The organism is Chryseobacterium sp. FR054 (genome assembly GCF_056844565.1).
In genome coordinates, this window is the sequence record NZ_JBXDSA010000002.1 from 639,742 (window position 1) to 730,821 (window position 91,080).

The 91,080-nt window shown below is 39.9% G+C and carries 81 protein-coding genes and 2 tRNA genes (1 of these 83 only partly in view); 54 read left to right on the forward strand and 29 right to left on the reverse strand.

All coding sequences use genetic code 11. The annotated features are described in order from the left end of the window. The 9 genes from AC106S_RS10265 to AC106S_RS10305 form a co-directional block, all read left to right on the forward strand. A protein-coding gene (locus AC106S_RS10265) for a SusC/RagA family TonB-linked outer membrane protein (RefSeq protein WP_482438976.1) crosses the window boundary here: on the forward strand, positions 1–1,673 show its 3' portion. The gene continues 1,663 nt to the left of window position 1, outside the view; 1,673 of the gene's 3,336 nt are visible here — the last part of the coding sequence; its start codon lies beyond the left edge, outside the window; the stop codon is at positions 1,671–1,673. A gap of 11 nt (positions 1,674–1,684) precedes the next feature. Then, on the forward strand, positions 1,685–3,004 hold the full coding sequence (locus AC106S_RS10270; RefSeq protein WP_482438977.1) for a RagB/SusD family nutrient uptake outer membrane protein: 1,320 nt from the start codon (positions 1,685–1,687) through the stop codon (positions 3,002–3,004). 75 nt (positions 3,005–3,079) lie between these two features. Next, positions 3,080–3,844, forward strand: a complete 765-nt coding sequence (locus tag AC106S_RS10275; protein WP_482438978.1) for a LytR/AlgR family response regulator transcription factor — start codon at positions 3,080–3,082, stop codon at positions 3,842–3,844. Between the two features lie 179 nt (positions 3,845–4,023). Next, positions 4,024–5,481, forward strand: coding sequence for a hypothetical protein (locus AC106S_RS10280; protein WP_482438979.1), 1,458 nt, complete (start codon positions 4,024–4,026; stop codon positions 5,479–5,481). A 23-nt stretch (positions 5,482–5,504) separates the two neighbouring features. Then, complete coding sequence (locus AC106S_RS10285) at positions 5,505–5,972, forward strand: hypothetical protein (RefSeq protein ID WP_482438980.1); 468 nt, start codon at positions 5,505–5,507, stop codon at positions 5,970–5,972. A gap of 39 nt (positions 5,973–6,011) precedes the next feature. Then, positions 6,012–6,473 (forward strand): hypothetical protein, encoded by a 462-nt coding sequence (locus AC106S_RS10290; protein ID WP_482438981.1) that lies wholly within the window; start codon positions 6,012–6,014, stop codon positions 6,471–6,473. Positions 6,474–6,481: 8 nt separating this feature from the next. Further along, a complete protein-coding gene (locus AC106S_RS10295) occupies positions 6,482–6,859 on the forward strand; it encodes a hypothetical protein (protein WP_482438982.1) in 378 nt (125 codons plus the stop codon). Then, positions 6,856–7,530, forward strand: a complete 675-nt coding sequence (locus AC106S_RS10300) for a hypothetical protein (RefSeq protein ID WP_482438983.1) — start codon at positions 6,856–6,858, stop codon at positions 7,528–7,530. Before AC106S_RS10295 ends, AC106S_RS10300 begins: the two co-directional genes overlap by 4 nt. A gap of 18 nt (positions 7,531–7,548) precedes the next feature. Further along, complete coding sequence (locus AC106S_RS10305) at positions 7,549–8,220, forward strand: hypothetical protein (RefSeq protein ID WP_482438984.1); 672 nt, start codon at positions 7,549–7,551, stop codon at positions 8,218–8,220. Positions 8,221–8,347: 127 nt separating this feature from the next. Here AC106S_RS10305 and AC106S_RS10310 read toward each other — a convergent pair whose 3' ends face one another. Then, positions 8,348–9,226, reverse strand: a complete 879-nt coding sequence (locus AC106S_RS10310) for a tetratricopeptide repeat protein (protein ID WP_482438985.1) — start codon at positions 9,224–9,226, stop codon at positions 8,348–8,350. A gap of 681 nt (positions 9,227–9,907) precedes the next feature. Between AC106S_RS10310 and AC106S_RS10315 the strand changes: the two genes are divergently transcribed. The 3 genes from AC106S_RS10315 to AC106S_RS10325 all read left to right on the forward strand — a co-directional run bounded on the left by AC106S_RS10315 (position 9,908) and on the right by AC106S_RS10325 (position 13,893). Further along, entirely contained in the window at positions 9,908–10,678 is a 771-nt protein-coding gene (locus AC106S_RS10315; protein ID WP_482438986.1) for a helix-turn-helix domain-containing protein, read from the forward strand. An 86-nt stretch (positions 10,679–10,764) separates the two neighbouring features. Further along, complete coding sequence (locus AC106S_RS10320; protein ID WP_482438987.1) at positions 10,765–12,504, forward strand: S41 family peptidase; 1,740 nt, start codon at positions 10,765–10,767, stop codon at positions 12,502–12,504. A 48-nt stretch (positions 12,505–12,552) separates the two neighbouring features. After that, positions 12,553–13,893, forward strand: coding sequence for an alpha/beta fold hydrolase (locus AC106S_RS10325; protein ID WP_482438988.1), 1,341 nt, complete (start codon positions 12,553–12,555; stop codon positions 13,891–13,893). Between the two features lie 93 nt (positions 13,894–13,986). On the opposite strand, the gene AC106S_RS10330 is transcribed toward AC106S_RS10325, so the two are convergent. Continuing rightward, positions 13,987–15,285, reverse strand: a complete 1,299-nt coding sequence (locus AC106S_RS10330; RefSeq protein ID WP_482438989.1) for a gliding motility protein GldB-related protein — start codon at positions 15,283–15,285, stop codon at positions 13,987–13,989. A gap of 329 nt (positions 15,286–15,614) precedes the next feature. Here AC106S_RS10330 and AC106S_RS10335 point away from each other — a divergent pair, with 329 nt between their 5' ends. From AC106S_RS10335 to AC106S_RS10345, 3 genes are all read left to right on the forward strand, one after another. Next, entirely contained in the window at positions 15,615–16,178 is a 564-nt protein-coding gene (locus tag AC106S_RS10335) for a helix-turn-helix domain-containing protein (RefSeq protein WP_482438990.1), read from the forward strand. Positions 16,179–16,262: 84 nt separating this feature from the next. After that, the gene (locus AC106S_RS10340) at positions 16,263–18,680 is read left to right on the forward strand and encodes a heavy metal translocating P-type ATPase (RefSeq protein ID WP_482438991.1); all 2,418 of its coding nucleotides are present in this window, start codon (positions 16,263–16,265) and stop codon (positions 18,678–18,680) included. A gap of 67 nt (positions 18,681–18,747) precedes the next feature. Continuing rightward, a complete protein-coding gene (locus AC106S_RS10345) occupies positions 18,748–19,695 on the forward strand; it encodes a cation diffusion facilitator family transporter (protein ID WP_482438992.1) in 948 nt (315 codons plus the stop codon). A 36-nt stretch (positions 19,696–19,731) separates the two neighbouring features. Here AC106S_RS10345 and AC106S_RS10350 read toward each other — a convergent pair whose 3' ends face one another. Both AC106S_RS10350 and AC106S_RS10355 read right to left on the reverse strand, forming a co-directional pair. Continuing rightward, on the reverse strand, positions 19,732–20,796 hold the full coding sequence (locus AC106S_RS10350) for a class I fructose-bisphosphate aldolase (protein WP_482438993.1): 1,065 nt from the start codon (positions 20,794–20,796) through the stop codon (positions 19,732–19,734). Between the two features lie 118 nt (positions 20,797–20,914). Next, positions 20,915–21,532, reverse strand: coding sequence for a Crp/Fnr family transcriptional regulator (locus tag AC106S_RS10355; RefSeq protein WP_482438994.1), 618 nt, complete (start codon positions 21,530–21,532; stop codon positions 20,915–20,917). A 485-nt stretch (positions 21,533–22,017) separates the two neighbouring features. Between AC106S_RS10355 and AC106S_RS10360 the strand changes: the two genes are divergently transcribed. Together AC106S_RS10360 and AC106S_RS10365 are read left to right on the forward strand one after the other, a co-directional pair. After that, a complete protein-coding gene (locus AC106S_RS10360) occupies positions 22,018–22,863 on the forward strand; it encodes a hypothetical protein (RefSeq protein WP_482438995.1) in 846 nt (281 codons plus the stop codon). A 387-nt stretch (positions 22,864–23,250) separates the two neighbouring features. Beyond that, the gene (locus AC106S_RS10365) at positions 23,251–23,847 is read left to right on the forward strand and encodes an AraC family transcriptional regulator (protein ID WP_482438996.1); all 597 of its coding nucleotides are present in this window, start codon (positions 23,251–23,253) and stop codon (positions 23,845–23,847) included. A 61-nt stretch (positions 23,848–23,908) separates the two neighbouring features. On the opposite strand, the gene AC106S_RS10370 is transcribed toward AC106S_RS10365, so the two are convergent. Continuing rightward, positions 23,909–25,093: a hypothetical protein gene (locus AC106S_RS10370; protein ID WP_482438997.1), complete on the reverse strand. Its 1,185-nt coding sequence runs from the start codon at positions 25,091–25,093 to the stop codon at positions 23,909–23,911. Positions 25,094–25,397: 304 nt separating this feature from the next. Between AC106S_RS10370 and AC106S_RS10375 the strand changes: the two genes are divergently transcribed. From AC106S_RS10375 to AC106S_RS10460, 18 genes are all read left to right on the forward strand, one after another. Then, positions 25,398–26,456 carry an efflux RND transporter periplasmic adaptor subunit gene (locus AC106S_RS10375; protein ID WP_482438998.1) on the forward strand — a complete coding sequence of 353 codons (1,059 nt, stop codon included), beginning with the start codon at positions 25,398–25,400 and terminating at the stop codon, positions 26,454–26,456. Positions 26,457–26,477: 21 nt separating this feature from the next. Then, the gene (locus tag AC106S_RS10380) at positions 26,478–29,576 is read left to right on the forward strand and encodes an efflux RND transporter permease subunit (protein WP_482438999.1); all 3,099 of its coding nucleotides are present in this window, start codon (positions 26,478–26,480) and stop codon (positions 29,574–29,576) included. Between the two features lie 2 nt (positions 29,577–29,578). Then, positions 29,579–30,922: a TolC family protein gene (locus AC106S_RS10385; RefSeq protein WP_482439000.1), complete on the forward strand. Its 1,344-nt coding sequence runs from the start codon at positions 29,579–29,581 to the stop codon at positions 30,920–30,922. Positions 30,923–30,964: 42 nt separating this feature from the next. Next, positions 30,965–32,380, forward strand: coding sequence for an MFS transporter (locus tag AC106S_RS10390; protein ID WP_482439001.1), 1,416 nt, complete (start codon positions 30,965–30,967; stop codon positions 32,378–32,380). Between the two features lie 84 nt (positions 32,381–32,464). Further along, positions 32,465–32,716 (forward strand): heavy-metal-associated domain-containing protein, encoded by a 252-nt coding sequence (locus AC106S_RS10395; RefSeq protein WP_482439002.1) that lies wholly within the window; start codon positions 32,465–32,467, stop codon positions 32,714–32,716. 443 nt (positions 32,717–33,159) lie between these two features. Then, positions 33,160–34,344 carry a S41 family peptidase gene (locus tag AC106S_RS10400; RefSeq protein WP_482439003.1) on the forward strand — a complete coding sequence of 395 codons (1,185 nt, stop codon included), beginning with the start codon at positions 33,160–33,162 and terminating at the stop codon, positions 34,342–34,344. 151 nt (positions 34,345–34,495) lie between these two features. Continuing rightward, a complete protein-coding gene (locus AC106S_RS10405; RefSeq protein WP_482439004.1) occupies positions 34,496–34,663 on the forward strand; it encodes a hypothetical protein in 168 nt (55 codons plus the stop codon). Between the two features lie 388 nt (positions 34,664–35,051). Beyond that, a complete protein-coding gene (locus AC106S_RS10410; protein ID WP_482439005.1) occupies positions 35,052–35,501 on the forward strand; it encodes a hypothetical protein in 450 nt (149 codons plus the stop codon). Positions 35,502–35,755: 254 nt separating this feature from the next. Continuing rightward, positions 35,756–36,946, forward strand: a complete 1,191-nt coding sequence (locus AC106S_RS10415; protein WP_482439006.1) for an MFS transporter — start codon at positions 35,756–35,758, stop codon at positions 36,944–36,946. 185 nt (positions 36,947–37,131) lie between these two features. Next, positions 37,132–37,977: a heavy metal-binding domain-containing protein gene (locus AC106S_RS10420; RefSeq protein ID WP_482439007.1), complete on the forward strand. Its 846-nt coding sequence runs from the start codon at positions 37,132–37,134 to the stop codon at positions 37,975–37,977. Between the two features lie 99 nt (positions 37,978–38,076). Continuing rightward, a complete protein-coding gene (locus tag AC106S_RS10425; protein WP_482439008.1) occupies positions 38,077–38,871 on the forward strand; it encodes a porin family protein in 795 nt (264 codons plus the stop codon). A 165-nt stretch (positions 38,872–39,036) separates the two neighbouring features. Beyond that, positions 39,037–39,258 (forward strand): heavy-metal-associated domain-containing protein, encoded by a 222-nt coding sequence (locus tag AC106S_RS10430; protein ID WP_482439009.1) that lies wholly within the window; start codon positions 39,037–39,039, stop codon positions 39,256–39,258. A gap of 450 nt (positions 39,259–39,708) precedes the next feature. Then, positions 39,709–40,275, forward strand: a complete 567-nt coding sequence (locus tag AC106S_RS10435) for a DUF2652 domain-containing protein (protein WP_482439010.1) — start codon at positions 39,709–39,711, stop codon at positions 40,273–40,275. A 150-nt stretch (positions 40,276–40,425) separates the two neighbouring features. After that, a complete protein-coding gene (locus AC106S_RS10440) occupies positions 40,426–40,869 on the forward strand; it encodes a DUF3347 domain-containing protein (RefSeq protein ID WP_482439011.1) in 444 nt (147 codons plus the stop codon). Positions 40,870–40,877: 8 nt separating this feature from the next. After that, on the forward strand, positions 40,878–41,297 hold the full coding sequence (locus AC106S_RS10445; RefSeq protein ID WP_482439012.1) for a hypothetical protein: 420 nt from the start codon (positions 40,878–40,880) through the stop codon (positions 41,295–41,297). Between the two features lie 11 nt (positions 41,298–41,308). Next, on the forward strand, positions 41,309–41,893 hold the full coding sequence (locus AC106S_RS10450) for a DUF3347 domain-containing protein (protein ID WP_482439013.1): 585 nt from the start codon (positions 41,309–41,311) through the stop codon (positions 41,891–41,893). Positions 41,894–41,895: 2 nt separating this feature from the next. After that, entirely contained in the window at positions 41,896–42,345 is a 450-nt protein-coding gene (locus AC106S_RS10455) for a heme-binding domain-containing protein (protein WP_482439014.1), read from the forward strand. 24 nt (positions 42,346–42,369) lie between these two features. Continuing rightward, positions 42,370–44,718 carry a multicopper oxidase domain-containing protein gene (locus tag AC106S_RS10460; protein ID WP_482439015.1) on the forward strand — a complete coding sequence of 783 codons (2,349 nt, stop codon included), beginning with the start codon at positions 42,370–42,372 and terminating at the stop codon, positions 44,716–44,718. 58 nt (positions 44,719–44,776) lie between these two features. Here the strand turns inward: AC106S_RS10460 and AC106S_RS10465 are convergent. The 4 genes from AC106S_RS10465 to AC106S_RS10480 form a co-directional block, all read right to left on the reverse strand. Then, a tRNA-Phe gene (locus tag AC106S_RS10465) sits at positions 44,777–44,849 on the reverse strand. Positions 44,850–45,372: 523 nt separating this feature from the next. After that, positions 45,373–45,445: transfer RNA gene (locus AC106S_RS10470), tRNA-Phe, on the reverse strand. A gap of 109 nt (positions 45,446–45,554) precedes the next feature. After that, positions 45,555–47,396 carry a lysophospholipid acyltransferase family protein gene (locus AC106S_RS10475; RefSeq protein ID WP_482439016.1) on the reverse strand — a complete coding sequence of 614 codons (1,842 nt, stop codon included), beginning with the start codon at positions 47,394–47,396 and terminating at the stop codon, positions 45,555–45,557. 22 nt (positions 47,397–47,418) lie between these two features. Beyond that, complete coding sequence (locus AC106S_RS10480) at positions 47,419–48,657, reverse strand: aspartate kinase (RefSeq protein ID WP_482439017.1); 1,239 nt, start codon at positions 48,655–48,657, stop codon at positions 47,419–47,421. Positions 48,658–48,982: 325 nt separating this feature from the next. Here AC106S_RS10480 and fbp point away from each other — a divergent pair, with 325 nt between their 5' ends. Both fbp and menC read left to right on the forward strand, forming a co-directional pair. Next, positions 48,983–49,999: a class 1 fructose-bisphosphatase gene (gene fbp, locus AC106S_RS10485; RefSeq protein ID WP_482439018.1), complete on the forward strand. Its 1,017-nt coding sequence runs from the start codon at positions 48,983–48,985 to the stop codon at positions 49,997–49,999. Continuing rightward, on the forward strand, positions 50,000–51,004 hold the full coding sequence (menC, locus tag AC106S_RS10490) for an o-succinylbenzoate synthase (RefSeq protein WP_482439019.1): 1,005 nt from the start codon (positions 50,000–50,002) through the stop codon (positions 51,002–51,004). A gap of 13 nt (positions 51,005–51,017) precedes the next feature. On the opposite strand, the gene AC106S_RS10495 is transcribed toward menC, so the two are convergent. After that, entirely contained in the window at positions 51,018–51,185 is a 168-nt protein-coding gene (locus AC106S_RS10495; protein WP_482439020.1) for a bacteriocin-like protein, read from the reverse strand. A gap of 486 nt (positions 51,186–51,671) precedes the next feature. Beyond that, positions 51,672–52,802, reverse strand: a complete 1,131-nt coding sequence (locus AC106S_RS10500; protein ID WP_482439021.1) for an alpha/beta hydrolase — start codon at positions 52,800–52,802, stop codon at positions 51,672–51,674. A gap of 153 nt (positions 52,803–52,955) precedes the next feature. Between AC106S_RS10500 and AC106S_RS10505 the strand changes: the two genes are divergently transcribed. Next, a complete protein-coding gene (locus tag AC106S_RS10505; RefSeq protein WP_482439022.1) occupies positions 52,956–54,629 on the forward strand; it encodes a glutamine--tRNA ligase/YqeY domain fusion protein in 1,674 nt (557 codons plus the stop codon). Between the two features lie 120 nt (positions 54,630–54,749). On the opposite strand, the gene AC106S_RS10510 is transcribed toward AC106S_RS10505, so the two are convergent. Both AC106S_RS10510 and AC106S_RS10515 read right to left on the reverse strand, forming a co-directional pair. After that, entirely contained in the window at positions 54,750–56,690 is a 1,941-nt protein-coding gene (locus AC106S_RS10510; protein WP_482439023.1) for an oleate hydratase, read from the reverse strand. 90 nt (positions 56,691–56,780) lie between these two features. Then, positions 56,781–57,656 (reverse strand): helix-turn-helix domain-containing protein, encoded by an 876-nt coding sequence (locus AC106S_RS10515; protein ID WP_482439024.1) that lies wholly within the window; start codon positions 57,654–57,656, stop codon positions 56,781–56,783. Positions 57,657–57,939: 283 nt separating this feature from the next. Between AC106S_RS10515 and AC106S_RS10520 the strand changes: the two genes are divergently transcribed. After that, positions 57,940–59,169 (forward strand): MFS transporter, encoded by a 1,230-nt coding sequence (locus tag AC106S_RS10520; protein WP_482439025.1) that lies wholly within the window; start codon positions 57,940–57,942, stop codon positions 59,167–59,169. Between the two features lie 76 nt (positions 59,170–59,245). Here AC106S_RS10520 and AC106S_RS10525 read toward each other — a convergent pair whose 3' ends face one another. Then, positions 59,246–60,211 (reverse strand): YpdA family putative bacillithiol disulfide reductase, encoded by a 966-nt coding sequence (locus tag AC106S_RS10525; protein WP_482439026.1) that lies wholly within the window; start codon positions 60,209–60,211, stop codon positions 59,246–59,248. Between the two features lie 230 nt (positions 60,212–60,441). On the opposite strand from AC106S_RS10525, the gene AC106S_RS10530 reads away from it, so the two are divergent. Beyond that, a complete protein-coding gene (locus AC106S_RS10530) occupies positions 60,442–61,080 on the forward strand; it encodes a hypothetical protein (RefSeq protein ID WP_482439027.1) in 639 nt (212 codons plus the stop codon). A gap of 363 nt (positions 61,081–61,443) precedes the next feature. On the opposite strand, the gene AC106S_RS10535 is transcribed toward AC106S_RS10530, so the two are convergent. The 7 genes from AC106S_RS10535 to AC106S_RS10565 form a co-directional block, all read right to left on the reverse strand. After that, a complete protein-coding gene (locus AC106S_RS10535) occupies positions 61,444–62,730 on the reverse strand; it encodes a glycosyltransferase family protein (RefSeq protein ID WP_482439028.1) in 1,287 nt (428 codons plus the stop codon). 33 nt (positions 62,731–62,763) lie between these two features. Then, complete coding sequence (locus AC106S_RS10540; protein ID WP_482439029.1) at positions 62,764–65,304, reverse strand: YfhO family protein; 2,541 nt, start codon at positions 65,302–65,304, stop codon at positions 62,764–62,766. Positions 65,305–65,335: 31 nt separating this feature from the next. Next, positions 65,336–65,566 carry a hypothetical protein gene (locus AC106S_RS10545; RefSeq protein WP_482439030.1) on the reverse strand — a complete coding sequence of 77 codons (231 nt, stop codon included), beginning with the start codon at positions 65,564–65,566 and terminating at the stop codon, positions 65,336–65,338. 119 nt (positions 65,567–65,685) lie between these two features. Beyond that, the gene (locus AC106S_RS10550; RefSeq protein WP_482439031.1) at positions 65,686–66,729 is read right to left on the reverse strand and encodes a DUF6263 family protein; all 1,044 of its coding nucleotides are present in this window, start codon (positions 66,727–66,729) and stop codon (positions 65,686–65,688) included. Positions 66,730–66,781: 52 nt separating this feature from the next. Then, positions 66,782–67,528, reverse strand: coding sequence for a 23S rRNA (guanosine(2251)-2'-O)-methyltransferase RlmB (gene rlmB, locus AC106S_RS10555; protein ID WP_482439032.1), 747 nt, complete (start codon positions 67,526–67,528; stop codon positions 66,782–66,784). Between the two features lie 115 nt (positions 67,529–67,643). Beyond that, the gene (locus AC106S_RS10560; protein ID WP_153399211.1) at positions 67,644–68,117 is read right to left on the reverse strand and encodes a DinB family protein; all 474 of its coding nucleotides are present in this window, start codon (positions 68,115–68,117) and stop codon (positions 67,644–67,646) included. Positions 68,118–68,379: 262 nt separating this feature from the next. Further along, positions 68,380–69,717: a peptide-N-glycosidase F-related protein gene (locus AC106S_RS10565; RefSeq protein ID WP_482439033.1), complete on the reverse strand. Its 1,338-nt coding sequence runs from the start codon at positions 69,715–69,717 to the stop codon at positions 68,380–68,382. Positions 69,718–69,998: 281 nt separating this feature from the next. Here AC106S_RS10565 and AC106S_RS10570 point away from each other — a divergent pair, with 281 nt between their 5' ends. From AC106S_RS10570 to AC106S_RS10620, 11 genes are all read left to right on the forward strand, one after another. Beyond that, entirely contained in the window at positions 69,999–71,291 is a 1,293-nt protein-coding gene (locus tag AC106S_RS10570; protein ID WP_482439034.1) for a hypothetical protein, read from the forward strand. Positions 71,292–71,852: 561 nt separating this feature from the next. Next, the gene (locus tag AC106S_RS10575; RefSeq protein ID WP_482439035.1) at positions 71,853–72,857 is read left to right on the forward strand and encodes an AAA family ATPase; all 1,005 of its coding nucleotides are present in this window, start codon (positions 71,853–71,855) and stop codon (positions 72,855–72,857) included. After that, positions 72,857–73,315, forward strand: a complete 459-nt coding sequence (locus AC106S_RS10580; RefSeq protein WP_482439036.1) for a GNAT family N-acetyltransferase — start codon at positions 72,857–72,859, stop codon at positions 73,313–73,315. Before AC106S_RS10575 ends, AC106S_RS10580 begins: the two co-directional genes overlap by 1 nt. 47 nt (positions 73,316–73,362) lie before the next feature. Continuing rightward, positions 73,363–74,226, forward strand: a complete 864-nt coding sequence (locus AC106S_RS10585; RefSeq protein ID WP_482439575.1) for a DUF58 domain-containing protein — start codon at positions 73,363–73,365, stop codon at positions 74,224–74,226. Positions 74,227–74,303: 77 nt separating this feature from the next. Continuing rightward, positions 74,304–75,200, forward strand: a complete 897-nt coding sequence (locus tag AC106S_RS10590) for a BatD family protein (RefSeq protein WP_482439037.1) — start codon at positions 74,304–74,306, stop codon at positions 75,198–75,200. Beyond that, positions 75,193–76,185 carry a VWA domain-containing protein gene (locus AC106S_RS10595; protein WP_482439038.1) on the forward strand — a complete coding sequence of 331 codons (993 nt, stop codon included), beginning with the start codon at positions 75,193–75,195 and terminating at the stop codon, positions 76,183–76,185. Before AC106S_RS10590 ends, AC106S_RS10595 begins: the two co-directional genes overlap by 8 nt. Next, positions 76,185–77,192, forward strand: coding sequence for a vWA domain-containing protein (locus tag AC106S_RS10600; protein WP_482439039.1), 1,008 nt, complete (start codon positions 76,185–76,187; stop codon positions 77,190–77,192). Before AC106S_RS10595 ends, AC106S_RS10600 begins: the two co-directional genes overlap by 1 nt. 101 nt (positions 77,193–77,293) lie before the next feature. After that, positions 77,294–78,040 (forward strand): tetratricopeptide repeat protein, encoded by a 747-nt coding sequence (locus tag AC106S_RS10605; protein WP_482439040.1) that lies wholly within the window; start codon positions 77,294–77,296, stop codon positions 78,038–78,040. Further along, positions 78,040–79,779, forward strand: a complete 1,740-nt coding sequence (locus AC106S_RS10610; RefSeq protein ID WP_482439041.1) for a BatD family protein — start codon at positions 78,040–78,042, stop codon at positions 79,777–79,779. The genes AC106S_RS10605 and AC106S_RS10610 overlap by 1 nt, the downstream gene beginning before the upstream one ends. A 44-nt stretch (positions 79,780–79,823) precedes the next feature. Then, a complete protein-coding gene (locus tag AC106S_RS10615; RefSeq protein WP_482439042.1) occupies positions 79,824–80,426 on the forward strand; it encodes a MarC family protein in 603 nt (200 codons plus the stop codon). Between the two features lie 5 nt (positions 80,427–80,431). Continuing rightward, a complete protein-coding gene (locus tag AC106S_RS10620; RefSeq protein WP_482439043.1) occupies positions 80,432–80,626 on the forward strand; it encodes a hypothetical protein in 195 nt (64 codons plus the stop codon). A 230-nt stretch (positions 80,627–80,856) separates the two neighbouring features. Here AC106S_RS10620 and AC106S_RS10625 read toward each other — a convergent pair whose 3' ends face one another. The 8 genes from AC106S_RS10625 to AC106S_RS10660 form a co-directional block, all read right to left on the reverse strand. Then, the gene (locus AC106S_RS10625) at positions 80,857–81,813 is read right to left on the reverse strand and encodes a chorismate-binding protein (RefSeq protein ID WP_482439044.1); all 957 of its coding nucleotides are present in this window, start codon (positions 81,811–81,813) and stop codon (positions 80,857–80,859) included. Positions 81,814–81,836: 23 nt separating this feature from the next. After that, a complete protein-coding gene (locus tag AC106S_RS10630; protein ID WP_482439045.1) occupies positions 81,837–82,739 on the reverse strand; it encodes a hypothetical protein in 903 nt (300 codons plus the stop codon). Beyond that, positions 82,726–83,817 (reverse strand): RNA polymerase sigma factor, encoded by a 1,092-nt coding sequence (locus AC106S_RS10635; protein ID WP_482439046.1) that lies wholly within the window; start codon positions 83,815–83,817, stop codon positions 82,726–82,728. Before AC106S_RS10635 ends, AC106S_RS10630 begins: the two co-directional genes overlap by 14 nt. Positions 83,818–83,828: 11 nt before the next feature. After that, positions 83,829–84,806 (reverse strand): hypothetical protein, encoded by a 978-nt coding sequence (locus AC106S_RS10640; RefSeq protein WP_482439047.1) that lies wholly within the window; start codon positions 84,804–84,806, stop codon positions 83,829–83,831. A gap of 105 nt (positions 84,807–84,911) precedes the next feature. Beyond that, positions 84,912–85,343 (reverse strand): PaaI family thioesterase, encoded by a 432-nt coding sequence (locus AC106S_RS10645; RefSeq protein WP_482439577.1) that lies wholly within the window; start codon positions 85,341–85,343, stop codon positions 84,912–84,914. A 24-nt stretch (positions 85,344–85,367) separates the two neighbouring features. Continuing rightward, positions 85,368–85,967, reverse strand: a complete 600-nt coding sequence (locus AC106S_RS10650; RefSeq protein ID WP_482439048.1) for a 1-acyl-sn-glycerol-3-phosphate acyltransferase — start codon at positions 85,965–85,967, stop codon at positions 85,368–85,370. A 312-nt stretch (positions 85,968–86,279) separates the two neighbouring features. After that, positions 86,280–87,998 (reverse strand): PspC domain-containing protein, encoded by a 1,719-nt coding sequence (locus tag AC106S_RS10655; protein ID WP_482439049.1) that lies wholly within the window; start codon positions 87,996–87,998, stop codon positions 86,280–86,282. Between the two features lie 12 nt (positions 87,999–88,010). Continuing rightward, positions 88,011–88,340 carry a PadR family transcriptional regulator gene (locus AC106S_RS10660; RefSeq protein ID WP_153399250.1) on the reverse strand — a complete coding sequence of 110 codons (330 nt, stop codon included), beginning with the start codon at positions 88,338–88,340 and terminating at the stop codon, positions 88,011–88,013. A 289-nt stretch (positions 88,341–88,629) separates the two neighbouring features. Here AC106S_RS10660 and AC106S_RS10665 point away from each other — a divergent pair, with 289 nt between their 5' ends. The 3 genes from AC106S_RS10665 to AC106S_RS10675 all read left to right on the forward strand — a co-directional run bounded on the left by AC106S_RS10665 (position 88,630) and on the right by AC106S_RS10675 (position 91,006). Then, a complete protein-coding gene (locus AC106S_RS10665; protein WP_482439050.1) occupies positions 88,630–89,304 on the forward strand; it encodes an XAC2610-related protein in 675 nt (224 codons plus the stop codon). A gap of 20 nt (positions 89,305–89,324) precedes the next feature. After that, positions 89,325–89,915 carry an HD domain-containing protein gene (locus AC106S_RS10670; protein WP_482439051.1) on the forward strand — a complete coding sequence of 197 codons (591 nt, stop codon included), beginning with the start codon at positions 89,325–89,327 and terminating at the stop codon, positions 89,913–89,915. A gap of 188 nt (positions 89,916–90,103) precedes the next feature. After that, positions 90,104–91,006 (forward strand): T9SS type A sorting domain-containing protein, encoded by a 903-nt coding sequence (locus AC106S_RS10675; protein WP_482439052.1) that lies wholly within the window; start codon positions 90,104–90,106, stop codon positions 91,004–91,006. Positions 91,007–91,080 lie beyond the last annotated feature (74 nt).

Genomic DNA, 91,080 nt, shown 5'->3' on the forward strand with positions numbered 1-91,080 from the left:
GGGGATTTCAATATTTCCTGCCTAAAGGTGGTGTAAAACAAAACTGGGATAATGAGTTCTTCCAATACAACTGGAAACTTCAGGGAACTTACAGTACGAAGATCAACTCGGTGCATGAAATTGATGTGATGGCCGGAACAGAAATCCGTAAAACGAAAGACAATACTACGGTTACCAGAGCTTTCGGGTTTGACAGTCTTACCAAAACCGGAGTTCCGATTATTTTCCCGAATTCTAATTTTGCAGCAGATAAAAAGTATGAAACGTACCGCGAAATGCCTGTCGCAGAAAACGCCTATGCCTCTATGTTTGCAACAGCTTCCTATACTTATGACCAGAAGTATACCTTCTTCGGAAGTGTAAGATATGACGGAACCAATTTGTTCGGGGTGAATAAAAAGTACAAATATCTGCCGATTTGGGCAGTCTCCGGATCATGGCTGGTATCCAGGGAAAATTTTATGAAGAACCTGAATGCCATTTCTAACCTTAGATTGAGAGCATCCTACGGTTTACAGGGAAATATTGACCGAAACACGTCGCCTTTCTTTATCGGTGAATACAACAATGCCACCATTCTGCCGGGCGGAAAAGAAGATGTGATCAACGTGATCAGTCCCCCGAATGATAAACTTCGATGGGAAAAAACAACCAACGTAAACTTCGGGCTTGACCTGGGTGTATTCCAGAACCGTATCAATCTTACCTTAGATGTTTACAGCAGAAAAGGAACGGATATGATCAGTATGAAAGAAACACCGCTTGAAACCGGATTCAATTATACGATGATGAACTGGGGAAGTCTTACCAATAAAGGGTTTGAATTGGCTCTTTCCACAAGAAACATCAATAAAGATAACTTTAAATGGTCAACCACCATTAATTTCGCCCACAACAAGAGTGAAGTTCTCAGCGAGCAGCCCCGCGACAATGCTTTCCTTCCTTCCAGAGAAGGCCTTCCTGTGAATGCGGTCTTTGCATTGAAAACAGCAGGAATGGATGAATACGGAAACCCAATGTTCTGGAAAGGAAATGAAAGAGTAAAAATTGCAGATTTCTTCAAGCTTTATGATGTTTATGAAGAATTTCTTCCGGGCCAGCTTGTAGATTCTAAGCTTTCACAGGCAGAGATGAGAAGTCTTTTCACCTATATTGGTGATAGAGACCCGAAATTTACAGGAGGAATTATCAATACCTTTAAAATCCACAATTTTGACTTTACGGTTTCTGCTGCCTTCAACTTCAAGCAGACGGTGATGAGATCGCCTTCTTACAGAGGAATGGAACTGGACAGAGGAAGAAACTATACAAGAGACGTCTACGAAGCAGGAAATTCACTTCCGGGGATTACAGGTTCCGAAATGGAAAACAATCCCGGCTGGATGGGGAATAAATGGCTGACAAACAATCCTTCCAACGCCTACGGTCTGCTTGATATCTGGGCTAAAGAGATCAGCTATGTGAGAATAAGCAGCATCCGTTTAGGGTATACGCTTCCTAAAGAATTTACCGCTCCTATGGGGATCAGCAGTCTGAGACTGAGCGTGGAAGGACGTAACCTGTTCGTATTCAGCAATGGATATAAAGGATATTTTGATCCGGAAACCTATGGTAATATTTATGCACAGCCTATTCCTAAATCAGTTACCGTAGGATTTAATGTTTCTTTTTAAAACTTAAAAAAATGAAAAAAATAACAGCATGTATCGCATTGGCATTGATCAGCTTTACCAGCATCGGATGCGATCGTTTTTTAGATATTCAGCCGGACGGAAAGGTGATTCCGGTAACTGTTGAGGATTACAGAAAAGTACTTACCTCAGCGTATGCCAAATATCCGACCCATAAATCTATGACGGCTCTTCGTACAGATGAAACCTATCTGGATGAAACCCTGAATGAATTCAACGTATACCGTGAAATTGCCATGTGGAAAGATACCAACAACGATGCGGCAACGATGGAATTTCCCTGGGTGAAATTTTATTCCGTAGTATTCTATCTGAATCAGATCATCAATGAGGGAAGCAAGACTATGACAGATTCTCCCGAAAAACAGCAGATTCTGGCAGAAGCATATGCGCTGCGGGCCTACACCTACTTCGATATGGTCAATTTATACGGAAAACCATACAACAGTGCGACCGCATCTACCGACAGAGGAGTTCCGCTAAGTCTGGAAATCGACCTGGAAGCAGTTCTGAAACCTTCTACCGTTCAGGAAGTTTACAATCAGGTGCATGCAGATATGGAAAAAGCAGAAGATTTAATGGTCACAGAGAAGCAGCCTTTGGACATCAGTTATAGATTTTCAAAAATATCATTGAATGCTCTTCAGGCAAGAATCGCCCTTTATCAGAGTGACTGGAATAAGGCATTACACTATTCGGAGCAGGCTTTGGCAATGAAAGGAAGTCTTACCGATTTGAATACCACCAATACCTTACCCAACCACTATGCTTCGGCAGAAGCAATCATGGCTTTGGACGCTGTGTTTGACGATGCCGCCAGAAACTTATCATATGCTTCCCCGGAATTGATTTCAAAATTTAATACAGCCGCAGACAAAAGATTCGGAGTGTATTTTGAAAAGAAAAATGATAAGTATAAGATCATTAAAAAAGGAACAGCAGATTTTAAAGTATCTTTCAGAACTTCAGAATTGTATTTTATTAAATCCGAAGCACTGTTGAAACTGAATAAACTTGATGAAGCTAAACAAACCCTTCTTAAAGTGGCTAAAAACAGATATACTCCGGACGGCTATACCTCTGTTCAGAATTTAGTAACCCCGATGAATGCCGCGGAATTTATGAATTTCATTATGGATGAAAGATTCAGGGAGTTTACCGCAGAAGGACACCGCTGGTTTGATTTAAGAAGAGCCAACCAGAAAGAAATAAAGCATACCGTGAACGGTAAAGAGTATATTCTTCAGCAGAATGACCCGAGATACACCATAGAATATCCGATGAGTGCAAAGAAGAATAACCCCAATTTATAACATTTCATATTAATATCCCCTGAAACCGCTTGAACTTAATTGTTTTAGCGGTTTTTTTGTATTTTTGTCAGTGTTATGAAAATTGCCATTATAGAAGATGAACTGCTGGCTGTTAATTATCTGAAAAATTTATTGGATAAACAGAGCATTGTCCCTGTCACCGAGACCGTTATTCTTCGCTCAAAGAAGCAGGCAATAGATTTTTTCAGCAGGGATTCGGCAGATCTTATCTTTATGGATATTCACCTGGGAGACGGGATGAGTCTTGAAATTTTCGAGCAGGTGGAACTTTTTACACCCGTTATTTTCATAACAGCTTTTGATGACTATGCGATGAGGGTTTTCAGGCATTTCACCATAGATTACCTTCTGAAACCTTTTGAAGAAGAAGATTTACATAAAGCTTTACAGAAATTCATGTCGATCAGGAATAATTTTGATCCTGAACCGGTGCTGAAATCCGTTTCAGCATTACAGCATGATAGCGCTTCCGGAATCATGAAACGCTTTATGGTAAGAGAAGGAAACAAGCTTAAATCCATAGACGAGCATGATACGGCTTACTTTTTTGCTTCGGGAAAATATCTTTTTCTCACCACGGCAGATCATCAGACCTATATTTTTGATGATACCATTAAAGACATCATCCGGAAACTGAACCCGCAGGTTTTCTTCAAAGTGAACCGTAAGTTCATCGTCAACAAAAAAGCGGTTACCGAAATCATCAAGCACTCAAGCCAGAAAGTAGAACTGAAGCTTTCCCCGGAACCGGAAGTCAATACCGAAATATTTATCAGCAAGCCGCAGATTGCAGAATGCCTGAACTGGTTTAATTCTTAAGGAAAGGGAGCCGGAAGTTTCTATTCCGCAGAGTACTCTATCTTGCCATCCGGAGGAATCATGATGTAACCATGAATAAAAACTGACTTCTGTTTTCCGGACTTTCATAGCTTCCATCCTCCATCCTCCCATCCCAATATTTTTCGTATTTTTCCCATCCTAAAAACTAACATGAAGTTATGAGAATATATATGTTGGCAGCTCTGCTGTTTTCTTCCCTGCTGTTTTCACAGAAAATCCAGCTGAAGAAAGACAAAATCCTGTTTAATGAAAAAGAAATAGGCATTCTGAAATCACCTTACCGCGATCATTTTGAGTTTTATACCTTAACCAATGAAAAGGTTTTTGATGCCGATCTGAAAGGCGTTTCCCTGGCTAAAGAAGAAATTCTCTACTATCTGGATATGAAATCGGCGGACGGAAAGACTACGCAGATCCCTTACGAGGTGCTGATTACCTCTTTTAAGCCGGACCGCATTGTGGCTCATCAGCTGGCCGTAAAATATAAACTCTTCAATGAAAATGGCTTTGATAAAGCTGAACTGGAAATGTTCTTTGCAACCCCGCGTGAAAACCTGGGCGATAAATACCTGAAGGCAAAAACCAGCAGCATCGCGGAAGATAATGAAAGAAAAAACAGGCTGGATCATATCAGAAACCTCTATAATCCGAGATTGGGATCAAAAGGAGAGATCCTGATTAACAACGGGTCTTATCCGGCCAGGATTATAGGATATTCCAGAGCGTATAACTGTGTCGGGTTCAATAATACAGGGCCGTGTCTGGAAGTAAGTGATCTTGATGGCGTTAAAGTAGCCACGATGTATCAGACCCAGGGTATGAAAACCTATGCGGTAAGAACTTTTGATAATAATGAATTCACCTTTACAGCTTCCCGATCTTACGCGTCTTCCGATTATGCTTTTGTGAGTGAATTTATAGCCAATCTCTTCATAGAAGGATATACGCTGGAACATCAGGCTTATTATAAAAATGAAGAACTTCATCAGGCGAAAGTGGATGATGCCATTAACAGGAGCATCAATTTATATGATGTGCCTGGATATTTGGTGGAGAAATCCGGTAAAAAAACAGAAGGAATGATCACCATCTGGTTTGAAATGCTGGATACGGAAAGAACAGGGCAGAAACTTCCCGAAGACGGAGCTGATCTGTTCGGACAGCGTGTAACCCTGAAAAAACAGCTTCCGGGAATGAGAAGCATGGCCACCAAAGTATATAATGCGGATTCAGGCGTGCATTTCTGTGTTTCCCCGAACGGAAATGAAGAATGTTATTACGGGCTGGATGTAAAAGGAGAGTTTATGAAAAAGCTTCAGAATTACGGAAGTATGCACGGAAATAACGCCTATTTTTACAGGCTTGTGGCCAGAGAAAATAAAATCATGCTGCTTCAGGACCCTGTTGAACTTCACAAATATGTCATCAAAACAGATCTTCAGCCTAAAGGGCAGATGCTTGATAACAGATCCAACGACCAGCTTTCTGAAAAGCTGGCCGATTATCTCAAAGACTGTAAAAGCCTTTCCGATCAGCTGAAAAAAGAAAGCCTGGATCTTAAAAACGAAGAAAATCTGCTTCACATCATTTCAGAATACGGTAAATGTAAAAAATAACGTACTTTTCCTTACTAAATATCATGGGACAAATACTTGTAGAATACGAAAAAGATAAAGGATTCCGGATCGCGGAAACGATGATGCAGCTGGTACTGCATTATATTCTTCAGGAAATGGAAAAGCCTGAACATCTTATTCCGGATAAATCTGATCTGCTGGAGGATACAAAATTTCATATCAACGGATACAGCGGAGGTCATATGTACTTCAGCCTGTTTGATGAAATCAGTTCACCGGCAGACGAACAGGTCATGATACAGATCCTGAATAATGTGAAGACAACACTGCAAAATAAAGGAAACCTTATCTCCGTAGAAGAACTAATGAGTATTCCTACGGATGATCTCACATTTAAATATATTCTTGACAAGAAACCCTTTCCAACCACGGAATTAATCCGCGTAATGGATGCTCTTATCCAGATGCTGGAAAGAACCTGGCCCCACAAAGATTATGAAATGGATCTGAACTGGAAGTATTTTGATTAAGTTGAATTTCAATAGTGTAATTGACAAAGAGAAGAAAGAATGAAATATTTACAGTTTTTAAAAGATCACCCCACAGAAGATTCCTTTACCAATAAAGGTATAAGTGAAGCAGAAATCAGGCATCTGGAAGAGCTTTATAATAACAGCCGTTCATTTCCTGTTGCTTTAAAGGAACTTTTAACACTGGCGGGAAATTTCTGTCATGCATTGGATTATAACATTTATGACAGCCAGGAAGAGCTGCAGACAGAAGAAAGGGAAGAGCTGAGGGAATTGTATGATCTCACCATAGAAAGACCGTTCTTTTTTATCGATCTGGTTTCTCACGGTCTTCCTGTATTTGTATTTCTGGATGAAGGAGATGATCCGCCTGTCAACCAGATGGTAAATAATCCTACTAAGGAAAAATATTATGAAAGAGTAGGAGGAACGCTGCAATCCTATGTGATCAGCAGGATCAGGTATTATCAGAAATGGTATCCCGGCCATAAAAAAAATTAACAATGACAATGAATCACGAAGTTTTAAGCCGGTATTCTTTAAAGTTTTCAGTGGAAATTCTGGATGGAAGAAGAATGGGAACTGTGAGAACAACTGCTCCGGAAAATATGTTAAGCGGAAGCCTGGAAGACCTTTTTGTGCGTGGATATCCGGATGGATTTATCAGAAGGATCCTGAAAAATATAGAACGTGCCCTTCATAATGTTGATTTTGATCCAACAGATGATGGAGGCCCGGAATTTGTCAGTGTGAGAGTTGGAAAAGAAATCTGTGTGATAAAAAGTATAAGAGAAAAGGCTCCTGTGAAGATTCCTACTGAAGATTTAAAGCAGATCTTAATCGCATGGACAGACTATTTTGAAAAAAATGATATTGACGTGATATGACCGGATATAAAAACTCAGACGGACATGTGGTGACAGAACAGGAATTCGACAGAACGAAAGGAGGAACCATTCATACCTATGATGACATTACCGGAAGACTGAAAAAGGCTGAAAATATCATTTTTATGTCAAAGCCGGGAACAACACGTACCTGGTATGAATATTATCTGGATCCTTCAGAAAGTGAAACGGACATTATCCGGCAGTATACGGGTGAAACTGAAAATCATTCCCTGACCGTCTATTTAAATCAACAGACAGCACACGGATTTGAAATGTGGGATGCCAGAGATTATAACAGAGAAGGGGTTTTAAGATTCAGAAGCAGGATTGTTTATGACAGCCTGGGAAGAATGGTTTCAAAGGTAAATTTTGATATACAGACGGATGAGGTAATGCGGCATTCGGCTTACTGTTCTTCAAAATACTATTATGGAACCGATATAGATACTGAAAACGGGCTGCCGGATCTGGAGCTCAGGTTTACCTATGAGTTTGATGAGCGCATCAGCCGGTTCGTTACTTACATCAAAGATGTCAATGAAACTACCGGAGAGATCCATACCATGAATGTTGAAGACTTTACAGAGCTGTTTGGCGGGGATTTCTGGAATGCGCATCCTTATTATCATTCATTGTATCCGATATTACCGGAGTTTCCGGTGGTATAAACAGAGTAGAATAATTTTATGATTAAAGAATATTACGGTCTTTCAGGTGAAAAGATCACAGAACAGGAAGCCCTTGAACATACAGAGTTTATGATCAGGTGGTCAGAACATTTATCAGATGTTCCGTTCAAAGAAGAGGAGCATATTATCAATGGTAAGCCGGATTTCATTCGGTACTTTATTGCTCACGGTGAGAATGAAGCGGAAGTTTTCGATCATCTGAGCCGTAAATCGGAACAGTTTCAGATTAAAAAAAGAATAATAGCGGGAGATTTTGTGGTGGATGTTAATAAAGAGTATTCCCTTACCAACGGAAGCGGAGCTTTAATTTCAAAAACAGTATATACTGCGGATGATTCTAATGGCAACTATATCTGTATTCATGTACTGGATGCACAAACCAATCTTCCCATACCGTTAAGAACCCGGAAATACTACTATAAAACAAGTAGAAACGGAGAACGGTATGAAGCAATAGAGTTCCTTTACGATGAAAACGGTTTATTGCTGGAAGCCATAGAAATGCCCTACAATTCAGACGAACAGGACTGGGATTATTATGACCGGGATCATTTTCAGCTCCTGCAGGATAAGAACTCAACCGATTTAAGTTATTACAAAAATAGTGATCTGCTGCCCGGGCATCTGCTTCATCTGCCGGATGATACGGAATCTGATTTTGAAAACTGATAGCAGAATTATCCGTGTTATTAGAAACAATCTCACATTGTAAGAGGGTTTCAGTTAAAAATCATCATCACAACCCAAACCGCCCGTAACTTCCATCCTCCTTCTTCCAGCTTCCTTTTTCAAGATCCTATTTTCCCAGCACTTTTTTTGCATTCTCATTATCAGGATTCAGCTCCAGGGATTTTTTATAATTTTCCAGGGCTTCCTTCTTTCTGCCAACTATCAAAAGGTTTTCGCCATAGCTGTCATAGGTGTTCCAGGCATTGGGGTAAAGCTCAATATTCAGCCTGAATATCTTCAGGGCATCATCCATTTTCTTTTCTCCGGCCAGCTGGTAGCCAAAACTGTTGATTTCTTCTTCACCAACATTGTATTTCGAGCCAGTTCCTTTTTTATATTCTGACTTTATAAACGGAATCAGTTTGTCAATGGATTTTTCGTTGTTATAGGCATCGTTCAGGGAGATGAGATTCATTTTTCGCTCCTTTTCCTCCTGTTCTTTCAGGGTTTCAACGCTGTAATATTTTCTCTGTTCATCAGTAACCTGGGAAGGATCGATCTTATACCGTGCCCATTTTCCATTGGTTGTATGGTCTTTATAGAACTGGGTTCCATAGATCTGTGGCTGATTTCTGCGCATCAGGTCCCTGTCTACGGCAGCGGCATACCACCACCGGTTCAGGGTAGGATCCATTTCCAGGGCCTGTCCGAAACTTTTAACAGCCATTCCTGAGGAAATGCTGTCGTTTCCGTGCTGAAATACAATTCCGGCGTTGAAATAATCTTTGGCCGTCTGTACTTTATTTTCCTTCATCAGAACAAGAATTCTCTCTCTACGGTCGCTGTCTTCCTTACTCAGAACAGACCAGTTGATATTCGCAACCTTTCTTGCATTCTGGTCATCGTCTGCCATTTTCTGAAGTTCGGGATTATCTTTTGTCTGAGAGAAAATCACTAAGGGAAATATCAGTAAAAGTAAAGTGAAAAGCAGGTTTGATTTTTTCATACGGTTAAAGTAATTAGTTTTTAAGAGGTTAATTAACCCGGGGCAATTTACAAATTAATTTGTAGCAAGCCGATTGAAATTCAGTTCATAGAAAAATATTGTTTTGAAACTTAATACCACGGTGATATATAATTAAGGTAAAAAAGACTCCTACCATCATCCTAATCTGCCAGATCAGCGGGAATATCAAAATATACGGAATTTATTCAATAGAGGCGGACTTTAGTCCGCCCTGGCCGTGGCAATGAAATTTTAAAATCACAAACCGAAGGTTCAACGTAGTCAATAGGCACAAAGTTTTTTACACTTTAGTTTCAATAAGTTTACCTACTAAGCGTATAAAAGTACACATTAGTCTTTAGAAATCTATGATTTCTATTTCTTGCGGGATAAAAAAATCTGCCTGATCTGCCAGATCAGCGGGAATATCAAAATATACGGAATTTATTCAATAGGGATGGACTTTAGTCCGCCCAAATAAAAGAAACAATCCACCGGCTTTATCCAACCGATGCCGTTAATCTGTAAAATCCGTCCGCCGAGCCATAAAACAATTCATTAAAAATAAATTCTTAAATTTAAAAAGACTTTTAAGAGTGATAAAATAGGGAAGTAGCAGGTAATTTGATAAAAATGAATTTCAGGTTTATAAAGACTAAGAATCAGTTGCTGAAAAAATATATGGAAGGGTTTTATGTTTTTGAGAGCGGAACATCAGATCGCCGGACAGAATATATCGTCTTTCCTTCCAATTACTGTGTACTTTCTGTATATAATCATGTACGGCTGCATATAGAGCCGGGTAAAATTCACTATTCAGAATCATTGACAGAATCTTCCGTTTCCACAATTGCTTTTGCTTTTCAGAAACCGCTTATCGGAACCTACGAACCGGGGATCAGGGAAATAACATTCTGTTTTTATCCTCTCGGTTTCAGCCATTTTGTTGATGATGACTTAAACAGCCTCCGGCAGGGAGATATTCAGTTCTTTGATTATGATAAAGATTTTAAGGCTTTTATTTCAGAAGTTCTGGATGAAACCGATGAAGCCGTTTTACAGGAAAAAATTGAAGAGTACTGGGTACGGAAACTTCGGCCTAAAAATTTTTCCCAGCTTGAAAAAACTTTGGATCTGCTGAACAGAACAGATCTTGATATTTCGGAGATTGCAGAAAATCTGGGATTAAGCAGACAGTACCTCACCCGGATGTTTGCGAAGCACCTTTGCAAAACACCTTCCGAATACCGTAAAATTTTCCGTTTCAGAAAAGCATTGCAGAGCTTTACAGCATCCAGGAATCTTACCCATCTTACGTATGATAACCTGTTTTATGATCAGTCCCATCTTATTAAGGATTTCCAGAAGCTTACGGGAATGTCTCCCAGACAGTTTTTTAAAGGAAACAGATCTTTGAATGAAGGATCGGTCAACTGGTTTTTTCCGGATTAGTTTCCATTTTTACAATTTTGAGAACAGAATACAGGATAATTTTGAAGAACACCGGTAGGTTCCGGGCATTTTAAAATTATTGCACCATGTTAAATTTTATCCTTACCCTCTTACTTTTTATGTTCAGTATTTTCAGTTTTGCCCAAACGGCAGAGGGAGCAGAAACTTCTGCAGATCATATCTTTGATAAAGGTTCATCCATATCCGTACACAAGCTGTCCGGAACCCAGATCAGGGATCTTGCGGTACTCGGAAAAATCTGGGGTTTCCTGAAATATTACCATCCGAAAGCGAATTCAGGAACGCTTAATTGGGACTATGAACTTTTTAAGATAATGCCGGAAATCCTTTCAGCCAAAAATGAAACGGAAAGAAATAAAGTGCTTTTTACCTGGACTGCATCTTTGGGCGAATTTCCTGAAAAATCAGAAGGAAAAGATAATTCCGAACTGAGATACAAGCCCGATTTCCGGTGGATCGGTAAATCATTGGGAAAAGACCTCAGTGAATTGCTGATGAATATTTCCAGAGCAGACAGAAAGGCGGAAAACCATTACGTTAAAATATATTCGGAGGATATGCCCATTCCTTATTTTCAGAACGAAGCAGCCTATTCCCGGTTTAAATACCCTGATGCGGGTTTCAGGCTGCTGAGCCTGTACAGATACTGGAATATGATAGAATATTTTTACCCGTATAAAAATACCCTCGGAAAAAGCTGGGATAAAACCCTGGCAGATCTGATTCCGAAATTTGCAGAAGCGGAAAATGAAATGAGTTACAAGCTCGCAGTAGCTTCTATGGTCGCCGAAATACAGGATTCACATGCCGTATTATCGATATGGACGGCCCCTCCTTTATATGAATATTACGGAAAAATGAGACCTGCTGTAAATCTGGTATTTGTGGGTAGTAAGCCCATTGTTTCCGAAAGTCTTGAAGAGAAGAACGGAAATAGAAATGAACTTCTTCAGGGCGACGAAATTGTATCTGTCAACGGGAAACCTGTTGAAACTTTGCTTAAAGAGCAGCTTCCCTATGCATCAGGTTCTAATGAGCCTGTCCGTCTGTCAAAAGTAGGAGTAAGCCTTTTAAGGACCAATGATCCCGGGATTGAGGTAGGAGTGAAAAGATCCGGTACTTTAAAAACAGTCCGGGTAAAAACCCTTCCTCTGGAAAAATCTCTTGTGGAAGAAAATCAGGGAGAGCCTGCTTTCAAAATGATGGGAAGTGATATTGCCTATATTCATCCCGGAAGGCTGGATATGAAAGACCTTGACGGCATCATGCAGAAAGCGGTAAAAGCTAAAGCAATCATCATCGACATGAGGACCTATCCGAAAGAAACGATGTTTCTGATGAAAATCGGGGACTACCTTTTTGATAAACCTAAAAACTTCTGCAGAATGACCAAAGGAAATGTTGTAACGCCCGGACAGTTCAGCTATTTAAGCGATGAATACATGAGTAATGTGAAAATAGGAAAAGACACATCTGACTATTACAGAGGAAAACTCATTGTTCTGTGCAATGAAACTACCCAGAGTTTTGCAGAAATGAGCCTGATGGCATTCCGTGCAGGTCCCAATACAACGATCATCGGAAGCCAGACCGCCGGAGCGGATGGCAATGTAACGGCACCTGTTGTACTGCCGGGGAATATCAGAACCGTTTTTACCGGAATTGGAATGTATAACCTGGACGGAACAGAAACCCAGAGAATCGGGATTGTACCGGATATAGAAGTAAAACCTACCATTCGGGGGATTCTTGAAAAGAAAGATGAGGTACTGGAAAGAGCGATCCGTTTTTCCAAAGGTGCCTGATTACCCGTCAGCACACATCAAAAATACCTTCATCAAAAATACAGGCTCATGAATCAGGTGAAAATCTTCAGTACTGCTTTACTGTTCATCATTAATATAAACATCCTGTGGGCACAGACCCGGAAGAACAGTAACGAAATTGCTTTAATAAGAGAAATCAACGTATCGGAATGGAGTGGAAAGAATTACCGGTTCAGCGCAGATATCAGATGCGAAGATTATGATGAAATAACGGAAATGGGCATCAATGCCGTACAGGTAGGAAAAGAAAAGTTTGATCTGCTGAATCATACGGCGGCACAGGCCCGGATTACCCCGTCTGCAGAAAACAGAAACTGGAAAACCATAACCATTGAAGGTAAAATTGATCCGCAGTCCAGACTGATCTGGCTTTATCTGCTGGCTTTCGGAAACGGAAAATTTTATTTCGATAACCTGAATTTAAGTATTGAGTCTCAAAACGGCTGGATTGGTATCCCAATAGGAAATTCCGGGTTTGAGGAAACTGACGAGGTAAAAAAAGTTTTAAAAGCCTATAAAAATACAGCTTCTTTAAACAGGAATGATCATATTAAGGCTTCCATTATAAAGTCAGGAGATAACAATGCCCTGATGTTCGATTCCCGGAACAATACCTTTCATTACGAAACCTATTACGGGTACAATCCGGCCAAAGGAAGATATATAACCATGCCGGACGGTAAAAAGATCTACTGCGAAATATACGGAGACGGAGAACCTTTACTGCTGCTTCACGGCAATGGCGATTCTATCAACACATTCAAAAACCAGATTCCGGAGCTGGCAAAATACTATCAGGTAATTGCCATCGATACAAGAGGGCAGGGGAAGAGTACAGATAATGACACAGAGTCTTTCAATTATCGGATTTTTGAAAAAGATCTGGAAGAAATTATCCGCCAGCTTGGGCTGCAGAAAGTCAGTATTGTAGGATGGAGTGACGGTGCTGTTACGGGGATGCTTTATGCCATTCAACAGCCGGAAAAAGTGCACAAACTGATCCTGATGGGAGCCAATCTCAATCCATCCGCCGATGCGGTTACTTCTAAAATTCTCACACAGACCCGAAAAGACATTGAACGGCTCAAAAAACAGAACGACCCTAAGAACAGAACCACTGTAAAACTCCTGGAAATGATCCTGAAGGAACCTGATATTCCGGTATCTGAACTTTCAAAGATAAAGGCTGAAACTTTGGTGATGGCCGGAGAAAAAGATCTTATCCTGGAAAAACATACCCGGTTGATCGCTCAGAATATACCCCATGCAGAACTGAAAATCGTAAAAGGGGAAACACATTTTCTACCCGATGAAAACCCGGTGCTGTTTAACAGTATCGTGCTGGAGTTTTTAAAAAAGGCAGATTAAGCCTGTGTTTTAAAGAAGCTTATTTGCTTAAAATGTAGATGTTTAATTCCTGCTCCTTTCAGATTTTGCCATACAGCGTTATTGATGCTTTTCTTATTTTGTTCTGAATTTTACAGGATATTCATTACTGACTAAAGGATAGCCTTCTTTCGACACAAAACCTCTGTTCGTAATTACAAATTCATACTCCCTTCCAGGTTTTAAATGAATTAAAAGTACAAGTGTTTTATCATTATTTTCATATCCTTTAACTTTTTCAATGGGAAAATATTCTTTTCCTTTTTCCGAATAATTAATTGAAAAGCTTTTTGGATTCATCTCTTTTGAAAAAGTTATCTTAAGCTCTTTTATATCGGGATCAACATTGTTGGTTCCATTTTTGAACGGATCAATTCTCACAATATAGGGTTGGTGTTCATTATAATCCTTTATAATTTTTCTTTTATTGATTTTCTCCCTGAAAAATTTAGATTTCAGAAGGAATTTTTCGACAGCTTTATCATCATCATAATTCAGTTCAATAATATCTTTTATAGCCTTTATTTTGTTTTCAGAATGATCATAATAAGATTTACAGATTTCATATCCTACATAATATCCCAGATCTGCGCTTTCTTCTTTTCGGCTCCCGTTGTAAAGCCAGTTTGCAAAATTATTTGAAAACATTTCTTTCATAAATAACTTTTTTATTTCATCTGTATGGTTTCTGCCGTACGTTAAGTATTGCGTTACAACAGGCTTCTCAATAGCGAGTTCTGCAATGAAATCGCAGGCTCCTTCTTTAATACTTTGGTTCAATACACGGTTTTTATCGCCTTTCTGCTGGGTGTGAATGTATTCGTGAATATTCAGATAAACAATATTATCGGGAGATTGCTTTGCAAAAACATTTTTCAGCCAGTTATCTTTAAATTCAGATACATCCGCATCTGAAGTTCCGGTAGCGATTTCTGCTCCTACCAAAACCATATGATCCGTAACAGTTCCTCCGGAACGTAATCCGCCAATTGTGAAATACATTTCGGCATCTTTTAATTCAGGATATAATTTTTTCAGGTTTTCAACCGCGTTATTCAGTTCAGCTGTTTTGTTTTTTATTCTTAAAGTATTGGGACGTATTGAATTCCAGAATTTAGGATAATCTTTTATAAGTCCTACATACAGGGTATCACTGTAATTTCGGGCTTTCATAAAAGCCTGAAGCCCTTTTGAAGCCGGTTGAATGTATAATTTGTTGATAAAGTTCAGTTTTTTGTTATAATCATTGGTGTTTTGGATGCTGTCGAAAGCAATCCAGAAATTATCAATATCCGAAGTGATAATTTTATTTGAATTTTGTGAAAAAATAGTAATAAATGAAATGGAGAAAATAATTATTAAAATTTGTTTCATTGTTTTTTACATTGAAAACAAATCTACGTATTGTTTTATTACATTTTTGAATAAAATTATGTCCTGATGGACATCCGGAGTCTGCTTACTTTCAACACTTCATGAAAATCGGTTGATCTTATTACTGATGTTTGATTGGAAATTATTTGTGAATTTTATGCTTTATTTTTTAACAAATAATGAAATAAATACATTGAATAAATTAAATATGTTTTTATTATCCATTTGTATTTAAATTTTAATAAATATTTATATCGCTATTTTTAATAGATTGAATTATAACGGATTAAGTGAATATTAATTTGTATATTTATTGAATCAAGATATAAATGAATACACTCTTTATTAAAAATATGGTTTGTAACCGCTGTATTATGGTGGTGAAAGATGAATTAGATAAACTTGGTCTGAGCGTCCGGAGTGTCAGCCTGGGTGAAGCCGTTTTGGATGAAGAAATAACGGACAAACAGATAAAACAGCTCGAAGCAGCACTTATTCCATTAGGATTTGAACTCATAGACGATAAAAAGATCCGCATCATCGAAAAGATAAAAAATATCATTATTGAATTGGTGCACCATCAGGATAATCATACCAAAACCAATCTTTCCGAAGTGTTGAGCAGCGGGTTGAATCACGATTACAATTACCTGTCAAACCTTTTCTCCGAAATAAAAGGAACTACCATCGAAAAATATTTTATCGCACAAAAAATAGAAAAAGTAAAAGAATTGCTGGTCTATGACGAATTGTCGCTGAGCCAGATTGCTTTCCGTTTAAATTACTCCAGTGTTGCTTATCTCAGCAATCAGTTTAAAAAAGTAACAGGCCTTACCCCCAGTCAGTTCAAACAGATCCGTGAAGAGAAAAGAAAACCCCTGGACGAGGTGTAAATCTTACAAATCTATCCGGCAATTCCGCAATAACATTCCTCCGGATTGTAACCAACTTTGTATTGTAACTAAAACAAACGAAGTATGGCATCCCACAACAATAAAGAAATCATCTATTTACCTCTGGAAGACGTAGAAAGTGAACATTGTGCACTGATCGTTGAAAAAGGATTGCAGCAGGTAGCAGGGATAGACACGCACAAAGTGGAGATCAATAACCGGAGGGCAGCCATTACAGCAGACAATACCGAAGCTGTCGCGGAAGCCGTAAAAGCTATCCGCGATCTGGGGTACGGAGTCTCTACGGTAAAAAATACATTTCCCGTATTGGGAATGACCTGTGCCTCCTGTGCCGGCAGTGCAGAAAGTATTGTGAAATACCAGGAGGGAGTGGTAAGCTCTTCAGTAAATTTTGCCACCGGTAATCTTACAGTAGAATACCTGCCCAATATGATTGATGCTGTTCAATTGCAGCAGGCAGTACAGTCTATCGGTTATGATCTCCTGATCGCAGATGAAACCCAGCAGCAGGAAACCCTGGAAGCCATCCATATCAAAAAATTCAGGCAGCTGAAGAGCAAAACCATTTGGGCTGTTATCCTGTCCATACCTGTTGTGATCATAGGAATGTTTTTAATGGATATGCCTTATGCCAACCCGATTATGTGGTTATTTGCCACACCTGTTGTACTATGGCTGGGGAAAGACTTCTTTATAAACGCCTGGAAACAGGCCCGGCACCGTTCTGCCAATATGGATACCCTGGTGGCCCTGAGTACCGGAATTGCATATCTGTTTAGTGTGTTCAATATGCTGTTTGAGGATTTCTGGCATCAGAGAGGACTGCATGCCCACGTTTATTTTGAAGCAGCAGCCGTAATTGTAGCCTTCATCCTCTTAGGAAAACTGCTGGAAGAAAAAGCTAAAGGCAATACCTCATCAGCCATCAAAAAACTGATGGGTCTGCAGCCTAAAACCGTAATGGTGATCCAGGCTGACGGCACAGAAAAGCAAATTGCCATTGAAGCAGTAAGCACAGGAGATGTGATTCTTGTAAAACCGGGTGAAAAAATAGCCGTAGACGGAATAGTTACTTCCGGCAGTTCCTATGTAGATGAAAGTATGCTGAGTGGTGAGCCCGTTCCCGTACTGAAAGCAGAAGATGAAAAAGTATTTGCCGGAACCATCAACCAAAAAGGCAGCTTTCAATTCCGTGCAATGAAAGTAGGAAAAGAAACCATGCTTGCCCAAATTATTAAAATGGTGCAGGACGCGCAGGGGAGTAAAGCACCCGTACAGAAACTGGTAGATAAAATTGCGGGTATTTTTGTTCCCGTTGTCATGGCAATAGCCATCTTTACATTTATTTTATGGTTCATTTTAGGTGGGGATAACGGAGTAGTACAGGGCTTGCTGGCAGCCATTACCGTATTGGTGATCGCCTGTCCCTGCGCCCTGGGATTGGCTACCCCTACCGCCATTATGGTAGGGGTGGGAAAAGGGGCCGAAAAAGGTATTTTAATAAAAGATGCGGAAAGCCTTGAATTGGCAAAAAAAGTAAACGCCGTTGTATTAGACAAAACAGGAACCATTACCGAAGGAAGACCCGAGGTAACCGGTATTCAGTGGCTGGATGGCAATGATATCGCCAAAAACGTTTTGTTAAGTATAGAAAAGCAGTCAGAACATCCATTGGCAGAAGCGGTGGTAAAGCACCTGGAAGCTGTACCGGCCACATCATTATCTCAGTTCGACAGTATTACGGGCAAAGGAGCCAAAGCCATACATAATGGTGAACTTTATTTTGTAGGTAATAAAAAGCTGCTTACGGAAAACCATATCAGCATCAGTGAAATCTTACTGAAGCAGGCAGATGAATGGGGCGCACAGTCCAAAACCGTTATCTGGTTTGCCAGCAGTAAACAGGCACTTTCAGTCATTGCCATATCCGACAGGATCAAAGCAACTTCCGTAGAAGCTATCCGGCAAATACAGGGAGCCGGTATAGACCTTTATATGCTTACAGGTGATAATGAAGCTACGGCCAAAGCTATCGCAGAGCAGACAGGCATTAAACATTACAGGGCAGAAGTATTGCCGCAGCATAAAGCTGATTTCATAAAAGAGTTGCAACAGCAGGGGAAAGTTGTGGCAATGGTAGGCGATGGGATCAATGACAGTACCGCACTGGCTACCGCTGATGTGAGTATAGCAATGGGGAAAGGCAGTGATATTGCAATGGATGTAGCCAAGATGACCATCATATCATCCGACCTTACCAAAATACCACAGGCCATAAAACTGTCCAGACAGACCGTAGCTACCATAAAGCAGAATCTGTTTTGGGCATTCATCTATAATCTTATAGGTATTCCCGTTGCAGCAGGGATTCTTTATCCTGTCAACGGATTTCTCCTCAACCCGATGATTGCCGGTGCTGCTATGGCATTGAGCAGTGTAAGTGTTGTATCCAACAGTTTAAGGCTGAAGTGGAAAAAATAAAACAGGAATCCCGGCTTTCGGAAAGAGTGACATTAAAGGATAATTATTCAGGATAAAACCAACAGCTATGGAACATCAGCACGATCACAGCCATTCCGGCAGTGCCAATAAAAAGACATTAACCATAAGCCTCATTATTATTACAGTCTATATGGCGGTAGAGGTTATTGGCGGATGGATGACAAACAGCCTCGCCCTGCTGGCAGACGCGGGACATATGCTGAGTGATGCCATATCACTGTTTATCGCCCTGATGGCCTTTACATTCAGCAGCAAAGTAGCAGATTACGGAAAAACATATGGCTACAAGCGATTTGAAATATTAGCTGCAGTAATCAACGGAGCAACACTGATCCTGATTTCAGCCTACATTATCTATGAAGCCATTGAACGTTTCCAGAAGCCACCTGCGATCCTATCCGGCGGAATGCTCATCGTAGCAGTGATAGGACTGGCTGTAAACATGCTGGTAGCCTGGATTATGATGCGGGGTGCTGATGTTAAGGAAAACCTGAATATGCGGGGTGCTTACCTTCACGTAATCAGCGATATGCTGGGTTCGGTAGGTGCCATTGTTGCAGCTCTGCTAATTATGTTTTTTGGCTGGATATGGGCAGATGCACTGGCAAGTATTATCGTTTCTGTATTGGTTTTACGAAGCGGATACCTCGTTACAAAATCAGCAGTACACGTGCTGATGGAAGGCACACCGGAGAATGTTGACATAGAAAATGTAACACAGAAAATACTGGAAACAGAAGATATCATCAGCATTCACGACCTGCATATATGGACCATTACAAGCGGATTAAATGCATTAACCTGCCACGCCGTAGTTAATGGAAAAATAACGGTTGAGGCGAGTGAAATACTGCTCCGTAAAATAGAACACGACCTCGGACACCTGAATATTCATCACATAACTATTCAGCTGGGAACAGATGCCCACAGGCACGATAATTCGGTATTATGCATTGTAAAAGCAGAAACAGCCTCACACAGAGAACATCATTGAGTCCGGATGATGTGTAAAAACTGCGGACCTTTATATTTATGCTATTGTTACTTCCTTCATAAGATACACATCCTGAATAGCCTGTAACAGCTCAACACCTTTTTCAAAGGGTCTTTGAAAAGCTTTTCGGCCGCTTATAAGACCTGTTCCTCCGGCACGTTTGTTAATAACAGCTGTACGTACGGCATCTTCAAAATCCTGTTTGCCGGATGCCCCGCCTGAATTTATCAGACCGGCACGGCCCGCATAGCCATTGAGTACCTGATACCTGCACAGGTCAATAGGATGATTGCTGCTCAGCTCACTATACATCCGCTCATCCAGCTTTCCGTAACTGCTATCACCAATGTTCAATGCTTTATATCCACCGTTGACTTCCGGCAGTTTTTGCTTAATAATATCAGCACCAATAGTAGCCCCCAAATGGTTGGCCTGCCCGGTGAGATCTGCAGAAAGATGAAAGTCTGTTCCGTCTTTTTTGAAAGCATCGTTACGCAAATAGCACCACAGTATTGTAGCCATACCTAAAGAATGAGCTTCTTCAAATGCTTTGCTGATTTCTGTAATCTGCCTTCCCGAATTCGCTGATCCAAAATAAATAGTTGCTCCGACTGCTGTTGCGCCCATATTCCAGGCCTCCCTTACGGTTCCGTATAAAATCTGGTCGCTTACATTAGGAAAGGTCAATAGCTCATTGTGATTTATTTTTACAATGAAGGGTATTTTATGGGCATATTTCCGGGCTGCTGTACCCAAAACTCCAAAGGTTGAAGCTACCGCATTACAGCCACCCTCGATAGCCAGCCTTATAATATTTTCCGGATCAAAATACATAGGATTAGCTGCAAAGGAGGCCCCCGCACTGTGTTCTACCCCCTGATCTACCGGTAATATGGAAAGATATCCCGTGTCTGCCAGGCGTCCGTGTCCAAAAAGATTTCCCAGACTTCTGAGTACCTGTGGATTTCGGTCGGAAATACCATAAATGTCATCTATAAAATGAGAAGACGGCAGATGAAGCATTTGTTTAGGGATTGCTTTACATTCATAATTGAGAAGATCTTCTCCCCCCAAATACTGTATGAGTTTACTGATATCCATAATATACTATTTAAATGATTTTTATACTATTAACGTGAACAACCCTGCTGAACCTTTACCGAGGGCATAAGTTCTATGTGCTGTATTCAAAATTCATTTTAAACCAGGGGCGGAAAAACTACTTCTTCACTATTTTTCTCCGGATCCGGCTCAGGCTGGGTGGCGTGATACCAAGATAGGTGGCAATATCATGTATCTTCACTCTTTTGAATATAAAAGGTCTTTGATGGAGGAGCTGCAGATAATTTTCTTCAGGGGTATTGTTTTTAAACTGTACAAGACGTTGCAGTGCTAAAAAATATGCGGCTCTTACCATATTGATTTCAAGTCTTTCATAGTTGATATTGAGCTTGTGGAGGTCATTTTTGTCCTGGAAACTCAGTGAAAAAACTTCAACATCTTCTATGGCTTTTACAGACAGGTGGGAGGGTTTTTGTGTAATGAAACTGTAATAATCTCCGCACCACTCTCCTTCAAAATTAAAATCAATAATAAATTCCTGAGTTTCTTTTTCTTCAATATATTTAGTCGCTCCTTTTGTCAAAAAGAAGTATTCTGAGCAAACTTCACCTTTTGCGAGCAGATATTCATTTTTTTTAAAACTCTTTTGTTTCAGTTTTGAGAGTTTAAGATAAAATTCCTCATCGGAGAGTGGGAAAAAATAATCCCAGTTTTTTCGAATGTCTGCAATCAATTGCCCGGAAAATGCTCTGTTCTCAAATTCAAGATTATACATTATCCTATTTTCTAATGATTAATAAAACAGTTATGGTCTTTTTAATTTCAATTAAAAATTTGGTTTGGCTTGCTTTCTTAAATGCAAAAATACATTTTTTAAAAATATAAAATAATATAAAATGTTAATTTATAACGCTTTAGTTGAATGAATGCGTTTTATTAAGAATAATTTACTGCTATTTCAGACTAAATCATTTTTTCATCATCTTTTAGTTAATAATTACATTTAATAAATTAACAAAAGACAATTTCTTGTTCTGAATAATTACCCTTTTTTCTGCTTATTTACAGGTAACTGATCCGAAATTTGTCATGAGGATTATTTTATCTGTCTGGTGATATTTTGTGTGTTTAATAACCAGAGGCAGATTAAAATATTATGATTATGATATGGTATTGGCTTCTAAATATTTAGAAGCCATCACCATTAGATGATTATCATAGATTGGAAAAAATAACGATAATTTTTTAATAGATATACAGATGAGAAAAACAAAATTTTTTCTGATAAGTTTGCTTGCTGTAATAAGCATCAGATTTTCAGCGCAGGTTGGTATCAATACGACGACGCCTCATGCTACACTGGATGTGGTGGGTAAACCGGCTGAAAATAATATTCCGGATGGTGTTATAGCCCCAAGAATAACCGGAGATCAGCTGAAGGATAAAGATGCTGTTTACCTGGCTGACCAGACCGGTGCATTGGTATACGTAACCCAGGCTGTTACCAATCCTTCTGTGAAAACAGCAAAAGTTGATAAACCCGGATATTATATGTTTAATGGGACAGTATGGAAATTTGCATTTGGAAGCAAAGATGATGAAGTCATGATCGGAGAAATGATTTATTATCACGGGAGCATACCGGCTGGTACTTCAGGAACCAATATTCTTGCCAGCACTTATCTTTCGGATTTACCGGTCCTGGATAAATTTTTAAGACTTGATGCCCAGTTTGACGCTAGCTCGGCAGGGACGGGAACAATAACAAGTTTTAATCCGAGACTTTATAATATAGGATCTTCTGATGTGAAGATATGGGTATCAGAGATGTCTACCTTTACAGGTGATTCTGATAATGGAAATATTAAATTATCTCCAGGAGCATACAGACAATTTGATGATGGGGTTTTTCTTACACAGAATAATAATGAGACGGTAACATTTGATATTACAATTCAGGAACCGCAACCGAAATGGTATAGGGTTTACTATGCATTCAGAGTAGATAATAAGTCGATGACAGGAAACAGCAATGCAACGACTACGGACTCCAATACGTCGGATAACACAAGAGAACTGTTTTTGTCTATACAGAGACTATATTAGATTTTTGAGGAATGAGATGAGGTTAAAGTAGGTCTGCCTAAATATATTCCGGAAACTCAGATGAGTTTGCCAGGCATATCCTGAAACATAAAGTATAATCGTATTATTTTCACAGTACCGGAATCAGAAAAACAGGTCTGGTGTAAACATAAATGATCTCAGGCTTCTTTTTCTGAGAATGACTCAACCTTTTTTAACAGTGCTTTAAAAAGGTTGGGTTTTTCAGTTTATTCCTAATCAGTAAAAATTATAAATCAAATATAGAATAGTATAATCCGGATCTCTAAAATAATAATCAACTTTATATGTACTAATCTTATAATAAAAATAGAGCGGGATATAACCCATAAGAGTTAATCTGCCTTTGAAAAATCAAATAGAACCGCAATGACAAATACTTCCAAAATACACATCAAAGGGATGGTATGCAGCAGGTGTATCTACGTTCTGTCTGATGCCTTATCCCAGCTTGGGCTGGAGCTCGCCGAGGTACGTTTAGGTGAGGTGATCCTGAAGAAAAACAATCCGGATTTTGACGAGCAGACGATCCGGTCTGTATTGCAGGCATTGGGATTCGACCTGCTGTACAACAGACATCAGAAGATTATTGAAGATATAAAGACTGCCGTGCAAAAAGGTATTCAGCAGCAGTTAGATACCGGAAAGCCTGTAAGGTTTTCAGTATTGATAAGCAATGAACTGAATAAAGACTATGGAAGCCTTAGCTCTCTTTTTTCCCTTTTTCACGAATATACACTTGAAAAATTTATTATTTACAGTAAAATAGAAAAAGTGAAAGAACTTTTGGTCTATACCGATCAGACCTTATCAGATATAGCCTATAACCTGGGTTACAGCAGTCCTGCCCATCTTTCCAATCAGCTGAAAAAGCATACCGGCTTTACTTCTGCTTACTTCAAAAAAATCCGGGCAGATAAAAATGCAGTTATTCAAAGAAATAATCCTGACCACGATAACCTGTAAGGTTAAGTAAATATATGAAAGGCGTAAAAAACTGAAATAAGTATTATTTTTATATACCTGTCTATTGATCTAATCTTTCAGAATATTTTGTTGCAGGAGGTATAACAATAGCGTCGTACTTTTGGATATAGCCAACGATAGAATGATTGAGCAGAATGTTACGCTTTATACTCAGTTCTTTTAGCATATTCAGATCTACAACGGTCCATTGGTCTGCAAAGGCATATTTCAGCAGTTCCTTATCTTCATCTTCTGTGAGGTCTTCCGTTTTTCCTGTTTTGTTATTGAAGATGTATCTGGGAAAACTGATTATAGAAAACGATTTCGACTGATTCACATTCGCCAGTTCATAGATCATATTGCCTACTTCCAGGCTGCCGCTGAAACTTGTTCCTCTGGCCGTATGAACAGCCCCCAGCTTAATCAATATTTTTACAGAATCCTGTTTTAAACTTTGACGGTGATAATATTGGGTGAAATTACGTTTCATATTGTCAACCCGAAACTGCCAGAAGCCCTGCGTGATCTGATGATTGATCATCAAAGACAGCTCGAATTCTTCTATCAAAGGGAGATTTATTTTATTTTTTGAGAGTGATAAAAAAGTTTTCAATTCATTGGAGCGAAGCAGATTATTCATCAGTTCAGGATTGAAATTATCTTTTCCTTTTTTATATTCAGATTCGGTGAGCGTATATATTTTTTCATATAAATCTGAAGAAACCTTTTCTTTATCTGAGTTCTTATAAAGTTCATCAATCAGAAAAAGATAAGAAGAATAGCTTTCAAAGTCTATTCCGGAAAGGTTGATATGATAGTTTTTCAATTGCCGGAGTGTTTTCTCTTCTTCTTTTGTTCTGAAGAATCCAAATGGTGGCATCCCGGTTTGAGATAAATATTTAAAATAATATGATTTTAAAGGAAAAGAATTTTCAGCTAACTCCGAAAGCTTTTTTGCTGACACCGGACCAATCTCAGTGAGATAATGATCATATCCGTTTTCTTTAAAAAAGGGCAGTAAAGAGCTTACCAATGTTTCAACAGAATGAATATCGTGCTGTTCTCCAATTAAAAAGAACTGAGATTCCTTAATTTTATTTTTTATGAATTCCGATCCTTTTCCGGTAAAATTTCCATCCTGATCCAACGTGAAATAAGAGGTAGATTCCTTGATAACAGTATGCTCCTGTTGTGAAAATACAGCAGCCCAAAAAACTAAAAAGTAAACTGTAATATATTTTTTCATTGTGCTTTTATGGATAACGTAACCAAATTTAAATTATTTCACTTCAATAACATGAAGTATCCGTTTTTATAGGAAACAGACCAACGAAAACAGAGTTTTTTCCATATTACATTCACTGTATTTCTTCATTTCAGGCCAATACTGTTATCCTCAAAAAAGTCTCATTCAAGATAGGTTTTTATCAGGCAGGTAAAATTAAGAAATGTTACAAAACCTAAAAGCAATTGTGTAAAAAGCAGCTTACTGCGCCACGGTACATTTGTCATTAATTATTCTTGATTGTATTATCCTAAATTTTAATAATATGTTACATAAATTATCTACGTTGCAAAAGCCGGCTGTTATTATTCCGCTGCTTAGTCTCTTTTTAGCGGCTTGCGGCGGTAAAGAACAGAAACCGGCTGCAGCTCCGGCAAACACTAAGCTGCCCGTTGATATCATCGTGGCACAGCAGGAAGCTCTGAATCTGAAAGAGTCACTCGTAGGAACAATAGAACCCTATCGGGAAGTCTCTATCGTTGGGGAGCTGGCACAGAAAATAACCAGAGTAGCCTTTAAAGACGGCAGCTATGTAAAGCAGGGTGCAGTACTCTACACCCTCAACGATGCAGAGATCACTTCCCGCCTGAGACAGGTGGCTGCACAGATAAAACTGGCAAAAATTACCCAGCAGCGTCTGGCCAATCTTTTGAAAACAGAAACCGTCAACCAGCAGGAATACGATGAAGCCCATATGCAGCTGAATACCCTGGAAGCCCAGCAGGATCTCTTACGTGCAGAACTGAGCAAAACAGTCATCAGGGCTCCTTTTTCAGGTAAAATAGGGATCACAAAACTGCAGACAGGCGCTTATGTTTCCCCGGGAACAACGCTCGTTACCCTGCAGGACCAGGGAAGCATTAAAATCAGCTTTTCCGTTCCCGAACAATACCTTCCATATGTACAAATGGGTAATACCATAAAATTCACCACCGTACTTTCGGATAAAGAATATACAGCTTCCATCATAGCCACCGAACCGGGACTGGAAGCCCAGGGAAGGAGCCTCTTGGTACAGGCTGTAACCTCCAATGACAATGGAATGTTGCGCGCAGGTCTTTCTGTAAAAGTACTGTTCGACACCGGAGAAAAAGGAGCGAAAGGCGTACAGCTGCCTTCAGAAGCTCTGGTACCCGGACAAAAAGGCTATAATGCATTTGTAATCAAAAAAGGAGTTGCCAAAACCGTTCCGGTCACTATTGGAAACCGTACCGAAACAAAAGTTACCATCACGTCCGGGATCAGTACAGGAGATAGTGTTATTGTCTCCAATATCCTGCGTTTAGGCGACGGAATGCCGGTAGCCCCGGTTCCGGTTAAATAATTCAATAAAATTTCAGCAAAAATGAGTATTTCAGATTTAAGTATAAAAAAACCTGTATTGGCAGGCGTATTCTCCCTGCTGATCGTTATTCTCGGCATTGTGGGATGGAAGCAGCTCGGGATCCGGGAATTTCCGCTTACCGAACCGCCGGTGATCTCTGTCATTACCTTTTATCCCGGGGCAAGTCCCGATGTTATCGCATCCAAGCTTACCCGGCCGATGGAAGAATCCATTGCAGAGGCAAGCGGTATCCGTACCATTTCTTCGGAGTCCAGGGAGCAGGTGAGCGTTATTTCAGTAGAATTTAACAGGGATATAGACCTGGAAGATGCCCTGAACGATGTAAGGGATAAAGTTTCCAAATCCAGGAAACAGCTTCCTGCCGATGTAGATCCGCCTATCGTTCAAAAAGCATCGTCAGCCGATAACCTCGTAGCCTTTCTGGAAGTAGAAAGCGATACCAAAGATATAAAAGAGGTAAGCCACCTCGCTTCTACCACCATCAAAGACAGGATGCAGTCCATCCCGGGAATCAACAATGTAGCCATCGTAGGTGAACATAAATATGCGATGCGCCTGCGCTTTGATCCTGTGAAGCTGGCGGCCTACAACCTTACCCCGGAAGATATCCGCAGGGCATTGCTCCGGGAGAATATAGACCTTCCCTCGGGCAGACTGGAAGGTAACCAGACCGAACTGAGTATCCGCACACTTGGAAGACTGACCACCGCCGAAGATTTTGAGCAGATGCTCATCAAGCAGGTGGGTAATACCGTTATTTATTTGAAAGATATAGGCTCAGCAGAGCTGGGCGAAGAAAACGAACGTACTGCCATCATCAATGAAACCGGGAACCTCAACCGTGTAGGTGTAGGGGTTGCCGTGCAGATACAGAGGGGTGCCAACGCTATACAGGTGGTAGATGAATTTTACAAGCGGCTGGAGCAGCTTCGTAAGGAAATTCCTTCAGATTACCGTCTTATTGTAGGATTTGACTTTACCAAATCGGTAAGAGAATCCATTAAGGAAGTAGAAGAAACCCTGTTTATTGCCTTTGGGCTTGTGGTACTCATCATCTTCCTGTTCCTGCGTGACTGGCGTTCTACCATTATTCCGGTAATAGCCATTCCCGTGTCCATTCTTTCAGCATTCTTCATTATGTATGTCGCCGGATTCTCCATTAATGTGCTTACCCTTTTAGGGCTGGTGCTTGCCATAGGTCTGGTGGTGGACGATGCCATTGTGGTACTCGAAAATATTTACAAAAAAATAGAAGATGGAATGTCTCCCGTACAGGCAGCCTTCAAAGGGACCAGGGAAATTTACTTTGCTGTAATATCTACCACCATTACACTGGCGGCGGTATTTCTGCCCATCGTGTTTATGGGGGGAATCAGCGGTCAGCTTTTCCTTGAATTTGCCATTGTGGTATCCGGTTCCGTACTGGTATCCGCCTTTGTAGCCCTGACACTCACCCCGATGCTGAGTGCCTATTTCCTTAAAAAGAAAGAAAAGCCAAGCTGGTTTTACAGGGTTTCGGAACCCTTTTTTGTATGGCTCAACAAAGGATATTTTAAAATACTGAAAGCCTTTATGAAAGTAAGATGGCTGGCCTGGGTTTTCCTGGCAGGAACTACTTTGCTCATCTATTTTGTAGGCAAGAGCCTGCCTTCCGAGCTGGCACCTGTTGAAGACCGATCCAATATGAACCTTATCGCCATTGCGCCGGAGGGGGTCTCCTTTGATTATATGAAAAAAAATATGATTGAAGTAGGTAAATACGTCAACGATAATACAGACGGCCTGTACCAGACCTATTCTATGGTAGCTATTTCTTTTATCCCTGCTCCGGCCCCTGTAAATGTTGCCGTGCAGAGTATCTATCTTAAAGAGCCTAAAGAAAGAAAAGCTTCTATTCAGGATCTGTACAACCAGTACGGTGCAGCTTCCGGACAGTTCCGGGGATTCCTGCTGTTTCCTTACCTGCCGCCTACCATTGGTACCCGTTATGGCGGCGGTATGCCGATCCAGTTTGTACTCCAGTCACCGGATCTGGAAAACCTGACTAAGGTATTGCCTGAATTTTTAGCCGCAGCCCGTCAAAGTAAAAAACTGATGTTCGTAGACTCGGATCTGAAAATAAACAAACCCGAAGTGAAAATAAACATAGACCGCAGAAAAGCAGCAATGATGGGAGTCTCTATGGAAGAAGTCGCCAGAACCCTGCAGCTTTCCTTATCAGGACAGCGCTATGGCTATTTCCTGCGCAACGACAGGCAGTATGAAGTCATCGGACAGCTGGAGCGAAAAATGAGAAATGATGCCAGTGACCTTAATTCCATCTATGTGCGTTCCGCAACAGGGCAAATGATTCCCCTGGGTAACCTTATTACCAAAGAAGAAGCGGTGAGTCCTGCAGCCATTTACAGATATGACCAGTACACTTCAGCTACCATTTCGGCAGCCACTGCTCCGGGAGTAAGCCTTGCAGAGGGTATAGAAGAGATAGAGCAGATCAAGAAAAAAGTTTTAGGCGACAACTTCAAAAGCTCGCTGGCCGGGCAGTCCAGAGACTATAAAGAAAGCCAGGGCAATATTATGTTTACCCTGATCCTTGCACTGGTGCTGATCTATATGATCCTTGCCGCCCAGTTTGAAAGTTTAAGAGATCCGCTTACCATAATGCTTACCGTACCTATGGCCGTAACAGGTGCTGTGCTCAGTCTTTCCTGGTTTGACCAGAGTCTGAATGTCTTCAGCCAGATCGGGATCATTACACTGGTGGGACTGATCACCAAAAACGGAATCCTGATCGTAGAATTTGCCAACCACCTGAAAGATCAGGGATTTTCAAAATTCGATGCTGCCTTACATGCCGCCGAGCAGCGTTTCCGTCCTATCCTGATGACTTCACTGGCAATGATATTCGGGGCATTGCCTATTGCGCTCACGGCCAACAGCCGACAGTCCTTAGGAATTGTAATCGCCGGAGGGCTGGTGTTTTCAGGGATATTAACCCTGTTCATTATTCCTGCCGTGTATTCCTATCTGTCCAGTAATAAACGCAGCAAGGAAGTGGTAGAAGAAGATTTTGTAAGTATTCATCCTAAAAACCATTGAAAATGAAAAATCTATTATTGATTATCAGTACCGGATTGCTGTTGATGGTGGGAAATGTCTCCCTTAAAGCGCAACAGACCACGCTTTCGCTTTCCGGGGCACTGGAAATGGCAAAGAACGGGAACAAGCAGTTACAGGCTCAGGCATTGGAAGAGATTTATACTGCAGAGCAGAGCAGGGAAATCCGTAATGGTTACCTGCCCAATATCTCTGCCGGAGCCTCCTATATCCGTTATTTCGACCGTCAGGTCATATTTATGCCGGGCTCTTTTGTGGGCAGTACCAATGCCGTAGAAGCTGTATCCGTAGGAGGAAAAAATGCGCTGAACGGATTTGTTTCCCTTTATCAACCCATCATCGATCCTTCCATACACCGCCAGTTAGGCGTGAACAAAATAAGTGAGGAAATTGAAAAAGAAAAAACCATAGACCTGCAGCGCAAGATCGCCTATAAGGTCGCCTCTCTTTACCTCAATATGCTGCTGATGAATGAGCAGACAGATCTTTTAGACCAAAGCTTTCAGCGTAATGTAAGGGCATTGAAAGATACCCGCTTATTGTTCCTCCAGGGAAAAGCGATAAAGGCAGATACTTTAAGCAATTTTATTGCCGTGGAAAATATCAGATCCGCAGTTTCCTACCTTAAAAATAACATCGAAGTATCAGAACTGGAACTGAAAAGACTGATCGGAATGGAAAAAGAGGAACGGATTGCACTGACCGACAAACTTGAATTTGATCTGGTCACAGAGCGATCAGCATTCAGCTCTCTGGATGAAGCACTTAAAATAGCTGCTGAAAACCGCAAAGACCTGAATATCCAGCAGCTCGTCATTAACCTCCAACAGAAAAAAACGGAAGCAACCCGTGCCGGACTGATGCCCAGATTATCGCTTATAGGTCAATACCAGATTCAGGCGCAGGAAGATGATTTCAGACTGGATACCTGGCCGAGAACCTCTTTTGTGGGGCTTCAGTTCTCCGTACCGATTTTTGACGGAAACCGTACCAAATCCCGTACAGCACAGGCTAAGATAAAAACAGACCAGGAGATCATACGCCTGAACGACCTTAAAGATGAGGTAAAAACCCAGCTGGCAGGTATCCTGAGCAAATGGGAAGAAGCCCTGAGACAGCTGGATATACAACAGACAACGGTAGCCTCTGCGGAACTGAGCCACCGGATGATGGAGGACCGTTTCAAGAACGGCAGAAGTTCCCGTCTGGAGCTTACCGATGCAGAACTGGCGCTGACACAGGCTAAAATCAGCTATCTGCAGGCTGTCTATAATCTTAAGGTACTGGATGTGGAGCTTAAAAACGCACTGGGTCTGCTTGAACTTTAATGTAATAAAAAACAATTATCCTTTCAACAAAAAAATAATTCAATGAATACAACGACAACACCTCCTGCTTTGTACAGCAAGCGCTGGGCGGCTCTTATATTACTCTGTACTGCGGAATTTCTGGTGATAATGGATACCTCCATCATTGGTGTCGCTTTATCAGCCATCAAAGCAGACCTTGGCTATACCCAATCCGGAATGCAATGGATCTTTAATGCCTATGTGATCCTGTTTGGAGGCTTTTTAATGCTGGGAGGCCGTTTGTCCGACCTCTTCGGGGCCCGCAAAATTTTTATGTGGGGATTCATTATCCTTACAGCAGCCTCACTGCTTGCCGGACTTGCCTGGTCAGATTCCGTGCTTAATACCGGGAGAGCATTACAGGGACTGGGTTCGGCTTTCATTGCGCCCTCATCACTGATGCTTGTCTTTACGATGTTTTCCGATCCCAAAGAGCTGAATAAGGCATTGGGATTTTGGGGAGCTTCTGCGGCGGCAGGCGGTTCTGCCGGAGTTTTTCTGGGAGGAGCCATTACAGAATGGCTTTCCTGGCACTGGATATTCCTGATCAATATTCCCATAGGGCTTTTGGTGCTGATGCGCAGCAAGCCCTTACTGATAAAAGGAATGACGCAAAAAGGAAAAGTAGATGTGGTAGGTGCCATACTGGCCACGGTTGCCCTGGTAATGATGGTATATGCCATTGTATCGGCTGAAATTGCAGGCTGGGTATCGTTTGAAACCATCAGTATGCTCCTTATTTCCATAGCATTGCTGGTTGCTTTCTATTTCAGCCAGAAGTATAAAAAACATCCGCTGATGCCACTGCACATTTTCAAAGTGTCGAATCTTTCCTATGGAAATATTGTAATGATCCTGCTGGCCGCAGCCTGGATTCCCTTATGGTTTTTCCTTAACCTGTATCTCCAGCAAACACTTCATTACTCGGCTTTCAACAGCGGGCTGGCACTTTTGCCTATGACCATTGCCATTATGCTGCTGATGGTAGGGGCTACGGGCAGGCTGGTCGCCCGGTTTGGCTTTAAATCGAATATGATAATGGGTCTGATAGCGCTGGCTGTTTCATTATTCCTGTTCAGCAGAGTTCCGGTGGACGGAACGTTTGTGGCAGATGTACTGCCTGCCTCTTTACTGGCTGCGGTGGGGATGTCGCTTACCTATATTCCGGGAACCATTGCGGCAACGGCCAGTGCGCCACCAGAGGAAATGGGATTAGCTTCAGGAATTGTAAACACCAGTTACCAGGTAGGATCTGCATTGGGCTTGGCTATTATTGTAGCCATTTCCGCTGCAAAAACAAATGCCATAAAAATGATTGGTGCTCCGGAAGCAACGGCACTGAACTCAGGCTTTCAGACGGCCTTCCTCGCTGCGGCTATTGTATGTGTGATTGCTGCCATTATTGCAGCTTTCGGAATTAAGGCTCCCAAGCCATAAAATCTTACAACTTAAACCGGCAATCCTGCAAAAAAGAAACCTGATAACCGATGTAATTTTATATCAGTAAAATATTTTAATACAATGAAGCAATTAACCATCAGCGTGCCCAATATGCAGAGTACACACTGCCAGAGCAGGGTAAACAACGCCGTACAAGAAATAGAAGGTGTACAAATAGACAATATAGCAGCAGGCCATCTTACTGTTTCCTTTACTTCGGAGAGCAGGGAAGAAGAAGTAATAGATGCGATAGAGAAAGCAGGCTATACTGTTTCGGCAGAGAAAGACAGCAATGCATCAGGTTACAATAGAGGCTGCTGCAATAATGATTAATCGTTATCCTTGTTGAAAACAGTGTTTCCGCATCAATAGAGTGATATGGTTTTGATGCGGCATTGTTTTCAGGGGATTAGTATTTACAAGAATAATAAAAGGCTGTATTACCGGATGGTTTTACAGCTTTTTTTGTTTTTATGCCGCGTGTAAATTTTTGGTGAGACCTGCTGAATTTTTATAACTTAGTTTTGCTGAACCGAACGGAGTGGTCTGATGAAACCAGGAAATAATATCACTTTTCTATTGTTTAAAAATCAAAAATGCATAAATAAGCTATTATAACTACACAAAAAACGAATTAAAAATGAGTATGTAACAAATTGATAATAAATGGGATTATACATTTATTTATTTTTACTTATGTGTATTTTAAACTTTCATATATTTGAGAGTTAGAGTTTCCATTTTAAAGAAAAACCACAACAATAAAACGAAAATTAATGAAGCGAATTATTATTTTTTTTCTATTTTTTTTGTCTTTGTGTTCAGAATTATTTGCACAAAATTTAACTGCAAAGCAATATATTGAAGATTTGGAATATTTAAAAACCGAACTTCCAAAAGGACATAAAAATCTTTTTGCCAAAATAACCGAAAAAGAGTTTTTTGATGAAATATCAGTAATTCAAAACAAAGCGGAGACTTTAAACAATGAAAAATTTATAATAGAACTTTTCAAACTCACTAAAAAAATAAATGATGAACACACAAGAATTGAACCACCTTTTCAATTAACTTTCCCTATTGAATTTGATTTTTTTAAAGAAGGAATTTTTGTTACTGAAACGGACTTTATCAGAAAAAATTTATTGTATAAAAAACTTAACAAAATTGAAAATGCAAAAACAAAAAATATACTTAATTCTGTCAGACAACTTATAAAAGATGATAACAGTTCATATTTTCAAATTTATTTTCAAAAATTCATAAATAATCCCGAAATTCTAAATGGGTTAAATATTACCGACAACGTTATAAAAGCCGAATATACAATAGGAAATCAAAAAACTGAAATTAATTCTGTGCCCATAAAAAGTTATCACCCAATTCAGTATAGCAAACTATTAAGAAACAGTAACAAAGACTTTTATTGGTTTCAGCCGATTGATAATGGAGAAATAATTTATTTTAACTATCAAAATTGCCAACTACAAATAGACAAACCTTTTGATGAATTCAATAATGAATTATTTGAATTTATCAACAAAAATAAACCAAAAAAAATAATAATTGATTTAAGAAAAAATAGTGGCGGAAATTCTGCAATTCTAAAACCATTTCTTGATAAACTGAAAGATAGTTATTTGAACAAGAAAGGAAACCTGTTTATATTAATTGGAAAACAAACTTTTTCATCTGCTTTGATGAATGCGGTTACATTAAAACGAGAATATAATTCAGTTTTATTGGGAGAGAAAACAAGTGGAAATATAAACCATTTTGGAGAAACAAGAGGTTTTAGGCTTCCAAATTCAAAAATTATTATAGGATATTCTACAAAATATTGGGAATTGTGGAAAGGTTATGAAGGTGCTTTAAATCCTGATTTCAAGGTTGATTATTCGGTAAAGAATTACAAAAAAAATATTGACGAAGCAATTGAATACGTAAAAAGTTGGAAATAAGAAAAAACGGCAGATAACATTGTATTGGCAAAATGCTGGTTAAGTGCAGACTTCAACTTTTCTGCTTTTTATTCCGCCGAATGTGGAACACATTCAGTTTCCTTCTTTAATTTAGTTTCCGTGGAAACACATCGGCTACGTTAATGCTAAATTGAACTTTTCGTCCAATTTATCCGCCACTTCGTTACCCGTTTCCTTTACTTCGGAGAGCAGGGAAGAAGAAGTAATAGATGCGATAGAGAAAGCAGGCTATACTGTTTCGGCAGAGAAAGACAGCAATGCATCAGGTTACAATAGAGGCTGCTGCAATAATGGTTAACCGTTAGCCTTGTTGAAAACAGTGTCTCCGCATCAATAGAGTGATATGGTTTTGATGCGGCATTGTTTTCAAGGGACTAGTATTTACAAGAATAATAAAAGGCTGTATTACCGGATGGTTTTACAGCTTTTTTTGTTTTTATTAAATAAGGTATGAATTTGGGATGATCAGTAAGTCTGTATTTTTGTGATTTAGTTTTATCGTCTTTTGTCTTGTTTACAAATACGAAAACTAAAAAAGCATTAATGCAAAACAAAAACAAATTAAAATAAATGTATAACCTTTTGATAATGAACAGAAACATTCATCTATACATTTTTACCTGTATATGTGCTAAAGTTTCATATATTTGAGATTTACACGAAAGCTTTTTCCAAACTTTATGCAAATGAAAAAAACGATTATCATTTTATCTTTATTTTTCAATTTCACTTTAAATGCTCAAGAAAATATAAGTAAATTGAATTATGCAAAAACTGAAATTTCAGTACCTGAAAATTGTGTTGCTAAATCTGAATACGAAATAATTGATTGTAATGGATTTTCTGCGCAATGGCTGTTCTTCGACGAGGAAATGATAAAGCAAAAAATTAACGAACAATTTCAAGCTCAAATCGAAGAAGAATTTGAATACAAAAAGAAGAAAAATATTGAATTTACTTCTCAAAATCAAAAATTTAAAGGAACTAAATATGAATTAAAAAACGGAACTTATAAAATTATTGGTTTTGGACGTATAAATGATATTCCTCTATTATTAAACTTAGGATTCCAAAAAGATCCCAAAAACGATAAAAGTTTAACGGAATTTGAAAGAAACTTTATTAACCTTCAATAAAGCCTTCGTGTAACAAGAGGTTTGCCCAGATAATAGGTGAACCTGCATAGTTTCAACCAATTTTACTTTGACAATATTGCTGATTATTTTCAAAGGATTAGTATTTACAAGAATAATAAAAAGCTGTACTACCGGATGGTTTTACAGTTTTTTTTGTTTGTAAGAAAAACCCGTAAACTTCACAAAACAAACAAGAAATAACATAATACCGGGCTGGAGCATATGCCGGAACTTTGACCCCAAAGTTTAAGCTTATGAAAACAACTGTTCAGTGGAAAAATGTTTACCTGCTGTTTATCGCGCAGGCTCTGTTCCAGACGGCCTCTATCCTGGTGATCACCTTATCGGGAGTAGCAGGTTTGGCAATGGCCCCGGATAAAAACCTTTCTACATTACCTATCGCAATGATTACGGTGGGTACGGCGGGGATGATGATTCCTGCTTCTGTGATCATCAAAAAAGTTGGTCAGCGTAAGGCGTTTATGCTGGGTACCCTGATAGGCGTGCTGGCCGGGCTGGTTTCCTGGTATGGTATTGTTCAGCATTCATTCTGGATATTTTCCATAGGCAATATGCTGGTAGGCGCTTATCAGGGATTTTCACAGTATTATCGCTTTGCCGCTGCTGATGCTGTTCCGGAGCAGGCTAAAAGCAAAGCTATTTCTTTCGTAATTGCAGGAGGCATTGTTGCTGCATTTGCCGGGCCCAATCTGGCTAAATTCACACAGCATATGGGAGCTGTACCTTATGCCTATTCCTATTTTTCTATCATTTTACTGAGCTTATTAGCGCTGGGTATTATATCCCTGCTGAAGTTAGGCAAAACAACATTATTTCAGGTAAACGATACTAAAGTAAAGGGAAGGGCTTTAAAGGAAATCATTAAAAATAAAGATGCCATCCTTGCGGTACTTGCTTCATCTACTGCGTTTGCCGTAATGGGTATGTCTATGACCGTTACACCCATTGCGATGTACGGTTTCGGGCATCCGTCAGAAAGCTCGGCAACGGTTATTCAATGGCACGTACTAGGGATGTTTCTGCCCTCGTTCTTTACCGGAATGCTCATTCAGAAATTCGGTGTTTACCGGATCATTATTTCGGGCTTGCTGATTATGCTGCTTTATATTGTTATAGCCCTTAGCGGGACGGGTACGGGCTACTTTGTGGCGGCATTGTTTGTGGTAGGCCTGGGCTGGAATTTCCTGTTTATCGGTGGCTCTTCTCTGCTTACTAAAGTTTACCGGCCTGAGGAGAAGGAGAAAACACAGGCTTTTCACGATTTTACGGTGTTTGCGGTCATCAGTATTGCCAGTTTCTTTGCAGGAAGTCTTTTCAACCACTGGGGCTGGAAAGGCGTGAATGTAGTGCTGATCCCGATGCTGATCATTACTTTGATCGTAGCTGTAAGAATTGTTTTGTATAAAGGCAGTTCTGTCAGATAATCTGTAAATATTGCAAATTAAATAAGTAAAAACGCAATACAGATAAGCTTCCGGCACCTGAAATTTGTATAAAATACGAAGGATAAATCAACGATTTAAAAATCCTATTACCGGTTGCGGCACCTCCGTAGCAATTTTATCCTTCCTGTAAAGCCTCCTCCGGTAGTAATAAAAATTATCATATTATGAATACAGAGCATCAACAAAGTCTCAGCAATGTATACACCTGTCCTATGCACCCGGAAGTGAGGGGGAGCAAAGGCGACAAATGCCCTAAATGTGGAATGACATTAATATCCGCAGGTGAAGACAGGGAGAGAACGGAAGTGAAAATAAGTACCGGATCACAGGAGATAGAAGCCGGTAAACCTGTCAATATGAGCATTGCTATTACCGAGCACGGCAGGAATGTAATGCTGGATGTAATACACGAAAAGAAAATACATCTGTTGACTGTAAACGAAGAACTGTCGTGGTTTGATCATATTCATCCCGAAGAACAGCCGGACGGGACCTATCATATTTCGGAAACCTTTCCCGCAGCAGGAAAGTACCTTTTATTTACCGATTATAAGCCGAGTGGGAATGCTCCGGAAGTTAACACACATTATATTGAGGTATCGGGTACTGTTACAGATATTCCACAACGGCTGGAAACAAAACTGGCATCAATAGTGAATGGCTACACGGTGTTTTTGCTAAATGGTGATGAACTCACCACTACGAATGTACAGGGACTTCAGTTTTCAATCGTAAAAGACTGCAGAATACTGCAGGCAAAAGATATGCAGCTTTACTTAGGTGCCAATGCGCACATTGTAATGATCAGTAAAGCCGATTATGATTTTCTTCATATCCATCCTGTATTTGACGATAATTTTCCCATTTATGCTGAAACGATCATCAAAAAAGCGGGACTATACCGGATGTGGGTTCAGTTTAAAATAGAGGATGTGATACATACGGCAGACTTTACGGTAACAGTTTCAGGTGGGGAGCAGGCAGAGACAAACCTTCGAGCCCATCATTAATAAGGATCAGAAAGGTAACAGTATAAAAAATGATAACCGGAATATTCACCAGTGTCATTAAACATATGGTGAACCGGCTCCAATAAAAAAAAATAAGCAATGAAAAAATATATATTTTCCGCAATCGCAGCAATGATTCTTTTGTATGCCAGCCCGGTATCTGCCCAGCAATGGAGCATAGGTGCCCGTGGAGGACTTGCGATACCTAACCTAACGGCAGGAAGTGGTTCGGCAGTCAATCCGCTGAACAAAGGGTACAGTTCACGACTGGGTGCAGGATTGGGTATTTTTGCAGAATACCATACCGGTAAGCTTTTTTCCATTCAGGCAATCCTGGAATATTCGCAGCAGGGTGGCAAGAAAGACGGGTTCCAGGCTTTTCCGTTTCCGGCGCAGATGGCTCCTCTGTTTGGTCCGCAGGCTCCTCCTTATTTATATGCGGATTTTAAAAGCACAGCTAAACTTGATTATCTGATGTTGCCGGTTTTAGCCAAATTCGGATGGGATCTTGGAGCTGAAAAGAAATGGCGGATCTATGCCGGTGCCGGACCATTCGTAGGGCTGCTGCTGAATGCAAAACAGGTTACTGAAGGTACTGGCCAGGTTTATCTTGATGAAGGAAAAACCAAACCCGTTCCTGCAAATCCCGCGAACCCTTCCGCAGGTATCCTGACCTTATCTTTTGATAATACAAAAGATATTAAAGATCAGCTTCGTTCATTCAATTTCGGATTGGCCGGTAATGTAGGGATCGGCTATAAAATAAAACGTAACATGATTTTCCTGGAAGGAGGTGGTAATTACGGTTTTATTAATATTCAGAAAGGATCTGCCAATGGAAAGAACAGATCCGGAGCAGCTACCGTTATGATCGGTTATGCTTACCGTCTGTAAAGAATAAATTATACAGGTTGACCGGCTCAATGTCCCGGCTTGGCGGCCTTTACTGCATTTTTTCAACAGTAAATTTTACAAATTAAACCGGAAATATAGCAAAAATAAAGGCGCATTATTATTCAACTTTGTATGAAGAAAAACAATAAAAATTTTTTAAAAAAAATGGAAAACAAAGTATTGCAGTTCAAAACAAATATCAACTGTGCAAGCTGCCTGGCATCGGTAACTCCTTTTCTGGATAAAGCAGAAGGTATTGAAAACTGGGAAGTAGATATCCATAAAAAAGAGAAGATTCTCACCGTAAAAGCAGAAGGTATTACAGAACAGGAAGTAATAGAAACCGTGGAAAAAGCAGGATTCAAAATTGAATCCATAGAAAAATAAAACTAAATTATAGAAGATCGCCACTATTGAGTTTTAAAATTATTTGAAGACAGGTCAAAAATTTCTGTGTTAGTTTGGTTTGGTAGCTGGGAGTTAGGAGATGATTAGGGAAGAAGAATTGTTATCTTTTTTTTTCTTGGATAATTTCACGTTGTGATAATGGTCAGAATGATAGGAACAGGAGTAACATTCAGTCTCCTTCTTCCAGCTTTTTATGTAAAACCGGACCAGATGAAATGAATAGTGGCGATTATTTAATTTAGAATAATGTATAGGACAGGAGTATCCAACGTTCCGTATCGGAAGGTGTTTTATAAATAAAAGAAAGTGTTTTAAATTTGGTATAGTTTAGTGATTCAATAGGGAAACTTCTTATATGAAGTGAATTTAATCATTATTTGAGGGTTTTCATAGATAACCCTCATTTTTTTTATAGTTAAAATCTGAATAATGAAAGCACAAATTACAGAAGATTTCATTGGAATGTTAATGATCCCTGATATCTCAGGGTTTACCGATTTCGTGATCAGTTCAGAAATATCTGTGGGAAAATACATTACAGAACATCTCATCCAATCCATCATAAACAGCAATATCCTCTGTCTCGAAATTTCCGAAATAGAAGGCGATGCTGTACTTTTTTATAAATACCGTCACCTGCCCAATTTTCAGGAAACCCTGATGCAGATCGAACAGACCTACGGCGAATTCTGTAAAGAGCTGTGGAAGCTATCACAACAATTAAACCTTCAAATCCCGCTCTCTTTGAAAACCATTGTACACTATGGAGCATTTACAAGCTACCGAATCGGTAAGTTTGAAAAGCTGTATGGAGCAACCGTAGTGGAAGCACATAAGATGCTGAAAAACCGTGTTGCACAACGTCCACCCTATGCATTATTTTCAGATACTTTTCTGAAAGCCAATTTTGACAGACCCGAAAAAGTGACGGTAGAATATGATAGCTGTGATGACTGTCAATATCTCCCTGGAATAGGGTATATCCATTATCTCTGATTATGATGAACAGTAAATATCACAAATCAAATAAGAAAAATTGTAAACAGGAAGACCAATAATCGGCGGAAATTTGTAAGAGCAGAAATAAGGAGTTTACAGCTCCGGATCTGTATCAATCTAAATGTTCAATCTTTTAAAAATGAAAAAATGAAAAAAATAATGTTAACATTGGGAATTATGCTCTTGGGATTCTCGGCATTTGCACAGAATACAGATAAACTTTTAACCAACTATCTCGATGTAAAAAATGCGCTGGTGAACAGTGACAGTAAAGCAGCTTCTGCAGCCGCAACCGTATTATACCAGTCCATTAAAAACGAAAGCGACTTCAGCCAGAAAACAAGCTTGCTGCAGGCTGCTGAAAAACTTAATAAAGCGGGTAATTTAGAAAAACAAAGAGCCGCACTGGACCAGGTATCCGTCAGTCTCTGGAAATTGGTGGAGAGTGATAAAAAACCGGACCAGACCGTTTACTACCAGTACTGTCCGATGAAAAAAGCTTACTGGCTCAGCAGGGAAAAAGAAATTAAAAACCCTTATTACGGAGCTTCTATGCTTACGTGTGGAAAAGTAACCGCAACTAAACAATAGCTGGGATTATGAAAAATTTTCGGATTGTAATTATTCTTTTCCTGGCCGTTTTTGCTGCTGCCTGTACACAACATAAAACACAGCAAAGTACCGGTAATTCAGGAAGTATGGATCATAGCGCCGGGAAAACAGCCGGAGCAGATTATCAAAAAGGAGATGTAGTGCCACACGATGAAGTATGTATGGTCAACGATGCCTTTATGGGGAAAAAGCAAATTGAAGTAGTTCATAACGGCAGGAAATATTACGGCTGTTGTGAAATGTGTGAAAAAAGAATTCCTAAAGAAGAAGCTGTGCGGATGGCGGTTGATCCTGTCTCCAAAAATCAGGTTGACAAGTCCCGGGCGGTAATTGCCATTACAGGCGATAATGGCGAGGTATCCTATTTTGAAAACGATGCCAGCTATAAAGCTTTCTTTAAACCATAAAAATAATAAAGATGAAATACACAAGTTTATCCAGCCTTGCCCTGGCCGCTCTTATCATTTCTTCCTGTAGCCAGACTCCTGATAAGAATAGTGATAAACCGGCAGCGGATAATGCAGCAGTGCAGGAAACCGGTACGTCCGGGAATAGCAATACCGTTCCTGAAAAATTCTCTATTGATCCTGTTATTAAAGATTATCTCATTTTAAAAAATGCACTCACGGCAGATGATGACAAAGCGGCGGCCGATGCAGGCAAACAGCTCTTTAGCACACTGAACGGTGCAGATATAAAAGCAATTCCCGGAGATAAGCTGAAAGACTACACAGAAATTGTGGATAATGCCAAAGAGAATGCAGAGCATATAGGTGCTAATGCAGGTAAGATAGATCACCAAAGAGAACATCTGGCTTCCTTAAGTAAAGATATGGCTGACCTCATTGAATTATTGGGAACTACACAAAAGCTGTACCAGGACCATTGCCCGATGTATAACGATGGTAAAGGTGCCGTTTGGATCAGCGAAACAAAAGAAATCAGAAATCCATATTACGGAAATAAAATGATGACCTGCGGATCGGTGAAAAAAGAGTATTGATCATGAAAAAAGTGAGGAACAGAACTTTACCCGTTATACTGATTGTTTTTTTAGCATTGCAGTTTTTTCAGCCTGCACTTAATACAGATCATGGAAAAGTTTATCCTGCTGATTTTACCAGGACTTATAAAATACCCGCTGAAGTTGAAACAATACTGAAGACCTCCTGTTACGACTGCCACAGCAACAATACCGACTATCTGTGGTACGATTATGTGCAACCCGCCAGATGGCTGGTAAACAAGCATATCAGGGAAGCTAAAAAGGAATTGAATTTTAATGAATGGGGAAGTTATTCAAACCGGAAACAGGAACGCCTGCTACGTTCAGCAGCAGAACAGGTTGAAACCGGACAAATGCCGCTCCGCTCTTATACTTTACTGCACAAAAATGCAGTACTCACTAAAGAGCAAAGTCAAGTTTTAATAAAGTGGCTGAAAGAGCAACCTTAGATTCCAACAGAAAAAAAACTGAAAATGAACAGATCCATCCATATACTTAAAAGCTTATTACCGGCAGTTTTGATGCTGCTTTTCACACAGTCCCTTTTCGCACAAAAGGTAGTGCGTTACGATCTTGTACTCAAAGATACCATTGTGAATTTTGCAGGCAAAGAAAAAAGAGCCATCGCAGCAAACGGGCAGATTCCAATGCCTACCCTTGAATTTACAGAAGGGGATACTGCCGAAATTGTAGTACATAATCAGTTGAAAGAAGGTACTGCGATCCACTGGCACGGCTTATTCCTGCCCAATAAGGAAGACGGTATTCCTTATTTAACCCAGAAACCTATCAAGCCCGGGACAACATTCACCTATCGTTTTCCCATTATCCAGAACGGGACACACTGGTATCATTCACATGAAGGCCTTCAGGAGCAGATAGGAATGTATGGTAACTTCATTATGCATAAAAGAGCGGATGACAAAACATTCCGTAAAGGGATAGATGATCTGCCTTCCGTACCCATTGTGCTCAGTGAATGGACCAACCTCAACCCTGACAATGTTCACCGTATGCTGCACTCAGCCACCGACTGGTTTGCCATAAGGAAAGGGGCGACTCAAAGCTATGCAGAAGCTATCCGTGGCGGATACTTTAAAACAAAGATCAAAAACGAATGGAAACGTATGCTGGCAATGGACGTGAGTGATGTGTATTATGAGAAAGTACTGATGAACGGTAAAAATATAACAGAACTTAAAAATATTGACGGTAAACCACTCAAAGCAGGCGATAAGGTACGTTTACGTATTGCTAACGGTGGCGCATCTTCCTACTTCTGGCTGCGCTATGCAGGGGGTAAAATGAGTGTAGTAGCCAGTGATGGTAATGATGTAACCCCTGTTGAGGTAGACAGGCTCATCATCGCTGTCTCCGAAACTTATGACGTAGTGGTTACCATTCCTGAAGACGGGAAAGCCTTTGAATTTATAGCCACCACCGAGGACCGTACCCAGTCTTCCAGCTATTTTATAGGAAACGGAGTAAAGCAGTATGCAGGTGCATTGCCCCGGTTGAAATATTTCGAGGGAATGAAGATGATGAACGATATGATGAAGATGAACGGAGACCTGGATGATATGGGCATGAATATGTCTTTACAGCAGATGGATATGAATGTGGTTATGTACCCCGAAATTACCGGTGAAGAAAAGAAAAAAGACAAATCTGCAAAAAACAAAATGCAGGAAATGGACCATAGCCGACACCACATGCCGGACCATGAAAATAAACAGGCTGATGCCGGCAACGGCCACAAAATGAATATGGATGAAGATCCGAACCGTTACAATTCAAACGCGATGAGCAATATCGTAACACTGAATTACAGTATGCTCGAATCTCCCCACAATACAGAACTTCCGAAAAATGCTCCGGTTAAAGAACTGAAGTTTACCCTTACCGGAAATATGAACCGCTACGTATGGAGTATGGATAACCGTATACTGGCCGAAACAGATAAGATTCTCGTCAAAAAAGGCGAAATATTACGGATTACACTTTACAACAATTCGATGATGCGGCATCCGATGCACCTGCACGGTTTCGATTTCAGGATCATTAATGGCAAAGGGGAAAAAGCTCCTTTGAAAAATGTACTGGACATTATGCCGATGGAAAGCGATACCATAGAATTTTTGGCTAATGAGGAAGGAGACTGGTTTTTTCATTGTCACATCCTTTATCACATGATGTCCGGGATGAACAGGGTGTTTGCCGTAGATGATTATCAAAACCCTTATCTGCCCGATAAAGCAAAAGCTTACCGAAAGTTACAGCGGGACCATAATATGCCGCACCTGATGGCCGAAAATGATTTTGCCACCAATGGTAACGACGGATCAGCAATGTTGCAGAACGCAAGATGGAGTCTGGGATCAGAATGGCGTTTGGGCTACAATGATATGCACGGATATGAAGTGGAAACCCATTTGGGAAGATACATCGGTAAGATGCAGTGGCTAATGCCGTTTATAGGTTTCGACTGGCGGTACCGTAAAATGGGGATTGATGAGCACGAGAAAAATATATTCGGGCAGACCAACAAGAAAGATAACAGAGCCGCTGTAAGCTTAGGGGTGATGTACACCCTGCCTATGCTGGTCAACTTTCAGGCTGAAGTCTATCATGATGGAGTTGTACGTTTGCAGCTGATGCGTGAAGATATTCCTCTTGCGAAAAGATTAAGAGGAGGCTTTATGGTAAACTCGGATTTGGAATATATGGTAGATCTGCGCTATATCCTTACCAGAAACCTCGGAATCCGTACCCACTACGACAGTGATATGGGCTTTGGTGTAGGATTATCATTGAACTATTAAAAAGAACTTAAACCAATCAAAATACAAAAAAACCTCTGACTAATCAGAGGTTTTAAAGTGGTTTCTCCAGGAATCGAACCAGGGACACATGGATTTTCAATCCATTGCTCTACCAACTGAGCTAAGAAACCATTATATTGTTGTTTGACTTACTTCGTTGTTTTAAAGTGATGCAAAAGTAATATATTTTATAACACCGTGCAAGGATTTTCTGATGTTTTTTTGTAGAATATTGAGCCGATATACTTAATGGTTACAGTAACAGGCTTTTAAAAATAAAATATTTTTTATGTCTAAGGTTTTCCGGGGAAATTTTGATACACATGGTCCTTGTATTACCTTGCTGAATGTAGGCCCTTGTTTCACCTTAATCACTGTTTCCCTTAAAAAAAACTACGCTTCGACGAATCAACGAAGCTGATTCTATCCTTTGCTCCCTAAACCTTATAGGTTTATCAACATTCGCATTATTAAACCTATAAGGTTTTACAATATCCGGGAAAAGTATAAAACTTTTGAATCTGGTCCACATTTTTCCTCTTCAGATTATCCGGACTTTTTGCTTAGTCCACAACTTTTGCGCCTGATCCGCTTGATCCGAACTTAAACCAATCAAAACACAAAAAAACCTCTGACTAATCAGAGGTTTTCAAGTGGTTTCTCCAGGAATCGAACCAGGGACACATGGATTTTCAATCCATTGCTCTACCAACTGAGCTAAGAAACCATTATATTGTTGTTTGACTTACTTCGTTGTTTTAAAGTGATGCAAAAGTAGGAAGTTTTATCATACAAAGCAAGTATTGATCGTAGTTTTTTTGAATAAAACCAAAAACCTACTGATTCTCAGAAGGATTATTTTCCTGTTCCTTCCTGATCTGGTCGCTCATCTCTTCCAGTACCGGTTTGATGGTACTTTCCGGAAGATCACTGATCCTGATATACATCAGTCCGTCAATGGCATCGTTGAAGTTCGGATCCACATTGAATGCAATTACTTTCGCATTCTGTTTAATGTATTTTTTGATCAGAACAGGAAGCCGGAGTTCCGGTTCCAGGTCATCAATGATTTTATCCAGTTTATTAAGATCAGACTCCATTTCCTCAAAGAAGAGATTCTTATCCCTGTCACGAAGCTTTACTTTATATTCATTTCTCGGAGTGATATACTGGGCTACTGCGGAATCAAAATAATTGGAACGCATAAACTCAATCATCAGAGATTTGGAAAATTCCGAGAATTTATTGGAGATACTTACCCCGCCCATCAGGAACTTATGATCAGAGTTTCTTAAACATACGTGAACAATTCCTCTCCATAAAAGAAAGAGTGGAAGAGGCTTCTGCTGATATTCCTGGCAGATGTAGGCACGGCCCATTTCGATCACCTTTTTAAAGAAAGGATGAATGTCCTGCTCAAACTCAAACAGCGAGCTGGTATAGAAACCTTTGATCCCGAATTTCTTCATCACTTCCCGTCCCAAAGCCATTCTGTAAGCCCCGGCCAGCTTTTCCTCACCGCTGTCCCATAAGAAAAGATGATGATAATGCTTGTCGTACTCATCAAGGTCAAACGGCAGATTACTGCCTTCACCCACTGCACGGAAAGTAAGCTCTCTCTGACGGCCTATTTCCCTCATTACTGAAGGAATTTCTTCATAAGTCGTAAAGTAGATTTCGTAATTTCCGTTGCTGAAAAGCATTTTGTCTGTACCCTTCAGTTTACTGATGTCTTTAAGAATATCCTCTTTCGGAGTTTCGTCTATGATGTTCTGAACAATATTTTCTTCCTTCAGCAAAGGAAATTTTACCGATAAATTCTGAAGATTGATGCTTTGGGCTAATGATTTTCTCTTTTCATAATAAGATTTCATCATATATACCTTACGCTTCAGGAATTCTCCCAGTTCCTCAATCGTTTCCATCTCATCCATGGCCTTTACCGTTATAGGACGTCCTATTCTGATCCTGATCGGTTTCTCCCTGTCATTCATCATTTCAGCGGGAAGCATCAGGGTTTGTAAGTTAGGGTGGAGTTTGGCCACCTGATAAAACAGGCGGCTGTTTTTGGCATGAAAATACATGGGAACTACCGGAACTTTGGCCATCCGGATCAGCTTAAGTGCTGTTTTTTCCCAGTCTTTATCCAGAATTTCCCCGTAAGGATTATTTTTATTGGAAACTTCTCCGGCAGGAAAAATACCTACACAGCCTCCGTTCTGAAGATGTTTCAGGGTTTCGCGCATTCCGGAAGAGCTGCTGTATGCTTCTTTTCTGTTTTCAAAAGGATTTACAGCAATTACATACGGTTCCATAGGTCTGATCTTTTCCAGAAGGAAATTTCCCATCACCTTAAAATCCGGACGTACCTCCGAAAGGATCTTACACATCAGAATTCCGTCAATAGCACCCAGTGGATGATTCGAGACCAGAATAAACGGTCCCGTCTTCGGAATTTTTGCCAGGTCTTCCTCAAAAGCCACATAGCTTAAATTCCGCTCTCTCACAAATGAGTCGAAAAAATCTTTGCCTTCCTTGTCTTTTAGTTTATCGTATAATTTGTTTACTGCATTTATTTTAGCAACGCTCATCACAGCGGATGCTACCGGATTCTTCAGGAACCCGATTTTACTTAAGCCGGAAGCTTTGATAAGATCATCTTTCGAAATTAGACTCATATGTGTTTAGTCGCAATTAAAATTATTGTGTTACCATTTGAAGTGTATTTTTAGAGATCTGCTCCAATAATACGGTTTTTTCATGGTAAAATTTATCAATGTGATCCTTCTTCGCATTTCTTACAGTAAATAAAGATACATTTTTAACTGTTTCGGTTTTAAATATTTTTTGAAGTTCTTCGTTTAAATCATCAATTTGTCCGAATTTATCCTCCAGACACAGAGCAAGAGAAATAGCAGAGTTCTGCATCAGGGATACTTTGATCTTGTATTTGGAAAGATGGCTGAAAATAAGGCTCATATGATCTTCCGCAATAAAGGAAAAGTCCCTGGTAGAGATTTTTAAAAGAACCTGATTTTCTTTCAGAATATAAGATTCCTCCTGCTGGTTCTGATCAGATGCACCCACCTTTGTACCTTCTTTGGTAGGATCTACGAAAGATTTTACATAAAAAGGAATATTTTTCTGCTGTAAAGGCTGAAGGGTTTTCGGGTGAATGACGCTTGCTCCGTAATAAGCCATCTCAATAGCCTCTTCGTAGGATATATGGGAAAGCAGAGATACATCACTGAATTTCCTCGGATCTCCGGTCATCACACCCGGAACATCTTTCCAGATCGTCATTGCTTCAGCATTCAGGCAGTAAGCAAAAATGGCGGCGGAATAGTCAGAGCCTTCACGTCCTAAGGTTACCGTGAAATTATTTTCATCAGAACCAATAAATCCCTGTGTTACATAGCAGATCTCAGGATTTAATGTTGAAATAAATTCCTCTGTTCTGGCCCAGTCCACAGTTCCTTCCCTGTATGAATTGTCAGTTTTGATATAATCTCTCGCATCCAGCCACTGATTGGTAAACTGAATTTCGTTCAGGTATTCACTCACGATCTTGGTAGAAATCATTTCTCCGCAGCTCACCACCTGGTCGTAGACGAAATTGTAGTTGGGAGATTTATTTCTTCTTAAAAAAGAATCGATATCATCAAAAAACAGATTAATCTCTGCAAAAACAGCGTGATTCTGAGGAAACAGACCTTCCGCAATCCCGATGTGTTTTCGTTTTATCTTTTCAATTTCAGTTTGATAGTCATCTTTCTTGAAATAAAGTTCTACAACCTTTTCCAGTTCATTAGTCGTTTTGCCCATAGCTGAAATCACCAGCAGACATTTGGAAAAGCCCTGGCTTTCTAAAACCCTGGACACATTTTTCACACTCTCAGCGTCTTTTACAGACGCGCCACCAAACTTGAAAATTTTCATTAATTTGTTAAAAATAAAATTGTTAGATTAAAAATTACATGAGTTTTTTACGGAGGTCAAAAATATAAATTTACAACGAGATATGAAATAGGCGGCCAGGCTTAGGGAATTAAGATTTTATTAAAATTGAGACCTGGAGAACATTATGAGAATTTTATTGAAATATTATCATTAATCGGGGAGTAATAACCAGTCCGGATTTTTAGCCGTATCGTCTTTTGGATTGTGTATCTGGTTTAAAATCAGCTGTTAAGGTCTTTTATCGGAAAAGCTTTTCTACTATGATAAATTTTACGAAATTTGGAGAAAACATAAAAAGTAAAATATGTCAGATCAATCATTACAGACGTTAGGAGAATTTATTATTGATAAACAGGATGACTTTCAGTATTCAACAGGTGAATTTTCCCGTCTTCTGAGCGCAATAAGATTGGCCTCTAAAATAGTAAACAGGGAAGTAAACAAAGCCGGAATTGTAGACATTACAGGTGCTGCCGGCAACCAGAATATCCAGGGAGAGGAGCAGCAGAAACTTGATGTGATTGCCAATGACATTTTTATCACAGCCCTGTCTCAGAGAGAAGTGGTATGCGGTATTGCCTCTGAGGAAAATGATGACTTTATTGATATTCAGTGCGGTGAAAACGGCCACCTGAGCAAATATGTAGTACTTATTGATCCTCTTGACGGATCTTCCAATATTGATGTAAATGTTTCCGTAGGAACTATTTTTTCCATTTACAGAAGGGTTACTGAACCCGGAACTCCCGTTCAGCTGGAAGACTTCCTGCAGAAAGGAGTGAATCAGATTGCGGCAGGATATGTGATCTACGGTTCCTCCACAATGATCGTTTACACCACCGGAAACGGAGTGAACGGATTTACCCTGGACCCGTCTTTAGGAACCTATTACCTGTCTCACCCCAACCTGAAATTCCCCCAGACAGGGAAGATCTATTCCATTAATGAAGGAAACTACATCAAATTTCCTCAGGGAGTAAAAAACTATCTTAAATACTGTCAGATGGAAGAGGGAGACCGCCCGTACACCTCAAGATATATTGGTTCTCTGGTTGCTGACTTCCACAGAAATATGCTGAAGGGAGGAATCTATATTTATCCGTCATATTCACAGGCTCCAAACGGAAAACTGAGACTCCTGTATGAGTGTAATCCAATGGCATTCCTTGCAGAACAGGCGGGAGGAAAAGCAACGGACGGATTCAGAAGAATTCTCGAAATAGAACCTGCCGAACTTCACCAGAGAATTCCGTTTTTCTGCGGAAGTATTGAAATGGTAGAGAAAGCAGAAGAATTTATGAGAATAGACAGTGTAAAATAAATGAAAGCATCTTATTTCAGATATATGCTGCAGTTTAAACGCCCGGGAGGTACATCCCGCGGCGTTTTGCATGAAAAGGAGACCTTTATTCTCGAAATAGAAGATCAGGAAAGAAAAGGAGTAGGGGAATGTGCCGTCTTCAGAGGACTCAGCTTTGACGACAGACCGGATTATGAAGAAAAGCTGAAATGGCTTTGTGAAAATATCCGGGAGGATAAACTGTATTTACAGGAAGAACTGAAAGAATTTCCTTCCATATGGTTCGGATACGAGCAGGCTGTTCTGAATCTGAAACATGGAGGAAATCTTTATTTTCCAACTGAATTTACCGAAGGTAAAGCAGCTGTTACCATCAACGGGCTGATCTGGATGGGAGATATCAGCTACATGGAAGAGCAGATTCAGGATAAACTGGATAAAGGCTTTCATTGCATTAAGCTGAAGATCGGGGTTAACTGGCCGTCGGAACACCGGATTCTGCAACAGCTCAGAGAAAAATTTTCTGCAGAGCAGCTTGAGCTTAGGGTGGATGCCAACGGAGGATTCAGTAAAGAAGAGGCCGTAACGGTTTTACAGCAACTGGCCGATCTGGAAATTCATTCCATAGAACAGCCTGTAAAAGCAGGAAACTGGGAGGATATGGCCTCGTTATGCGCCGTTACTCCAACTCCGGTTGCCCTGGATGAAGAGCTGATCGGAATTACTGATCCTGTGAAAAAGAAAAAACTGCTGGAAACCATAAAACCTCAGTACATTATTCTGAAACCGGCACTGGTAGGAGGCTTTACAGGATCTGATGAATGGATTAGTCTTGCTGAAGAACTGAATATCGGATGGTGGATCACTTCTGCTCTGGAAAGCAATATCGGCCTGAATGCCATTGCCCAGTATACATTTACAAAAAAAAATCCAATGCCTCAGGGTTTAGGCACCGGATCTCTGTTCACAAATAATTTTGAATCCAGTCTGGACCTCAGAAATGAGTTGCTGTGGTTCAAAATATAATAGGGGAAATTAACTAGCAAAACGGAGGAGGTGCATCCGGGCAGGTGCGTTGGTTGCAGTATTCAGCAGACCATTCCCGGCAGCATCTGTTCCTTCCGTCCCATATGTTGCATCCCATAGGAATAATTCCTCCTTTGATTGTTCTCAATTCTCCTCTGTTGAGTTTTTTCAGATTTTTCATAATGAATATTTTAATGGATTGGAAAGTAAATATCGAAAAGATTTTTCACATAGGCAAGACTTAAACCATTCAAAATAATAAAGTCTTTGGTATTGTTCTAAACCTAACAGGTCTTTGAGACCTGTTAGGTTTTAGCGTGAGGTATAGAAATGTATAGAAGGATATAGCTTCTGAAATACCCAATATGCAAATTAACTCCTGCAATTATTTTGTAGGAATTTTAAATTGGATTTATAATTAAGGTAAAGTAGTTTTAGGATCGGATAATCTTTAATTTATGGATTAGTCATTCTTTTAAATCACATCTTTTACGAAAATTGCTTTCTTAATATATCTCAATAAATAAGAAAAGCGGGTTTTAATTCTTTTCATGATGATTCAATTTGTATTTCTCTGTTTAATGAAAATTTACAATCTCTGTGCCAATTATATAGCTGTTGTGAAATTTAACATATGATTCATTTCATGGTCCTGTTTAATTAATCGTTAAGAAATAATTGTGAAAATATTTTCGTTATTTTTTACTCTGCCATTGATAAGATTCCGGTCAATTCCGTAAAGATTCTGGAAAATATCGTTCTGAACCTGTGAACTGGAGAGGTAGCCCCAGTGATTTCCAATATCAAACTTCAGGCTGCTTTTCAGGTCGTCCTTTACAAAAGTACAGTCGATGACAGAAACAATATCCCTGAATTTTTCAATATCACTTGGTCCGTTTTTCCCCAGTCTCGGGGTAAGAATATTTTTGGTAAACTGTGAAATGCCCAGAATTACATCCTGTCTGTTCAGATAAATGGAAACCCGGTTGGCAAGCAGCGGCAGTTTATTGAATGAATTTTCTGAATCTTCAAAAACTTTATACGACACATCAGCATTCAGAAGCAGAACCTGATCAATCACCCGGAGGATATTTTCTTGTTTAAGGCTGTACAGCATACTTTGAAGAACCCTGTTTCCCATAGAGTGGGTCACCAGGTGGATTCTCTGGTTGCAGGGAACAAGATCCCGGTTGGAAAATATATCCTTTAAAAACTGGGTGTAAAAATAAAAAAGCCTCATCAGGGAAGTTCCTGAATTAATACTGGAAGCCTTATCATCAAAGTAAGTCAGCGGAACAATACTGCCCGAAGCCGGCCAGCTTACAAACAGGATGTGTTCTACGGGAGATTCCGGATCATCAATGAATAGTTTTTTCAGGTCAATAATTGCCTTCAGTTCATCATCAAAATCATAGGCATACCCGTGAATAAAAATCATTACATCACTTCTGTCTTTGGTAGAAGACATATTTTTATACAGTTCATAGAACATTCTTTGGGTTCCTCCCAGATTACCGGCTGTAAGCGTAGATTTTTTAATGCCTTTTTCACTGAGAAGAACATCCAGCACCTCCTGATATCCCTGCTTTTCAGGCTCTGAAAATAACCGGTAGTTCAGGATATTCCGGTTGGTATAGTCTTTTTTCTTCTTTGCGGCGGCAGTAGGCTCTTTATACCCCTCAAAATCACATTTTGCGATCCTGAAATTGGGAATAGAATATTCATCATTGGAAAAAGAATCCACTCTTTCCCCTTTATGACGGATGATCTTCCGGTTGCTTAGGATATAAACTGCCATGGTCAGAAATTTATAAACGGTTTAGTTTTTTATCTAAATTAATGAAAAATACTGAATTAGCATCAATCCGGTCTTAAAATTATCATTTCCGTAAACCCTAAATTTTCCGTAACTTTGTAAAACTTTTTTACATAAAAGTAAAAGCTAATTTTAATGGAAGAAGAAAAAAAATCACTCAATTTTATTGAGCAAATTATTGAAGATGATCTGGCAAACGGTCTTAAAAGAGATCAGATCCGTTTCCGTTTTCCCCCTGAACCGAATGGATATCTGCATGTAGGGCATACAAAAGCCATCTGCATCAACTTTGGTCTGGGCGAAAAATACAATGCTCCCGTAAACCTTCGTTTCGACGATACGAACCCTGAAAAAGAAGAACAGGAATTCGTGGATTCTATTAAAAAAGACGTTGAATGGCTGGGTTTCAAATGGGATAAAGAACTGTATGCATCCGACTACTTCCAGCAGCTTTATGAGTGGGCCGTACAAATGATCAAAGACGGAAAAGCTTATGTAGATGAGCAGCCTTCCGAAGTGATTACCGAGCAAAGAAAAAATCCTGCAGAACCGGGAATTGAATCTCCATACAGAAACCGTCCTGTAGAAGAATCTTTAGATTTATTCGAAAGAATGAAAAACGGAGAATTTGAAAGCGGTTCAATGTCTCTTCGTGCAAAAATCGATATGGTTTCACCTAATATGAATATGCGTGACCCTGTGATGTACAGAATTTTGAATAAGCCTCACCACAGGACAGGTACGGCCTGGAAAATTTATCCGATGTACGACTGGGCTCATGGTGAATCTGATTATATTGAGCAAATTTCGCACTCGCTTTGTTCTTTGGAGTTTGAAAACCACAGACCTTTGTATAACTGGTATTTAGATCAGGTGTACGAAGAAGGAAAGGTTAAAAACAAGCAAAGAGAATTTGCAAGGATGAATGTTTCCTATATGATTACTTCCAAAAGAAAGTTACAAAGATTGGTAGCTGAAGGAGTGGTAACAGGATGGGATGATCCCAGAATGCCTACCATTTCAGGGATGAGAAGAAAAGGATTTACTCCTGTTTCTATCAGAAATTTCATCGAAAAAGTAGGAGTTGCGAAAAGAGAAAACCTGATTGAAATTCAGCTTCTGGACTTCTGTGTGCGTGAAGACCTTAATAAAGTGGCTAAGCGTGTAATGGCTGTCGTAGATCCTGTAAAACTGGTGATTGAAAACTATCCTGAAGGCCGGGAAGAATGGCTGGAAACCGAAAACAATCCCGAGCAGGAGGGAGCAGGAACAAGAGAAGTTCCGTTCTCAAGAGAGCTTTATATTGAAAGAGAAGACTTCAAAGAAGAAGCCAACAATAAATTCTTCAGACTGAAATTAGGCGGAGAAGTACGTCTGAAATCAGCTTACATCATCAAAGCGGAAAGAGTAGAGAAGGATGAAAACGGCGAGATCACAACGATCTATGCTACCTATGATGAGAAGAGCAAATCAGGAAGCGGAACAGAAGAAAGTTTAAGAAAAGTAAAAGGTACACTGCACTGGGTGTCTGCAAAACATGCACTTCCGGTGGATGTAAGGATTTACAACCAACTGTTCACTGTTGAACAGCCGGATGCTGAGAAAGATGTGGATTTCCTTAATTTCATCAATCCTGAATCGGTAATTACAGTGAAAGGATTTGCTGAACCGGGATTAAAAGATGTGGCTGTGGGCGAACCGCTTCAGTTCCAGAGAATAGGATACTTTACCAAAGATCAGGATTCTACGGAGGAAAAGATGGTATTCAACCGTACGGTAACGCTAAAGGATTCTTACAAACCGGAATAATTTTAGCGCAAAATAATAAAGAAAGCAGGACCTGTAACAGATCCTGCTTTTTTAATGATGAGACTGGATTTGAAGCCTGAAGAGTAAATTTTCCAGCTTCTTTCTTCCAGCTTCCGGTCTTTATCCTTTCACTCCTTTGATCCATTCCTGAAATCTGCCTACCTGTTCCATAAAGAAGGATTCATGTTCTTCTTTTTCTTCAGGACGGTTCACCAGGATATGTTCAAAATAGGTTCCTTTTAATATTTTTCTTAAAATACCTTCTCCTAAGAAAGGTTTGTAATCATTCAGGGCCTGGGTTGCTTTCAGCAGATGGCGGATATCGTACTGAAGCGGATTAATATCAGGAACCTGTTTGTTGAGGTTCAAAAGGCTGTATACCGCTATTCTTGCCGTTCTTACAGAACTTTCCATAGTGAAGACCACATCATTATTGGTTTCCACGAACTGTCCTACAAGACCTAAATTGCTACATCCTTCAGGTACCACTCTCGGACGGTCTCCCTGTGCTCTCGGCATAAACATAGACGTAATATAGGGCATGAAAGACGTGCGTACAATTGTGTTTTCAATCACGTTATCCAGCTGATCTGCCATACCAAGATGGTAGCATAGCTCGGCAAGGATCTCATTTCCTGTACACTGCGGCATCGTTTTCTTTACATAATTCCCCTGTTGATCCATCAGAAGGGCATATACCCACACCACCAGGATATCATCAGGCTGAGTAGGGAAATGGGGCTGCCTGTTGCAGGTAAAGCTCATTACCCAGTTGGAGTCTGTAATCGTAATAATCCCTCCCGTTGCCGTTTTCCCGGAATAAGGATCATTCACACATAATTCCTTTAATTTTTCAGTGAAGGCAGAAGGGCGGCAGGTAAGCGTGGCAGATTCCCAGGCCGATTTTTCAATGTTGCTGCAGAACTTTTCAGGCTTTCCGAAGACCTCTGATTTGGCAGCCAGGTTTTTCCATAACTTCCATCCTGCACTTTGTCCGGTACTGCTGTTGTCGAGAGTAATTTCCGGAGCGGTATTATTATCGCCATAGAATGTACTTTCCGTCATGGAACCTGTTGTTACAATCACATAATCTTCTTTTCCTACTGGAATTTTCACTTCTTTTCCATCCTGTTCCGTGATAATGCCTTCCACGGTCTTTCCTTCCGTATTGATATGAATATCCAGATCTTTTACCAGGGTGTTGAACTGAATCTGTACCCCTTTTTCTATCAGGAAGTTCTTTAAAGGTGTAACGTACGTGTCGTATTGATTGTATTTAGGGAACACAAGACATGAGAAATCCTTCATTCCGTCGATGGCGTGCAGGAATCTGTGCATATACAGTTTCAGTTCCAGTAAGCTGTGCCAGTTTTCGAAGGCAAACATGGAACGCCAGAAAAACCAGAAATTACTGTTAAGAAAAGATTCTGCGAAATAATCTTCAATCGTAAGATCATCCAGCTCTTCCTTCTTTTTAAGTAAAAGTTTAACGATAGCCAGCTGGTCTTTCTTTTCAAGCCCGAATTTACTGAAATCCTTGATCTGTCCCTGGTTGTGGATAAGTCTGGCTTTGGAATAATTCGGGTCGTTATCATTGATCAGGCGGTATTCGTCTAAAACACTGTATGGAGCAGGAAGTTCCAGAGCGGGAATGTCCTGGAACATATCCCACAGGTTTTCATAGGTCATATCCATTTCTCTACCTCCCCGGATGATGTAGCCGTCTTTTGCATTTCCGGCTCCGTCCAGTGAACCGCCTTCCACGTCCAGCTGATCGAGGAAAATAATATTTTTTCCGGGAACACGACCGTCACGGATGAAATAGTAAGCTGCCGACATTCCTGCAATTCCGCTTCCTATAATATAAATTTTACTGTTTTCATAAGATTGTAAAGGAATTCCTTTATTACGCTGGTAATTTCCGATCTGATCTGAAAAAGGCATGGTCTTCTCAGGCGTGTTGATCTGAACCTCCCGGCTGGAATCCGGTTCATGATTTACTTTTCCAAACTGCTCGGAAGTACTTAAAACTTTGTCGAATTTTGAATTGATCGTACTCATTTTTATATTGTTTTTAATGAACAGTATAAAGGTACCGCTATTCAGAATTCAGGGTATATCCCTAATGTCAGATTTATTATCCCCAAATTCTCAGGATCTGATATTTTCCCTGATTCTGTATTCAGAGGGGGATATGGAAGTATATTTTTTGAAAAAACGGCCAAAAGCAGATGCTGAATTAAACTTGAGCTGAAAGGCAATTTCAGAAATATTGACAGCCGGATTACCAAGCATCACATAGGCTTCCTTCAGCAGCGTTTCGTCAATTACTTCGTGCGGCGTTTTTCCACTGGCTTTTTTGATGATCTCAATCAGGTATTTCCGGGAAATAAACAGCTGATCGGCATAAAACTGTACACTTCTCTGCTGTCTTATATTTTCTCTGATCAGCCGGCTGAACCTGAGATAAACATCCTTATTGCATTCCTCTTTTTCGGGAATATCATGTTCTTTATCTATGATCTCTGCCGTTTCCAGCAGCAGGTTAAAAATTATGGTACGAACAATTTCTTCTGTAAATTTTCCCTGTTTTCTTGATTTCTTTTTCAGATAGTCCAGCAGGTTCTGAATCTGAAGGGAATTTTTCTCTGTTGTTTTTACCAGACTGTATGAACCTTCGGAAAAGAGGTTCATTTTCTCAATAATAAAAGGATTGGATATATTTTTGATCAGGAAATTCTTATCAAAGAACAGCAGTTTCATTTTAAAATTGCTGCTGGTTTTCAGAAATCTCACAATGGTGGAAGGAGCGGCAACCAGTAAACTGGTGGCATTGACGTGATATTTCCGGTTGTCAATTTCGAGATCCGCATTGCCTCCGGTACAGATGCACAAAGCATAATAATCGATACGGAAAGAAGTTTCGGGAAAACCGGATACGGGATTGCCGGATGAAATATAATAGGATTCACGGCAGTCTATATGATAAAAAGAAAGGGTATCCTGTAAATTTTCGTAGCTGATCATGTGTGGTGTGATTTTGTCGGATTTTAAATGTTTATATAAAAGTTTAGAATTAAAATCTAACAATTACTGCAATTTACGAAAATTATAAATTTATATAAATCAATTATGATGAATTATCAGGGGATAAAATATTTTCCGGCCTCCGGATCTTAATTTTTTCAATCCTGAGGGTAAGTTAATAGTATATTTTTATCTCTTTGATTGATAAAAAAACCTTACGATACCAGTATTTTTGAGGGATTTTGGCTAATTTTGCCTTTTTAAATTTTTCCCCTGCACCATCATGAAATTAATAAGTGTATATACGAGTTCTTTCAAAGGGCTTTCGGAAGAGAGCTGGATGCTGGCACTGGTGATGCTTATTAACCGTGCGGGTTCTATGGTGCTTCCGTTTTTAGGAGTCTATATGACGGCCCATCTTCATTTCAGTATTGAAAATTCAGGTATCGTGCTGAGCTTTTTCGGAATAGGATCTGTGCTGGGGTCCTGGCTGGGAGGTATGATAACGGATAAGATCGGCGAATACAGGGTACAGAGTCTCAGTCTGCTGCTCAGTGTGCCTTTATTCTGCGTGATCCCGCTTTTTAAGACAGAAGCAGGACTTGCTGCCATTATTCTGGCTCAGAGTATCGTGAGCGAAATGTTCCGTCCTGCCAATTCCGTAGCGATAACGAAGTATGCCAGACCGGAAAATATTACCCGTGCTTTTTCACTGAACAGGATGGCGGTAAATCTTGGATTTTCCATCGGCCCTGCTCTGGGAGGAATTTTATCCGCGATTTCTTATGAATTCCTGTTCTTCAGTAATGCACTGGCAGCGTTATTGGCCGGAATACTGTATATTACGTTTTTCAAAAAACGGAATAAACTGGCCGTAAAAGAAACTGAAAAAGCAAAAGAAACGATTGCCGTTAAAAAAGAAAATTCGCCGTACCGCGACCGTAAATTTCTCATTTACTGTTTTTTCTGTATGCTCTTTTCTATGTGTTTTTTCCAGTTATTCAGTACACTGACCATATTTTATAAAGATACCGCCCATCTGAGCCAGCAGAATATCGGATATATTCTGGGATACAGCGGCTTTCTGATCGTCTTGCTTGAAATGGGATTTGTGCAGATCGCAGAAAAATATTTCAGCCTGGCCTTTACCATGCTTCTCGGTACTTTTCTGTGCGGAATTTCTTATGCAATGCTGGCATTCGATTATACCATAATTACACTCATCGTTTCTATGACACTTCTCTGTATCGGTGAAATATGGACGCTTCCTTTTATGTCTACCATAACAGCCATGCGTTCGGGAGAAAATAATAAAGGAGCTTATATGGGGCTCAACGGAATCTCATTCTCTTTAGCCTTTATCTTTACCCCTTATATAGGAACGCTGATTGCAGATAAGCTGGGATTCACTATACTCTGGATAGGAACCGGAGTGCTTTCTCTGGGTATTGCCATAGCATTTTATTTTATTGTTCCGTGGATGCTGAAAGTGAAAAAAGAAATTAAATTATAAAAGTTTTGTAATTATTAAAACAAGGCTCAAAAGTTTTATTTTAAATCCTTTTTGATTTTTAAATCCTTAAGCAGGCTTATTTATTGGAGATTACATTTCTTATGATCATTTCCGCATGAATTCTTGAATTCTCTATAAACCAGAGATGGGTATCTTTACCACCGCATACTACGCCGGCAAGATAAAGGTTTTTGATATTGGTTTCCATCGTTTCGGGATGATAAAGAGGATTCAGGCAGTCGCCCTGCAGTTCGATTCCTGTGTTTCGCAGAAAATCAAAATCCGGAAGATAGCCGGTCATGGCGAGTACAAAGTCATTTTCAATCTCATGAATCTCCCCCTGTTTATCCCTAAAACATACCGTGTTTTCAGTAATTTCTGTGATCTCTGAATTAAAATAAGCTTTAATGCTTCCTTCGGCAATACGGTTCTCAATATCAGGCTTTACCCAGTATTTTACACTGCCGGAAATTTCCGAATGACGGATGATCATCGTAACATCAGCGCCCTTACGGTAGGTTTCCAGTGCAGCATCTACTGCGGAATTGCTGGAACCCACAACGGTTACTTTCTGACGGGCGTAAGGATAAGGCTCCGTATAATAATGCTTTACTTTAGGAAGATGTTCACCGGGAATATTCATCATATTCGGAATGTCATAGAATCCGGTGGCAATAACAACGTTTTTTGCCCGGTAGGAAGCTTTTGACGTAATTATTTCAAATAAGCCGTCAATTTTGGAAACTTTCAATACCTTTTCATACAGATGAATGTTGATGTTTCTCTGTCTGGCAATGCCCTGATAGTACTCAAGCGCTTCCTGCCTGCCCGGCTTGGGAGCTGTGGAAATAAAAGGAATTCCGTCTATTTCCAGTTTTTCTGCCGTTGAAAAGAAACGCATATATAAAGGATAGTGGTAGAGTGAGTTGACGATGGTGCCTTTTTCTATAACAAGACAGGTAAGATCATTTTTTTGGGCTTCAAGCGCACAGTTCAGTCCGATAGGACCGCCTCCGATAATAAGGATGTCTAAGATTTCCATAAAACAAAGGTACGGGTTTAATGGAAAACGGAGGGATAAGGGGCATAGATAATAATAGAGGGAGATATAGATAATAGACGAATAGATGATAGATGATAGATGATAGATAATAGATGGAGAGATGGTAGACGGAGAGAGGGTGGATAGGGGGATATTTTGTGATATAGGGTCAGATTGATATTTATTCTGGCACTGGTTTTGGTGTTTTTTATGATTAAAATCAATACATTATGAAGAAACTGATTATTCCAATATTGATTACCGGTCTGGCTGTTGCCTGTAAAAAAACGCCTGAAAAGCCGGTCCCAAACGTTATCGATTCTATGGCGGTGGCACAGGAGAAAAATAAGGAAGCTGCCCAACATAAAACAGATACTTTAGCTTTAAAGAAAGCTAACGATGAAGTGTTGCTGGCTTTGAAAAATAAAGACTACAAAGCTTTTGCCTCCTATATCCATCCGGAAAAAGGCATCCGTTTTTCAATGTATGCAATGGTAGAGCCGAAAGGAGATAAACTGTTTTCCAAAGCCGACTTTGAGAAGTTTTTGCCTACAAAAACCCTGTTTACCTGGGGCGCAATGGATGGTTCCGGAGATCCGTATAAAGCAACAATCAATGATTATCTTTCCAAATGGGTTTTCTCTAAAGATTATACAGTCTCTCAGTACTCTGTGAACAGGTTTCAGGCTGGCGGAAATTCACTGAATAATCTGAAAGAAATCTATACCGGTAACGATTTTACCGAAAACTATATCAAAGGAACGGAGAAAAACGGAGAAATGGACTGGAAAACGATCCGTCTGGTATGGGAAGAATTCCAGGGAAAATATTATCTGGTAGGGGTTGTGAATGACCAGTGGACTATTTAATTTAGAAGAGGAAGCTGGAAGAACGAAGTTATGGAGGTCATTAATCATAAATTCACGTCTTTTTAAAGCTTGTGAACATTGATGCTGAAAATTTTCCGTGAAAGATTGTGTACTGATTACAGGTTTTTCTAAAGCAAAGGCACATTTATAGGCAATGTTGATTTTAGGAGGTAAAGATAAGAATCAACGGAGCCGATTCAATGAAGCTTACGTATAACCATATAGCTTCATCAGCGACAAAGTCGCATCACCTGTCCACTTAAAATAAAGCGGAATTATTCATCAACTTTGCATTATTTTGTAGCGGCTTTCAATGTCTATAACTAAAGCCATCCCAGCTTGCGGCATTTATCTCTGTTTCAATTATAATATTTCAGCCAGTTTTCCGGTAAGGTTTCTTCTGGAGAACTGTTCAATATTCCGGGTATTGTCGGAAAGATTGCCCTGTTTCCACAGTTCAAACTTTTCAAGGATGAAATTTTTTACCCTTTCAGAATCATGATAGCTGAAATGTTTTCCTGCACCGGTTTCATTCAGAATCCTGGAAACGTCTGCGTCTTCAGGGCCGAAAGATATGATCTGTTTTCCGGAAGCAAGGTATTCAAATATTTTTCCCGGGATAATTCCTTTCGAAGACTCATTCGGAAAATTCGTAATCAGCAGTAAAGAGGATTTTTCCATTTCCGCTACCGCTTTGTCGTGAGACAGATAACCGAGATTCAGGATATGATTTTTCAGTTCGCCGGATTCAAGGTTCTGAAGGATCCTGTCATCTACTCTTCCCGCAAACTTCAGTGTAAAGTTTCGGGCAAATTCCGGATTTTCCTTAACCAGTGTGGTCAGTGATTTCCAGAGGTTTTCGGGATTCCGGAGCTGTTCAAGAACACCGATGTAACTTAAGGTGAAATTCTCACTGCCCGTTTCACTGATTTTTTTTGTACTGTCTGTTTCATCAAATCCGTTCGTGATGCATACAGCATTAGCACCTGCTTTTCTGAAGTTTTCAGCATCTGTATAGCTGGTGGCAAGAGTGATATCTGCGGTCTTAAAAACAGTACTTTCAAGAAGTCTGTGTTTTCTGTCGGAACTTTTGGTGAGTTTCAGATGTTTATAATAGGAAATCTCTGTCCACGGATCACGGAAATCAGCGATCCACTTGATACCGGGAAGTTTCTTTTTCAGCCCTAAACCGATCAGGTGCAGGGAATGTGGTGGTCCGGAAGTGACTACAACATCTATTTTATTTTCTTTTAAATACTGTTCCAGAAATTTAATGGAAGGTTTCACCCAGAATACCCTGGCATCCGGAATAAAAAAGTTACCTCTTACCCAGATGGAAAGCCTGGATTTCCAAGTTTGGTTTTTACCGACATCGAATTGCCCGGCTTTGAATTTTTTGTTGCTTTTGTTAAGTTTTTCAGCCAGCTGGTAAGGTTCCCATATCTTGGTTTTTACCATCTCAATGTTTTGGGGAACATCTTTCAGAAGGCTTTCGTCTACCAGAGGATAGCTTGGATTTTCCGGAGTGTAAATCACCGGATTCCAGCCGAAATCCGGAAGATATTTGGCAAACTTCAGCCACCTCTGAACACCAGGACCTCCCGCGGGAGGCCAGTAATAGGTGATGATCAGTATTTTCTTTGGTTCCATTAATTTTGAACAGTAAACCTTAAACTTTGAATATTAAACCGTTTTTACAGCCTGTTCTTCCTGTTTTTTATTTTTATTCATCCAGAAAATTCCGAATGCACTCAGCGCGATAAACAGTCCGAAACACAGTAATGAAAGCCATTTTCCTTTTTCGATTACTTCAGGCTCAAAAACCATTCTGATCTGGTGTTTTCCTGCCGGAACGTGTACTGCACGTAAAAGATAATCGGCTTTGATATAAGGAACTTCTTTTTCGTCTACAAAAACTTTCCAGCCATGAGGGTAATAGATTTCGGAGAAAACCGCCAGCTGAGGTGTTTTTGATTCAGCTTTAAATTCAAGTTCATTCGGCTGATATTTCGTAAGATTGATAAATGCAGTGGAATCTGCCTGAATCTGTTTTCCGTTGAAGTACTCCTTGTCGGAAGCAGCAATAACAGCCGTTTTTTTGCTGTCGATCACTCCAATGGATTTGATCTCTTCATCAGGGGTATTCACAAATTTAAGGTCACTTACAAACCATGCATTTCCGTTGGCTTTTGCGTTCGGCATAGCCTGAGGTTCTTCAGGTCCGCCTACCACCCAGTATTTGGCATTAAGAAGGTTAAGGATATTCGGAACTTTTACCGAATCCATTACCTGAAAGTATTCATTGATCACATCGTCATATCTTCTCAGTTTTACCGCGTGGTAACCTCCGATGGAAGATTTGAAATAAGAGGTATTGGTCTCACTGAATGTTCCTAAAATATTGTTGAAAATTCTGTAATGGGTTTTATCTTTTTCAGCAATGGTCTCAAGGGTTTTGTTCACATTCACACTGCTCAGGATGGATCCTAAATTCGGATTCTGCTGAACCTTTTCAGCCAGCAGGTCTGAGCTTTCTGTCTGGAACGGATTTTCAGCAAAAACCTTGTCTACATAGTTCTCGTCGTTCAGATAACGTTTGTTTACCGTCCACAGATCAAATAAACTTACCACTCCGATAATGATGAGTGCAATATTCTGATTAAGCTTCTGCTTCATGGTCATAAACAGGACAGCTGCTGTAATTCCTACATACACCAGTGCTTTTAAGGCATCTGCTCTGAATAACTTATATCTTTCACCGGAAAGATAATCCAGAAGGAAAGGAGGAAAGTAGGTTCTTTCACTTTCCGTAGTGAATCCAAGCAGGGATTTTCCGAAGATTAAAAGGATAAGAATCAGACCTAAAGTGCTGCCACTTACGTAAAGAAGGATTTTCTTTTTGTATTCTTCCGTTAATTTCTCATCCGTAAAGAATCTGTAAAGTCCGATTATGGCAATCAGAGGGAATAATAATTCTACCACCACCAGTATAGAAGACGGTGCTCTGAACTTGCTGTAAAAAGGGACATGATCTATAAAGAAATCGGATAAAGGCAGGAAATTACTTCCCCAGGCCAGTAAAATCGTAAGGATAGAAGCTTTTAAGATCCAGTATCTGTATTTTTTCGAAGCAAAGAAGAATCCTAAAAGAGCGAGGAAGCATACCACTGCACCCTGATAGGCCGGCCCTGAAGTTCCCGGCTGGTCTCCCCAGTAGGTTACCCCGTTGAACCCTTTGGAAATTCTGTCCATTTCAGCCTGTGACCCTACATTCTCCTGGATAAGCTCCTGAACTCTGTTCATGATTTCTTTTCCTTCAGGCTCCTGGCTTCCTCCTCCCATTAATCTCGGGATAAAAAGATTAAGGGTTTCCAGCTTCCCATAACTCCACATCAGAATGCTGGTTTTGTCCATTCCTGATTTTCCTGAAGTATGGCTGTCGTTGGTCAAAATCTGTTTTCCACGAACTGTTTCCTTAATATATTCAGAATTGGCCATGATCCTTTGTGAGTTCATTCCCACACCAATGATGCAGGAGGCTGCAACAATTCCGGACGAAATAAGGAAATGCTTTAACGGGGTTTTCTTCAGGATCACTCTGGTCAGTTCGGACAGGAATAAAAATCCTAAAGCAATGAACAGATAATAGGTCATCTGAGGGTGATTGGCCGCGATCTGAAGCCCCATAAACAGGGTAGTGGCAATGAATCCCCAGATATACTGTTTCCTGATGTAAACCAGTAAAATTCCGGCCAGAAGCGGCGCGAAATACTCAATGGTGTTCACTTTACCGTTATGTCCGGCTGCTATAATAATGTAAAAATAGGTGGAAAGTCCGAAGAAAGTGGCTCCGAGGAGCGCATATTTCCAGTTTCTGACGGCCACCATTCCAAGAAAGAAGAATCCGGCGAAAAGCAGGAACAGATAATTAACCGGCCTGGGAAGGAAGTTCAGGTACCTGTCGATCTGTTTGATGATGTCGCCTTTGAACTGGCTTCCCATCTGATAGGTTGGCATTCCGCCAAACATGGAATCACTCCAGTAGGTTTCTTTTCCGGTATCAGCTCTGTAATCCAGAAGTTCTTTTGCTCCCCCTCTGTACTGCACAATATCATGCTGGAAGAGCTGTTTTCCTGAAAAAACAGGAGTGGAATATAAAAATGCTAAAACTATAAATACAACTAATGAAATTGCAATATAAATTAAGTTTTTATTTTTAGCCATGCTGGTTATTATCTTTTATTTCTTGGAATTTTTACCTTTTGTCATTATTTTCTTTTACCTCTTCATAATCCACTGTTTCTGCGTCCCAACTGACGCTCTGTCCGGATTTTTTATTCAGGTTGATGATCTCCTGCTGTGAGCTGTTATTTTCATTGTTGCTGAACCTGTAACTGTAAAAGGTTTTAAAGAAAATCCTTTTCAGAATATTCCATACAAAGAAGAGAACAATTGCAATAAGTACCAGCTCAAGAATCTTTAGCATAATAAATGATATTTAAGGTTTTACATTTAAAGTTTCAAGTTGTTTGATGAAGGTACTTTTACAGCATCTTCAATTTCTCAGACTCCCAATGCCTCAAACTTATTTACTCCGTTATTTAATTATTTGGAAGTAGGATTTACCATTACAGAAGAGTTGGAAACATTACTCATCGACTGAGACTGTTTACCATCTGAAATGGTCTCGACCTGAGAGGTTTTCACACTGATATTCTGATTGTTGATCCATCCTGAGCTTTGGTCGAACTTGATCGTCCCGTTTTGGGTAAGCTCGCTGCTCAGGCTGTGGGTGATCGGTCCCTGTGTTTTCTTTTCTGTTTTTTTAGGAATTCCTCCGGTTACTGAAATTTCAGCTGTTCCGTTTCCTACACTTTTCAGAATATAGTTCGAAGTTACTTTGATATTTCCGCCTGCATCTTCAGAAGTCGTCCATTTTTCACCAATCTTAACTCCTTTTTTCGGAATAATGGTGAGGTTTTTGGTAAACTGGTCTTTTAATACCTTTTCATTGAATGTTTCTTTAAGGCTGGCTACCACACTTGCTTTCTGGTTGGCATCTTTTAGAAGTGTTCCCGCGGCATCGGATACTTTTTTATAAACGGCATCAAAACCTGTAATGGAAAGTACATTCCCTTTGTCATCCATCTTCATATTCAGTTTGTTTCCGGTAAGGGCTTTATTGATATTCCAGATCATTTTAAGATCATCTTCTTTCGGGATCGGAAGCTTGGTATCTACTACAATAGTTTTTCCCTGAGCAGTCTGTGAGCTTCTTTTGGATACCAGGTTAAGGGTCATATCATATACATTCCCTTTTACATCATTCACAATGAAGTTCATTTCGTCGGTAGATTCGCTGGTAGCTGTGATTGATTTTCCCTGGGGATCGGTCATCGTTTTTACATCTCTCTGGTACGTGGTAAGAGGATATGTTTTTCCTTTTTCCAGCTTGAAGGTCTGTGTGAAAACTCCTGCGGAATCTTTAATGGCTGGATTTTCAGTTACTTTGGCCACAGAGTCAGCCGGAACTTCTATGGTTACTGTTTTTCCGGTTTTAGGATCTACCTTAGTGATGGTTGCTGTTTCTTTTTTACATGAAACAAGAGCTATTGATGATATTAATGCCAGTGCTGCTACGTTTTTCATTTGAATTTTTTTAAATTTTACTACGCTTTTATTTTTTCGGGGAAGAAACATGCTAAATCTGTACCGTTGTCATTTTCTGTCTTACAGCTTCGTATAAGATCGCTCCGCAGGCAACAGAAACATTCAGAGACTGTGTTTTCCCTTCAATAGGAAGTTTTATTTTTTCATCCGAGTGATGCAGGACTTCTTTGGAAATCCCGGTTTCTTCATTTCCCATAACAAGGGCACACGGCTCGGTGAAATTTACATCATAGATCAGTTTTTGTGCTTTTTCAGTCGCTGCAAATACTGAAATCCCGCTCTGCTGAAGAAAGTCTACGGCATGAGCCAGATTGGCTTCCTTACAGATTTTGATATTATAAATGGCTCCCGCCGAAGTTTTAATCGCATCGGAGTTGATAGGGGCTGCCCCTTTTTCAGGAATGATCACTGCATCTACGCCTACACATTCTGCCGTTCTGCAGATCGCTCCGAAGTTTCTTACATCGGTAAGTCTGTCCAGAATCAGTAAAAAAGGAGTTTTCCCTTCTTCAAATAACTGTGGAACAACATCTTCTATCTTATGAAAAGGAACATCTGAAATAAAAGCTACCACCCCCTGGTGGTTTTTTCTGGTAAATCGGTTCAGCTTTTCTACCGGAACATAATTGGGACGGATTTTATTTTTGGCCAAAACTGCTTTCAGCTCAGCATAAATAGGACCCTGAAGTGCATTCTGCACAAAGATCTTGTCAATCGTTTTTCCCGCTTCAATTGCTTCAATTACGGGACGCAGCCCGAAAATAAAATCGTCTTTCATTAAAGTTTATTAATTAATTATATAGTGAGTTGTTAATGGTGAATTTTACTTGGTAAGTCAGTAGGGCTTTAATGTAGAATTGACATTTGACCATTGACCTGCGAAGCATAATTCACTATCTTCCTTTCTCGCCCAAAATAGCCCTCTTCTGTGCCATTACATATCCGTAATGAAGGCTTTCATGCATATTGTTGAAGATGATTGCATCCTGTATGCTTTTCAGATCCATCCCGAAACTGGTGGTATAGGGAGTATAATCAGAAAAAAAATCACTGTCATAGTCTTTCATCAGTATCTTTGATGTTTCTGTAAGCAGGAATTCCAGATCTTCTACTTCCGATTTCTGAACATTTAAATTGGGAAGAGTTCCTTTTTTGTACGTTTCAATCCAGTATTTATCTATTCTGAAAGGATTTCCGCTCAGGTAATAATGCAGGAGCTGCTGCGTAGCAACCGTATGGGCAATATTCCAGTAAATATTATTGTTGAAACCGTCGGGAATCAGCAGAAGATCATCATGAGACGTGTTCTGAAGGATCTCCAAAAGGTTCTTTCTTACTTGTCTGTGGGCTTGAAAATGATAATTCATTTTGCAAAAATTTTTAATCTCCAAAAATAGTTTAATAAACTGGAAATGACAATTTTTTGGTGTAATGATTGAATTAAAAGTTCTTAAATCCTGAAAAAATATGTTAATTACTGTTCGTTTTTTGAAGGCAAGACCGAAAAGGTATGGGTAGCTCTACGAAAAAAAACTCCCTTCGGGAACAGTCGGAAGGAGCTTCTGTTTTTTTAGGTTAGGTAATCTTTGAATGCTGCTTTATTCCGGTAGGGGCTGGCAGCATGAAAAATTATTTTCTGATGATTTTATGTTTGAAACGGGTTCCGTCTTTCAGAACGATATTCAGCAGGTAAACACCTTTAGGGTAAGATGATAGGTCAACAGAGTTTTGTCCGCGGCTTTCAGATAATTTTTTACCATCCATACTGAAGAGGGTTAATGAAGCTGCGTCTGTTTTTGATCTTACGGTAACAAAGTCTGAAGTTGGATTCGGGTATATGCTTACATCTGTTGTTTTAATATCTTTCACGTCCAGTGCTCCGCTGTTTTTATTCTGGATATATACCGATAAAAAGATATCTCCCTGCTGTTGGTTGAAAACAGCAGTCGGAACCGTATGTTTAAGAGTATGGCTGCCGGCAGTCATAGTAGGGATGGTAAAACTTCTGATGGGTACGGAATTTCCGGGGCACCAGTTATTCCATGAGGTCCACTGTGCTGTTGTTTGGGGAGAGGCTCCATAAATACCGTTCCCCTGGGTATTGTATACCCTGAATGGTTCACAGGAAATTCCTCCGGGAGTATAGGTGAGCATCTGCACATCGTCCACATAGGTGTAGTTTTGTCTTCTTACATATTCTTCACCACCATTGTTTGCTCCATGAGGAGTGGATATAACGAAAAATCGGGCATCGGTAACGGGGTTGGGAAGATTGAACGTGACAATTCTTACGGTTTCGCCGGGAACATCGGTGTTGTTGTAATTGTTAAGCGAATTGCTGCTTAGTAAAGGTACCAGATTATTGTATCCTGCCGGAGCGGGTGCGCCGGTGTCTGTTGAAAAGAAAGTAAGGGTTCCGGAAAAAACATCAGTTCTTCCGGAACATCCTGCAACCTGGGTCTGGGCAGCATAGGGAACGCCAAAAACATCCAGTTCCATATAAAGATCATAAGTGCTCCGCAGGGTGCTGTCATGAAATACATCATACAGGTTGCTCAGGTTATAGGTATAAGGAACTTCTGCAGGGGAGAGGTTCTTATTCATAAACGGTGTAATGTATCTGGCTACTTCAATTCTTTTTACATTGGTGTCACTTTCAGTATAAGTAGGCTGGTTTTTAGGAACCATAGCTAAATAAACACTTCCTATCCTGTCGTAATTATCACATAAGGCTCCAATGGTTACCCGCATGGCAATCTTTTTTTTAAAAGAATCGAGTTCTGCATCGGTAAGTTTCCTGGTGTATCTGGCATTCGACAGTCTGATCAGTCCCGGAGGAACCGGCTCGGACACCAGGGGGGCATAACCGTCATAATAAACTGCCTGGGAGATAACATTAGTCCTTGTTGTCTGTGATTGTACAAGACCCGTAAAAAAAACGCTTAAAAAAAATAGCTTTTTGTACATATCGTTGGTGTTTGATACAAATATATTAAATTATGTGTTTGTATGTGCTTTTTATTATTTAATTTTTAAAATTAAAACTGTTTATTTGTGAAATGTGTAAAATAAACCTGCGTAAAAGTGCATTTTTTTTACTGAAAAAGCAAAAATGTTTAATTTGATAAATATTAAGTTGAGTAATTGTTTAAATTGTTAATTTATTTGCTTTAATTGTTGTTTTTATTTATAAAATTTGAAATATTATGATTAAATTAGCATCAAATCCAATGTCAATTTAATTAATTATGAAAAGAATTTTACTTTTATCATTGTTGCTGATCGTTTCTGTATTGAACGCTCAGATCAATATGAATATTGGAAGTACAAATGTTGGCACGGCACCGGTAAGCAGTTTTTTTTCCTATTCCTATGTTCAGCAGGTTTATCTTAAACAGGAACTTAATGCCACTGCTGCCGGAAATATTACAGGGCTTACATTTTATCTGGATCCGTCGGCAACCATTACCGATTCCTCCGATTGGACGGTATATCTGGGACATACCTCAAAAATGACTTTTGCTTCAGGCGCAGACTGGATCCCTTCTTCACAGCTTACTCAGGTATTTGCCGGAACGGTAACCAATAATAACGGAACGGTAAATATTGTTTTTACGACACCGTTTCCTTATAATAATACAGATAATTTAGTAATCGCTGCAAAAGAAAACTCTCCCAATATTGATATCAATAATTTTGATGAAGTTTTCCGTGTTTATCCCTATCTTCCGGCTTCAGTCCTTTATTACAAAGGAGATCTTGCAGTGATTGATCCTGCATCTCCGCCCGGCGGCATAATGGCAGATTATAAATCGGCAGTTACTGTTTTAGGACTTAGCCCGAAGACTACACCGCCATGCCCTGTTGTAACCTTTCCGGTGAATAACTCTCAGTCTGTTCCGTTATCTCCCAATATCAAATGGCTTCCGGTTTCAGGAGCTGATTCCTATAAGGTTTCTTTAGGAACAACTCCCGGAGGTGCCAATGTCATTAATCAGCAGGTGGTAACGTCTGCAAATTATTCTCCGTCTGTTGCATTACAGCAGAATGTTGATTATTATTTAAGAGTTACAGCTGTTTCAGCAGGTGCTGAATCTTCCGGCTGTTCGGATATCGCTTTTAAAATTCCGGCGGTACCGGTAAATGATGCGTGTTCCGGGGCTTTGCTGGCCTCTGTTTTTCCTTATACCTACACCCAGACCGATGCGGTGTCAGCCACTAATAACGGTGGGTTCATACAGGTGTGCTCCGATGCTATGAATGACGGTGTCTGGTTCAAACTTATAGGAGACGGCAATAAATATACAATTAGAATAACAATGCCTCAGGGCAGTACGTTTGATCCGCAGATGGGTTTTTACAGAGGAAGCTGTGCCGGCCTGACCTGTGTGGGGACGGTTGATAATGGCGGAGCGGGCGGTACGGAAGTGGTTACCCTTACAACAACTGCCGGAGTTGAATATTATATCAACATAGGCTCCTATGAAGAAACAGAAGATGTGTCTGAGGATGTATTTACCATAACCATGGTGAAAATTTAAAAACAGACCATGTTGCATATGATGGGTAGTGACTGATCATGGCATCTGAATCTGGATTTTTTATTTATGAATAATAAAAATGACCGGCTTTTTTCAGTCCGGTTATTTTATTTTCAGCTGATTCGTATGCCTGCTTAAATGATGCCTGTTCTCGCAAAGCTGCTTATCTAAATATGATCCGGGTTAATGATCCGGGGTGAAGGGCTTGGGAGGTAAGAAAGAGTCTGGAAGTACTTTCAGGTACAGATACTGAAAATCACCGTAAGATTATATTATCTTAAAAAAATGAACGCTTGTTATGGGTGGGTCTCATAACTTCTCTCCTTCAGCTTCCTGTTTCAGGTTGGTATCAATAAGAAACTCTTATCCCGGATCGGGGTTAAAAAATGTAACGGCTGTAAGAGGTTTTTAGTTGGTCTGCGTGAATTTCATTAGACAAAATTCAATGGTTCGGTGGAGGTTCTTCGGAATATTTAACAAACTTTAACTCAAAAATGGCATTCATTGTGTTGATTACTGCGTGTATTTATCAGAAATTTACCAATTATTTTAAATCAAGCTATGTCAGATACATATCAAGCTGAAGACATCCGCCAGCTGACGGAAAAAGTAAAAGAAAAAAACTACTTATTTTCTCTTCTGAGACAGGAAATCAACAAAGTTATCATTGGACAGGAATATATGGTGGACCGCCTTTTGGTGGGTCTTTTGGGGAACGGGCATGTTCTTTTGGAAGGGGTGCCGGGACTGGCAAAGACCCTGGCGATCAAAACCCTGGCCGAAGCTGTTCATGGTGAGTTTTCAAGGATACAGTTTACCCCCGACCTGCTACCGGCAGATGTAGTGGGAACGATGATCTATAATATTAAAGACAACGATTTTTCCATCAAGAAAGGTCCTGTTTTTGCCAATTTTGTACTGGCGGATGAGATCAACCGTGCTCCGGCAAAAGTACAATCGGCACTCCTGGAAGTAATGCAGGAAAAGCAGGTAACCATTGGTGATGAAACCATGAAACTGCCCAAGCCGTTTCTGGTACTGGCTACCCAGAACCCTATTGATCAGGAAGGAACGTATCTGCTGCCGGAAGCACAGAGCGATCGTTTTATGCTGAAATGTAAAATCGATTATCCTGATTTCGAGCATGAGCGAACCGTTATGAGGATGGTTTCTACCTCTCATCAGCCGGTGATAAAACCGGTAATTGGCCTTCAGGATATTGTAGATGCCAAAGAACTGATCAACCAGATCTATCTGGATGAGAAAATTGAAAAGTATATCCTGGATATGGTCTTTGCAACACGTTATCCTGAAAAATACGGACTTTCTGAACTTAAAAATTATATCGGTTTCGGAGCTTCCCCAAGAGCATCGATCAACCTGGCTATCGCATCCAGGGCTTATGCATTCTTAAAAGGAAGAGCCTTTGTCATTCCTGAAGATGTGAAAGCACTCGCACAGGATGTCCTGAGACACAGGATTGGTCTTACCTTTGAGGCTGAAGCGGAAGAAATTTCTTCTGAAGAAATCGTTAGCAGAATACTGGCAAAAATTCAGGCACCTTAATGAGCGAAGTGACTGTAAGAAAAGCAACCCGGGAAGACTGTGCTCCTATGCTGGAGCTGATCAGAGAACTTGCCGAATATGAAAAAGCACTTCATGAAGTGACTTTAACGCTGGATGAATTTATTAATGACGGTTTTGGAGAATCTCCTGTATGGGGAGCTTTTGTAGCGGAAACAGCCGGTGAAATCGTTGGGATTTCTCTTTATTATGACCGTTTTTCAACCTGGAAAGGAAGAAGGCTGTATCTTGAAGACCTCGTAGTAACAGAGAAAATGAGAGGAAAACAGATCGGGAAAATGCTGTTTGATGCCACGCTGGAATACGGCAAATCCGGCCCGTACAGCGGAATGGTTTTTCAGGTACTGAACTGGAATGAGCCGGCCATCAATTTTTATAAAAAATACAGCCCGAAATTTGATGATGAATGGTTTAATGTTTCAATTGAATTCAAAAATTAGGATATACACCTTAAAATAAAGGATTTACAACGTACCGTTTAGTAATGATGGAAATAAAAGATATTGTAAAAAAAGTAAAGCAGATTGAGATCCGTACCAGAAAAAAGACGGAGGCTTCACTTATGGGGCAGTATCACAGTGCTTTCAAAGGCCAGGGAATGACATTTTCAGAGGTGCGGCCATACCAGTTCGGAGATGAGATCCGCAGGATAGACTGGAACAAGACCGCGCGTTTCCGGGAACCTTTTGTAAAGGTAATGGAAGAGGAGAGAGAACTTACCATGATGATTCTGGTAGATATTTCCGCTTCTATGGATTACGGAACCAAAGTACAGCTGAAAAGGGAATATGTAGCGGAAATTGCAGCAAGTCTCGGGTTTTCTGCTGCCGGAAATAATGATAAAGTAGGATTGATTCTCTTTGCAGACAAAGTGTACAGGGTAATCCCGCCGCAGAAAGGGAGAAAGCATATTCTCTCCATTATCAGTAATATCCTGACGGCTGATTACGTTCCGGCGGTATCCCAAATCGATAAAGCACTGGAATATATGATGGGAATTTTCAAGAGAAAATCCCTGGTTTTTCTGTTTTCAGATTTTGAGGATGAATATGATTCCAAAATGCTGAGGGTGGCATCCAAAAAACACCAGATGCTGGGAATGAGAATTTATGACGAAAAAGATAATGAGATCCCCGATGTTGGCTATGCACTTCTGTACGATGCCGAAACAGGCCGGCAGGTCTGGGCCAATACTTCCAGTGCAAGATGGAGGTATACCTTTGCTGAAGCTCAGAAACAGAAGGTAAAGGCGTTGGAAGAAGATTTTGCCAACAGCTCGGCCAGCTTCATGAACATAGGTACCGGGTCGGATTATTCCAGATTACTGTACAATTATTTTCAGAAGAAGTAAGCAATATTGCGGGAAAGATCTTATCTTTTAAAAGAATATAAAATAAAGGCTCCGGCCGAAATGATTACGATATAAAATTGAGAAAAATACTATTTATACTGTCTCTTTTAATCTGTGGAAATGCTTTTTCACAGATACTTTCGTCCAATCTGGAAAAGAAAACGATTGCTTTGGGAGAGATCAACCGTTTCATCGTTAAAATCGATAACCTGAACGGGAAACAGGTGAATTCGGCGCCTAAAAATGAACTGCTTCCTTTTCATTTCGAAGAAATAAAAGACAGTATCGGGCAGAACCAGAACTCCTATGAAAGGAAGATAGAATTTTCTGTTTATGAAGAAGGGAAATTTCAGATTCCGGAGCTGGAGTTCAGCGTAGACGGTCGGGTGCTGAAGACTATTCCCTATGAGATCGACGTGATCAATACCGCCCAGAAGGCAGACCAGATCAACGATATCATGAAGAATAAAGAAGTAAAGCTTGAGCCCAAAGATTACTGGGAACTCTACAAATTCTATATTCTGGCAGCTTTAGCAGTTATTGCACTGATTATTGCTGTTATTATGATCCTCAAATGGGGAAGAAAGACGAAAAGCTCACCTGTGGTAGCAACCAATCAGACTCTGAAAGAACTGGATTCTTTAAAGAAGAAAAAATATATTGAAGACGGAGATTTCCGCTCGTTCTATGTAGAACTGATCGAGATATCCAGAACATTTATCACGAAACAGTATCATTTACCTGCGGAGGTTCTTCTTACAGACGACCTTATTGAAGTGATGAAAAAGAATAACACCATTTCACAGGAAAACGAAAAAATAGTGGAAGAGGTATTTTTAAGAGGAGATCTTGTGAAATTTGCCAAAACTTTTCCTGATCAGGTAACTATGGAAAAAGATTTCAGCGACATCAGAGACTTTGTGAAAAGATCTTCAAAAGATCTGGAATTCGAAAATTTAAGAAAGGATGTTTAATTTTGAATTTTACAGTCCGTGGTTTCTGCTGCTGTTCCTGCTGTTCATTCCTCTTTTTATTAAAGATGCCGGTACACAGAAAAAGAAAGGCATAAAAGTACCTACCATCCGGAATATGGAAGGTAGCGGAGGAATCCGTGCGGTGCTTTTTTGGCTTACAATATCAAAGTATATTATTCTTACCGCCCTCATCATTGCAATGGCAAGGCCGAGAACCTTTACCGTATCGCAGGACCGTGATGATACCAAAGGAGTAGACATTATGCTGTCAATAGATGTGTCGCTCAGTATGCTGGCCAAAGATCTTAATCCGGACCGTATAACCGCACTGAAAGATATTGCCGTGAGGTTTGTTAAAAAACGTCCTAACGACAGGATTGGTGTGGTAGCCTATGCCGCTGAAGCTTTTACCAAAGTACCGGTGACTTCAGATCATCAGGTGGTAATTGATGAAATTAAAAATCTTAATTCTGCCGGTCTTGAAGCGGGAACAGCCATTGGAGAAGGGCTTTCCGTTGCAGTCAGCCACCTTTCCAAAAGCAAAGCCAAAAGTAAAATCGTCATCCTGATGACCGATGGGGTAAGCAATATCCAGAATGCGATTCCTCCACAGGTAGCAGCAGAACTCGCCAGGAATAATCATATTAAGGTATATGCCATCGGAATAGGGACCAACGGGTATGCACTGATGCCTACTGCACAGGATATATTCGGAGATCTGATCTTTACCGAAACGGAAGTAACGATTGACGAAAACACGCTGAGGGAAGTCGCACAGACTACCGGAGGGAAATATTTCAGGGCTACTTCAAACAGCAGCCTGGAAGAAGTATATGATGAGATCAACCAGTTGGAGAAATCCGATATTAAGATCTCCAGACTGTATAATTATGATGAATATTTTAAAATTTTCCTTTGGATAGCGTTGGGAATGTTGTTCTTCGATGCGCTCCTGAGATGGGTTCTATATAAATTTTTAAGCTGATGAGTTGGTCCTTGGGAAATTACTGGTTTTTATTGCTGCTGATGCTCCTGCCGCTGCTGGCATTTTTTCTGATCCGTTTTCTGAAATGGAAAAATAAAAGAAAAGAGGTTTTTGCAGACTCTAAATTCCATGACAGTTTATTTGAAAAAAAATCCGGATTTACAAAGTTTTTTCCGGTGTTATACCTGCTGGGAATTCTTTTCCTGATATTTTCCATAATTGATCTGCTGAAGGGATCAGAGGAAGTAAAATCCAATCAGAGACTTAATAATGTGATCTTTATGCTGGATGTTTCCAATTCTATGAATGCGGAAGATATTGATCCCAGCCGTCTGGATGAAGCCAAGATACTGATGATCAATACCATGAAGAAGATGAAGAGCGACAGGGTAGGGATCGTGATCTTTGCCGGAGAAGCCGTTTCTATTATGCCTCTCACCACAGATTACACTTCAGCAGAAACATACGTGAGTGCCATTGAAACAAATTCTATGAAGATTCAGGGAACTGATTTTCTGAAAGGAATGAAAGCTGCGGCGGATAAATTTCAGAATGTAAGCAAAGGTTCCAGAAGGGTAATCCTGCTGAGTGACGGTGAAGATAACGAAGGAAATGATAACGCAGCCATCAGGCTGGCCAATAAAGAAGGAATCAGTATAACTTCGGTAGGAATAGGGACAGATGAAGGAGGTCCGGTTCCGGAATATGTTTACGGACAATTGATGGGGTATAAAACAGATATGGACGGGGCTACGGTGATTTCCAAAAGGCAGACCGAAGCTCTTAGGAAGATGGCTGGATCTACGGGGGGAGAATATATCGACGGAAATAATGTGAATGAAGCACCTGATAAAATTATTGACGCTTTAAGCAAAAATACTTCATTTTCAGAAACTCTGGTTCATTCCCAGAACGCCATTCATTATTATCAGTATTTTCTTGCCGTATCTATTTTCTTTTTCTTTTTAATTTATATGCTGAATCCGAAAAGGGATCTTAATGTATAGTTTCTCCCGCTTGGTGATCAGGATTTTAAATAAGCACTTTAACCGAATTTTAACAAATACAGACCTGTTTATTAACATATAAAGAAATAATTTTGCAAAGGATGAATACTAAAATCTTATTTTTATCGTTAATTATTGCTTTCATGCTCCCAGGCATTGCGTCCGGGCAGGAAAGGTACAGGACTTTAGTATATGAAGGAAACCAGAAATTCAACGGTAAAAACTATGACGGTGCCTCTTCCAAATACATGGAAGCGGTAAAGCTGGATGAAAAAGATTTTACGGCCCATTACAATTTGGGAAATGCACTTTATAAGAGCAAGAAGTATGAGGAGGCCGGAGAAGAATTTGAAAAAGCCCGGAAACTTTCCCAAACCCTTCCTGATGCTGCCGCTGCTCTCCATAATCTGGGGAACACTTATATGCAGATGAACCAGCCGGAGAAAGCAGCAGACTATTACAAGCAGTCGCTGAAGCAGGATCCGTATAATGAAGCAACAAGAAAAAATTATGAAATTGCCAAGCTGAAAGAAAAAGAAAAACAGCAGCAGGAGAAAAATAAAAAGAATAATTCCGGAAAAGGTGGTGGCGACGAACGCAATAAAAGTAATGAGGAGCAGGGTGATCAGAAAGATCAGCGGCAGGATCAGGGAAGTGGCCAGCAGAATGAAGGAAAAGGTGAGCAGGGAGACCAGCCTCAGCAAAAACCAAAAGAAGACGGCAGAATCCCGAAAAATCTGGAGAACGCTATAATGGATAAAGTAAACGAAAAAGAAAAAGAAACTGCCCGGAGGATCCTCAACAAAGACTCTTATTCAATGCCTCAGAGCAATGAGAAAGACTGGTGATGCAGCATAAACTGATCTACATATTATTTTTTCTGGCTTCCGTAATCTCTTACGGACAGGTAAACCTATCCCTGGAAACCGATAAAAGCGAATACGGCGGAAAAGATATTGTAAATCTTACCATTATTCTGGAGATCAATGGAAGTGATATCGATCACCAGACCCGCTTTCAGCTCCCGGATCTTTCAAAATTTACCATAATCGGAAGCGGCTCGGTAACCAATACCCTGGTTGATCCGGCTACCAATACCGTTATTACCCAGAAAATATCCAGAATTGCCCTTGAACCGAAGAAAAAAGGCAAGATCAAGATTGGTTCCGTACTGGTGAACCTTAATAACAGAATTTACAAGACAGAACCTTTCGATATCAATATCAAAGATGTTGTGGATAAAAGATCCCTGGCGAATAATACTTCCGGGGATGTCTACCTGAATATGGAGATCGAAGACCGTGAAGTTTACCAGGATCAGCCTACAATAGCTGTTCTCAGGGTATATTCCAAAAATATGGACAACTTCAGGAAAGTAAAAAATATCCGTCTTCCGCAGCAGGATAATATCAACGTACACCCTGTAAGTTTCGGAAAATCTGAGATAGACCCGTCCGGTTACGGAAATATGGCTTCTCAGATCCTGGCCGTTTTCATGGTGTTTCCCAATGAGGCAGGATATGTGGAGGTTCCGTCCGTATCCGCTTCGGTAAGCTCTTATGCCAAAAAGAATAAAATAGTTTCCAATAAAGTAAAACTTAACGTAAAGAAACTTCCTGAAGGTTCACCGGACGGGTTTAAAAATGCAGTAGGAAACTTTAAGGTAAGCGTTTATAATACCTCAAAAGAAAAGATTGAAGTAGATAAACCGGTCAACGTAGTGGTGAAGGTAACCGGAGAAGGGAATCTTCCGGATATGGAGCTGCCTAAGATTGCATCGTCTCCGGATTATGAATTCTTTACCCCAAAAATTACGTCCAAAGTTGTTCCCGGTACTACGGGAATGAAAGGCGAGATCCTTGCGAATTATGTGGTGATTCCTAAAAAACCGGGAGCAATTTCTGTAAAAACGGAACAGTTTGCATTTTTTGATCCGGAGAGCCGGGAATATGTAGAAACAGGGCAGAAATTTGTAGCCCTTAATGCTTTCTCCCACGAACAGATCCTGGAATCACGCTCTACCGTTGAAAAAGTAAATGAATATACCAACAGCCTTCTGGAAACCGTTAATACTCCGGTCTTAAAGACAACGACCCTGAAAGTTAAAGAAAAACATAAATTCCACTGGAATATTCTTTTCACCAACATTGCGATTCTTATAGGATTATTTGTTGCTTATCTGCTGTTTAAGACCTGGCAGAAAAAACGTGCGTTAGTTAAAGAAACAGTATCTTCAAAACCACTGGGTTCTGTGGCGGAAACCGAGCAGGAGATCAAAGAAATGCTGAAAACAGACATCAATGATTATTTCAGTTACCTGGAAAACCTTAAAGATAACGGAGAATATGCCAAATTCTTTGATACCCTGGAAGAAATGGATATAGAAGTAAGGAATCAGCATTTACAGGCAGATTCGGGAGACTTTAAAGCGTTCCTTGAAAACGAGAAAGGCTCATCTGTTGCGGAGGAGTACAGAAATCTGATGCAGAGAATCCAGATGGAGAAATATTCCCCGTTGAAATCAGCAGAAGGAATTGAGGATCTGTTAAAAGCAGTGGTTAATTTATATACTCAGATTAGCAAATAATCAATTTTTTTTCATATTTTTGCGAAATTTTTAATTACAAAGAGATGGAAATATTTAATGATTTTTCTATTAAAGAGATCGTTACCTGCTTTATGGTTCTTTTTGCCGTAATTGATATCATCGGCTCTGTACCTATTGTGGTAAGCCTTCAGCAGAAATTCGGCCAGATTGAAGCAGGAAAGGCATCAATTACTGCCGGAGCGATTATGATCGTTTTTCTGTTTGTGGGAAACAAGATCCTCAAGCTTATCGGGGTAGATGTGAATTCCTTTGCCATAGCCGGAGCTTTTGTTATTTTTGTTATTGCCCTTGAAATGATCCTCGGAATTGAAATCAATAAGACCACAGAAGCTAAAGCTGCGTCCATTGTGCCTATTGCGTTTCCACTGGTAGCCGGAGCAGGAACACTTACGACGACTTTATCCCTCAGAGCTGAATTTCATGATATTAATATTATTTTAGGGATCATTCTCAATACAATTTTCGTATATTTGGTGCTGAAATCAGCGAAGTGGCTGGAGAACAAAATGGGAGAGGCAACACTGTCTATTCTTCAGAAGGTTTTCGGGATTATCCTTTTAGCGATTTCAATAAAATTATTCACCGCAAACTTTGCCCAATTGGTGCAGAATTATATTAATTTTTAAGAATCATGCAGAAGTTTTATAAAGTATTTTTAGTCGTATTTATCGTTTTCATCGCCATCAATATTTACGCTATCGACTGGCAGACAGATATTTTATCTGAAGATAACCTTAAGTTTGTATTTTCAATAGCCTCGGCTGTAATTGGTCTTATTCTGTTATTTGTACTGGATACATGGAGCAGAATCGGGGTGAAAAAATAATTGCGAATTGATATAGTCAATATACGGCCTCTTCCTGATGGGAGAGGTTTTTTTAATGGATTGGGATTAGCCTGATACAGACTTGAAATAGAGGAATTACGAATCCCACAGCCATCTTTTAAGATCATCTGATCTTACGGTAACTTCAGTATCTATACCGGAAGTAACTTCCAGCCTCCTTCTTCCATCTTCAAGCCTTTTATCCCTGAATTCCTTAACCCGTACTCAGGTTAAGTAGTCACCAGATTTTTAAGAATAGCCTCAGATTTCAGTTCTGTTTCCCTCCATTCCTTTTCAGGATTACTCTGTGCGGTAATTCCGCCCCCTACAAATACATGTACAGCATCCTGATACAGTCTTGCGCATCGCAGATTCACAAAGTACATAACACTTTCTTCCGTTTCAATTCTTATAAATCCTGCATACAGCTCGCGGGGGAATTTTTCAAACTTCTGAATGTTTCTTTTGCATACCTCTTTGGGAATTCCGCAAACCGCAGGGGTTGGATGGAGCTCGGCAATAATAAGGTCAAGATCTTCCGGTTGTATCACCGCTTTGAAATCTGTACGGAGATGCTTGATATTTCCGGAAATATGATCATAGGTATCCGATACCTGAATGTTTCCGGCATAATTCTCAAGAACATTCTGAATATAGGAGGTAACCGGCTTCTGTTCTTCAATTTCCTTTTCAGACCATTCTTCAGAAACAGGAAGAGTTCCGGCAAGGCTCATCGTTTCAAATTCACACGTTGCTTTACTGAATTTTCCGAGAACTTCGGAAAATGCTCCCATCCATGCATTCTCCCCGTCATTAAAAATGTACCGGAACGCGTTGGGATAGCTTTCACATAACCTGTTAAAACTTTCCTTAAGATCTATTCTCCCGAATTCCGTGAAGATTTTTCTTCTTGAATAAACCAGCTTGGGGAGCTGTTCTTCCTTAATGACTTCAATAACATTCTGTAAGGTATGCAGGTATTCTTCTTTTGTTTCTGCGTGAAAGTGAGTCTCATCTTTCAAAAGAATATCAGAAGTAAGGGCTGCCGGTGAAAAAGTTTCTGTTATATTTCCTTTGAAACCGATTTGCCTGAGCCTATCGAAAGAGTGAAAACTTACAGATTCTATGTCTTGGCGGCCATCGGTTGAATGTAATCTTTCGTCGAAAGGAAATTTGAAATAAATCATGAGCTGTGGAAGGTTTTTGAAAATCACCACCCGGAAACAGAATAGGAAATTCCCAGGTTGATTTTCCTTTCAGCAAAGGTATTATTAGTCTTAAAAATGTCAAAATTAAACGAGCTGTTTTTTAACGAAATATTTTTCATCTTATATTCCTGGTATTCCACAGAGATCAAAAATTTTCTCATGATCCGGTATTGCAGACCTAATGTAAATCCAAAATTGATCTGATTAGTCTTAAAATCATCGGATTTATTAAGAACATTGTTTTCAGGAACCAGAAACTGCATTGTATAGCTGTTCCGGTTGGCAAGAAATCCTATGAACGGGCGAATGTTTTTCCATTCATAAAGGATTTTCAGCTGGGCAGCATATTCAATATGTTTATTGTTGAATTTTTGAAAAAGCAGCGGCTGATGATCGTCTGTAAAATAATAGCCGTTCAGCCAGGTATCTTCTTTAGTTCCATCCAGGTCAAAAGTAGAATTCCAATAATACAAATGGGCAGAAAGGAGTAATGAAAATCTTTTATATATCGGTTTTGAAGCCCATATTCCAACACTGAATCCGGATTGCGTTTTTTTTCCGGAAGGATCTATGGCCCAGGAGCTTCTTTTCATTCCTGTACCTGCTTCAATTCCAAATTCTATTCTTTTGGAGATAGAGACGGTTATTCCTTTTACCTCATCTCTGATGAAAAAGGTCTCCTCTGGCTGGGGCATTGCAATTTCCGGCAGATTCAAAGAAAGTCCTTTGGGCTGTATTTTTAAGGCTTTTTCTAAATAAATGGTATCACGTACAATGACTTTCTCATATACATATACTGTGTCTTTCTTTTTCCGTTGGGCATTCAGCGGATACAGCATGCAAAGAATGAGCAGTACTGCTATTTTTTGCAGAGGAATGAAGAATATCGATTTATCTTTCAACATATATGGTATCTCTCTGAATGATTTTTTTTACAACAATAACCTTTTCCTGTACGGAATCTTTTGTACTCACTCCTGCACCTTTTGATTTCACTGTAATAGCCTTTGCGGCAGATATCTCATCTTTTCCTGAAATCTGTTTCTGTTCCCCGAGATCTTTGTTTTCCGGATCTTTTTGACCGGAAACCTCTGTGATGTTCTGCTCAGCACCTGTTGTTTTAATTTCTTTTCCGTGGGGTACAGACTTTTTACTGTTTTCATTGACAGCGCTGTTGCTAAGGAAACTGTTCTTTTGAGGGTGGAAAAATATAACGTAGCTTACGATCATAATGAGTACGGCAACAAGGGCAATAACCTTTATTTTCCATTGATTGTTTGCATGGGATACAAAACGTACCGGTTGAATATCCATACCTTCCGGGATGGTAAACACTTGAGTGGGAGATACGGAAAAACCGGCAAAACTGTTTCTGAAAGTCTGTGCCCAGAGCAATCCACCAAAGCCGAAGAAAATAAGCAGCTGCGTAAGTTTTTTCTTGCTTTTGGGAGTGTCGTTTTTCAGAATGGTACTGATCAGGTAATGCTGTATTGATTTTTTGGCTCTTAAAAGATGCGATTTTGATGTATTGACAGGGATTCCAAGCATGTTTGAGATTTCTGCATGGGAATAATTTTCAATACAGTATAAATTGAAAACCGATTGATGATGGGAAGGAAGGCTGTCAATAGAAGCCAGAAGTTCTTCCCGGGTGAAATCATAGGCAAGAATATGGTTTTTTTCTTCAGGGGTATCGTTCATGGCAAAAGATATTTCGGTGGTTTCTGAAGGTTCTTCAACAATGAATACTTCTTTGGCATTTTTCCTGAGGTATTGCAGGGCATTATTAACAACAATTTTCTTCAACCAGGAAAATAGGGCATTCTCATCTTTCAGCTGATGCTTTCTCTGTATTGCAGCCATAAAACTGTCCTGAAGAATATCTTCCGCGGTAGAAAGATCCTGTATGTATCTACGGCAAATCCCCAAAAGTTTTGGGGAATATGCACTGTAAATTTTTTGCCAGTCACTGTTGTTATACATGATGGTAGTATTTAGTTCTGTACGACGAATATGGAGTTAAATCTGCCGCCGCTTGATATACTTTGGGTCTCCACATTATTGATGAATACTTTATAAGTCAGATTTAAACCATCCAGCCATCTGATCATATAAATGTTTTCATTCAGGACTTTCATATCTGCAATACCATGAAATGCAGGCCAGTTTACAGATACCTCATCAGCATTTTTATAATATTTTTTTAAAGTCATCCGGTATACATCACTGTTATCAATGATTATTTTATTGGAAGAGGCGTTGAGCCCGTCGGGTACAGGATTGAGTTGAGTTTCTGTTCCTGTAACTAAGTTTTTATAAAAATTGTTTCCTGAAAGGTAAATGCTGGTAGCGCCGGATGATATTGCATTGGTCTGGTATCCGGTGGTCACGGGATAGAATGTTCCGTTTTTGAAATAGCCGAAATTAACGGTTCCGTTTATTTTCTGATGCCCTGAAACATATACTTCAGACTGGAAAATGGTCATAGAATAATTGGAATTGTTATTAACCATCTCTCCCGGATCATAAGCGATAATCGTTTTGGCACCGTTCTTCCAGTAGCAAAACTGGTACTTTTGTGCCGGGCTGGCGGCATTGGGATCTTCCACATATCCCAGTAAATAAATATCTCCGTCTTTCACATAAAACTCACGGATCTTCAGTGAAAAAGCGGCGGGAACAGAAAGATACTGCCTTATATCCGTTTTTATATTGTCTTTCCAGAAGACATTGTTTTCAAAAACGTATACATGATTATTCTCTACTATTATTTTTGACGGGTTGATATTACTGCCGTCTGAGAGATTGGTTTTCTGCCCGTTTTTCCAGTAGCAGGCCGTGCTGTTTTCTATACCGGCTACATATACATCGTATGAAACCGTTTTTTCCGACAGCTCCTGATCATCTTTACCGTCGCTGCAGGAAACAAACAGACATAATGCGAATAAGAAAGGAATAAATAATGTTTTCATAGTTCTCTTTTTCTTATAAGATGCAGAAAAATAAAAAGGTTGCAGCAAGTATATAAAAAAAGACTCAATAATTTTGAGTCTTTTATTTTTTTATGTGTAAAATACTTAACGGTTTATAATGTTGTTGGTCATGGTAGTATGATTAATCAGCTGGCCTTTTTCATCACGGATCTCAATCTCCGAGACGTGCATGGTCTTTCCTTTTCTGATGAATCTGGCCACAGCCGTAACGGTTCCGTCCTTTTTACTTCTTAGATGGTTGGAATTGATATTGGTGCCCACTCCGTAATATTTTTCCCCGTCTATGAAAATATTGGACAGGCTGGATCCCATGGTTTCTGCCAGTACGCAGCTTGCTCCTCCGTGTAAAATACCGAATGGCTGGTGAACTTTCGGCTGAACAGGCATAGTTGCGGTAAGGGTCTCGTTTTCCAGGTCAATATCAGTGAATTTTATTTCCACATTTTTAGCCAGGGTAACTTCACCGCCCCAGCTGTTTAGAAATGCCAGGATCTCTTCTTTTGTTTTATTTTTAATATACATGTATGTCGATAGTTTTTATTAGCTTTTCGCCTCATCATGCCCGCTTCCCATAATATCAGGGTTCCAGTTGGCCGGGATTTTAGGAACAATATCATTTTTAACATAATACTCCTGGATTTCTTTCATGATGTCTGCAAAAGGAACAGAAGCAATTCTTTCGTAAGGAATAGTGTAGCCCAGATAAACGATCTTTCTTTTAAAATCACCTGCTGCCAAAACGATAGGAACTTTAGCTGCGAGTGCCATATGATAGAAGCCTTTTCTCCATTTCGGGACCCAGCTCCGGGTACCTTCGGGGGTAATAACAAGGCTGAAATCTTCTTTTTCAAACTGTTTGGCAACGAAGTTCACCAGGTCATTCTTCTGGCTCCTGTCGATCCCGATTCCGCCGAGTCCTTTTACCACACTTCCGTACCATGCTTTGGTATGGGCATCTTTAATGATGATCTTGATGGGTTTTTTCAAAGACCAATAGGCAAGGTTTCCCAGCAGATATTCCATATTGTGGGTATGGGGAGCTACCACCAGGATACATCTGTTCAGACTGTTGACATCGCCCTGAAGGACAACTTTCCAGCCCAGGATCTTAAGCATTAATTTACCTATCAGTTTTTTCATAAATTGTCGGGTTAAAAACAAAAAAGTATAACCAAAGTGGTTATACTTTACAAATATATTGAAATATTATCGCTCTTAAAACAAACCGCTGATGAAATCTACGATTTTTATTACAATTTCTAGTGCAACTTGTACCATGGTTAGGGTATTTTTTTATTGATTTGGTTAAAATTTTTAACTATACGAAGGTATAACTTTTTTTTAACATAGTGAACTAAATATTTAATTTTTTTTTCGTTTCTGAGAGAAAGAAGAGTGTGAATTTCAAACGGTTGTCTTCCACCCACACCTTCTGCACTCTCTGAAGTTTAATTATTTAGTCTGTATGGAAATTTCGTTTTTGCCGTCTTTGATCTTGATGTCTACATCTTTATTCATTTTTTTGATGCTGGACTTCATAGAGTCAATCACTTTATCTGCCTGTGAGTTAGGAACTTTTTTCCCGTTGATGATAATGCTGTCTTTATCGTCAGAATTGTACTCAATGGTAGAACCGTTTACAGAGATTTTATTCTTTTCGATCCGGATCTTTCCATGTTCATCTTTATCCTGATCATCGTCATTGATGCCGTCTCCATTCAGGTCTCCGTCAAAATCAATCCTGTCATTTTTCACAGGGATCACCACTGCTTTCTGAGGAATCACCAGTTCATAATTTACTCTGTAATTTCTGAATCTGTGATCGTAAGGATACTTGATGTAGTTCGGAAGGATGATTTTGTTATCCGCCACTTCTACCGGTACTGTTACCTGAACCGGAACGTTATAGCCGCTTCCTTCTTTTTTAATGATCAGGTATGGAGTTTTAATATCCGGTTTTCTGGTTACTTCCACATAAATATAGTCTTCTTCATATACCGTTTTCTTATCAGAGTAAATATCATCGTCATAGGCTTTAAAGCTTTGAGGAATGTTTACCTGCTTCACATCTACATATAAGGTATCTGATGCGGTATTGATCGCTATATTTTCAGTGTCTTCCTTACTTCCTTTATAGATCAGGTTTTTCTTGGCCATGCTTACTCCGAAATAAGCTCCCAGTCCCAGAAGGAGAAGAAAAATACCTCCCAGTACCCATCCGATATTTCTCAGCTTTGTTTTCGGAGAAAAGATCTTGATGCTTAATAAACTGAAGATAATGGCCGGGATTAAACTTCCTAATACCATGATGGCAACCAGGATTTTATCAAGTCCGTTTTCGCCCATATAAAACTCCATTTTATTGGCTCCCGGGAAATCTGCACCTGTTCCGAAAAGTCCGAAGACCACGAAGATTCCTATGATGCTGCTTACGGCCATCAGTACGAAGATTCCTCCTACAATATATTTCAGTACATTCCAGATTCCGCTCCCAGCATTGTTGATGTAAGGTTTGGTTTCGTTGTACATTTCTCCGACCCTCTGAGTAGATTCATTGGCAAACTGTACCAGTTTATTAGACTCATTCTTAAGATTGTCGAAGTTCATAGGCTTTCCCTTCATTTTCAGGAAATCTGCTGCTGTTTCAGCTTTTGGAAGTACGATCCAGAGAATCACATAAAGAAGTCCGATCAGGGATGAAGAGATTGCTGCTGTAAAGATCCCCAGTACGAAGATTCCCAGCCAGATGGCTCTCATTGCCGTAATATCCATGCCTACATAGTGGGCAAGACCTGCACATACTCCGGCGACCTTTTGTCTTTCAGGATCACGGAACAGCTGCTTTTTATCTGTATATTCGGTTCCTGAATTGTAAGTTTTCTTGGTTGTCTTTTCAGAATAATAGGCTTCTTCCTGCTCTTCAATTTTTTCAGGGCTTCCGATCTGTGCAATTACCTTTTCTACGTCGGTATCGTTGATCACTTCACGTTTTCCAAGAGAATCTCTGAAGATTTCTACCATTCTGATTTCTATGTCATGCATTACCTCATCCGCTTCTGAAGCATCCAGTGAGCTTCTCAGTGCATTCAGGTAATCGCTTAGCTTTATATATGCGTGTTCTTCTATGGTAAAAGAAAAACCTGCGAGTCCTATTGAGAGTGTCTTGTTCATAGCTTTGTTTTTTTAATTTTTTTGAGTGATATGGTTTACTGAAGTGGTCAACTCATTCCATGTATTCTGAAGTTCATCCAGGAAAAGCTTTCCTTTTTCGGTGATCTGATAATATTTTCTTGGTGGCCCTCCCGTAGATTCTTCCCATCTGTAAGATAAGAACTCACCATTTTTTAGTCTTGTAAGGAGAGGGTAGAGGGTTCCTTCCACTACATCCAGTTTTCCTTTTTTTAGCTCATCAATCAAATCGGAAACATACATTTCACGGTGATTGATGAGACTTAAAATACAGAATTCCAGAATTCCTTTTCGCATCTGCGCTTTGGTATTTTCGGTATTCATCTTTAATAAGTTTTGTTAATTAGTTATAGTTTCAGAATAAAAACCTAGCTAGATGAGTCTATTCTGATTTTACATTACAAAGATATGTAATTAAAATGGTATTATGCAATACAAAGTAGTGAAATTTTTAAAATAAAATTGTTAAACAATTGAAAGTCAATAAAATAATTTTTGAAGATGAATTTCGTAAAAATTAAATTAGGTTAAAATAAAGCTTAAAAAGACCAAAATCGGGTAATGATTTGTATTTTTGTGACAGACTTTCTTATTTCAAATACGACCGGACTCAATGAGGAATACTAAATCACTTTACCGCTTATTACCCTTAATAACACTACTTGGCCCGCTATGTACCGCACAGCAACGGTTTCAGATCAGCGATGCCTCCGGAAAATACAATGCCGAAATCAGAGTGGAAGACTGTGTGGATGATGGATGTAGGGGAAAGGGATCTGTGATCTTGTCTGATAAAAACGGAAATATCAGACAGACGTTTCAGTCACCGGATCTTGTGTTTTACTTTAAACAGAATTTTAAACCCTCCAAAGATATAATGACCATCACCAGCGAAATGTTTCGTGACGAACCTTTATATTTCGGTGATTTCAATTTTGACGGAACAGAAGATGTGGCGGTAAGAAACGGTAACGGTGGAAATTACGGAAGCGCTTCCTATGATGTTTATGTTTTTAACACCACAAAAATGCAGTTTGTACCCAGTGAAGAACTCACAGAACTGGCAAGCGGCTACCAGGGGATGTTCGGGGTGGATGAAAAAAAGAGACGGCTGACCACTTTTGCCAGATCAGGGCAGTCTTATTATACCTATGAATATGAAGTTGTTCCTAAAAAAGGGATTGTACTGGTGTATGAAAAGATCGAGGATCACACCCATGAAGTCGTAAAAGTTACTGTAAAAAAGAAAGTGAATAACAAATGGGTAGTGAAGAAAACTACCGAATAAAATGATAATTGTAAAGTAAGATGAAAATACAGAAGGAGATTGATTTTATCCTGGCAGTAGATGCCCTGAAAAATGTACAGAGAAGAAATTATAACGCAGACGATTCCAGAAGGGAAAATACCGCAGAACATTCATGGCAGATCATTATTCTGGCGCAAATCCTGTATCCCTATGCAAAAAACCGTGCCGATATAGATCTTTTGAGGGTTATCAGAATGCTTTCCATTCATGACCTGGTGGAAATTGAAGCCGGAGATACTTTCCTTTTTGATGAACAGGCAATGATAGGAAAATTTGAAAGAGAAAAAATTTCGGCACAGAAAATATTCGGTATCCTGGATGAGCCGTTACGTACGGAATTTTTTAACCTGTGGCTGGAATTTGAAGAAGAAAAAACACCGGATGCCATATTTGCGTGTTCCATAGACCGGATCATGCCTTTTATTTTGAATTCCCATACTTCAGGAAAAAGCTGGACAGAAGCCGGAGTGACAGAAAAACAGATCAGGAATATGCTGGAAACGGCCATTACCAGAGCATCAGATGAAATGGGAGAAGCTTTTGAATTTCTGCTGAACAGAAGCCTGGAGACGGAAAAAGTTTTGAAATAGCCGGTTTTTTATAAAAATAATAAAACACTGTTCACAGATTGAGCAGTGTTTTTTTGCATAACAGAATTTAATTTACAATATAAATAAATTCCTTTTTTGTTATTGATTTAGTGAATTATTGATTTTTTTATTTCTTTATATACTTAATATTCGTATATTTAAGTAAAATATTAATAAAATAGATTGTTATGAAGAAAAAATTACTATTTGTCGGCTTGTTAGCTGCAGGCCTTTCTTATTCGCAGGTAACAATAGGTTCAGGAACAAGAGTAGATACCAACGTAGGGCTGTCATCCCCTATATCGATCTATTATGCGTACACGTTATCCCAGCAGCTTTATCTGGCCGGTGAGATCGGAGGTCCGATGACAATTCAGCAGTTAAAGTTCTATACACAAAATGCTCCGTCTGCATTAAATAATACAGGAGAAATAGATGTATGGATCGGCCACACCGCTTTGAACGGCTTCCAGAATACGGTAAGCCCCACCGGAGCAGGATGGATTCCAGTAGCCCAGCAGCAGAAATCACTTACAAGCGGGACTGTTTCCATCAATGGAAATGAAATTACACTGGTTTTAGATACACCATTTTCCTACAACGGTACCGATAATCTTGTGATCACCGTGGACGAAAACAGGCCTGGAAATGACGGATCGACTTATCCTTTCTATCAGACTGCTGACTATACAGGAGATATGACGCTCATCAACAGGAATGATTCGACCAATCCGGATCCTGCCAATCCCCCAACCAACTATACCGGACCTTCTTCTACCTCTTCCTCTCAGGTACAGTCTAAAAAATACAAGCCTATTCTTACGCTGATCGGTCAGAACCTGGGAGTAGCAGAAGTAAAAACAATCGGTGATGCAGAAATTTCTCCAAACCCGGCTTCTGATTTTGTGACGATCACGAGCAGTCGTTCTGTGAACTCCGTAGAGATATCGGATGCAAACGGAAGAAGAATGAACAGTTCGGGGTTAACAGATAACAGAATAGATGTAAGCAGCCTGTCTGCCGGGATCTATTTTCTGAGAATTCATTTCAAAGACGGACTGATTACCACTAAAAGAATAATCAAAAAATAACCGGAACTGTTTTGAGTTATTTAAAGATATTGTTTCGGGGGGGCGCCGGCCGCCCCCCACAAAAAAATCAAAAA

What these genes read in the sequence shown, in the direction of transcription:
- AC106S_RS10370 (WP_482438997.1), bottom strand. Translation starts at nt 25,093, where the DNA reads ATGAAAAAATATATTACAGTTTACTTTTTAGTTTTTTGGGCTGCTGTA.
- AC106S_RS10280 (WP_482438979.1), top strand. Translation starts at nt 4,024, where the DNA reads ATGAGAATATATATGTTGGCAGCTCTGCTGTTTTCTTCCCTGCTGTTT.
- AC106S_RS10515 (WP_482439024.1), bottom strand. Translation starts at nt 57,656, where the DNA reads ATGATCAGCTACGAAAATTTACAGGATACCCTTTCTTTTTATCATATA.
- AC106S_RS10580 (WP_482439036.1), top strand. Translation starts at nt 72,857, where the DNA reads ATGAGCGAAGTGACTGTAAGAAAAGCAACCCGGGAAGACTGTGCTCCT.
- AC106S_RS10620 (WP_482439043.1), top strand. Translation starts at nt 80,432, where the DNA reads ATGCAGAAGTTTTATAAAGTATTTTTAGTCGTATTTATCGTTTTCATC.
- AC106S_RS10440 (WP_482439011.1), top strand. Translation starts at nt 40,426, where the DNA reads ATGAAAAAAATAATGTTAACATTGGGAATTATGCTCTTGGGATTCTCG.
- AC106S_RS10565 (WP_482439033.1), bottom strand. Translation starts at nt 69,717, where the DNA reads ATGTACAAAAAGCTATTTTTTTTAAGCGTTTTTTTTACGGGTCTTGTA.
- AC106S_RS10300 (WP_482438983.1), top strand. Translation starts at nt 6,856, where the DNA reads ATGACCGGATATAAAAACTCAGACGGACATGTGGTGACAGAACAGGAA.
- AC106S_RS10285 (WP_482438980.1), top strand. Translation starts at nt 5,505, where the DNA reads ATGGGACAAATACTTGTAGAATACGAAAAAGATAAAGGATTCCGGATC.
- AC106S_RS10530 (WP_482439027.1), top strand. Translation starts at nt 60,442, where the DNA reads ATGAAGAAACTGATTATTCCAATATTGATTACCGGTCTGGCTGTTGCC.
- fbp (WP_482439018.1), top strand. Translation starts at nt 48,983, where the DNA reads ATGTCAGATCAATCATTACAGACGTTAGGAGAATTTATTATTGATAAA.
- AC106S_RS10535 (WP_482439028.1), bottom strand. Translation starts at nt 62,730, where the DNA reads ATGGAACCAAAGAAAATACTGATCATCACCTATTACTGGCCTCCCGCG.
- AC106S_RS10630 (WP_482439045.1), bottom strand. Translation starts at nt 82,739, where the DNA reads ATGTTGAAAGATAAATCGATATTCTTCATTCCTCTGCAAAAAATAGCA.
- AC106S_RS10545 (WP_482439030.1), bottom strand. Translation starts at nt 65,566, where the DNA reads ATGCTAAAGATTCTTGAGCTGGTACTTATTGCAATTGTTCTCTTCTTT.
- AC106S_RS10650 (WP_482439048.1), bottom strand. Translation starts at nt 85,967, where the DNA reads ATGAAAAAACTGATAGGTAAATTAATGCTTAAGATCCTGGGCTGGAAA.
- AC106S_RS10330 (WP_482438989.1), bottom strand. Translation starts at nt 15,285, where the DNA reads ATGAAACAAATTTTAATAATTATTTTCTCCATTTCATTTATTACTATT.
- AC106S_RS10475 (WP_482439016.1), bottom strand. Translation starts at nt 47,396, where the DNA reads ATGAGTCTAATTTCGAAAGATGATCTTATCAAAGCTTCCGGCTTAAGT.
- AC106S_RS10500 (WP_482439021.1), bottom strand. Translation starts at nt 52,802, where the DNA reads ATGGCAGTTTATATCCTAAGCAACCGGAAGATCATCCGTCATAAAGGG.
- AC106S_RS10595 (WP_482439038.1), top strand. Translation starts at nt 75,193, where the DNA reads ATGTTTAATTTTGAATTTTACAGTCCGTGGTTTCTGCTGCTGTTCCTG.
- AC106S_RS10550 (WP_482439031.1), bottom strand. Translation starts at nt 66,729, where the DNA reads ATGAAAAACGTAGCAGCACTGGCATTAATATCATCAATAGCTCTTGTT.
- AC106S_RS10380 (WP_482438999.1), top strand. Translation starts at nt 26,478, where the DNA reads ATGAGTATTTCAGATTTAAGTATAAAAAAACCTGTATTGGCAGGCGTA.
- AC106S_RS10445 (WP_482439012.1), top strand. Translation starts at nt 40,878, where the DNA reads ATGAAAAATTTTCGGATTGTAATTATTCTTTTCCTGGCCGTTTTTGCT.
- AC106S_RS10400 (WP_482439003.1), top strand. Translation starts at nt 33,160, where the DNA reads ATGAAGCGAATTATTATTTTTTTTCTATTTTTTTTGTCTTTGTGTTCA.
- AC106S_RS10665 (WP_482439050.1), top strand. Translation starts at nt 88,630, where the DNA reads ATGAGGAATACTAAATCACTTTACCGCTTATTACCCTTAATAACACTA.
- AC106S_RS10410 (WP_482439005.1), top strand. Translation starts at nt 35,052, where the DNA reads ATGAAAAAAACGATTATCATTTTATCTTTATTTTTCAATTTCACTTTA.
- AC106S_RS10290 (WP_482438981.1), top strand. Translation starts at nt 6,012, where the DNA reads ATGAAATATTTACAGTTTTTAAAAGATCACCCCACAGAAGATTCCTTT.
- AC106S_RS10325 (WP_482438988.1), top strand. Translation starts at nt 12,553, where the DNA reads ATGAATCAGGTGAAAATCTTCAGTACTGCTTTACTGTTCATCATTAAT.
- menC (WP_482439019.1), top strand. Translation starts at nt 50,000, where the DNA reads ATGAAAGCATCTTATTTCAGATATATGCTGCAGTTTAAACGCCCGGGA.
- AC106S_RS10350 (WP_482438993.1), bottom strand. Translation starts at nt 20,796, where the DNA reads ATGGATATCAGTAAACTCATACAGTATTTGGGGGGAGAAGATCTTCTC.
- AC106S_RS10270 (WP_482438977.1), top strand. Translation starts at nt 1,685, where the DNA reads ATGAAAAAAATAACAGCATGTATCGCATTGGCATTGATCAGCTTTACC.
- AC106S_RS10635 (WP_482439046.1), bottom strand. Translation starts at nt 83,817, where the DNA reads ATGTATAACAACAGTGACTGGCAAAAAATTTACAGTGCATATTCCCCA.
- AC106S_RS10640 (WP_482439047.1), bottom strand. Translation starts at nt 84,806, where the DNA reads ATGAAAACATTATTTATTCCTTTCTTATTCGCATTATGTCTGTTTGTT.
- AC106S_RS10670 (WP_482439051.1), top strand. Translation starts at nt 89,325, where the DNA reads ATGAAAATACAGAAGGAGATTGATTTTATCCTGGCAGTAGATGCCCTG.
- AC106S_RS10520 (WP_482439025.1), top strand. Translation starts at nt 57,940, where the DNA reads ATGAAATTAATAAGTGTATATACGAGTTCTTTCAAAGGGCTTTCGGAA.
- AC106S_RS10480 (WP_482439017.1), bottom strand. Translation starts at nt 48,657, where the DNA reads ATGAAAATTTTCAAGTTTGGTGGCGCGTCTGTAAAAGACGCTGAGAGT.
- AC106S_RS10450 (WP_482439013.1), top strand. Translation starts at nt 41,309, where the DNA reads ATGAAATACACAAGTTTATCCAGCCTTGCCCTGGCCGCTCTTATCATT.
- AC106S_RS10310 (WP_482438985.1), bottom strand. Translation starts at nt 9,226, where the DNA reads ATGAAAAAATCAAACCTGCTTTTCACTTTACTTTTACTGATATTTCCC.
- AC106S_RS10495 (WP_482439020.1), bottom strand. Translation starts at nt 51,185, where the DNA reads ATGAAAAATCTGAAAAAACTCAACAGAGGAGAATTGAGAACAATCAAA.
- AC106S_RS10315 (WP_482438986.1), top strand. Translation starts at nt 9,908, where the DNA reads ATGGAAGGGTTTTATGTTTTTGAGAGCGGAACATCAGATCGCCGGACA.
- AC106S_RS10295 (WP_482438982.1), top strand. Translation starts at nt 6,482, where the DNA reads ATGAATCACGAAGTTTTAAGCCGGTATTCTTTAAAGTTTTCAGTGGAA.
- AC106S_RS10570 (WP_482439034.1), top strand. Translation starts at nt 69,999, where the DNA reads ATGAAAAGAATTTTACTTTTATCATTGTTGCTGATCGTTTCTGTATTG.
- AC106S_RS10505 (WP_482439022.1), top strand. Translation starts at nt 52,956, where the DNA reads ATGGAAGAAGAAAAAAAATCACTCAATTTTATTGAGCAAATTATTGAA.
- AC106S_RS10345 (WP_482438992.1), top strand. Translation starts at nt 18,748, where the DNA reads ATGGAACATCAGCACGATCACAGCCATTCCGGCAGTGCCAATAAAAAG.
- AC106S_RS10355 (WP_482438994.1), bottom strand. Translation starts at nt 21,532, where the DNA reads ATGTATAATCTTGAATTTGAGAACAGAGCATTTTCCGGGCAATTGATT.
- AC106S_RS10585 (WP_482439575.1), top strand. Translation starts at nt 73,363, where the DNA reads ATGGAAATAAAAGATATTGTAAAAAAAGTAAAGCAGATTGAGATCCGT.
- AC106S_RS10425 (WP_482439008.1), top strand. Translation starts at nt 38,077, where the DNA reads ATGAAAAAATATATATTTTCCGCAATCGCAGCAATGATTCTTTTGTAT.
- AC106S_RS10365 (WP_482438996.1), top strand. Translation starts at nt 23,251, where the DNA reads ATGACAAATACTTCCAAAATACACATCAAAGGGATGGTATGCAGCAGG.
- AC106S_RS10560 (WP_153399211.1), bottom strand. Translation starts at nt 68,117, where the DNA reads ATGAATTATCATTTTCAAGCCCACAGACAAGTAAGAAAGAACCTTTTG.
- AC106S_RS10275 (WP_482438978.1), top strand. Translation starts at nt 3,080, where the DNA reads ATGAAAATTGCCATTATAGAAGATGAACTGCTGGCTGTTAATTATCTG.
- AC106S_RS10305 (WP_482438984.1), top strand. Translation starts at nt 7,549, where the DNA reads ATGATTAAAGAATATTACGGTCTTTCAGGTGAAAAGATCACAGAACAG.
- AC106S_RS10360 (WP_482438995.1), top strand. Translation starts at nt 22,018, where the DNA reads ATGAGAAAAACAAAATTTTTTCTGATAAGTTTGCTTGCTGTAATAAGC.
- AC106S_RS10660 (WP_153399250.1), bottom strand. Translation starts at nt 88,340, where the DNA reads ATGAATACCGAAAATACCAAAGCGCAGATGCGAAAAGGAATTCTGGAA.
- AC106S_RS10390 (WP_482439001.1), top strand. Translation starts at nt 30,965, where the DNA reads ATGAATACAACGACAACACCTCCTGCTTTGTACAGCAAGCGCTGGGCG.
- AC106S_RS10655 (WP_482439049.1), bottom strand. Translation starts at nt 87,998, where the DNA reads ATGAACAAGACACTCTCAATAGGACTCGCAGGTTTTTCTTTTACCATA.
- rlmB (WP_482439032.1), bottom strand. Translation starts at nt 67,528, where the DNA reads ATGAAAGACGATTTTATTTTCGGGCTGCGTCCCGTAATTGAAGCAATT.
- AC106S_RS10430 (WP_482439009.1), top strand. Translation starts at nt 39,037, where the DNA reads ATGGAAAACAAAGTATTGCAGTTCAAAACAAATATCAACTGTGCAAGC.
- AC106S_RS10335 (WP_482438990.1), top strand. Translation starts at nt 15,615, where the DNA reads ATGAATACACTCTTTATTAAAAATATGGTTTGTAACCGCTGTATTATG.
- AC106S_RS10420 (WP_482439007.1), top strand. Translation starts at nt 37,132, where the DNA reads ATGAATACAGAGCATCAACAAAGTCTCAGCAATGTATACACCTGTCCT.
- AC106S_RS10525 (WP_482439026.1), bottom strand. Translation starts at nt 60,211, where the DNA reads ATGGAAATCTTAGACATCCTTATTATCGGAGGCGGTCCTATCGGACTG.
- AC106S_RS10540 (WP_482439029.1), bottom strand. Translation starts at nt 65,304, where the DNA reads ATGGCTAAAAATAAAAACTTAATTTATATTGCAATTTCATTAGTTGTA.
- AC106S_RS10610 (WP_482439041.1), top strand. Translation starts at nt 78,040, where the DNA reads ATGCAGCATAAACTGATCTACATATTATTTTTTCTGGCTTCCGTAATC.
- AC106S_RS10460 (WP_482439015.1), top strand. Translation starts at nt 42,370, where the DNA reads ATGAACAGATCCATCCATATACTTAAAAGCTTATTACCGGCAGTTTTG.
- AC106S_RS10375 (WP_482438998.1), top strand. Translation starts at nt 25,398, where the DNA reads ATGTTACATAAATTATCTACGTTGCAAAAGCCGGCTGTTATTATTCCG.
- AC106S_RS10510 (WP_482439023.1), bottom strand. Translation starts at nt 56,690, where the DNA reads ATGAGTACGATCAATTCAAAATTCGACAAAGTTTTAAGTACTTCCGAG.
- AC106S_RS10435 (WP_482439010.1), top strand. Translation starts at nt 39,709, where the DNA reads ATGAAAGCACAAATTACAGAAGATTTCATTGGAATGTTAATGATCCCT.
- AC106S_RS10625 (WP_482439044.1), bottom strand. Translation starts at nt 81,813, where the DNA reads ATGATTTATTTCAAATTTCCTTTCGACGAAAGATTACATTCAACCGAT.
- AC106S_RS10615 (WP_482439042.1), top strand. Translation starts at nt 79,824, where the DNA reads ATGGAAATATTTAATGATTTTTCTATTAAAGAGATCGTTACCTGCTTT.
- AC106S_RS10675 (WP_482439052.1), top strand. Translation starts at nt 90,104, where the DNA reads ATGAAGAAAAAATTACTATTTGTCGGCTTGTTAGCTGCAGGCCTTTCT.
- AC106S_RS10455 (WP_482439014.1), top strand. Translation starts at nt 41,896, where the DNA reads ATGAAAAAAGTGAGGAACAGAACTTTACCCGTTATACTGATTGTTTTT.
- AC106S_RS10415 (WP_482439006.1), top strand. Translation starts at nt 35,756, where the DNA reads ATGAAAACAACTGTTCAGTGGAAAAATGTTTACCTGCTGTTTATCGCG.
- AC106S_RS10320 (WP_482438987.1), top strand. Translation starts at nt 10,765, where the DNA reads ATGTTAAATTTTATCCTTACCCTCTTACTTTTTATGTTCAGTATTTTC.
- AC106S_RS10340 (WP_482438991.1), top strand. Translation starts at nt 16,263, where the DNA reads ATGGCATCCCACAACAATAAAGAAATCATCTATTTACCTCTGGAAGAC.
- AC106S_RS10395 (WP_482439002.1), top strand. Translation starts at nt 32,465, where the DNA reads ATGAAGCAATTAACCATCAGCGTGCCCAATATGCAGAGTACACACTGC.
- AC106S_RS10385 (WP_482439000.1), top strand. Translation starts at nt 29,579, where the DNA reads ATGAAAAATCTATTATTGATTATCAGTACCGGATTGCTGTTGATGGTG.
- AC106S_RS10575 (WP_482439035.1), top strand. Translation starts at nt 71,853, where the DNA reads ATGTCAGATACATATCAAGCTGAAGACATCCGCCAGCTGACGGAAAAA.
- AC106S_RS10600 (WP_482439039.1), top strand. Translation starts at nt 76,185, where the DNA reads ATGAGTTGGTCCTTGGGAAATTACTGGTTTTTATTGCTGCTGATGCTC.
- AC106S_RS10605 (WP_482439040.1), top strand. Translation starts at nt 77,294, where the DNA reads ATGAATACTAAAATCTTATTTTTATCGTTAATTATTGCTTTCATGCTC.